Annotated in this window: 104 protein-coding genes and 2 tRNA genes (2 of these 106 cut by a window edge); 57 read left to right on the forward strand and 49 right to left on the reverse strand. The window is 32.7% G+C overall.

All coding sequences use genetic code 11. The annotated features are described in order from the left end of the window. From trpD to OD917_RS02035, 12 genes are all read left to right on the forward strand, one after another. Positions 1 to 146: the 3' portion of an anthranilate phosphoribosyltransferase gene (gene trpD, locus OD917_RS01980; protein ID WP_263521866.1), read on the forward strand. Its footprint begins 847 nt before the window's first position; the window shows 146 of its 993 coding nt (coding positions 848–993); its start codon lies beyond the left edge, outside the window; its stop codon occupies positions 144 to 146. Between the two features lie 85 nt (positions 147 to 231). Continuing rightward, positions 232 to 1,017: an indole-3-glycerol phosphate synthase TrpC gene (trpC, locus tag OD917_RS01985; RefSeq protein ID WP_263521867.1), complete on the forward strand. Its 786-nt coding sequence runs from the start codon at positions 232 to 234 to the stop codon at positions 1,015 to 1,017. A gap of 138 nt (positions 1,018 to 1,155) precedes the next feature. Beyond that, positions 1,156 to 1,788, forward strand: a complete 633-nt coding sequence (locus OD917_RS01990) for a phosphoribosylanthranilate isomerase (RefSeq protein ID WP_263521868.1) — start codon at positions 1,156 to 1,158, stop codon at positions 1,786 to 1,788. A gap of 12 nt (positions 1,789 to 1,800) precedes the next feature. Next, entirely contained in the window at positions 1,801 to 2,982 is a 1,182-nt protein-coding gene (gene trpB, locus OD917_RS01995; RefSeq protein ID WP_263521869.1) for a tryptophan synthase subunit beta, read from the forward strand. An 81-nt stretch (positions 2,983 to 3,063) separates the two neighbouring features. After that, on the forward strand, positions 3,064 to 3,381 hold the full coding sequence (locus tag OD917_RS02000) for a gamma-glutamylcyclotransferase family protein (protein WP_263521870.1): 318 nt from the start codon (positions 3,064 to 3,066) through the stop codon (positions 3,379 to 3,381). Positions 3,382 to 3,391: 10 nt separating this feature from the next. After that, positions 3,392 to 4,042 (forward strand): carbon-nitrogen hydrolase family protein, encoded by a 651-nt coding sequence (locus tag OD917_RS02005; protein ID WP_263521871.1) that lies wholly within the window; start codon positions 3,392 to 3,394, stop codon positions 4,040 to 4,042. A 140-nt stretch (positions 4,043 to 4,182) separates the two neighbouring features. Beyond that, positions 4,183 to 4,944 (forward strand): tryptophan synthase subunit alpha, encoded by a 762-nt coding sequence (trpA, locus tag OD917_RS02010; RefSeq protein ID WP_263521872.1) that lies wholly within the window; start codon positions 4,183 to 4,185, stop codon positions 4,942 to 4,944. Positions 4,945 to 5,055: 111 nt separating this feature from the next. After that, positions 5,056 to 5,604, forward strand: a complete 549-nt coding sequence (locus OD917_RS02015; protein WP_263521873.1) for a hypothetical protein — start codon at positions 5,056 to 5,058, stop codon at positions 5,602 to 5,604. A 261-nt stretch (positions 5,605 to 5,865) separates the two neighbouring features. After that, positions 5,866 to 6,495, forward strand: coding sequence for a TetR/AcrR family transcriptional regulator (locus OD917_RS02020; protein ID WP_263521874.1), 630 nt, complete (start codon positions 5,866 to 5,868; stop codon positions 6,493 to 6,495). Beyond that, entirely contained in the window at positions 6,485 to 7,804 is a 1,320-nt protein-coding gene (locus OD917_RS02025; RefSeq protein WP_263521875.1) for a TolC family protein, read from the forward strand. Before OD917_RS02020 ends, OD917_RS02025 begins: the two co-directional genes overlap by 11 nt. 12 nt (positions 7,805 to 7,816) lie before the next feature. Beyond that, a complete protein-coding gene (locus OD917_RS02030) occupies positions 7,817 to 8,896 on the forward strand; it encodes an HlyD family secretion protein (protein ID WP_263521876.1) in 1,080 nt (359 codons plus the stop codon). Positions 8,897 to 8,900: 4 nt separating this feature from the next. Beyond that, entirely contained in the window at positions 8,901 to 10,490 is a 1,590-nt protein-coding gene (locus OD917_RS02035) for an MDR family MFS transporter (RefSeq protein ID WP_263521877.1), read from the forward strand. Between the two features lie 213 nt (positions 10,491 to 10,703). Here OD917_RS02035 and yaaA read toward each other — a convergent pair whose 3' ends face one another. Beyond that, positions 10,704 to 11,462: a peroxide stress protein YaaA gene (yaaA, locus tag OD917_RS02040; protein ID WP_263521878.1), complete on the reverse strand. Its 759-nt coding sequence runs from the start codon at positions 11,460 to 11,462 to the stop codon at positions 10,704 to 10,706. 221 nt (positions 11,463 to 11,683) lie between these two features. Here yaaA and OD917_RS02045 point away from each other — a divergent pair, with 221 nt between their 5' ends. The 3 genes from OD917_RS02045 to OD917_RS02055 are packed head-to-tail and all read left to right on the forward strand — an operon-like array spanning position 11,684 to position 14,531. Then, positions 11,684 to 13,141, forward strand: a complete 1,458-nt coding sequence (locus OD917_RS02045) for a CCA tRNA nucleotidyltransferase (RefSeq protein WP_263521879.1) — start codon at positions 11,684 to 11,686, stop codon at positions 13,139 to 13,141. After that, positions 13,141 to 13,509, forward strand: coding sequence for a hypothetical protein (locus OD917_RS02050; protein WP_263521880.1), 369 nt, complete (start codon positions 13,141 to 13,143; stop codon positions 13,507 to 13,509). Before OD917_RS02045 ends, OD917_RS02050 begins: the two co-directional genes overlap by 1 nt. Then, a complete protein-coding gene (locus tag OD917_RS02055) occupies positions 13,506 to 14,531 on the forward strand; it encodes a COX15/CtaA family protein (protein WP_263521881.1) in 1,026 nt (341 codons plus the stop codon). The genes OD917_RS02050 and OD917_RS02055 overlap by 4 nt, the downstream gene beginning before the upstream one ends. 299 nt (positions 14,532 to 14,830) lie before the next feature. Here the strand turns inward: OD917_RS02055 and OD917_RS02060 are convergent, their stop codons facing one another. From OD917_RS02060 to OD917_RS02095, 8 genes are all read right to left on the reverse strand, one after another. Next, positions 14,831 to 15,598 (reverse strand): LytR/AlgR family response regulator transcription factor, encoded by a 768-nt coding sequence (locus OD917_RS02060; RefSeq protein WP_263521882.1) that lies wholly within the window; start codon positions 15,596 to 15,598, stop codon positions 14,831 to 14,833. Positions 15,599 to 15,638: 40 nt separating this feature from the next. Continuing rightward, the gene (locus OD917_RS02065; protein ID WP_263521883.1) at positions 15,639 to 16,019 is read right to left on the reverse strand and encodes a 2TM domain-containing protein; all 381 of its coding nucleotides are present in this window, start codon (positions 16,017 to 16,019) and stop codon (positions 15,639 to 15,641) included. A gap of 19 nt (positions 16,020 to 16,038) precedes the next feature. Further along, the gene (locus OD917_RS02070; RefSeq protein ID WP_263521884.1) at positions 16,039 to 16,344 is read right to left on the reverse strand and encodes a 2TM domain-containing protein; all 306 of its coding nucleotides are present in this window, start codon (positions 16,342 to 16,344) and stop codon (positions 16,039 to 16,041) included. A 2-nt stretch (positions 16,345 to 16,346) separates the two neighbouring features. After that, the gene (locus tag OD917_RS02075) at positions 16,347 to 16,676 is read right to left on the reverse strand and encodes a 2TM domain-containing protein (protein ID WP_263521885.1); all 330 of its coding nucleotides are present in this window, start codon (positions 16,674 to 16,676) and stop codon (positions 16,347 to 16,349) included. Beyond that, on the reverse strand, positions 16,657 to 16,980 hold the full coding sequence (locus OD917_RS02080) for a 2TM domain-containing protein (RefSeq protein WP_263521886.1): 324 nt from the start codon (positions 16,978 to 16,980) through the stop codon (positions 16,657 to 16,659). Before OD917_RS02080 ends, OD917_RS02075 begins: the two co-directional genes overlap by 20 nt. Continuing rightward, complete coding sequence (locus OD917_RS02085; protein WP_263521887.1) at positions 16,980 to 18,317, reverse strand: 2TM domain-containing protein; 1,338 nt, start codon at positions 18,315 to 18,317, stop codon at positions 16,980 to 16,982. The genes OD917_RS02080 and OD917_RS02085 overlap by 1 nt, the downstream gene beginning before the upstream one ends. Positions 18,318 to 18,335: 18 nt before the next feature. Then, a complete protein-coding gene (locus OD917_RS02090; protein ID WP_263521888.1) occupies positions 18,336 to 18,956 on the reverse strand; it encodes a hypothetical protein in 621 nt (206 codons plus the stop codon). Between the two features lie 420 nt (positions 18,957 to 19,376). Then, positions 19,377 to 21,542, reverse strand: a complete 2,166-nt coding sequence (locus tag OD917_RS02095; RefSeq protein ID WP_263521889.1) for a TonB-dependent receptor — start codon at positions 21,540 to 21,542, stop codon at positions 19,377 to 19,379. 142 nt (positions 21,543 to 21,684) lie between these two features. On the opposite strand from OD917_RS02095, the gene OD917_RS02100 reads away from it, so the two are divergent. The 10 genes from OD917_RS02100 (at position 21,685) to OD917_RS02145 (ending at position 28,786) form a co-directional block, all read left to right on the forward strand. Then, the gene (locus OD917_RS02100; RefSeq protein WP_263521890.1) at positions 21,685 to 22,143 is read left to right on the forward strand and encodes a DinB family protein; all 459 of its coding nucleotides are present in this window, start codon (positions 21,685 to 21,687) and stop codon (positions 22,141 to 22,143) included. A 9-nt stretch (positions 22,144 to 22,152) separates the two neighbouring features. Continuing rightward, positions 22,153 to 22,638, forward strand: a complete 486-nt coding sequence (locus OD917_RS02105) for a hypothetical protein (RefSeq protein ID WP_263521891.1) — start codon at positions 22,153 to 22,155, stop codon at positions 22,636 to 22,638. 58 nt (positions 22,639 to 22,696) lie between these two features. After that, entirely contained in the window at positions 22,697 to 23,155 is a 459-nt protein-coding gene (locus OD917_RS02110; protein ID WP_263521892.1) for a YciI family protein, read from the forward strand. 3 nt (positions 23,156 to 23,158) lie between these two features. Beyond that, positions 23,159 to 23,734 (forward strand): sugar O-acetyltransferase, encoded by a 576-nt coding sequence (locus OD917_RS02115; protein ID WP_263521893.1) that lies wholly within the window; start codon positions 23,159 to 23,161, stop codon positions 23,732 to 23,734. Next, positions 23,734 to 24,123 carry a VOC family protein gene (locus OD917_RS02120; protein ID WP_263521894.1) on the forward strand — a complete coding sequence of 130 codons (390 nt, stop codon included), beginning with the start codon at positions 23,734 to 23,736 and terminating at the stop codon, positions 24,121 to 24,123. Before OD917_RS02115 ends, OD917_RS02120 begins: the two co-directional genes overlap by 1 nt. A gap of 342 nt (positions 24,124 to 24,465) precedes the next feature. After that, positions 24,466 to 25,749, forward strand: a complete 1,284-nt coding sequence (locus OD917_RS02125; RefSeq protein ID WP_263521895.1) for a chloride channel protein — start codon at positions 24,466 to 24,468, stop codon at positions 25,747 to 25,749. Positions 25,750 to 25,839: 90 nt separating this feature from the next. Then, a complete protein-coding gene (locus OD917_RS02130; RefSeq protein WP_263521896.1) occupies positions 25,840 to 26,439 on the forward strand; it encodes an HPP family protein in 600 nt (199 codons plus the stop codon). Between the two features lie 227 nt (positions 26,440 to 26,666). Next, positions 26,667 to 27,209: a plasmid pRiA4b ORF-3 family protein gene (locus OD917_RS02135; protein ID WP_263521897.1), complete on the forward strand. Its 543-nt coding sequence runs from the start codon at positions 26,667 to 26,669 to the stop codon at positions 27,207 to 27,209. 115 nt (positions 27,210 to 27,324) lie between these two features. Continuing rightward, complete coding sequence (locus tag OD917_RS02140; RefSeq protein ID WP_263521898.1) at positions 27,325 to 27,684, forward strand: four helix bundle protein; 360 nt, start codon at positions 27,325 to 27,327, stop codon at positions 27,682 to 27,684. A gap of 43 nt (positions 27,685 to 27,727) precedes the next feature. After that, positions 27,728 to 28,786, forward strand: coding sequence for a nucleoid-associated protein (locus tag OD917_RS02145; protein ID WP_035647713.1), 1,059 nt, complete (start codon positions 27,728 to 27,730; stop codon positions 28,784 to 28,786). 84 nt (positions 28,787 to 28,870) lie between these two features. Here OD917_RS02145 and OD917_RS02150 read toward each other — a convergent pair whose 3' ends face one another. Beyond that, on the reverse strand, positions 28,871 to 29,452 hold the full coding sequence (locus tag OD917_RS02150; protein WP_263521899.1) for a TetR/AcrR family transcriptional regulator: 582 nt from the start codon (positions 29,450 to 29,452) through the stop codon (positions 28,871 to 28,873). A 72-nt stretch (positions 29,453 to 29,524) separates the two neighbouring features. Beyond that, positions 29,525 to 30,277: an SDR family oxidoreductase gene (locus OD917_RS02155; RefSeq protein WP_263521900.1), complete on the reverse strand. Its 753-nt coding sequence runs from the start codon at positions 30,275 to 30,277 to the stop codon at positions 29,525 to 29,527. Positions 30,278 to 30,503: 226 nt separating this feature from the next. Here OD917_RS02155 and OD917_RS02160 point away from each other — a divergent pair, with 226 nt between their 5' ends. Further along, the gene (locus tag OD917_RS02160; RefSeq protein ID WP_263521901.1) at positions 30,504 to 32,873 is read left to right on the forward strand and encodes a GAF domain-containing protein; all 2,370 of its coding nucleotides are present in this window, start codon (positions 30,504 to 30,506) and stop codon (positions 32,871 to 32,873) included. A gap of 162 nt (positions 32,874 to 33,035) precedes the next feature. On the opposite strand, the gene OD917_RS02165 is transcribed toward OD917_RS02160, so the two are convergent. Further along, a complete protein-coding gene (locus OD917_RS02165; RefSeq protein ID WP_263521902.1) occupies positions 33,036 to 34,214 on the reverse strand; it encodes a Pycsar system effector family protein in 1,179 nt (392 codons plus the stop codon). Between the two features lie 26 nt (positions 34,215 to 34,240). Here OD917_RS02165 and OD917_RS02170 point away from each other — a divergent pair, with 26 nt between their 5' ends. Continuing rightward, positions 34,241 to 37,972: a metallophosphoesterase gene (locus OD917_RS02170; RefSeq protein WP_263521903.1), complete on the forward strand. Its 3,732-nt coding sequence runs from the start codon at positions 34,241 to 34,243 to the stop codon at positions 37,970 to 37,972. A 98-nt stretch (positions 37,973 to 38,070) separates the two neighbouring features. On the opposite strand, the gene OD917_RS02175 is transcribed toward OD917_RS02170, so the two are convergent. Further along, positions 38,071 to 38,928 (reverse strand): SdiA-regulated domain-containing protein, encoded by an 858-nt coding sequence (locus OD917_RS02175; RefSeq protein WP_263521904.1) that lies wholly within the window; start codon positions 38,926 to 38,928, stop codon positions 38,071 to 38,073. Positions 38,929 to 38,977: 49 nt separating this feature from the next. Further along, complete coding sequence (locus OD917_RS02180; protein ID WP_263521905.1) at positions 38,978 to 40,030, reverse strand: hypothetical protein; 1,053 nt, start codon at positions 40,028 to 40,030, stop codon at positions 38,978 to 38,980. Positions 40,031 to 40,136: 106 nt separating this feature from the next. On the opposite strand from OD917_RS02180, the gene OD917_RS02185 reads away from it, so the two are divergent. From OD917_RS02185 to OD917_RS02195, 3 genes are all read left to right on the forward strand, one after another. Further along, positions 40,137 to 41,048 carry an ABC transporter ATP-binding protein gene (locus OD917_RS02185; RefSeq protein ID WP_263521906.1) on the forward strand — a complete coding sequence of 304 codons (912 nt, stop codon included), beginning with the start codon at positions 40,137 to 40,139 and terminating at the stop codon, positions 41,046 to 41,048. A gap of 3 nt (positions 41,049 to 41,051) precedes the next feature. Then, positions 41,052 to 41,888 carry an ABC transporter permease gene (locus OD917_RS02190; protein WP_263521907.1) on the forward strand — a complete coding sequence of 279 codons (837 nt, stop codon included), beginning with the start codon at positions 41,052 to 41,054 and terminating at the stop codon, positions 41,886 to 41,888. 70 nt (positions 41,889 to 41,958) lie between these two features. After that, positions 41,959 to 44,256: a T9SS type B sorting domain-containing protein gene (locus OD917_RS02195; protein WP_263521908.1), complete on the forward strand. Its 2,298-nt coding sequence runs from the start codon at positions 41,959 to 41,961 to the stop codon at positions 44,254 to 44,256. Between the two features lie 133 nt (positions 44,257 to 44,389). Here the strand turns inward: OD917_RS02195 and typA are convergent, their stop codons facing one another. Beyond that, the gene (gene typA / locus OD917_RS02200) at positions 44,390 to 46,186 is read right to left on the reverse strand and encodes a translational GTPase TypA (RefSeq protein WP_111378311.1); all 1,797 of its coding nucleotides are present in this window, start codon (positions 46,184 to 46,186) and stop codon (positions 44,390 to 44,392) included. 222 nt (positions 46,187 to 46,408) lie between these two features. Here typA and OD917_RS02205 point away from each other — a divergent pair, with 222 nt between their 5' ends. Beyond that, positions 46,409 to 48,064 carry a PAS domain-containing sensor histidine kinase gene (locus tag OD917_RS02205; protein WP_263521909.1) on the forward strand — a complete coding sequence of 552 codons (1,656 nt, stop codon included), beginning with the start codon at positions 46,409 to 46,411 and terminating at the stop codon, positions 48,062 to 48,064. A 5-nt stretch (positions 48,065 to 48,069) separates the two neighbouring features. Further along, the gene (locus OD917_RS02210) at positions 48,070 to 48,477 is read left to right on the forward strand and encodes a response regulator (RefSeq protein ID WP_111289000.1); all 408 of its coding nucleotides are present in this window, start codon (positions 48,070 to 48,072) and stop codon (positions 48,475 to 48,477) included. A 182-nt stretch (positions 48,478 to 48,659) separates the two neighbouring features. Here the strand turns inward: OD917_RS02210 and rpsT are convergent, their stop codons facing one another. The 4 genes from rpsT to proS form a co-directional block, all read right to left on the reverse strand. Further along, complete coding sequence (gene rpsT / locus OD917_RS02215) at positions 48,660 to 48,911, reverse strand: 30S ribosomal protein S20 (RefSeq protein WP_012026903.1); 252 nt, start codon at positions 48,909 to 48,911, stop codon at positions 48,660 to 48,662. A 154-nt stretch (positions 48,912 to 49,065) separates the two neighbouring features. Next, positions 49,066 to 49,137: transfer RNA gene (locus tag OD917_RS02220), tRNA-Glu, on the reverse strand. 45 nt (positions 49,138 to 49,182) lie between these two features. Next, positions 49,183 to 49,254: transfer RNA gene (locus tag OD917_RS02225), tRNA-Glu, on the reverse strand. Between the two features lie 78 nt (positions 49,255 to 49,332). Next, complete coding sequence (gene proS, locus OD917_RS02230; RefSeq protein ID WP_263521910.1) at positions 49,333 to 50,811, reverse strand: proline--tRNA ligase; 1,479 nt, start codon at positions 50,809 to 50,811, stop codon at positions 49,333 to 49,335. Between the two features lie 102 nt (positions 50,812 to 50,913). Here proS and OD917_RS02235 point away from each other — a divergent pair, with 102 nt between their 5' ends. The 5 genes from OD917_RS02235 to OD917_RS02255 all read left to right on the forward strand — a co-directional run bounded on the left by OD917_RS02235 (position 50,914) and on the right by OD917_RS02255 (position 56,574). Next, positions 50,914 to 51,894: a hypothetical protein gene (locus OD917_RS02235; protein WP_263521911.1), complete on the forward strand. Its 981-nt coding sequence runs from the start codon at positions 50,914 to 50,916 to the stop codon at positions 51,892 to 51,894. Between the two features lie 43 nt (positions 51,895 to 51,937). Then, a complete protein-coding gene (locus OD917_RS02240; protein ID WP_263521912.1) occupies positions 51,938 to 53,518 on the forward strand; it encodes an OmpP1/FadL family transporter in 1,581 nt (526 codons plus the stop codon). Between the two features lie 209 nt (positions 53,519 to 53,727). After that, positions 53,728 to 55,041 carry a 30S ribosomal protein S12 methylthiotransferase RimO gene (gene rimO / locus OD917_RS02245; RefSeq protein ID WP_263521913.1) on the forward strand — a complete coding sequence of 438 codons (1,314 nt, stop codon included), beginning with the start codon at positions 53,728 to 53,730 and terminating at the stop codon, positions 55,039 to 55,041. A 42-nt stretch (positions 55,042 to 55,083) separates the two neighbouring features. After that, complete coding sequence (locus OD917_RS02250; RefSeq protein ID WP_263521914.1) at positions 55,084 to 55,641, forward strand: hypothetical protein; 558 nt, start codon at positions 55,084 to 55,086, stop codon at positions 55,639 to 55,641. Between the two features lie 27 nt (positions 55,642 to 55,668). After that, positions 55,669 to 56,574: an N-acetylmuramoyl-L-alanine amidase gene (locus tag OD917_RS02255; protein ID WP_263521915.1), complete on the forward strand. Its 906-nt coding sequence runs from the start codon at positions 55,669 to 55,671 to the stop codon at positions 56,572 to 56,574. Between the two features lie 369 nt (positions 56,575 to 56,943). Here OD917_RS02255 and OD917_RS02260 read toward each other — a convergent pair whose 3' ends face one another. The 8 genes from OD917_RS02260 to OD917_RS02295 all read right to left on the reverse strand — a co-directional run bounded on the left by OD917_RS02260 (position 56,944) and on the right by OD917_RS02295 (position 69,286). Beyond that, a complete protein-coding gene (locus OD917_RS02260; protein WP_263521916.1) occupies positions 56,944 to 58,035 on the reverse strand; it encodes a porin in 1,092 nt (363 codons plus the stop codon). A gap of 608 nt (positions 58,036 to 58,643) precedes the next feature. After that, positions 58,644 to 59,606, reverse strand: a complete 963-nt coding sequence (locus OD917_RS02265; RefSeq protein WP_263521917.1) for a glycoside hydrolase family 5 protein — start codon at positions 59,604 to 59,606, stop codon at positions 58,644 to 58,646. Between the two features lie 10 nt (positions 59,607 to 59,616). Then, a complete protein-coding gene (locus OD917_RS02270) occupies positions 59,617 to 60,849 on the reverse strand; it encodes a glycoside hydrolase family 27 protein (RefSeq protein ID WP_263521918.1) in 1,233 nt (410 codons plus the stop codon). An 87-nt stretch (positions 60,850 to 60,936) separates the two neighbouring features. Next, the gene (locus tag OD917_RS02275; protein ID WP_263521919.1) at positions 60,937 to 62,196 is read right to left on the reverse strand and encodes a fasciclin domain-containing protein; all 1,260 of its coding nucleotides are present in this window, start codon (positions 62,194 to 62,196) and stop codon (positions 60,937 to 60,939) included. A gap of 63 nt (positions 62,197 to 62,259) precedes the next feature. Next, positions 62,260 to 63,327 (reverse strand): IPT/TIG domain-containing protein, encoded by a 1,068-nt coding sequence (locus tag OD917_RS02280; RefSeq protein ID WP_263521920.1) that lies wholly within the window; start codon positions 63,325 to 63,327, stop codon positions 62,260 to 62,262. Between the two features lie 20 nt (positions 63,328 to 63,347). Next, positions 63,348 to 64,910, reverse strand: a complete 1,563-nt coding sequence (locus OD917_RS02285; RefSeq protein WP_263521921.1) for a RagB/SusD family nutrient uptake outer membrane protein — start codon at positions 64,908 to 64,910, stop codon at positions 63,348 to 63,350. 11 nt (positions 64,911 to 64,921) lie between these two features. Beyond that, the gene (locus OD917_RS02290) at positions 64,922 to 68,089 is read right to left on the reverse strand and encodes a SusC/RagA family TonB-linked outer membrane protein (RefSeq protein ID WP_263521922.1); all 3,168 of its coding nucleotides are present in this window, start codon (positions 68,087 to 68,089) and stop codon (positions 64,922 to 64,924) included. Between the two features lie 318 nt (positions 68,090 to 68,407). Beyond that, the gene (locus OD917_RS02295) at positions 68,408 to 69,286 is read right to left on the reverse strand and encodes an AraC family transcriptional regulator (protein WP_111289028.1); all 879 of its coding nucleotides are present in this window, start codon (positions 69,284 to 69,286) and stop codon (positions 68,408 to 68,410) included. 307 nt (positions 69,287 to 69,593) lie between these two features. On the opposite strand from OD917_RS02295, the gene OD917_RS02300 reads away from it, so the two are divergent. The 8 genes from OD917_RS02300 to OD917_RS02335 all read left to right on the forward strand — a co-directional run bounded on the left by OD917_RS02300 (position 69,594) and on the right by OD917_RS02335 (position 80,018). Next, positions 69,594 to 70,730 (forward strand): glycoside hydrolase family 26 protein, encoded by a 1,137-nt coding sequence (locus OD917_RS02300; protein WP_263521923.1) that lies wholly within the window; start codon positions 69,594 to 69,596, stop codon positions 70,728 to 70,730. A 38-nt stretch (positions 70,731 to 70,768) separates the two neighbouring features. Continuing rightward, on the forward strand, positions 70,769 to 72,154 hold the full coding sequence (locus OD917_RS02305) for an MFS transporter (protein WP_263521924.1): 1,386 nt from the start codon (positions 70,769 to 70,771) through the stop codon (positions 72,152 to 72,154). Positions 72,155 to 72,181: 27 nt separating this feature from the next. Beyond that, a complete protein-coding gene (locus tag OD917_RS02310; protein ID WP_263521925.1) occupies positions 72,182 to 73,372 on the forward strand; it encodes a glycosidase in 1,191 nt (396 codons plus the stop codon). A gap of 6 nt (positions 73,373 to 73,378) precedes the next feature. After that, positions 73,379 to 74,569 carry an AGE family epimerase/isomerase gene (locus OD917_RS02315; protein WP_263521926.1) on the forward strand — a complete coding sequence of 397 codons (1,191 nt, stop codon included), beginning with the start codon at positions 73,379 to 73,381 and terminating at the stop codon, positions 74,567 to 74,569. 27 nt (positions 74,570 to 74,596) lie between these two features. Next, positions 74,597 to 75,145, forward strand: a complete 549-nt coding sequence (locus OD917_RS02320; protein ID WP_263521927.1) for a carbohydrate binding domain-containing protein — start codon at positions 74,597 to 74,599, stop codon at positions 75,143 to 75,145. Positions 75,146 to 75,151: 6 nt separating this feature from the next. Next, a complete protein-coding gene (locus OD917_RS02325) occupies positions 75,152 to 76,381 on the forward strand; it encodes a glycoside hydrolase family 26 protein (protein WP_263521928.1) in 1,230 nt (409 codons plus the stop codon). Positions 76,382 to 76,535: 154 nt separating this feature from the next. Then, entirely contained in the window at positions 76,536 to 77,825 is a 1,290-nt protein-coding gene (locus OD917_RS02330) for a glycoside hydrolase 5 family protein (RefSeq protein WP_263521929.1), read from the forward strand. Between the two features lie 213 nt (positions 77,826 to 78,038). Beyond that, positions 78,039 to 80,018 carry a glycoside hydrolase family 97 protein gene (locus OD917_RS02335; RefSeq protein ID WP_263521930.1) on the forward strand — a complete coding sequence of 660 codons (1,980 nt, stop codon included), beginning with the start codon at positions 78,039 to 78,041 and terminating at the stop codon, positions 80,016 to 80,018. Positions 80,019 to 80,067: 49 nt separating this feature from the next. Here OD917_RS02335 and mgrA read toward each other — a convergent pair whose 3' ends face one another. Continuing rightward, entirely contained in the window at positions 80,068 to 81,024 is a 957-nt protein-coding gene (mgrA, locus tag OD917_RS02340; RefSeq protein WP_263521931.1) for an L-glyceraldehyde 3-phosphate reductase, read from the reverse strand. A gap of 114 nt (positions 81,025 to 81,138) precedes the next feature. Between mgrA and OD917_RS02345 the strand changes: the two genes are divergently transcribed. After that, complete coding sequence (locus OD917_RS02345) at positions 81,139 to 81,369, forward strand: DUF433 domain-containing protein (protein WP_053473830.1); 231 nt, start codon at positions 81,139 to 81,141, stop codon at positions 81,367 to 81,369. Positions 81,370 to 81,371: 2 nt separating this feature from the next. Continuing rightward, positions 81,372 to 81,707 carry a DUF5615 family PIN-like protein gene (locus OD917_RS02350; RefSeq protein ID WP_263521932.1) on the forward strand — a complete coding sequence of 112 codons (336 nt, stop codon included), beginning with the start codon at positions 81,372 to 81,374 and terminating at the stop codon, positions 81,705 to 81,707. A 200-nt stretch (positions 81,708 to 81,907) separates the two neighbouring features. Here the strand turns inward: OD917_RS02350 and bglX are convergent, their stop codons facing one another. The 3 genes from bglX to OD917_RS02365 all read right to left on the reverse strand — a co-directional run bounded on the left by bglX (position 81,908) and on the right by OD917_RS02365 (position 86,850). Next, positions 81,908 to 84,205, reverse strand: coding sequence for a beta-glucosidase BglX (bglX, locus tag OD917_RS02355; protein ID WP_263521933.1), 2,298 nt, complete (start codon positions 84,203 to 84,205; stop codon positions 81,908 to 81,910). Positions 84,206 to 84,377: 172 nt separating this feature from the next. Further along, positions 84,378 to 85,760, reverse strand: coding sequence for a sialate O-acetylesterase (locus tag OD917_RS02360; protein WP_263521934.1), 1,383 nt, complete (start codon positions 85,758 to 85,760; stop codon positions 84,378 to 84,380). Beyond that, positions 85,750 to 86,850 (reverse strand): SGNH/GDSL hydrolase family protein, encoded by a 1,101-nt coding sequence (locus OD917_RS02365; protein ID WP_263521935.1) that lies wholly within the window; start codon positions 86,848 to 86,850, stop codon positions 85,750 to 85,752. The genes OD917_RS02360 and OD917_RS02365 overlap by 11 nt, the downstream gene beginning before the upstream one ends. Before the next feature lie 216 nt (positions 86,851 to 87,066). Here OD917_RS02365 and OD917_RS02370 point away from each other — a divergent pair, with 216 nt between their 5' ends. Continuing rightward, on the forward strand, positions 87,067 to 87,576 hold the full coding sequence (locus OD917_RS02370) for a C40 family peptidase (RefSeq protein ID WP_263521936.1): 510 nt from the start codon (positions 87,067 to 87,069) through the stop codon (positions 87,574 to 87,576). Positions 87,577 to 87,657: 81 nt separating this feature from the next. Then, positions 87,658 to 88,455 carry a hypothetical protein gene (locus tag OD917_RS02375; protein WP_263521937.1) on the forward strand — a complete coding sequence of 266 codons (798 nt, stop codon included), beginning with the start codon at positions 87,658 to 87,660 and terminating at the stop codon, positions 88,453 to 88,455. Between the two features lie 399 nt (positions 88,456 to 88,854). Here OD917_RS02375 and OD917_RS02380 read toward each other — a convergent pair whose 3' ends face one another. Both OD917_RS02380 and OD917_RS02385 read right to left on the reverse strand, forming a co-directional pair. Beyond that, on the reverse strand, positions 88,855 to 90,435 hold the full coding sequence (locus tag OD917_RS02380; protein ID WP_263521939.1) for a murein L,D-transpeptidase: 1,581 nt from the start codon (positions 90,433 to 90,435) through the stop codon (positions 88,855 to 88,857). Between the two features lie 167 nt (positions 90,436 to 90,602). Further along, complete coding sequence (locus OD917_RS02385) at positions 90,603 to 91,019, reverse strand: DUF1573 domain-containing protein (RefSeq protein ID WP_263521940.1); 417 nt, start codon at positions 91,017 to 91,019, stop codon at positions 90,603 to 90,605. A gap of 164 nt (positions 91,020 to 91,183) precedes the next feature. Between OD917_RS02385 and OD917_RS02390 the strand changes: the two genes are divergently transcribed. The 3 genes from OD917_RS02390 to OD917_RS02400 all read left to right on the forward strand — a co-directional run bounded on the left by OD917_RS02390 (position 91,184) and on the right by OD917_RS02400 (position 93,981). Further along, a complete protein-coding gene (locus tag OD917_RS02390; RefSeq protein ID WP_263521941.1) occupies positions 91,184 to 92,449 on the forward strand; it encodes a sensor histidine kinase in 1,266 nt (421 codons plus the stop codon). After that, positions 92,446 to 93,132 carry a response regulator transcription factor gene (locus tag OD917_RS02395; RefSeq protein ID WP_263521942.1) on the forward strand — a complete coding sequence of 229 codons (687 nt, stop codon included), beginning with the start codon at positions 92,446 to 92,448 and terminating at the stop codon, positions 93,130 to 93,132. The genes OD917_RS02390 and OD917_RS02395 overlap by 4 nt, the downstream gene beginning before the upstream one ends. Positions 93,133 to 93,216: 84 nt before the next feature. After that, complete coding sequence (locus OD917_RS02400; protein WP_263521943.1) at positions 93,217 to 93,981, forward strand: MBL fold metallo-hydrolase; 765 nt, start codon at positions 93,217 to 93,219, stop codon at positions 93,979 to 93,981. A 1-nt stretch (position 93,982) separates the two neighbouring features. Here the strand turns inward: OD917_RS02400 and OD917_RS02405 are convergent, their stop codons facing one another. Next, complete coding sequence (locus tag OD917_RS02405; protein WP_263521944.1) at positions 93,983 to 96,187, reverse strand: B12-binding domain-containing radical SAM protein; 2,205 nt, start codon at positions 96,185 to 96,187, stop codon at positions 93,983 to 93,985. Positions 96,188 to 96,323: 136 nt separating this feature from the next. Between OD917_RS02405 and OD917_RS02410 the strand changes: the two genes are divergently transcribed. Further along, positions 96,324 to 100,394 carry a T9SS type B sorting domain-containing protein gene (locus OD917_RS02410; RefSeq protein WP_263521945.1) on the forward strand — a complete coding sequence of 1,357 codons (4,071 nt, stop codon included), beginning with the start codon at positions 96,324 to 96,326 and terminating at the stop codon, positions 100,392 to 100,394. 117 nt (positions 100,395 to 100,511) lie between these two features. Here OD917_RS02410 and OD917_RS02415 read toward each other — a convergent pair whose 3' ends face one another. From OD917_RS02415 to OD917_RS02425, 3 genes are all read right to left on the reverse strand, one after another. Continuing rightward, positions 100,512 to 101,171, reverse strand: a complete 660-nt coding sequence (locus OD917_RS02415; RefSeq protein ID WP_263521946.1) for an SdpI family protein — start codon at positions 101,169 to 101,171, stop codon at positions 100,512 to 100,514. Between the two features lie 3 nt (positions 101,172 to 101,174). Continuing rightward, positions 101,175 to 101,429, reverse strand: a complete 255-nt coding sequence (locus tag OD917_RS02420; protein WP_111289072.1) for an autorepressor SdpR family transcription factor — start codon at positions 101,427 to 101,429, stop codon at positions 101,175 to 101,177. A 105-nt stretch (positions 101,430 to 101,534) separates the two neighbouring features. Then, entirely contained in the window at positions 101,535 to 102,812 is a 1,278-nt protein-coding gene (locus OD917_RS02425; RefSeq protein ID WP_263521947.1) for an MFS transporter, read from the reverse strand. A gap of 272 nt (positions 102,813 to 103,084) precedes the next feature. On the opposite strand from OD917_RS02425, the gene bshC reads away from it, so the two are divergent. The 3 genes from bshC (at position 103,085) to OD917_RS02440 (ending at position 106,670) form a co-directional block, all read left to right on the forward strand. Beyond that, complete coding sequence (gene bshC / locus OD917_RS02430) at positions 103,085 to 104,674, forward strand: bacillithiol biosynthesis cysteine-adding enzyme BshC (RefSeq protein ID WP_263521948.1); 1,590 nt, start codon at positions 103,085 to 103,087, stop codon at positions 104,672 to 104,674. 118 nt (positions 104,675 to 104,792) lie between these two features. Next, positions 104,793 to 106,064 (forward strand): acyltransferase family protein, encoded by a 1,272-nt coding sequence (locus tag OD917_RS02435; RefSeq protein ID WP_263521949.1) that lies wholly within the window; start codon positions 104,793 to 104,795, stop codon positions 106,062 to 106,064. Between the two features lie 186 nt (positions 106,065 to 106,250). Then, the gene (locus OD917_RS02440; RefSeq protein ID WP_012026941.1) at positions 106,251 to 106,670 is read left to right on the forward strand and encodes a nucleoside-diphosphate kinase; all 420 of its coding nucleotides are present in this window, start codon (positions 106,251 to 106,253) and stop codon (positions 106,668 to 106,670) included. Positions 106,671 to 106,748: 78 nt separating this feature from the next. On the opposite strand, the gene OD917_RS02445 is transcribed toward OD917_RS02440, so the two are convergent. From OD917_RS02445 to OD917_RS02455, 3 genes are all read right to left on the reverse strand, one after another. Beyond that, entirely contained in the window at positions 106,749 to 107,468 is a 720-nt protein-coding gene (locus tag OD917_RS02445) for a hypothetical protein (RefSeq protein ID WP_263521950.1), read from the reverse strand. A gap of 139 nt (positions 107,469 to 107,607) precedes the next feature. Continuing rightward, a complete protein-coding gene (locus tag OD917_RS02450; RefSeq protein WP_263521951.1) occupies positions 107,608 to 107,904 on the reverse strand; it encodes a DUF721 domain-containing protein in 297 nt (98 codons plus the stop codon). Beyond that, complete coding sequence (locus tag OD917_RS02455) at positions 107,885 to 108,325, reverse strand: lipocalin family protein (RefSeq protein WP_263521952.1); 441 nt, start codon at positions 108,323 to 108,325, stop codon at positions 107,885 to 107,887. The genes OD917_RS02450 and OD917_RS02455 overlap by 20 nt, the downstream gene beginning before the upstream one ends. A gap of 264 nt (positions 108,326 to 108,589) precedes the next feature. Here OD917_RS02455 and OD917_RS02460 point away from each other — a divergent pair, with 264 nt between their 5' ends. Beyond that, the gene (locus OD917_RS02460) at positions 108,590 to 109,660 is read left to right on the forward strand and encodes a serine hydrolase domain-containing protein (RefSeq protein WP_263521953.1); all 1,071 of its coding nucleotides are present in this window, start codon (positions 108,590 to 108,592) and stop codon (positions 109,658 to 109,660) included. Between the two features lie 11 nt (positions 109,661 to 109,671). Here OD917_RS02460 and OD917_RS02465 read toward each other — a convergent pair whose 3' ends face one another. From OD917_RS02465 to OD917_RS02505, 9 genes are all read right to left on the reverse strand, one after another. Continuing rightward, a complete protein-coding gene (locus OD917_RS02465; RefSeq protein ID WP_263521954.1) occupies positions 109,672 to 110,268 on the reverse strand; it encodes a Zn-dependent protease in 597 nt (198 codons plus the stop codon). 208 nt (positions 110,269 to 110,476) lie between these two features. Then, positions 110,477 to 111,430 carry a signal recognition particle-docking protein FtsY gene (gene ftsY, locus OD917_RS02470; protein WP_111289092.1) on the reverse strand — a complete coding sequence of 318 codons (954 nt, stop codon included), beginning with the start codon at positions 111,428 to 111,430 and terminating at the stop codon, positions 110,477 to 110,479. A 188-nt stretch (positions 111,431 to 111,618) separates the two neighbouring features. Further along, a complete protein-coding gene (locus OD917_RS02475) occupies positions 111,619 to 111,771 on the reverse strand; it encodes a DUF4295 domain-containing protein (RefSeq protein WP_070261881.1) in 153 nt (50 codons plus the stop codon). Positions 111,772 to 111,845: 74 nt separating this feature from the next. Next, on the reverse strand, positions 111,846 to 112,028 hold the full coding sequence (rpmG, locus tag OD917_RS02480; protein WP_008253902.1) for a 50S ribosomal protein L33: 183 nt from the start codon (positions 112,026 to 112,028) through the stop codon (positions 111,846 to 111,848). Between the two features lie 27 nt (positions 112,029 to 112,055). Further along, a complete protein-coding gene (rpmB, locus tag OD917_RS02485; protein ID WP_008468080.1) occupies positions 112,056 to 112,292 on the reverse strand; it encodes a 50S ribosomal protein L28 in 237 nt (78 codons plus the stop codon). A 71-nt stretch (positions 112,293 to 112,363) separates the two neighbouring features. Further along, entirely contained in the window at positions 112,364 to 113,617 is a 1,254-nt protein-coding gene (locus tag OD917_RS02490; protein ID WP_263521956.1) for a competence/damage-inducible protein A, read from the reverse strand. Positions 113,618 to 113,807: 190 nt separating this feature from the next. Then, positions 113,808 to 114,152 carry an Hpt domain-containing protein gene (locus OD917_RS02495; protein ID WP_008468078.1) on the reverse strand — a complete coding sequence of 115 codons (345 nt, stop codon included), beginning with the start codon at positions 114,150 to 114,152 and terminating at the stop codon, positions 113,808 to 113,810. Further along, entirely contained in the window at positions 114,152 to 114,763 is a 612-nt protein-coding gene (locus tag OD917_RS02500) for a fumarylacetoacetate hydrolase family protein (protein ID WP_111289096.1), read from the reverse strand. Before OD917_RS02500 ends, OD917_RS02495 begins: the two co-directional genes overlap by 1 nt. Positions 114,764 to 114,851: 88 nt before the next feature. Then, on the reverse strand, positions 114,852 to 115,343 hold the 3' portion of the coding sequence (locus OD917_RS02505) for a 3'-5' exonuclease (protein WP_248727902.1). Its footprint extends 279 nt past the window's final position; 492 of the gene's 771 nt are visible here — the last part of the coding sequence; its start codon lies off the right edge, out of view — the gene reads right to left on this strand; it ends in the stop codon at positions 114,852 to 114,854.

Consider the following 115,343-nt stretch of genomic DNA (forward strand, 5'->3'; position numbering starts at 1 on the left):
ACAATGTGGTTTGTGCCAATGCTGCAATGGCAATTTCAACTGTTACAAAATGTTCTCCAATAGAAGGTTTTGAATTAGCAAAAGAAAGCTTGCTATCTGGAAAGGGATTAAAAGCATTACAAAAATTACAAGAATTAAGTAAATAATTTTTTAGTTTCAAGTTTCAGGTTTCAAGTTTCAAGTTGTTGGAACGTGAAACTTGAAACCTGAAACTTGAAACAAATAAATACGATGAACATTTTAGATAAAATAATAATAGATAAAAAAAGAGAAGTGATTTTGAAGAAATCGATTGTACCGGTTTCTCAGTTGGAAGCTTCTGTATTTTTTGGAAAACAAACAATTTCGCTTAGTCAGAAATTAAAAGAAAGTAATTCCGGAATTATTGCAGAACACAAACGCCGTTCTCCTTCAAAATCAATCATCAATAATAATTTTACTGTTGAAGAAGTAGTAAAAGGTTACGAAAATGCTGGCGCATGCGGAATTTCTGTTTTAACTGACGGAAAATATTTCGGTGGTTCACTTGACGATTTACTTTTAGCAAGAGCATCGGTAAATATTCCGCTTTTGCGAAAAGAATTTATTGTTGATGAATACCAGATTTTAGAAGCAAAAGCTCACGGAGCCGATTTAATTTTGTTAATCGCAGCAGTTTTAACTCGCGAAGAAATTAAATCTTTATCTGAATTTGCTAAAAATTTAGGTTTAGAAGTTCTTTTGGAAGTTCATAATCAAGAAGAATTAGAAAAATCGATTATGCCAAGTTTAGACATGATTGGCGTAAATAACAGAAACCTAAAAACTTTCGAAGTAAGTTTAGATTTCAGTAAAGAATTAGCATCGCAAATCCCGAACGATTTTGTAAAAGTTTCTGAAAGCGGAATTTCATCAATTGAAGCCATCCAAGAATTAAAACCGTACGGTTATAAAGGTTTCCTTATTGGAGAAAACTTCATGAAAACTGACAACGCAGGACAAGCCGCAACGGAATTTATTAACAAGCTAAATTTATAAAGGTTTGCCACAAAGTCACAAAGACGCAAATTTAACTTGTACTCGTTTGTAAAAAAACTTAGTGTCTTGGCGTCTTAGTGGTAAAAAAACAAATAAAATTAGTGTCTTAGCGCCTTCGTGGCAAAAAAATAAAAAAAAATGAAACTCAAAATATGCGGCATGAAACATCCAGAAAATATCCTCGAAGTAGGTGCACTCCTACCCGATTATATGGGATTTATTTTCTGGGAAAAGTCCGCTAGATATTGCAACGGGAATGTTCCCGAGTTGATAAAAACAATCAAAAAAGTGGGTGTTTTTGTCAATCAAAGTCAGGAAGAAATTCTGGAAAAAGTAGAAAAATACAATTTACAAGCAGTTCAATTACACGGAGAAGAATCAGCTGAATTTTGTTCAGCGTTAAAAGAAAAACTTCCAAAGAAAATTGAAATTATCAAAGTCTTTTCGGCCGATGAAAATTTTGATTTTGAGATTATAAAGCCTTTTGAAAATGTCTGCGATTATTTTCTGTTTGACACAAAAGGAAAACTTCCAGGCGGGAATGGAACAACTTTCGACTGGACGATATTAAAAAAATACAATTCGAAAAAGCCTTTCTTTTTAAGTGGCGGCATCGGAATGAATGAATTAAAAGCCATTGAAGAAATTTCAAAAACCAAATTACCTATTTATGCTGTCGATGTAAATAGTAAATTTGAAACAGAACCAGGGCTGAAAAATAAAAATCTATTAAGCAATTTCAAACGAAAATTTGATGTTGCCAACTTTTAAAATTTAAATAAAATGAGTTTTAACGTTAACGAAAAAGGATATTACGGAGAATTTGGCGGTGCTTATATTCCAGAAATGTTATATCCAAATGTAGAAGAACTACGTCAGAAGTATTTAAGCATAATGGATGAACCAGATTTTAAAGCAGAGTTCAACCAATTGCTAAAAGATTATGTAGGACGACCAAGTCCGTTGTATTTTGCAAAACGCTTGTCTGAAAAATACAATACCAAAGTTTATCTAAAAAGAGAAGACTTAAACCATACAGGAGCACACAAAGTAAATAATACGATTGGTCAGATTTTATTAGCAAAACGTTTAGGTAAAAAAAGAATTATTGCCGAAACTGGAGCTGGACAACATGGTGTAGCAACTGCAACAGTTTGCGCTTTAATGGGAATTGAATGCATCGTTTACATGGGTGAAATCGACATCGCGCGTCAAGCACCAAACGTAGCGCGTATGAAAATGTTAGGCGCAGAAGTTCGTCCAGCGCTTTCGGGTTCAAGAACTTTAAAAGATGCAACAAACGAAGCAATTCGTGATTGGATCAACAACCCCGTTGATACACATTATATCATTGGATCTGCAATTGGACCACATCCTTATCCAGATATGGTGACACGCTTCCAAAGCATTATTTCTGAGGAAATCAAATGGCAGTTAAAAGAAAAAGAAGGTCGTGAAAATCCTGATTACGTTGTGGCTTGTATAGGTGGAGGAAGTAATGCCGCTGGAACTTATTATCATTTTTTACACGAACCAGAAGTTGGAATTATTGCTGTTGAAGCTGCCGGAAAAGGTGTTGACAGTGGACACAGCGCCGCTACTAGTAAATTAGGAAAAGTTGGTGTTATTCATGGCTGTAAAACACTTTTAATGCAGACACAAGACGGACAAATTACAGAACCTTATTCTATTTCAGCAGGTTTGGATTATCCTGGAGTTGGACCTTTACATGCGCATTTAGCTCAAACTGGACGTGGAGAATTTTTCTCTGTAACTGATGATGATGCTATGAACGCTGGACTTCAATTAACAAAATTAGAAGGAATTATTCCAGCAATTGAAAGTGCACACGCTTTTGCAGTTTTAGATCAGAAAAAATTTAAACCGACAGATGTTGTAGTAATCAGTCTTTCTGGACGTGGAGATAAAGATTTAGATAATTATATTGAATATTTTAAATTGTAATAAAAGTTATACTTTTGGATAATTTACTTTAATGAATTAAGTTTTTATTCAAAATAACCAAATAACGAGAAAATAGTAATTATGGAAAAGTTATTCTCATACGGAACATTACGATCAAAAGAAATTCAAAGACAAATTTTTAATAGAGTATTAACTGGTACTGCAGATCAAGTATTAGGCTATAAACTTAAAAGTTTAAAAATTGAAGAAGAGTTTGGAATGGCCGATTATGTTGTAGCAGTAGCCAGCGAAAATCCAACAGATACTATACACGGTGTAATTTTCACGATTTCTAACGCAGATTTAGCAAAAGTAGATCTGTTTGAATCTAATGCTTACAGAAGAGTTCAGGTAACATTACAGTCGGGAGAAACCGCTTGGATTTATATCGAAAATTAACATTAAAAAAATGATTTTAGCTGCGGCGCAAACAAAACCAAAACGCGGAGATATATCTGCTAATTTACTGAATCATTATTATCTTATTGAATTAGCGGCTCAAAACGGCGCCAATTTGATTGCTTTTCCTGAACTATCGATTACTGGATATGAAAGAAAAAATGCAGAAGCATTAGTTTTTACAGAAGATGATTATCGAATCGATCATTTAAAAGAATTATCTGTTAGAAATAATATGGTCATTATTGCTGGAGCGCCAATTCTGATAGATTCGAAAATGTTTATTGGCGAATTTATTATAACTCCAGATGATTCGGTTTCTATTTATACGAAACAGTTTTTGCATGAAGGAGAAGATGATTTTTTTCAATCTTCGTTGGATCATAATCCAATGATTACAATCGAGGACCAAAATATTTCATTTGCAATTTGTGCCGATATTGATAATCCGCTGCATCCTGAAAATGCGAAGAAAAGAAACACTGATATTTATATTGCCAGTATTTTCTTTTCTCCAAATGGAATTCCGAATGCGTACCGAGATTTACAAAATTATGCTGCAAAACATAAAATGAATGTTTTGATGTCGAATTTCAGTGGAGAATCTTGGGGATCGCCGTCAGCAGTCAAAGCGCATTTTGGAACAACAAAGGAGAATTAGTTGCCCAAATGAATGATTCAGATTCTGGATTATTGCTTGTTGAAAAACAAGGTGATGATTGGACGAGTAAAATTATCATTAATTTAAGTAAAAAAACACCTAACAGTTTTGAAAACTTGTTGGGATAAAAAAATATTAAAATGAACAGAATAACTCAAAAGTTACAAGAAGATAAAAAGATACTTTCTATTTATTTTTCTGCTGGATATCCTAATTTAAATGATACTGTGCAGATGATTCAGGATTTAGAAAAAAATGGAGTTGATTTAATCGAAATCGGACTTCCTTTTAGCGATCCTTTAGCAGATGGCCCAACAATTCAGGCGAGTTCTACACAAGCGCTTCATAACGGAATGACGACTCAAATTCTATTCGATCAGCTGAAGAACATTCGCGAAAGCGTAAAAATTCCGTTGATTATTATGGGATATTTTAATCCGATGTTACAATACGGCGTTGAAGCTTTCTGTAAAAAATGTGCTGAAATTGGAATTGACGGTTTAATTATTCCAGATCTTCCAGTTGACGTTTATGCAGATGAGTACAAAGCGATTTTCGAAAAATATGGTTTAATTAATGTGTTTTTGATTACGCCACAAACTTCAGACGAAAGAATTCGTTTTATTGACAGCGTTTCAAATGGATTTATTTATATGGTAAGTTCTGCAAGTGTTACAGGATCTCAAGCTGGTTTTGGAAATACTCAGGAAACTTATTTCGAAAGAATTGCCAACATGAATTTGAAAAATCCTCAAATTGTTGGTTTCGGAATTTCGAATAAAGAGACTTTCAATCAGGCAACAAAATATGCAAAAGGTGCTATTATTGGAAGTGCTTTTATCAAACATTTGAGCGAAAACGGAAGTGGGAAAATTGAGGAATTTGTTGGAGAGATTCGATAGATTATAAATTTACAAAATACAACACGGCATTTATTTTTTTAAGTGTCGTTTTTTTTATGCGATGATATTAATGCATATATTTAAACGATAACTATTATTTCAGAATAACACATGAAAAAAATTCAGTTAATTTTAGCTTTATCTTTTATTATCTCAAGTTGTCAAAAAAAATCTGACTACTCGAAATTAACTTATAATCAAAAGGCAAACGAATTAATTCAGCAAGTCCTTATAAATGACTCTTGCAATTGTGTTATGGAAATATCAGATATGCCAATGGTTAAAACAAGCATGGTAGAAAATCCTAGATTCGATATTAGGAAAGAAATAGTAAAAAAACTACACTTAAAGAGCAAGGAGCAATTGGATAGTTTGGAAAACATTTCTAAAAGTTTTATTCTAGATACTGTTTATTTAAAACGTAAAAGCATAACGATTATTAAGCGAGATTCTATAACTATTTCAAATATAATTAAATATCATGGTCGTGAACTAATAAAAAGATGTCCTAATGGAGTTTTAAGCTTTACAAAGCCAATTATATATGAAGAAGGTCGAATTGCATTAGTAGATGCTAAGGTTGCTTTTTTTAGCTGTCTTTCAAGTCCATTAAAAATTTACAATTACAGAAATGAAAAATGGGTTTCTGATGAAAATTAAAAGCAATATTAAAAAATTGACAAAGATTAAGACCTTTTTATTGTGGAGTTATTAATGAAGATTCCTCATTCGTTAGAAGAACAAAAAAAATTAACAAAAGCTGAAATACTAGGTATTTCAGCTTTTTTATTTTAACTAATTCCAGAACAAATTAACATAAATTATCGAAACCGTTTTATGTTAATATTGTGTTAAAATAAAATTAAACAAGCGTTTAAATTAAACAACTGTTTAATTTTGCATCCGATTAGAAACACTATCATGTCAAACATCGAATTAAACGATAAAAAAATTCAAATTCTTAACGTCGCTGAAAAGCTATTTTCTGAGAAAGGATTTGAGGGTACATCGATACGGGACATCTCCAAAGAGGCAAAAATTAATATTGCCATGGTCTCGTATTATTTTGGTTCAAAAGAAAGGCTTTTGGAAGCTCTAATTCTCTACAAAACGGTTGATTTAAAATTACAACTCGAAAATTTATTACAGGAAAATCTTGAACCACTTGAAAAAGTCAATAAATTAATCGAAATTTACATTAGTAGAATTTGCCTTAACAAGGGGATTTACAGGGTTTTACATTTTGAACTTAACAGTAAAAAAAGAGAAAAAAGCTTAAATGCTTTTACAGAACTTAAAAAAGGAAACTTAAAATCTGTTGAAAGTATTATAAAGCAAGGACAAGATCAAGGAGTTATCAGAAAAGATATTAATATTCAACTGATTACACCAACAATTATTGGAACCTTTTTTCACTTTCATATGAATCGCTCTTTCTTCGAAGAATTACTGGATTTAAAAACAGAGGAAATGTTTAACAATTACATTAAAAACGATCTTACAAAGCACATTCAACAAACTATAAAAGCGCTACTTGTTTATGAAAATTAGTCAATTAATGCTCTTTGGAGTTTTCTTTATCGGAATATCTTCAATGGAAGCACAAGAAAAAACAAGTTTAACCTTGGGCGAGGCCGTACAAATGGCTTGGGAAAAGAGTAACGAAGTTACGCTTGCCAATACTAAGGTAAACACAAAAATGTACGAATTAAAAACCGTAAAAAACAATCAGTACCCAGATCTTAAAATTTCTGGCCAATATCAGCGTCTTACAAAAGCATCTATTGATTTGCCAAATCAAGGTGAAAGTGCTTCATTAGCTTCTCCGGACAGAGCAATGCTTGGAATGGCAAATTTAAGTCTTCCTATTTTTGCTGGATTTAAAATTCAAAGTAGCATTGATGCGTATGAAGGAATGTACGAGGCTGAAACTGCTAACGCTGCAAAAACTAAAGAAGATGTGGCTTTAAAAGCAATCACTTATTATACAGCACTATACAAAGCTCAAAAAACATTAGATGTTTTAAATGAAAACCAAAAAAGTGCTAAACAACGTGTTACTGATTTTACAGAATTAGAGAAAAACGGAATTATCCCAAGAAATGATTTATTGAAAGCACAATTATTAGTTTCTAAAACGCAATTATCTATCGATGAAGCTAATAATAATATTAATAACATCAATTACTACCTAACTACTTTGCTTAAATTAGATCCTAATGTAAAAATTGAGGTAAATGAAGAGGATTTCTTTAATCTTAAAACAAGCAATACTATAACATCTGATGCTGTTGCACTTGAGAGCAGAAAAGATTTAGAAGCAATAAGATTGCAAAGCAAAGCTTCTGAAGCTAATGTAAAAATTGCAAAAGCAGGATATTATCCAGCAATCTCATTACTTGGTGGTTATACAGCGTTGGATCTTAAAGATATCATAACTGTAAAATATGCTATGAATTTTGGAATCGGACTTTCTTATGATTTGTCAGGAATTCTAAAAAACAATGTGCATGTTAAAGAGGCAGAAAGCAGAGCTTTAGAAGTAAAAAATACAGAAGCTATTATGACTGACCGAATTAAAGTTGAAGTTCAAAAATCTATTGAAGACTACGACTTAGCAATCAATCAAAGTGTTGTTTATGACGAAGCGCTTCAACAGGCAGCAGAAAATTATAGATTAGTAAAAGATAAATTTGACAATGGTTTATCTGATACTAATGATTTGGTAGAAGCTGATGTAGAACATTTAAATGCCAAAATTCAAACTGCTTTATCAAAAGCAACAATTATTCAAAAATATTACGAATTACTTTCAGTATCAGGACAATTATCACAATCATTCAATCTTTCTAAAATATAATCGATAGCTCTCATGGAAAAGAAAAAGACAAATAAAAAATTCATCATCATATTAACCGTAATGGTTTTATTGGGAGGAACTTACGGAATATCAAAATATTTACACGGTCAAGCTCACGAAGAAACAGATGATGCTCAAATCGAGAAAAAAATGAATCCGATTATCCCTAGAGTTTCAGGATATATCAGCAAAGTTTATGTGAAAGATAATGATTATGTAAAAAAAGGAGATACTTTGTTTACAATCGACAAGAGAGATTATCAATTAAAAATCGATGAAGCAAACGCTGCATTATTAGGAGCTGAAGGTCAATACGAAGCTGCAAAAGCTGATATTGGAAGTGCTTATGCAAGTATTTCTGTTTCAGATGCTCAAATGAGATCTGCAAGCGGTTCTATTGAAAGTGCAAGAATTAGATTGAGACAGCTTACAAACGATTATAACCGTTACAATAACTTGTACAAAACTCATACAATTACGAAACAACAATATGAGCAAGCTTTATCAGCAAAAGAAGAAGCTGAAAACCAAGTAAGAGTTTTAGAACAACAACAAAAAGCTACTTCTTACCAAAAATCTGTTATTCAGTCAAAATCTAAAGTTTCTGATAAACAAACAGAAGTTGCTGCTGCAAATATCAAAAAAGCAAGAACAATGCTAGATGTTGCACATTTAAATCTTTCTTATACTGTAGTTACTGCTGCAATTGATGGTCAGGTTTCTAAAGTTGATATCCAACCGGGACAATTAGTTCAGCCAGGACAATCTTTATTCTACATCATTAATAACAGTGAGGCTTGGGTTGTAGCTAACTTTAAAGAAACGCAATTGAATAAAATGGTGATCGGACAAAAAGTAAGCTTAAAAGTTGATGCATATCCAAACTACGAATTCAAAGGAACTGTAACATCATTTTCTCCTGCAACAGGATCTCGTTTTTCATTGTTACCTCCTGATAACGCAACAGGAAACTTCGTAAAAACAATTCAGAGATTACCAGTAAAAATTAGTATCGATCAATCAAACGATCCTGAAAAAGTAAAATTATTACGCCCAGGTATGAACGTTGATGTAGACGTACATTTAAAATAAATAAATGGCAGCAGCAATACAAGCAGACGACGATTTAGTAGAATACGGTTACCGACGAGTGATCATTACAATTACAGCTGTACTTTGTGCATTACTGGAAATTGTTGATACAACGATTGTAAACGTAGCTCTAACAGACATGCGCGGAAGTCTTGGTGCTACCTTGACCGATGTGGCGTGGGTTATTACAGCATATGCAATTGCGAATGTTATTGTAATTCCGATGACGAGCTGGCTATCACAGCAATTTGGACGACGTAATTACTTTGTGGCTTCGATCATAATTTTTACAGTCTGCTCCTTTTTGTGTGGTAACGCCACAAATATATGGGAACTTGTAGCGTTCCGATTCGTACAAGGTATGGGTGGTGGAGCGTTACTTGTAACAGCACAAACGATTATTACAGAAAGTTACCCCGTTGCAAAACGTGGAATGGCACAGGCTATTTACGGAATGGGTGTAATTGTAGGACCAACTCTTGGACCGCCTTTAGGAGGTTATTTGGTTGATAATTATTCTTGGCCGTATATTTTCTACATTAATATTCCGTTGGGAATTATCGCTACAATTTTGGCTTTAACATTTGTTAGAAGTCCGAAATATGGAGAAAAATTGAAAGCAAATCAGGTTGACTGGTGGGGAATTATCTTGTTGAGCACTTTTATTGGTTCTTTACAATTCGTACTAGAACATGGACAGCAAGACGACTGGTTTAACGATTCTTTAATCGTAACCTTAAGTGTCGTAACAGTTTTAGGATTGGTTTTATTTATCTGGAGAGAGCTTACTTATAAATACCCAATCGTAAACTTAAGTGTTTTAAAAGATGGAAACTTAAGAATTGGAACCATAATGTGTTTTATTCTTGGTTTTGGTCTCTACGGTTCAACATTGATTATCCCAATTTACACGCAATCTATTTTAGGATGGACAGCAACAGATGCCGGTTTATTATTGATTCCAGGATCTATTACAACGGCGATCATGATGCCATTTGTTGGTAATATGATTCAGAAAGGTGTGCCTCAAGGGTATATGGTTGGAGTAGGATTTTTAATTTTCTTCTTCTTTACCTTCATGATGTACAGCCGAATGACACCAGATACTGGAGTTGAACATATGTATTGGCCTTTAATTTTGAGAGGAATTGGTTTAGGATTGCTTTTCGTTCCTATTACAACGCTTTCTCTTTCTACTTTGAAAGGAAAACAAATTGGTGAAGGAGCTGCTTTTACAGGAATGATGCGTCAGTTAGGCGGATCTTTTGGTATCGCGATCATTACAACTTTCATCACACGTTTCAGCCAGTCGCACCGAGTAGATTTGATTAATAATCTAGATCCTGCCAAATTTGAAGTGCAGCAGCGAATTGCAGGAATGCAGCACGCCTTTATGGCAAAAGGATATAGTGCCGATGTCGCTTTGAAAAAAGCTTATCAAGCCATAGAATATTCAGTAATGAAACAAAGTACTGTAATGGCTTATATGGATATTTTCCTTTATTTAGGAATAATGTTTTTATGTTGCATACCGATTATTCTCTTTATCAAAAAAGGGAAGAACAAAATTAGTGCAGCCGACGCAATGCATTAATAATAATAGATTTATAATACGCAGAAACGCCGAATTCATCATTTAGAATTCGGCGTTTATTTTTTCTGTTTAACCGCAAAGACGCAAAGATTTTATTTCTAAGAGTCGATAAAAACGCAAAGTTCGCAAAGCTTTGTGTAAAACCTTTGCGAACTTTGCGTAAACCTTGCCCCTTTGCGGTTAAAAAACTTAGTACCTTAGCATCTTAAAAAGTTACCTTGTAAAAACCAAGTGATTTCCTTTTGAAAGATTCGCATCAAACTGATATCCTTCGTAATTAAAACCTTTTAAATCGTCAATAGTTTCTGCATTAGTATCAATAATATAACGCACCATCATACCTCTAGCCTTTTTGGCAAAGAAACTGATCATTTTTAATTTTCCGTCTTTATAATCTTTAAAATCTGGAGTGATTACAGGAACTTTCAAAGCTTTTACATCAACAGCAGAAAAATATTCGTTACTCGCCAAATTCACGAATAATTCGTCTTTTTTTAATTCTTTATTTAAAGCTTTAGTAACTGTAGGTTTCCAAAATTCATGTAAATTTTTAGATTCGGCAACTGGCATTTTAGTTCCCATTTCTAAACGGTACGCCTGTATTAAATCTAATGGTTTTAAAAGTCCATAAAGTCCAGATAAGATTCTTAATTTATCTTGCAGAACATCCAATTTTTCTAACGGAATTGTATAAGCATCTAATCCTGTATAAACGTCACCATCAAAAGTATAAACTGCCGGACGCGCATTTTCTGGCGTAAAAGGTGTTTTCCAATCCTGATTACGTTTCCAATTTAAATCGGCTAGTTTGTCTGAGATAGACATTAGTTCTGATAATTCAGAAGGCTTTTTTTGTTTAACCACTTTGTGAACCACTCTTGCTTCTTTTAAGAATGAAGGCTCAGTATATTGAGATGTTGGTAATTCTTTTTCGAAATTCAGTGATTTCGCTGGAGATATAACAATTTTCATGTGTGCATTTTTCTATGATTCAAAAATACAAATTGAAATTCTAAAAATTATTGTTTGCAATTGATTTGTCTGATAACGTCATAAATGTTTTTTCTAGCCACGAATTACACAAAAATCAATGCAACAAAATGTGAAATTGTTCAAAAAAGTGTGCCATAGATTATAAAAGGCATTTTCTATGTTGTAAATTTGCATGCATTTTATTTCTACTTAAATTTAAAATGCACTTTTATTCAAAAATTGAATTCGTGGCTATACAAACAAACTATAAATCTGCTTTACAAAACAAAATCTTCGATATTATTTCGAAAGCTTCTCAGGAATTAAACGTTGACTCTTATGTGATCGGCGGATTTGTTCGTGACTTGCTTCTAAACCGAGGTTCAAAAAAAGATATTGATGTAGTTGCTGTTGGAAGCGGCATCGAATTAGCCCTAAAAGTTTCTGATTTACTTCCGAACAAACCAAAAGTTCAAGTTTTTAAAACTTACGGAACTGCCATGCTTCGTTTTGAAGACACCGATATTGAATTTGTTGGCGCACGAAAAGAATCGTATAATCGTGATAGCCGAAATCCGATTGTGGAAAACGGAACTTTGCAAGACGATCAAAATCGTCGGGATTTTACAATCAATGCATTGGCTTTATCCTTAAACGAAAACAATTTTGGAGATCTTTTAGATCCTTTTAACGGATTAACCGATTTAGAAAACAAAACAATCAAAACGCCTTTGGATCCAGATATTACTTATTCTGATGATCCTTTGCGAATGTTGCGCGCGATTCGTTTTGCTACTCAATTGAATTTCGAAATTGAAGAAAATTCATTGAATGCCATCACAAAAAATGCAGATCGCATCAAAATTATTTCGGGCGAAAGAATCGTTGATGAATTAAACAAAATTCTTTCTACAGATAAACCTTCAACTGGATTTTTGCTTTTATACAAAACTGGACTTTTAGATTTAATCTTACCAGAATTAACAGCTTTAAATCAGGTGGAAGAAATTGAAGGTCATACACATAAAAACAATTTTTATCACACGCTGGAAGTTGTCGATAACATTTGTCCAAACACAGATGATGTTTGGTTGCGTTGGGCGGCTTTATTGCATGATATTGGAAAAGCGCCAACAAAACGTTTCACCAAAAAACAAGGCTGGACTTTTCACGGACATGAATTCTTGGGTGGAAAAATGGCAAAGAAAATCTTCGAGCGTTTGCATATGCCTTTAAACCATAAAATGAAATTCGTTCAGAAAATGGTTATTATGAGTTCTCGTCCAATTGTTTTGGCACAGGATATTGTGACTGACAGCGCCGTTCGCCGTTTGGTTTTTGACGCTGGCGAAGATGTAGAAAGTTTAATGACTCTGTGTGAAGCGGATATTACGACCAAGAATCCATCAAAATTCAAGAAATATCATAAAAACTTTGAGATCGTTCGCAAGAAAATTGTTGAAGTTGAAGAGCGCGATCATGTTCGTAATTTCCAACCGCCAATTTCTGGGGAAGAAATTATGGAAATGTTCGATTTGAAGCCTTCTCGTGAAATTGGTATTTTGAAAGAAGCTGTAAAAGAAGCTATTTTAGAAGGAGATATTCCAAATGAATATCAAGCTGCTTATGATTTTGTGATTAAAAGAGCAAAGAAATTAAATCTAACACCTAAGAAGTAATGGATTTTTTAGGTGGCTTTTTTTTAGTAACATTTATTTTAATAATTTTTTACTCAAATTTTATATTTTTTAAAGAGCTAAAAAAGGCCGAAAAAAAACATTTTAAACATAAATTATTCTACTTACTAATATCTATTTTTTCTCCTTGCTTTATAGTTTTCATTATCGCAGCTATACTAACTAGTCCTGCTTTAATTGAAATGTCAGATTTAAAAATTAACATTAGTAACAACATCAATAGATTGATTTTTGGAAGTTCAATATTAATAACAAGTATTTTAATAAATCTATATATAGCAAAATTCTATTTAAAAAGAATTTCAAATACCAAAAAAGAAAACGAAATCGAATTAATCGGAAAAGAATGAAAAAAGAGAATAAATCAGTAATCATTTGGTTACTATCGGGTTGTGTTTTATTATTTTTAATGGTTGTCGTGGGCGGAATCACGCGTTTAACCAATTCAGGTTTATCAATGACCGACTGGCATTTGGTAACCGACACATTCCCGCCTTTAACAGAAGCAAAATGGCAGGCCGCTTTTGATGAATACAAGAAATTTCCAGAGTACCAAAAAATAAATATTCACAACGATTTTCAATTGGCTGATTATAAATTCATTTATTTCTGGGAATGGTTTCACCGTTTTATCGGGCGTATTATTGGTTTAGTTTTCTTTGTTCCGTTTGTTTACTTTTTAGCTAAAAAGCGATTAGATACAGATACAATCAAAAAATGTGTCGTTCTTTTGGCAATGGGAGCTTTCCAAGGTTTCTTAGGTTGGTTTATGGTAAGAAGCGGATTAATTGACAATCCAGATGTGAGCCATTTCAGACTTTCTTTACACTTAACTTTTGCCTTCATTACTTTTGCATATACACTTTGGGTTGCATTAGATTTAATTTATCCAGAAAGAAACATCAATAAAATTTTGCCTCTTCGCAAAATTGCGCGTTTTGCTTTAGTCGCTTTATTAATCCAAATTATTTATGGCGGATTTGTAGCAGGTTTAAATGCAGGACTAATTCATAATCACTGGCCTTTAATGAGCGACGGAGAATTTATTCACGAATCGGTTTTTATTGAGCAATCTTCTTTGATCAAAAATTTAATTGAAGGAAAAAGTGGTGTTCAGTTTGTACACAGAACTTTTGCTTATGTTGTTGTGGTAATTATTCTTTTTCTTTTCTTCAAAAGCAAAAAATATTCACTTACACGCACACAGGCAAACGGAATCAATACTTTGGTTGTTTTTGTTTTTATTCAATTCTTGCTTGGAGTATTCACATTATTATACAGCGTTCCTTTGGCTTTAGGATTAATTCACCAAATTATGGCGTTTTTCCTTTTAAGCGCTATGACGTTTACATTGCACCGACTAAGCAAATAAAATATAAATATATAAAAAGAGGCTGTCTCAAAAGGACAGCTTTTTTTATTGGATTGAATATTTATAAAATTTATTTTATCTGTAAAAACCCCAGCGGGGTGAAATATTTATAGAATTACATAAGACAAATATGTCGCTCCTCCGGAGCTTTATGTTGTAAACATTTATATTTTGCTATAAATATTTCGCTTCTCTGAAGCTTACAAAAAAGCTATCCTCTTGAGATAGCTTTCTTATTATGATATCGATTTTAATCCAAAAGATTAAAATCTGCTGAATTTCTATTTTTATTTGGATTTTTATCCCAACCAAGCTTTAAAATCTTGTACTTTTTCTCGGCTTACAATGACCTCATCTTCTTTATAAGTTGGAAGAATAACTTTAAGTCGAGAATTAGTATAAACCTGAATTTCTTTGATTGCTTTTAACGGAACAATAAATTTTCTGCTTACGCGAAAAAAATCCTTTTTGTCAATTTCTTGTTCTAAAATTTCCAGAGTCGAATCGATCAAATAATCACGATTGTCGTAGGTATGAATGTAAGTTCCTTTGTTTTCACTAAAGAAACATTCGATTTCTTCTGTTGTAATTACTTTTAAGTGTTGCCCAATTTTAACTGTAAACCTCTTTTTATATGTTTTTTCAAAAGGATTTGACAGCATTTGGCGAATCTGCTCAAAATCTAACTGCATATTCGTAGATTCTGAAGCTGCTTTTGGCAGACGAGATTTGAATTTTGATACCGCTGTTTCCAGATCATCTTCATCAATTGGTTTTAAAAGATAATCGATACTATTTAGTTTAAATGCTTTTAAAGCATATTCGTCATAAGCAGTTGTAAAAATGATCGCGCTTTTAATATCTATCTTTTCAAAAATTTCAAACGACAAACCATCTGATAATTGAATATCCAGAAAAATTAAATCGGGATGCGAGTTGTTTTCAAACCATTGAACCGCTTCTTCGACAGAATGAAGCATGGTTTCTACCTTTACATCTAACTTTTCAAGTTTTCTTTGCAGCAATCTTGCAGCTGGTTTTTCGTCTTCTATAATTAATGTGATCATTTACTTTATTGTAAAATTTAGAAAAAATAGTATTTCAAATTTACTCCCATTTATTTTTATTTGCGGCGTCTTTCTCCATATATTTTTGAATTTTCTTTTGCTCCCAGTCATCACTAAAAAACAAAGTAGAACCAAAAACAGATAATCCGTGAGCTACCAAACCAATTCCCCAAAAGAAAGCAGTTGAATAGGTATGCCATTCTGATAACCCGCTGAAATCAATTCCTTCAGTTAAATGATCTCTACTTAAACTAGAAACAATAATAATCACATTTACAATGATATAAACTTTCAAATGCGAATAAAATCCTTTTATCTTTTTTACTTTTTTGTATGCTGCATTGTAACTCTCATCTTCTGTATATTCACCAGAATGCTGTTTTGCATATTCCTCGTACATATGTCTTCTAAAACGTCCCATGTTTTTATTTTTTAAATAATTATTGCCACTTGTTTTTATTCTGTTTTTCCTTTTCCATAAACTCTTTGATTTTTCTTTCTTCCCATTCTTTACCCATTCCTGGAAAAACTTCAAAGACTTTTAATCCGTGAAAAATTACACCAACTCCCCACCATAATAATGGCCAAAAGAACCATAAATAGCTTGGCGATGTATATAAATTTATAAAAATCAATATTGCATTTACTAATATGAAAGCAACTAGATTTCCATAAAATCCTTTAATATTTTCGACTTTTTTTCTAGCCTGAATATATCTTTCTTCTTCGCTTAAATTCCTTTCCATGATTATTCCCATTTTTGTTTTTTATATTTTTTTTCTAAAATGCTTTTTAATTTGCGTTGTTCCCATTCTTGTCCAAAAATCTTATAAGAAGCAAACAAATCGATTGCCGAACCTACAATTACAGCCGACCAAATAATTACAACTACCCAATTGATATATTTTATTGGAAAAAATTGCAGTGGCAGATTAGTATATTCTTTTAAAAGAAAAAGAATCAGTGCAATGGCATAAATGAACAAATGTTTGTAAAAAGATTTTAGCTGAATCACTTTTTTACTGGCCAATTCTTGCAATATTACTTGTTCCTGATCGTTACTCAAATTTGTTTCCATGATTACTTTCTAATCGTTGCTTGTTTTCTTTTTCTAGAATTTCCTGAATCTTTTTTTGTTCCCATTTTTTATTGAAAAAAGGTGGAAAACTAAAAACCTTCAATCCGTGCAAAACAATTGCTACACCCCAACCCATTACAGACCATATCCACCAAAGGTATTCTGGAGAAGTCATATAATTTACAACAATTACAATCGGATTACATAAAACGTACACAGTCAAATGCTCATAAAATCCTCTGATTTCTTTGACTCTTTTTTGAGCATCATAATAGCGATCTGCTTCTAAGAAATCTTTTTCCATTATTTCCACGTTTTTTGTTTGTTATCTTTCTCTAAAATTTCTCGAATTTTTCTTTCTTCCCAATCAGAACTATATCCAAAAACTTTAAAAGCATGCATAGCAACTCCAAATCCCCATCCTAAAGCAGAAAACCAAAACCATTGAAATCCTGGTGAAAATTTTAGATTTATAAAAATCAAAAACGGAATCACACAACAGTATGAAATTATATTTCCGTAAAAACCTTTTAGTTCTTCTACTCTTTTTTTGGCTCTATAATAAGCTTTTGCTTCATCGGTATATTCTGTACTCATTTCCATAACCGTAATTTGTTTAGTTAAAATTGGAATCTTAACGGTGAAATTTTTTTCATCCTGTTCAATCTTCACTTTTCTATCCGTAATAATTCCGTATCTGTTTACAATGTTTTGCAACCCGACACCTTGTCTGTCCTGCAAGACTTCTTTTTTCTGAAGATCATTTTGAATCGCCAAATAATCTTTATCAATAAAAATTCTAATATGAAGTGGTTTTTGTTCGCTCACTATATTGTGCTTCACTGTATTTTCAAGTAAAAGCTGTAAAGAAAGCGGAACCACTTTGGCTTCTGGATTTATGTTTTCTGTTGGCAATTCGTAAAACAAACTATTTTCGAAACGCATTTTCAACAAATTCATATACGTTTTTGCAAATGACAATTCATCTTCAACAGAAACCAATTCTTTGTCTTTCTGTTCTAAAACATATCTGTAAATTTTAGATAATGAAGTAGTAAAACGCTGCGCATTATCCGGATTTTCCTCTATTAAAGAACTAAGAACATTTAAACTATTAAAAAGAAAATGCGGGTCGATCTGGTTTTTTAAACTTTCGAATTTGGCACTTGCCGTTCCCGCAATAATTTTTTGTTGTATAACTTTGTTTTCCTGATATAATCTGTAAAAATGCAATGCATGAAATGCAAGCAGAATTATAAAAGTGATAATTGAGTTTTCTACATAGGTAGAAACTTCTTCGTTGGCAATAAAACTTAATAAAGAATGTCTCTCGATAACCACATTGGTAAAAACTCTGAGTATGAAGACTACAAAAAGTGAAATTATAAACGAACTTATAAATCCGATAAAAATTCTCTTGTTTGAAAATCTGTTTTCTTTAAAAACTCCATCTAAATAAGTAAATATGGCGGCATTAACAATATACAAAACTACACTGTACAGCATAGTGTACAAAAAAAGCATGTATAGATTTCTATTGAAAATTGCAACTCCGACTGAAGCAAAACGAATCAAGAAGGAGAATAAAAAAATAATTCCACCAATTAAAAACGCCTTAAATAGATTTGGTTTTAAAGTCATTCTTTTTTTTAAATTAGATTATTTACAAGTTTTTTGAATTTCTAACGCTCTTTCTAATCCCCATTTTGGAGAATATGGCGTTGCTGGTTTAAAATTATTAAAAAGTTCGATTGATTTGTCAACTTGTGCACATAAAGGTTTTGTATCAACTCCTGTCCATTTTGCTCCTCCTAATTGGTAATCTGCTTCACCGAAAACAGCTCTTGGATTATTTGGATCTAATGCTTTAGCTTTCGCGTAAGCCTCCATCACTTTAGCAGAATATTTCATTCCGTTCGTCATTGGATCAGCCACAACATATCCTGTATAAATTAAAGCTTGCATTACATACAATTCTGAATTGGCTTGGTCTTTTATTAATTCGACATCTAAGGCATCTTGCGCTTTTGTCAATAATAGATCAATTTTTGTTTTGTCTTTTTCTGTAAAAACAGCCGTTGCATTAATTAAGGCTACATAATAATTTGGTAAATAACTGTTTTTTTCAGCGCCAGCGATTCTTTCAAACAAAGCTGAAGCTTCAGTATTTTTTCCTTCTTTCCAAAGTCCAAAAGCTTTGTTCATTCCTTGTTCAAATTGTGTTTGTGCAGATAATAAACTGCAAATAAATAACGTAATAACTGTGATAATTTTGGTCATGATTTCTTTGTTTTTAAAGTTACTAAGGTTTTGATATTCTGAGTTTTTTTGTTGATGATTAAAACTCTTTTTTAGGTTCAAAGGTTCTGAGTTGCAAAGGGACAAAGGCTTGATTTTCTTATAATTAAAATTAAAAAAACTTTGAACCTTTATCTCTTTGCTTCTCTGTTCCTTTTATTTATACTTCAAAAGTATGTCGGTTTTTATTCTTTTAAAACTAAATGATACTGAGTTGTTGATTTTGGTTACTGAATTGTTTTTTTTCTTGAGGTTCAAAGGTTCAGAGTTACAAAGGGACAAAGGTTTTCTTGAGATTAAGAGAAACAAAGGCTGAAAGAGGCCGGTTTATTTATATTGTTTTTTTTCCATTCAACGAAAATCTCTGAACCTCTGTCCCTTTGAACCTCTGCACCTAAAAAACTACAAGTTTTTTAATTGATTCTCATTTTTATTCTGACTAATCGTCCAGAAGAAACCTACGAAGAAGAATCTATCTGCTGTTGGCACTACGGCTTGTCTTTGATACACTCCGCTTGCGTCTGGTGTTTTGGCGTAATCATATCCGAAGATATTTTGAGTTCCTAAAAGATTTGAAACTGAGAAATAAAGGATTTTTTGTGTTGTTAATAAATATGCCCAGTTGAAACTCAAACTATTGTATGATTTTGTTTTTCCGTTCATGAATTGCGTTTGGTTTGGATCGTTGTACGGGCGTCCTGTGCTGAAACTATTTGTAAAACCAACTTGTGATTTCCAGTCTGTAATAAAATATTTGGTTACAATAGACAAACTATGATTAGCAATAAAATTTGGAGTTGCCATGTTTGGAAAGTTTTTATATTGTCTTTCTGAATCGATGTAAGAATAAGAAATCCAATATTCTAAGTTTTTGTACAAATTGCTGTCTCTCCAAAGCAAATCAAAACCTTTTGCATAACCTGATCCGTTGTTATTAAAAACCGAATTGTACTGAATATCTCTGGTATCGTACTGAACTAAATTTCTATAATCTTTATAATAAAGTTCTGTTCTCAGCAATTGTCCCGGTTTTGTAAACGTGTAATTCAAAATATAATGTTGCGCTTTTTCACTTTCAAACTGATGGTATTTAGAATATTTGATATAATCTACAACAGGCGTTTGAGAGAAATCTCCATAAGCAAAAGAAAACTGGCTGCTTTTTGAAAGTTTATATCCTAATGAAGCTCTTGGTGCAATATTGTTTTCGTTTAATAAACTATTATTAGAATATCTTAAACCAACTTTTAAAGCTAAGTTTTTAGAAAATGAAATATCTCCTTCTGTGTAAGCTGCAAAAATGTTAGAATCGTAACCGTTTGCAATATCAAGAGAAACATTGTCAACTATATCTTCATTGTATTTTGTAATGAAATAATCTGTTCCGAAAGACAATCTAAAATAGTTTGAAAATTTCTTGCTTAACTTTAATTTCAATTGTGCCGCATTTTCTACACTTTTAACTCCCGTAATATCATATTTCAACTTATTATTGCTGTAACCGTAACTAACTCCAGAAGTTAACGTCCAACCTGATGCAAAACTTCCTTTGTAAGAGGAATTCAAATAGAAGTTATTATTGTTCATATCTGTTCTAATAGGATTTTCGAAATTGACATTCTTCTGATTTAAATCAAATCTTTCTGAATCGAATGAAGCATACAATTTGAAAACTCCGTTTGTGAATTTATATCTATAAACCGTTTCACCTCCAAGCGATTGATAAGGATTATTCCAATCTACATTTTGCGGAATCACAGCTTGATATGGTGCTAAATTCACGTACATCATATTTACGCTTAAAGTACTTTTTTTAAATTTTTGCGTATTTCCTACGCTCAAACCCACAGTCATAAAACCTAAATCTGTTTTTTCATGATCTTCGTCATCTTGTGTATTCAAAAGCAAAACACTTGACAAAGCTTCACCATATTCTGCAGAATACCCCCCTGTAGAAAAAGCAATTCCGCTAAACAAGAAAGGCGAAAATCTGCTTCGAGTTGGTAAATTATTTGTAGTTGCACCGTATGGTTGTGCTACACGAATTCCGTCAACAAAAGTTTGAGTTTCGCTAGCTTCTCCTCCACGCACAAACAAACGTCCGTCTTCACCTACTGTCTGCGTTCCTGGCAAAGTCTGCAAAGCTGCCACAATATTTCCTGCAGAACCTGCTGTAGTTACAATATCTAAAGGTTTTAAAACAGAAACTCTAGCTTTTTCTCCAGATTCTAAAGTTCCCGCCGTAATGACAACTGCATCTAAAGCATTAACATTTTCTCTTAATTTTACAGTTTGGTCTTTATAATTGGTAACATCAATTTCTTGTTTGAAAGTTTCAAAAAGCAAAAAACTAATCACTAAAAATTTATTTCCAGTTTCAGTAGTTTCAAAAGAAAACTCTCCTGTTTCAGAGCTTGTTGCTCCGTCATAAGTTCCATCTATATAAATATTTGCACCTGCAACTGGTTTTCCTTTTTGGTCAACTACTTTTCCTGAAATCGTATTTTGAGCAAAAATTAAAGCTGTAAAAAATAAAAAGCTAACTGTAAAAAATAATTTGGTTTTCATATCCGTTTTGGTTTTTGATGAAGCAAATGTATTTTAACAATTCATGTTAAAAAATATATAATAACCCAATTGTAGAATTTCGAGGATGAGTTGTAAATGACTAATTTGTATCTTAGCTATGAATTCCAAAAAAATACCATTTATGTCAGAAAGTAAAAGAATTTCGAATCTATATCAATCCATTTACAATGGAAATCCTTGGCTTGAAGTCAATTTAGCCAGCACCCTAAAAAATGTAACAGCAGAACAGGCTTACAAAAAAGCAAACCCTAATCTTAATACGATTTGGGAAATTGTGAATCATTTGATACAATGGAGAAGAAATATTTTAGAACGTATGCAGGGAGAAGTGATCATAACTCCTGATCATAACTATTTTGTTCCAGTTATAGATCCATCAGAAGTGGCTTGGGAACAATCGCTTCAAACACTAGCAAAAACTCAAGAATCGTGGAATGCTTTTTTTGAGAATTTTAATGACGAAGATTTAGCTAAAATTTATGTAAATAACGGTCATACTTATTACGAACACATTCACGGAATTATTCAGCACGATGTTTATCATTTAGGACAGATTGTTATTTTGAAGAAATTGCTTTAAAAATTTTATATGATTGATGAAACATTAGATTATCAATGGCGAAAGGTTAAAAATGGAAAATCTTTTTTAGCTATTGTAAATCTTGAAATCACCCAAAATGACAATCAAAATGAAATTATAGAAGAATATACAGGTGAAGGCTGGATTGGAATGGGTTATTTTGCAAGTATTCCTGAAAAAGACGAACCTGGAAAAGCACGCTTCTCTGACTGGCGAAAAGCTGTTATAAAAGGATTAGAATTTGTTTTTTCTAAAACTGAAACCAAATGGACCGTTAAAGTAAAAAAAGTCGAAGGCCTTCTTATTACTGATACAAATCCAACTATTGTAGGTTATATCACAATTTTATCCTTTTGCAAACAGGCCAATATAGAATTAGATTCTAATCTTATTCAAAAAATTGAGGATTTCACCTATAAAAGCTGGGAAGATAAAAACTATGAAAAGATTCCAAATTTTATGAATTTAGAATATGAAGATCACTCTATTTTTTAATTAATAAAAAATAAGGTTTTCCACAAATATTTAATTGTAAACTAAAAACTATTCTGTCATGAAAAAATCTCTATTCTTACTCTTTTTTTTAACAGTTAGTGCTATCGGCTTTTCACAAGAAACCGAAGTGAAATACGATGAAGCTTTAGCCAAATCACTTCACGCCGACGAATACGGAATGAAAAAATATGTTTTTTGTCTTCTAAAATCAGGAAGCAACACAACCGCTTCTAAAGAAGAAACTAAAAAACTTTTTGAAGGACACATGGCTAATATTGGAAAACTAGCCAAAGAAGGAAAACTGGTTGTTGCTGGCCCTTTCATGAAAAATGATAGAAATTATCGAGGCATTTATGTTTTTAATGTCGAAACAATAGAAGAAGCAAGAGCTCTTGTCGCTACCGATCCAGCAATAAAAGCTAATTTACTCGAAGCCGAATTAACGCCTTGGTATTGCACCGCTGCTTTGCAGGAAACTGTAAAAATACACGACAAAATTGCCAAGACGAAAATGTAAAATATGAAAACAGAAAAAGAAAAAATGATCTCTGGCGAATATTACAATGCCTTTGATCCTGAATTAGTAAAAGGACGCCGAAATGCTAAAAATTTACTGCACACTTTAAACGTAAAAGAATACAGAGTTACCAAAAAAGCAAAAGAAATTTTAAAAGAATTGATTCCAAATGCTGGAGCTGGTTTTTATATTGAACCTCCTTTTCATTGCGATTATGGTTACAATATTTTTGCTGGTGAAAATGTTTATTTTAATGTGAATTGCGTGGTTTTGGACTGTGCGCCAGTAACTATCGGATCAAATGTATTTATTGCGCCAAATGTTCAAATTTACACCGCTTCTCATCCGCTTGACGCTGAATTAAGAAAAACATTAGAAAATGCGTATCCAGTTACAATTGGAGACGATTGCTGGGTTGGCGGAAATTCTGTTATCTGTCCTGGAGTGACAATAGGAAAAGGTTGTGTTATCGGCGCTGGATCTGTAGTTACAAAAGATATTCCAGACAATTCACTTGCTGTTGGAAATCCTGCGAAAGTTATTCGAAAATTAAATCAAGAATCTGAATCAAAATCATAATGCTTACTCTAAATAAAATTCATCATATTGCCATTTTATGTTCCGATTACGAAAAATCGAAATATTTCTATACTCAGATTTTAGGTTTAACCATAATTAGAGAAATCTATCGCGAAGAACGTCAATCTTATAAATTGGATTTGGCTTTGAATGGCACTTATGTTGTTGAATTATTCTCCTTTCCAAATCCGCCGCAAAGACCTTCAAGACCAGAAGCGGTTGGTTTGCGTCATTTGGCTTTTGAAGTTATAAATTTGGAAGAAACTATTGCTTTTTTAACTTCAAAAAATATAGAATCAGAACCAATTAGAATTGATGAAACTACTGAAAAGCGTTTCACTTTTATTGCAGATCCAGATTTGTTGCCGATTGAGTTTTATGAGAGATAAGGTTTATATAGGGACAAAGGCACAGAGTTGCAAAGCTTTTCCTTAGGTTAAAGAATATAAGGCATAGTTTGTCATTCGACGAAGGAGAAATCACACTAGAAACTCGGCAAAGATTGGCGCTTTACTTTGCGGAATCCCGCGTGCGATTTCTCCTTCGTCGAAATGACATAAAATGAGAAAAACTTTGTGCCTTAGTACCTTCGTGGCAAAACAACACAACGAAAGATTTTTCCTGTTTATATCCATTTTAACACACTAAAATGGAGATTTCCTAGAAAAAACCGAATTTGATGCTTAATTTTGTAATCCGCAGAAAAAAAATGCGGAATTCTCAAACTTATAATGATGAACAAAACGGCGCAAATCAAAAAAAATCATCAATTCATTAAATTCCGAAAATTAGTTATTGTTTCTATTTTAATTGGCTTTCTTTCTGCCTTTCTCGGAATTTCACTAAAAAAAATAACCGAATATTACGAAGAGATTTTCTTTCACGAAGTATCAGTTCATCCCGTATTTTATATCATATTTCCAGTTTTCGGTTTATCGGTAATTTATTTCTTAAGGCAATATCTTTTCAAGAAAAAAGAAAATAAAGGAATCAAAGAAGTTTTTGAAAGCACCGCATCAAAATCTAAAAACCTTCCTTCTTATAAAATTCCATCACATTTCATAAACGGATTATTAACGGTTATTTTTGGAGGTTCTACGGGAATCGAAGTTTCTACTGTTGTAGCAACAGCAACTATTGGTTCGGTTGCACACGAAAAAGAGAATGTTTTCCGTCAATACAAAACAGAATTAATCTGTGCGGGAGTTGCAGCGGGCGTTACAGCACTTTTCAGCAGTCCAATTGCGGGAGTTTTATTTGCTTTCGAAGTAATTTCAAGAAAAGTAACTCGTGCCTTCATTATTTCAAATTTAATTGCAGTTTCTATTGCTTTTGGTTTATTGACCATTTTAAAAGAAGAACCTTTGTTTGCAGTTTCAATCGTAACTTGGAATTTAAAAGCAATTCCATACTTCATTCTTTTAGGAATTTTAGCTGGAATGAATTCGGTTTACTTAACTAGATGTGTATTGTTTTTTAAATCACAATTTGGTAAAATCAACACACATTATTACAAAATCATTTTAGGATCTGCCGTTTTAAGTCTTTCCTTATTCTTTTTTCCTCAATTGTACGGAGAAGGTTACCACGCCATTAAAGGAATTTTTGGAAATGCGTCTCAAACTCAATTGACTATAACTTTGGCTTTTACATTTATTGGAATTTTAATTCTAAAACCAATTGTTACTTCGATAACATTGGCTTCTGGAGGTGACGGAGGTGTTTTTGCTCCTAGTCTATTCATCGGAGCATTTTTAGGATTATTATTGGCTTCAATCTTAAACAGCTTTTTCCATGTAAATGTAATTCCAGTTAACTTTATGATTATCGGAATGGCTGCTGTTTTGAGTGCGAGTATTCATGCGCCTTTCACAGCGATTTTCTTGGTTTGCGGTTTAACAAACGATTATACTTTGTTTTTCCCAATTCTTGCCGTTTGCCTGATTTCAAAATATACTGCAAAAACAATTTATCCGTACACCGTTTACAGTTATTCTCCAAGCTTAATTAAATAAACTTCAATTTACAGATTTATCAAGTAATAAGAACTTATATACAGCAAAGTATATTTAAAAACATAACGAGCAAAATATAATACCATAATAATGCCAACAGAAAAAATAAAAAGAAGCTATCGCAAAACACGTTACATTCTTTACAAGGAAACTTTAATTGACTATAAAGAACATTTTTGGTCTTTTTTAGGTTCTTTTGTCGGAATTGGGATTCTTTCTTATCTCGAAGCTTCACAATTTGCAGGAAGTGATGTTCTTTTTTTAATTGGTTCTTTTGGTGCGTCGAGTGTTTTGATTTACGGAATTATACAAAGTCCGTTTTCACAGCCAAGAAATTTAATTGGAGGGCATCTTATTTCAGCTTTTATAGGCGTAACGGTAAATAAACTGGTGCCTGATATTGTTTGGATTTCTGCTCCACTTGCCGTTTCTCTTTCCATTATTTTCATGCAGATTACAAAAACACTGCATCCACCTGGGGGTGCGACAGCACTAATTGCAGTTACAGGTTCAGCACAAATAAAAGGTTTGGGGTATATGTATGTTATTTCGCCAGTTCTAGTTGGTGTTTTAATTTTATTTATAATCGCTTTAATTTTTAATAATATTACTTCAAGCAGAAGTTATCCAAGCCATAGTACTTATCACAAACATTATCATAAAATTAGAAAAAGACTGGCGAGAGAGTAAGTTATTTCCACAGCTAGTGTGTCATTTCGACGAAGGAGAAATCACATGCGAGAATCCACACAGATTGGATAATTTGCTTTGCGGAATTTCTAGTGCGATTTCTCCTTCGTCGAAATGACAAACTAACTGAAATCTAGCTTAATAAAATCTTTTCAACAAAACACAATTCAGAATTCGTATTTCGTTTTTTATATTTTACCTTTGACCTCTCAATAAAAACAAAGATTATGGTTTATAAATTTAGAGTTATTCTAGACGCCGAAGAAGATATTTTCAGAGACATTGCAATTCTTGAGGATGATACTCTTGAAGATTTACACAATGCAATCTTCAACTCTTTTGGCTTTGACGGATCAGAAGTGGCTTCATTTTATACTTGTGATGATACTTGGAATCAAGAAGATGAAATTCCGCTTTTCGACACAGGAGATGTTCCTGGCGAAATAAGAACCATGAACGATTATCCGTTATCTAGTATTTTAGACAAACAAAATACAAAGATTATCTACGTTTATGACTTCATCAGTATGTGGACTTTCTTAGTTGAATTGGCTGCAATCGAAGATGAACAAGTTGGAGTTACTTACCCAGAAACTTTGTATTCTCACGGTGAAATGCCAGCAGACGCTATCGAAAAAAACTTTGAAGCTGATGACATGCACGACGATATCTACGGAGAATTTGAAGACGACCTAGACGAAGACGATCTTGACATGTTCGAAGGCGATGACAGCTTCGAAGATTATGGATTTGAGGAAAATTGGAATTAATTTTTGAGGTTCAAAGAGGCATAGGTACAAAGGTCCAGAGGTTTTCTTAAAATCTGACGGTTTTAAAAATGTAATATTTTTCTTTATTTTTATATTTTAATTGTTAAAATATAAAATGAAAACTTTTCGCGACCTTTTAATCTGGCAAAAATCTATGAATCTGGTAACTGAGATTTACCAATTAACAAATTCATTCCCAAAAGAAGAAATTTATGGTCTATCTTCACAAATTAGAAGATGTTCCATTTCAATACCGAGTAATATTGCTGAAGGTTATGGAAGAGATGGAAATAGTGATTATTTGAGATTTCTAAATATTTCTATTTCGTCACTATTTGAAATGCAGACTCAGCTCGAAATTTCATTCAATTTAAAATTTATAACGGAGAACCAATTCAATAAAATTAATGGAGAAAGCAGAGAATTGGAACGAATGTTAAGCGCTTTTATTCGCAGAATAAAAGACAGAAAATAACCTTTGTCCCTTTAAACCTTTGCCACTCTGAACCTATACACAAATGATAAATCTTTTCAATACCCACATCGACACGCTGTCAATACACCGCGTAGGAAACAAAAGCCGTAACGAAGCTATTTTTTTATCAGAGCAGCCATTTAATCTTAATGATGAGATTGTTCCTTTGATAAAAGAATTCTTTTTTAAGCCTTTTAGAGAAAAAGAAGAAAACTATTATCAGTTTGCGCACGAAGTGGACTTGGACTACAACGACATGTTTAAATATGCGACTGAGATTTTTGCTAATCCGTCAAATGTTCATGAAGTTTCAAAAAACATCACAAAGCATTTATTTGAACAATCAAATCACCCGCATATTAAAAATGGTGAGGTTTATGTAACGTATTTGACTAATCTAAGTATTGATAACAATGTTGTTGATGCAATCGGTATTTTTAAAAGCGAGTTGCAAGCTGACTTTTTACAGTTTGAAGAAAATGGAAGCAACCTTGAAATGATTTTACAGCAAGGAATCAACTTGAGTAAATTAGATAAAGGATGTTTGATTTTCAACTATAAAAAAGAAGAAGGATATAAAATTTTAACTGTAGATAGCAACCGTTACGACGCACGTTACTGGTTAGAGCACTTTTTATCTGTTGATGCTTTTGAGGATGAAAATTTCATCACAAAAAAATATTTAAAGTTCTGTCAAAACTTCGCAAAAGATGTTGTTTTGCCAGCAGAAGACAAGAAAGAGGAAGTAATGTTTATGAACCGATCTGTGAATTATTTCGCTAAAAATGATCAGTTTGAAGAGCAGAATTTCTTGAATGAAGTATTAGACAATCCTGATTTGATCCCTGAATTTAAAAACTATAAAGTTGATAAAGGAGAAAAATACAGCATCGAAGATGTTACCTCATTCCCAATTGCCAACGCAGCAGTTTCTGACGCTAGAAAATCGATTAAAAATGTGATTAATTTAGATACTCACATTCAAATAAAAATGGATTTCATCAATCCAGAAAGTGCAGAAAAATTTGTTGAAAAAGGCTGGGATGAAGAAAAACAAATGTATTACTACTTAGTTTACTTCAACAAAGAAGAGAAAAGCTAAGAAGTTTTCATTTTCTATTACTTACTTAATACAAAAAAAGGCAGTTACATTTGTAATTGCCTTTTTTATTTGCTTCAATTCCCTTTAAAATAAAGAGAAAATAGCTTTTAAAATATCATCGTAAACTTGTTTGTCTTTCTCGCCCGCTCTTGCCAAAACTCGAATTCCGGAATAATTGTTAAAGATAAAACGTGCAAGCGATCTGGCTTCTTGTTTGTCTGAAATCTGACCTGATTCCTGCCCTCTTTTTACAGCATTATAGAAAATATCTTCGACCGATTTTTGATTATCGTGAACAATTTTTCCAATTTCAGGATCGTGCATCGCCAATTCAACCGCAGAATTTACCATAAAACAACCTTTTGTAATGTTGTCTTGAAGACTTTCCAAAACAGCTTGCTTGAAAATTTCTGTAATTGTTGTTCTGATATTTTCAGAGTTTTCAAAAAGCTCAATTAAACTTTCCTGATTTTGCTTCTGATAGCGTTTTAAAGATCTCACAAAAAGTTTTTGCTTATCGCCAAAAGTATCGTACAAACTAGAACGGCTTAATCCTAAATGCGTTACCAAATCCTGTGCAGACGTTCCATTGTAACCTTTGTGCCAAAAAATCTCGATTGCTTTCTCTAAAGCCTGATCTTCATTAAATTCTTTCGTTCTAGCCATCGCTTCAAAATTAAATTCATTTCCAAAGATACTAAAAATACGGAACAATCGTTCCTGAATTGGTCAAAAAAATTATAATACTGTATTTACAGTAAGTCCACCGTCAACCACAATTTCAGTTCCTGTAATAAATGAAGAATCGTCTGATGCAAGGAAACTTATTGTTTTAGCTACTTCTGTTGCTTGTCCAAAACGTTTCAATAAAATCTTTTGCCCTAACGCTGCTCCCAAACCTTCGACTTCTTCTTTTTCTAAACCAACTTTACCATATAAAGGTGTTTCGATTGGACCAGGAGAAACTGCATTTACTCTAATTTTTCTTGGTGCCAATTCTGCTGCAAAGATTCTGTTTAATGATAAAACTGCTGCTTTACTTGCTCCATATACACTTGAACCTGGCATTCCTAATTGAGCATTTACTGAAGTATTAAAAATAATAGAACCACCGTCATTTAAAATTGGCAATACTTTTTGAACTGTAAAATAAACTCCTTTTACGTTTACATTCATAATACTGTCATAATGATCTTCTGAAGCTGAATCTACTGGAGCGAAAGCTGCAATTCCTGCATTAAGGAATAAAATATCAACTTTCCCGAATTTTGATTTTACTTCTTCTACTAAATTATCGATTGATTTTAAATCAGATTGATCTGCAACAATTCCAGTAACGTTCAATTCTGTTTCAGCTTTCGCTAAAGCTTCTTTGTTTCTTCCTGTTACAATTACTTTTGCTCCTTTTGATACTAAATCAGCCGCTGCTGCGTATCCAATTCCACTGTTTCCACCTGTCACGATTGCTAATTTGTTTTCTAAATTTTTCATTTTATTTGTTTTTAAGTTATTGATTATTCAATTATTATGATACAAAGATATAATAACGGAACGATCGTTCCGTTATTAATAATGTTAATTTTTAGTTAAAATAAAAAAGGACTTCCTAAAAGCCTTTAATTATAAGGGAAACAACTATTTAACTATAGAGGAAAGAGATTATAAAATGTCGGACATTCTTAATTTATCCTTAATTTTGCATTAAAAAATAACTCAGATGGATATTCAATTTTTTAAAGAAAGTCCTTTTACCACTATAATTTCATTTCACAAGCTAATCGAATCTTTTGAAGAAATTGCTTTATCAGACGTTGATTATAGATCAAACTATGCCAAAGCGATTTTAGAACAAATTGACTTAATTCCGGAACTTAGGACTGGAATCCAGGATTATTCAATCATTAAAGACAATGAAGCTTTAATTAAAAATATTTTAGCCGATTTATTTCCAACTGCACTGACACACAACGAAATAAAAGCGGTAACAATTCCATTTCAAAATATCTCCTTTAATTATACAGAGCGTTTCAAGAAAATCCTTAAAAATGCAGGAGATGAATTTTATATGGAAATTCGTGATTTTAGCGAACATCAATTCTACATTAATAACTGTTGTTTGATTTTAAGCTATTATTACAATCAGCGTATTGATTTTAATCAGCCTTTTTTCTATGACATTCCAGATGAAAATGGGGTAGAAAAACATTATAGAATTTTATATAATGCTGATTTCATGGAAATTATTCCAACGGAAAATTCTGTTCCATTAACTCAAGAAGACATCGATCAATTGATTGACAATTACAACGACATTGATTTATGGAAATCTAAATTCCCTAAAGGAAGTTGGATTTTAAGAGGTTTCGGAATTGTTTCATTATTTGATGCTACAACAGAAAGTGCTATTTCTATTTTGAAAAGTAATTTGCTGAAACCTGGACCAAAAACAGTTGCAACAGATCAGGAAGTTTCTAATATTTTTCAGTCAATTTTTAATCTTCCGAATTTAAAAGTCGGATTTATTATTTACAATCCAGAAGAAGAGAAATTTATCCGACCAGCAAAATATGATAATCAGATGAAGAGCTTTTTACTTTCTGCCGATCAGGAAGTAGATTGTAAAAATGCTTTTTTTGGATGTTCTTTCGAAAATTTATTGGACAACAGAGAACCTTTTGTTATTTCTAATGTCAGTAAATTCACTGAAGAACAAACAAATAAAAGACTTGGCGAACATTTATTAAAACAAGGAATACAGAGCTGCATTTTTGCTCCAGTCATCAAAAGCGGACATTTATTAGGTGTTGTCGAATTGGTTTCTCAAAATCCAAGAGATTTAAATAGCGTAAATGCTACAAAACTAGATTTGGTCTTGCCGTACTTAACCGATACGATTGATCGCGTCAATACCGACATGCAACATCAGATCGAAGCGGTTATTCAGCGAGAATATACTACAATTCACCCAAGCGTTTATTGGAAATTTAAAAGAGAATCACAGAATTACTTTCAAAATATGAATCATACTAAAGATTATATTTTCAAAGAAATTGTATTTAAAAATGTCTATCCGCTTTATGGTCAAATTGATATAAAAGGTTCTTCTGAGCATCGAAATGAGACCGTGAAAATTGATTTAAAAAGTCAGTTGACGGCGCTTTTGGAAATCTTCGATAATCAGAAACCAAATTCGAATCTAGTTCTTTTAGAACAAAGAAAATTTGAATTGGAATCGCTTCGAAGTGAATTGGATTTTCCTTTAAAAGCAGATACAGAACAGCATATTCAAAGATATATTGAAGAAGAAATTCATCCGATTTTAAAAAATACAAAAGGCAATGCTAAAGATGAAAAATTAGCAGAATTGTATTTTGAAAGACTGGATGAAAAAACAGGAATGTTTTATCACGAAAGAAAGAAGTTCGACAATGCTATGTCGATTATCAATAAGAGATTAGCAACAGTTTTAGATCGAAAACAAGTTGAGGCGCAGCAGATTTATCCGCATTATTACGAGCGTTTTAAAACGGATGGCGTTGAACATAATTTGTATATCGGTGCTTCTATTTCGCCAACAAAACCATTCGATATTATGTATTTGCATAATCTTCGTTTATGGCAATTGCAGACTTTGTGCGAAATGGAACTAGAACACCATGAACTTAAAGAATCGCTTCCTTACGAATTGGATGTTACTTCATTAATTCTTGTTTTCAGTTCTGCGCTTTCTATCCGTTTCAGAATGGATGAAAAACGTTTTGATGTAGATGGAACTTATAATGCAAGATATGAAGTCGTTAAAAAACGAATTGACAAATCGCATATTAAAGGAACAAGTGAAAGAATTACTGAAAAAGAAAAAATTACAATTGTATATTCTCAAAACAGTGAAGAAGCAGAATATTTAAAATACATTAAATACCTTCAGCACAAAAAGGTTTTGGAACCTTCAATTGAGCAATTTGAAGTTGAAGATCTTCAGGGCGTTTCGGGCTTGAGAGCAATTCGTGTGAAAGTAATTAACAATGTTTCAAACTCGAAAACAAAAAAAATAACCTATCAGGATTTATTAGATGAGCTCAACTAAATAGTTGGGCTTTTTTTTTAGCCATATTTTGAACACGGATAAAAACAGATTTGCTATCGCAAAAACGCGGAAAAAAACGGATTTTTAATCTAAAACAAATCAAAAAAATCTGTGTTCATCCGCGTTTTCGTGATAGCGAATCTCTAAAATCTGCGTCTAATTTTAAATAGATTTAAAAGCAATCACAAACGCGATTACCGTTATTATAATTCCGAACATGAAAAAGTTATACGCAATTCGGAGTAAGTTATATTTTCTTTGTAAAACCAATCCTAGATAATACAAATCTTTAATCATTGTGGAATACAAATAATCCCTGTCTTTCATCATTTCATTCATTGCCCAATCATAATCTTCGAGAGGCATTTTGTAGAAATTCCCAAAAAACATTAGATTCACTTTTTTTGCTTCCACGTCATCTCTTGTAAAAAATCCAGAAGTTACTTTTGGACGTGTAGAAAGAATTGCAAAAATAATTGTAATTACACTCGACATCAGCATAATAAAAGTTGGAACAACTAGATGTGCATTTTTTGGACTATCCAATTTTGGAATAATAGATGAAAGTGCGATTGAAATAATAATCGCATTTACAGACAATAAAATATTGGCTTTACTATCTGCAATGCCACTTAAACGCGTATGATTTCCAAGCGTAACGCGAAATAAAGTATCAATTCCGCGATCTGGCTTTTCAGTTTTATCTTTCTTTTTATTTTCTTCTTCGAGCGCAGCAGCGGCTTTCAATTCCTGTTTATTGATTTTTTTCTGAATCATTAATAGATTTTTTTCCTTCAAAGGTTGCCATTTTCTTAAAGCGTAATCTGTATAAAATCTGTGCTTATTCAATAAGAAATTTAAATTTTCTCTAGTCCATTCAGCATTTGAAAAACTAACTATGCCAGCATTTTTTAATTCTAAACGCAATAATTCGCAAGTTGTAGCATATTCCGTTCCCATTAAATGCGCGTAATCTGCATCTCTTATAATTTTTTCCAAATGCGTTCTAGGTTCATATTCTTTAACTGTAGCTAAAATCAAACTTGAAACTAGAGCAATAAATTCTTCCGATTTTCCTTTTTCGCGCAAAAAATCAGCAGCAATTTTAGTACTTGTCTTTTCATGGTTTTCATAACCGTCAATATATCCGGTGTCGTGAAACCACGCTGCGACCAAAAGCGCCTCTTTATCATCACCTTCCACATCTTCTTTTTTGCAAAGCTCTTTTACCGCATTAACCACTGTAAAAGTATGATTAAAATTATGGTAAGAATATAAATTAGAAAGTTTATCTTTGAGTAAATTACCGACAAAATCCTCGGATTGTTCTATTAGATTCATAAAGAATATTTTTATACCACTAAATTATGAAATTGTTTTTGGATAATCATTTTATTGCTAAGATTAAAAACTCATCATTAGCAATAATGGCACTATTCATTGTTTATTCCTGTGCAACGCGCAAACCGCAGTACGGAAAAAATGTTGGTGCCAACGAAACAGAAAACGCAACAGATACTATAAAAATTGCTCATACATTTTTTCTTGTTGGCGATGCTGGAAATGCTGATGAAGAACAAGCGCAGCAAACTCTAGAACTTTTGCATCAAAAGCTAAAAAAAGCAAATAAAAAATCTACACTTATTTTCTTGGGTGATAATATTTATCCAAAGGGTTTTCCTAGTGATAAAAATTCTGAAGATAAGGCTTTGGCAGAAACTAAACTGACAAATCAATTAAAATTAACCAAAGATTTTAAAGGAAAAACAATTGTAATTCCTGGAAATCATGATTGGTACAGCGGCATTAAAGGCTTGGAACGTCAAGCCGATTTTGTGACGAAATATTTAAACGATAAAAAGAGTTTTCTTCCAAGAAAAACCTGCCCAATTGAAGATGTAAAAATTGACAGCACTACTACTTTGATAGCTGTTGATAGTGAATGGTTTCTGGAAGATTGGAACGATCATCCAACTATAAATGACAATTGTGAAATCAAAACAAGAGAAGCTTTTTTTGAAGAATTAGAAGGTCTTTTAAATAAAAATCAAGAAAAAACAGTTGTTTTAGCAATTCACCATCCTTTATTCAGTAACGGAACTCATGGCGGACAATTTTCGTTAGAAAAACAATTATTCCCTTTAGAGCAAAAAATCCCGCTTCCGATAATTGGATCATTTATCAATTTGTTGCGAAAAACATCTGGAGTTAGTCCGCAAGACATTCAAAATAAACAATATACGATTTACACAAAAAGAATCAAAACGCTTTTACAAAAGCAGAAAAATGTAATTGTAGTTTCTGGACACGATCATAACTTGCAATATATCAGCAAAGAAAATATTCAGCAGATTATTAGCGGTGCAGGATCAAAATCGGAAGCTGCGAGAGCAATAAATCCTTATGATTTTTCGTATGGCGGAAATGGATATGCAACATTAACTATGTTCAAAAGCGGCGACGCAAAAGTTTCTTTTTATGGGAATGAAAACAATAAAGAAAAACTACTTTTTGAACGCGAAATTATAAAAGCCAAAGAAATTAACTGGGCTTCAGATATTCCGAATAAGTTTCCTGCAACGGTGAACACTTCGATTTATTCTCCAAAAATGACTCAAAAAGGTGCGTTTCACAGATTTTTATTTGGTCAGCATTATAGAAAATATTACAGTATGCCAATTGAAGCTACAACTGCAACAGTTGATACTTTAAAAGGTGGATTGAAACCCATTCGCGAAGGTGGCGGACATCAATCAGTTTCCTTGAGAATGTCTGATCCTGAAGGTCGTGAATACATCATGCGCGCAATGAAGAAAAGTGCAACCGTATTTTTACAGTCAGTAGCTTTTAAAGATCAATATGTAGTAAATGAATTTGAAAAAACATACGCAGAAGATTTCTTATTTGATTTTTACACTACTTCTCACCCTTATTCTTCTTTTGCAATTGGCGGAATGTCTGATAAAATTGGACTTAGACATACCAATCCGATTTTATATTATGTTCCAAAACAAAATGGTTTAGGTGAATTTAATGCAAGCTTCGGAGATCAATTGTACATGGTTGAAGAAAGACCAGCAGACAATCATTTGGATGGAAAAAATTTCGGAAAACCAGACAATATTATTGGAACTGATGAAATGATGCTAAATCTTCATAAAGATGAAAAATATGTTGTTGATGAAAAAGAATATATAAAAGCGCGCTTGTTTGATATTCTTTTAGGAGATTGGGACAGACACAGTGATCAATGGCGCTGGGCTGAATATAAAGAAAATGGAAAAGTAATTTACAGACCAATTCCGAGAGATCGTGATCAGGCTTTTGTGAAATATGATGGTGCTTTGCTTTCACTTTTAATGAATATGCCTCCACTTCGTCATATGCGAACTTTTAAAGGAGACAGAATCAATGTAAAATGGTTAAGTAGAGAACCTTATCCTATGGATTTGGCATTTTTAAAAACTGCCGAAGAAAAAGAATGGATTGAACAAGCGAAATATATTCAAGAAAATTTAACTGATGCAGACATCGATCAAGCTTTCAAAAATATGCCAAAAGAAGTTCAAGACGAAACGGTTGACGAAATAAAAGCAAAACTAAAAAGCAGAAAAAAAGATCTTCAAAAGTATGCTAGTAGATATTCTGATGTATTAAATCGAACAGTTATGATTGCTGGAACAGACAAAAAAGATAAGTTTGTTTTGAATCATAATGTAAAAAAAGAAATTGAAATTCAGGTTTTTAGAGTTAAAAAAGAAGGAGATGAATTAGTTTACACCAAAAACGTAACCGATGATAAAACTAAAAATCTTTGGATTTATGGATTAGACGACAATGATATTTTTGAAGTAAAAGGAAATCAAAAATCAAACATCAAAATTCGTTTAATTGGCGGTCAGAACAATGATACTTACAACATAGAAAACGGAAGAAAAGTTATTGTTTACGATTTTAAATCAAAAGAAAATACGTATAATCTAGATTCTAAAACACAAACGCAGTTAACAGACGATTATGATGTTAATTTGTATAACTATGAAAAACCTAAATACAATGTAATTGCTGGACTTCCAAATATTGGATATAATCCTGATGATGGTGTAAAAATGGGAGTTAACTTAAATTATACAGTTAACAATTTCAAGCAGAATCCGTACACACAAAGACATATTTTTAATGCTTTCTACTATTTTGCTACAGGCGGTTTAGAGTTTAATTATGCCGCACATTTCCCAGGTTTATTAGGAAAATGGGTTATCGATGTGGAATCTTTATATACCACTCCAAATTTTGCCATGAACTATTTTGGATACGGAAATGAATCGCAATATGATGAAGATTTGGGAATGGATTATAATCGTGTTCGCATCAGAAAATTTAATGCTTCAGGTGCTGTTCGTCATGTAGGAAGATTTGGAAGCGAATTGAGCATTCAGCCAATTTTCCAGAGAATGACAGTTGAAGAAACAGAAAACAGATATATAAATATTCCTGGAATTGTAAATCCAAATGTCTTTGATAGTCAAAACTATGGTAGTTTGAAAGTTAAATACACTTTCAAAAATTCAGATTTTCAAGCAAAACCAACTTTAGGAATGTTCTTTATGATTGCTGGAACTTGGACAACAAATCTTGATCAGACAAAACAGAACTTCCCTACTTTGGAAAGTGCTTTAGGTTTTACACATAAAATCGATCATAATGGTAAATTGATTTTAGCAACTTATGTTAAAGGAAAAGCGATTTTAAATAATAACTATGAATTTTATCAAGGTGCTTCTCTTGGTGGCGATACCGATTTGCGAGGTTTTAGGAATGAGCGTTTCTTAGGAAATTCATACTTCTCTCAAAGCTCTGATTTACGTTTAAGTATTGGAAAAATCCGCAAAACGATTGTGCCTTTTACTTATGGAATTTTAGGAGGTTTCGACTACGGAAGAGTTTGGCTTGATGGCGAAGATTCTAGAAAATGGCATCAAGATTACGGTGGCGGACTTTGGCTGAATGCCATAAATGTTATTACGGCTAGAATTTCTTATTTCAAATCTCCTGATGAAGTTGGAAGACTGATTTTTGGAGCTGCATATAGTTTTTAAAAGAGGAACAAAGGCATATAGGAACAAAGGTTCAAAGGTTTTTAGTTGTTATCTTAAAAATCTTTGAACCTTTGTTCCTTTGCAACTTTGAACCTTAATTAGAGTTTAAATTCATAAACCTTTCCTCCTATTTTATTTGTTTTTTCATCGGCGATTAATAAAGTATTGTTGTCTTTAAAAACTATGGCTTCTTTTTGCGAAAAGTGATTTAGATTTAATTCTGTTTGAGTTCCTTTATGAAATAAATCTCCTTTAAAATCTTTAAACAATAAAACTTTATCATGACTTAATAACGCCACTTTTTTTCCGTCTGGGCTAATTGTTGCGCTTGTCAGGACACAATGGTTGTAATTGCTGCAAGTTTTAAATTCACCAATTCTTACTCCTTTTTGCGTTCCTGGAGCATTTTTTACTTTATAAATAAAAGCAGTTCCGTCAAAACCTTTACTTCTGTTTTTGGTGAAAAGATAGAAATAACCATTTTGCTCAAAGAAGCCTTCAACATCATAAAACATTTCTTTTTTCTTTGGAGGAAACTCTGTTTGTTCTGGATATGAAAATGAGATTTTATATTCGGCTTTAGCCAAATCATTATTCAATTGATTTTTTGCAACTTTATAAATACACAAATCTCTTCTCTCGTTATCATTATTTCCGAAATCTCCAATGTAGATATTTCCAGATTTATCTTTTGTAATATCTTCCCAATCCACATTTGCAGCATTTGAAATAGTGATTGTTTTAGCTAATTTTCCTTTAGAATCAATTGCGTAAATAGCATTTTTATTTCCGCTGTCTTCCAAAGTATAAAGGGTTTTAGTTTCAGGAAAATAGGCAATTCCCGAAACTTCTTTTAATTTTTTTGGAAGCGAATAAAGTTCCTTTAATTCAGAACCAGATTGTTTCTGGCAAGCTAATAAGACAATTGAACAGATAACTAGGAAAGTTTTTTTCATGATATTATTTTTTATTTTTTTCTCGTCCTGAGGAAGGATGACAAAAATTCTAAACTAAATTAGTGTTTTTAAAATTACGGATAATGAATTCAAATGCCGCGTGCATGACGTGTCCCATCGATTTTGCGTTTTTGAATTTCATATCGTTGGTATAACGGTACAATTCCATTTTTAATTGCAGTAAATGTTCTGGAGTTGAAATGGTATCGTGACACATTATATTCAATAATTTTTTAATTCTGGTTTCGGCAGAATGAATACGTTTTGCCAAAATCGCTCTTTCTTCATCTTTATATTGAATGATCGAACGTTCTTCCAATTTTTCTTTAATCAGTTGAATCATTGGAAAATTTTCCTTGAAAAACTGCGGACGATAAACTTTAAAATTCCCTTCGTAACATTGCTGATCAAAATCGATTGGGCGAATTTTATAAACTACTTGATCAAAATCGTGAATTGGGACAATTACATAATTATAAGCACGCATATCTCCCAAAAGACGAATCATACAGCGTTCGTTAAACTTTACGAACTCTTTTGCAATCTGTGCTTTTTCCATTTCACTGCATTTATCAAGCAGTGTATCCATAAAAACATCGCCAGGAATTCCTATAATATGTTCTTCGATCAAAGTATCTTTATAAACTAAAAAGTTGATTTTATCTGGCGAAAGAATGTCTTCCAATTCTAATCCATAAATACGCGAAGCATCGGCTTTTTTAATGTAAAAATGAACGTAGTTATCGTTGAGAATATTTCTCACTTTGACTCTAAAAGGTTTTGAATTTCCGAAAGTACAATAATCAATCGCATCGACATTTAGATACTGAATAATTTCACTATTACCATCAGAATGCAGAAGCGAATATATTTTTTTTAGATTCAAATCAATTTCATTGCGTTCAAATTCACCGTAATACACTCGAATCCAAAGCGTATCATTATCATTTTTATCATACACATTGATTGAGCCCGAAAAACGAAGCAAATCATCATAAAACACAGAAACCTTAGAAATACGTTCGTATCTTTCTAAATAACTTAAAAGTGGCTGTGTTAAAGGATAAGAAGGTTTTTTTAAAACCATTAAAGGCTCGCTCATTTTGAATATCTTTATTACAAATTTACATCAATACGATTTAAAGTTAGACTTTAAAGTAACAAAAATCAACTTGTCTCGTCATACTAAAAACTAAAACCAGAAAAATTTGGAAACCATATTAACCATCGAAAATTTAAGCAAAAGATACGGCCGAATTCAGGCTTTAAAAAATGTATCTTTTCAAATACAAAAAGGTCGCGTTTATGGCATTCTTGGCCCAAACGGCAGCGGAAAATCGACTACTTTAGGAATTGTATTAAACGTTGTCAACAGATCATCTGGTAATTATCGCTGGTTTGATGGTAATATTGAAACACATGAAGCCTTAAAAAAAGTTGGCGCTATTATAGAAAGACCAAATTTTTACCCTTACATGACTGCTGAGCAAAACCTTCAATTGGTTTGCAAAATTAAAAACATTAACTATTCTAAAGTTAATGAAAAACTAGAGTTAGTGGGTTTGAGCGAAAGAAAAGACAGCAAATTCAGCACTTTTTCTTTAGGAATGAAACAACGTTTGGCAATTGCATCAGCGCTTTTAAACGATCCTGAGATTTTAATTTTAGATGAGCCAACGAATGGATTAGATCCGCAGGGAATTCATCAAATTCGAGATATCATTAAAAAAATCGCTTCTCAGGGAACTACAATTTTATTGGCTTCTCATTTATTGGATGAAGTTGAAAAAGTTTGTTCCCAAGTAATTGTTTTAAGAAAAGGCGAAGTTTTATATTCTGGCTCTGTTGACGGAATGTCTTCAAACGAAGGTTTCTTTGAATTACAATCCAATGATAATTTAGCTCTAAAAACTATCCTGCAAGAACATCCAGCTATTGACAGAGTTTCTGAAGAAGACGGAAAAGTTTTGGTTTATCTAAAATCTGATTTATCCGCTTCAGATTTAAACCAGTTTTTGTTTTCTAAAAACATTGTTTTGAGTCATTTAGTAAAACGCAAAAACAGTTTAGAAGCTCAATTTTTAGAATTAACCAAAAATCCTATCGCCCAAAAAAACTAAACCATGAAAAGACTTCTCTCTATAGAATTGCAAAAAATCTGGATGAATAAAGCCAGTCGTATTTTAACCTTAACTTATTTCATCTTACTTTCTTTCATAGCGTTAATTGCTGCTATAAAATTTGACATTGGACCTTTTAAATTTCATTTGGCAGAAATGGGAATCTTTAATTTTCCTTTTATCTGGCATTTTAATACATATGTTGCCGCTTGGCTAAAATTCTTTTTAGCAATTGTAATAGTTTCCATGATGGCCAACGAGTACAGTTATGGCACTTTAAAACAAAACTTAATTGACGGTTTAAGCAAGAAAGAATTTATTTTATCCAAATTCTTGACTGTAGTTGTATTTGCTTTTATATCAACTGTTTTTGTTTTTATCATGAGCTTAATTTTGGGTTACTTTTTTTCTTCCTATACAGAATTAAGTATTGTTTTTAGCGACCTAGATTTTCTTTTAGCGTTTTTTGTAAAGCTAACTGGATTTTTCTCTTTTTGTTTGTTTTTAGGAATCCTTGTAAAACGTTCTGCCTTTGCATTAGGTTTTCTATTGGTTTGGAGTATACTTGAAGGAATTGCTAGAGGTACTTTAGCATTTAAAATTTTCCCAAACAGTGATACTGATGAAAAAATCACGCAGTTTTTTCCTTTAGAATCAATGTCAAATTTAATTGTAAATCCAGGTCCAAGATTATCTGTTGTTAAAAATATTGGCACACAAATGGGAATCGAAACAGATAGCAGTTACGCTGTAGATTATTCTGCTATCTTAATCGTTCTAATCTGGACTTTTTTATTCGTTTGTTTTTCTTACAAATTATTAAAAAATCGAGATTTATAGTATATTTGTTACTATGAGTCGTATAAGCAGTTTTTTAATTATTCTATTAATATGTTTTTCATCTTTAAAGATGAATGCACAAGTTATAACTATAGACGATCAAAAAACTCCGCAACAGCTTATAGAAAATGTTTTAGTAAATAGCTCTTGTGCATCGGCTTCAAATTCAACAGGAAAAGGCGATACTTTTAGATCAGGAAAACAAAGTTTCGCTTATTTCAATAGAAACGGAAGCAATTTCCCTTTTGAAGAAGGAATTGTGTTAGCCACATCGACTGCTGAAACCGCTATTGGTCCTTTCGTTAGTAATCTTACAAGTAATGATAGCGACCAATGGCTTGGCGATAGTGATCTTGATCAGGTTTTAGGAATTAATTCTATAAACTCAACATTATTAGAATTTGACTTTATTGCTTCTGCAAATTCATTAAGCTTTAATTATATTTTTGCTTCCAATGAATATCAATATGATTATCCCTGTCAATATTCAGACGGGTTTGCTTTTTTAATAAAGGAAGTTGGATCAGCTGGACCGTATGAAAATTTAGCTATTATTCCCAATACAACTACACCTGTTTCCTCTGTAGATATTCGTCCAGAAATTAAACCCGGAACAAGACCTGGGGGAATTTCTTATACAGGTTGTCCAGCTTCAAATGAAAGTTATTTTAATGGTTTAAACAATAATGCAAGTCCAATAAATTACGCAGGACAAACCGAAGTAATGACAGCCCAAACTACAGTAGTTGCTGGAAAAAAATATCATGTTAAATTGGTAATTGCCGATGATAAATTCAAATATTTAGAATCTGCGATTTTTCTGGAAGCAGGAAGTTTTTTAACGAAAATAAACTTTGGTGAGGATAGAACAATCAGCAATAATAATCCTGTTTGTTATGGCGAAAATTTTGTTTTAGACACAAAACTAAGCACTGCTAATTATACCTTTAAATGGTTCATAAAAGATGTTCCAACTAATACTTATGTTCAATTATCAGGTGCTACAACTTCTACTTATACTGTAATCACTCCTGGAGCATACAAAGTTGAAGCGACTTTAAATGGAACAACTTGTGCTTCAATAGGAGATATTAAAGTTGAATTTGCACCAGAAATCATAACAAGAAATACTTCATTATTGCAATGTGATGATGATACTGACGGAATTACAATTTTTGATTTGACTAAAGTCGCTAATATTATAAAAAATAATAATTCTGAAATTATTAATCAAGGCTATTATGAGACTTTAGCAAATGCACGAGCAAAAACAAACCCTATTTTAAACCCAGAAAGTTATATTAATAGAATTCCTAATCAAACTGTTTTTGCAAGAATTGAAAATATTTACGGCTGTTTCACAACGCCGGAAATTGCTTTAAAGGTTTCGGCTTCTGTTATTCCTAATCAGTCACCAATTGAAACATGTGATTATGACCAAACATTGGATGGTTTATATCAATTTGATTTACAAGCAGAAGTAACTCCCCAAATCATGACAGGTCTTCCTTCTGGGTTAGTAATAAATTACTTTTTGACAGCAAATGATGCATTAAGAGAGACAAATCCGTTGCCAAATATATTCAAGAACACAATTCCGAATAGTCAAACTATTTATGCTCGCGCAGTAAATGGTTCTGATTGCTACGATATAACGCCTGTTGAATTGGTGGTTCATACTTTCGATCCTCCAAATTTTGAAGATGAAATACTATATTTATGCAAAGGCGACCAATTAACATTATCAGTTGCCGCTGGTTTTAAAAGCTATAGTTGGTCAAATGGAGATATTACAAACTCAACATTAATTAATACTGCTGGTGATTATTCTGTTGTTGTGACAAATGCTAATGATTGTGAGAAAACAAAAAAATTTAAGGTGATTCTATCAGAACCTGCTTTAATTACTGTAGTAGAGGTAAAAGATTTTTCTGGAAATGATAATACTGTGAAAATTCAATATACTGGTGTTGGAGATTATGAGTTTTCTATTGATGGAACTATTTTTCAAGATGATCCAACTTTTACTCAAGTAACACCCGGAGCTTACAATGCAATAGCAAGAGATAAAAATGGATGTGGCTTATCAAATTCGTTCTTAATATATGTCTTGGATTACCCTCGTTTTTTTACTCCTAATGGTGATGGTTACAATGATTTGTGGGCAATAAAAAACATTGATCAAATGCCAGATTACACTATTTCAATTTTTGACCGATATGGAAAGCTTTTAAAACAAATGACTCAAAATAGTATTGGCTGGAACGGAATCTTCAACGGACAGGAATTGCCATCAGACGATTATTGGTTTACTCTTTTATTTGTTGATGGAAAAAATGTGAAAGGCCATTTTAGTTTGAAAAGATAAACTTTTAAAAAAAATCAAAATTCAATCAAATTTCAAATTTTAATCTCTGAAAATAATTTCATTTAATAAAAAAAATAATCCCAAACTCCTTAATTGGAATTTGGGATTTTTTATATTGAAATTTAAAATATAATTAAATTTTATATCTTTTTCTATCTGTTTCGCTTAAGTAAATTTTTCTTAAACGTAAAGATTTTGGAGTAACTTCAACATACTCATCTTTTTGGATGTACTCTAAAGCTTCTTCTAATGAGAATTTGATAGCAGGAATAATTCTAGCTTTATCATCAGCTCCAGAAGAACGTACGTTAGAAAGTTTTTTCGTTTTAGTAACGTTAACAGTCATATCGTCGCTACGAGTGTTTTCTCCAATAACTTGACCTTCATAGATATCTTCGTTAGGATCAACGAAGAATTTACCACGATCTTGTAATTTATCGATAGAGTAAGGAATAGCTTTTCCGTTTTCCATAGAGATTAATGAACCGTTGTTACGTCCAGGAATTTCTCCTTTGTATGGTTCGTATCCAATGAAACGGTGTGCCATAATAGCCTCACCAGCAGTAGCAGTAAGCAATTGATTTCTTAAACCGATAATTCCACGAGATGGAATATTGAATTTAATAATCATACGCTCTCCTTTACCTTCCATAGAAAGCATTTCTCCTTTACGGATAGTAACGAATTCAACCGCTCTACCTGAGAGGTTTTCTGGTAAATCGATAGTTAATTCCTCAATTGGCTCACATTTCACTCCATCAACTTCTTTGATGATAACTTGTGGCTGACCAATTTGAAGCTCATACCCTTCTCTTCTCATTGTTTCAATAAGAACTGACAAGTGTAATACACCACGACCAAATACCATGAATTTATCAGCAGAATCAGTTTCTCCAACTTTCATCGCTAAGTTTTTCTCTAACTCTTTTGTTAATCTTTCACGAATATGTCTAGAAGTAACAAATTTACCTTCTTTACCAAAGAAAGGAGAATCGTTAATTGTAAACAACATACTCATTGTAGGCTCGTCGATAGCAATAGTTTGTAATGCCTCTGGATTTTCGAAATCTGCAATAGTATCACCAATTTCAAAACCTTCAATACCAACAACAGCACAAATATCTCCAGCAACAACTTCTTCTACTTTTCTACGGCCTAAACCTTCGAAAGTATGTAATTCTTTAATTCTAGATTTGATTATTTTACCATCTCTTTTTACTAAAGAAATTGGCATTCCTTCTTTTAAAGTTCCTCTTTCAAGACGTCCAATAGCGATACGACCTGTAAATGAAGAGAAATCTAAAGAAGTAATCAACATTTGTGGAGTTCCTTCAGAAACTTTAGGAGCTGGAACATTAGCAATAACCATGTCTAATAATGGCTCAATGTTTTCTGTTTGATTTTTCCAATCGTCAGACATCCAGTTGTTTTTTGCTGAACCATAAACTGCTGGGAAATCTAATTGTTCTTCAGTAGCTCCTAATTCGAACATTAGATCGAAAACTTTCTCATGAACTTCTTCTGGAGTACAGTTTTCTTTATCTACTTTATTGATAACAACACAAGGTTTCAATCCTAAATCGATCGCTTTTTGCAAAACGAAACGAGTTTGAGGCATTGGTCCCTCGAAAGCATCAACTAGCAAACATACACCATCGGCCATGTTCAATACACGTTCTACTTCTCCTCCAAAATCGGCGTGGCCTGGAGTATCGATAATATTGATTTTTGTTCCTTTATATTGAACAGATACGTTTTTAGAAGTAATTGTAATACCTCTCTCACGCTCTAAATCATTATTATCTAAGATTAAATCACCTGTGTTTTCGTTTTCACGAAATAACTGACAGTGATACATAATTTTATCAACCAAAGTTGTTTTACCGTGATCGACGTGGGCAATAATTGCAATGTTTCTAATAGATTCCATCTGTGATTTTTAATGGGCGCAAAGGTACACTTTATTTTCTAAAAAAAAACGTTTCTATCATAGTTTGCGTATATACAATCAATTAGTTAATAAAAAACGTCAAAATATAGGCTTCAAAATAATATTAACATACGTTTACTTATTGTTAAATTAACTATATTTGAAGTGATGAAAAGTAAAACTCTCCAAATTACTCTTATTTATACAATCATCTCGATAATTATGGCTGTCATATGTCATAAATTACTCATCGCCTACTTTTCTTCCTCAGAATATCTATATCTCTCTCTTTTAAAAGACATTGTATTCATATTAATTACAGGATTGATCTTCAGATTTATACTCGCAAAAAACGAAAAAAGAAGCATAACAATTTTTGAAAAGTTAAACAAAACTAACAAAGAAATAAAAGAATCCAATGAGAAATATGACATTGTAGCGAAAGCAACTAGCGATACTATTTGGGATTGGAAAATTCAAGAGGACAGTATTAATTGGAATAAAGGAATTGAAGGTGTTTTTGGTTATGATCCTGAAGAAGTGGGCAAAACTTCTAAGTGGTGGTTTGACAAAATTCATCCGGAAGACAGTATCCGAATGTCAATAAAACTTTACTCTTTCATTGAACAAAAAACTGAAAAGTGGCAAGATCAATACCGTTTTAGATGCGCTGACGGAACATATAAATATGTTTTGGACCGAGGATTTCTCTTAAAAGATGAAAACGGAAGAGCTATCAGAATGATTGGTGCCATTCAAGATATTACAAAACAAAAAGAAGAAGAACAGCGATTAAAACTTTTAGAAACTGTAATCACACAATCTAAAGATTCTATTTTAATTACCGAAGCCAATTCGCCTGAAGGAAAAATTCCTAAAATAGTATATGTTAACCCAGCATTTTCTCAGATGTCGGGATACCAGTCAAACGAAATAATCGGAAAATCTGCTAATATCTTTAAAGGTCCAAACTCTGATTCAGATGAATTAAAAAAATTATTGCGAGCCATAAAAAATGAGGAAGAATGCCTTATTGAAACAATTACTTACACCAAAAGCAAGCAAGAATATTGGGTGCGTTTTTCTATGATCCCTATTTTTAATAACGAAGGAGTAATTTCACATTGGATTTCAATACAAAGAGATATTACAGATGAGAAAAAACTCGAAACAGAAAAAGAACATCTTATTCGAGAATTAACTCAAAACAACAAGGACCTAAAACAATTCTCATACATCACTTCACACAATCTTAGAGCACCGCTTTCTAATTTAATTGGGCTTTTAAATTTAATAGAAGACACTCCCGTAGAAAACGAAGAACTCCAAGAGATTTTGGCTGGTTTCACCAAATCAACTCATTTACTAAATGAAACCATTAATGACTTGGTAAAAGTTATTATCATTAAAGACAATCCTTCCATGCAAAAAGAAGAAGTATCTTTAAAAGAAGTTTTTGAAAATGTATTTAGCCAGTTGTCATTTCAAATAGAACTGCACAAACCTATTATTAAACTTAAATTTGACAAAGTTCCTGAGCTCATCACAAATAAAGCTTACATCGAAAGCATTTTACTAAATTTGCTCACCAATTCCATAAAATACAAATCTGAGAATAGAAAACTTAAAATATCTATAACTGCAGAACAAATAGAAAACAGAACAATCTTAACCTTTAAGGACAACGGAATTGGAATTGATCTTGAAAGAAATCGCGACAAAGTGTTTGGACTTTATCAAAGATTTCACAATTATCCAGACAGTAAAGGATTAGGCTTGTATCTTGTAAAATCGCAGGTAGAAACAATGGGAGGAACAATTTCTATCGACAGCGAAGTCAACAAAGGAACTACATTTACAATAACATTTAAAAATTAATTATTATGCTTGAGCAGATTTTATGCATTGACGATGATCCAATCACATTGATGCTTTGCAAAAAAGTAATTTCAAAATCTTCATTTTCCCATGAAGTTATTACGGCTCAAAACGGTGAAGAAGCTCTTCATTACTTCAACATCTTGAAATACACAAACGACAAAACCAAAAGAAAACCCGAGTTAATCTTTTTAGATTTAAATATGCCTATTATGGGAGGATGGGAATTTTTAGATCATTTTACCTCTTCAGATTACAACGAATTCAATTCTGTTCCTGTAATTGTTTTATCTTCCACAATTGACCCTGAAGATTTAGCCAAAGCAAAAAAATATCCAATAATAATAGATTTTCTTTCCAAACCCATTACCCAGCCAATGCTAGAATATCTTAAAAAGAAAATAGAACCTTAAAAGTAAATTTCAAACACAGGATTAAATTAAGATTTAAAATCATAATCTTTTAAATAACAAAATTCCAAATTCCAATTATCTATAAAATGGGAATTTGGAATTTATTTTTTTTACTAGAATCTTTCGATTTAAAGCAAAAAAAAGTCCTCTAAAAGAGGACCTATATCTTACAAATTGTTTAATTACAATTTAGCAACGTGTTTCGTTAATTTAGACTTCAAGTTAGAAGCTTTATTATCGTGAATGATGTTCTTTTTAGCTAATTTATCAATCATAGAGATTACAGTTGATAATTTTGCAGCAGCATCAGATTTGTCTGTAGCTAATCTTAACGCTTTAATAGCATTACGAGTAGTTTTATGTTGGTATCTGTTAAGAACTCTTCTTTTTTCGTTACTTCTGATTCTTTTTAATGCTGACTTATGATTTGCCATTTCTTTTAATTTTAGATGTAATAATTATTATAAATACTAGTTAAAAAAGAAAAACCTCCCACAATTGTAAAATCAATCACTTTGGTTTTAACTAATAAAACAAAAACCGAGACACCAATTTTTGTTTTACAAAACTTATTTACAACTAATTTTGTAGTCCGTAGGGGAATCGAACCCCTGTTACCAGGATGAAAACCTGGCGTCCTAACCCCTAGACGAACGGACCAATATTCTCCTAAGTTGGAAACTTTTCAATATGTAATATAACTTGTAGTCCGTGGGGGAATCGAACCCCCCTTACCAGGATGAAAACCTGGCGTCCTAACCGATAGACGAACGGACCGTGCTTCTGTATTGCGGATGCAAAGATACATCTATTTTTTATTTGCGCAACACCTAATGCAAAAAAATATATTTTTTTTTAATATGCCTTAGCAAAAAGCACTCTTTTAGAAGAAGGTTTTCCAGTAAACACACAGGTTCCCGCTTCTTCAACAGCATCTAAAGGTATACAACGAATCGTTGCTTTTGTCAATTCTTTTATCTTCTCTTCTGTTTCAGCAGTTCCGTCCCAGTGAGCAGACAAAAAGCCTCCTTTGCCTTCTAAAACTTCTTTAAATTCCTCAAAATTATTCACTTGCGTAATATGACTTTCACGATACTCAAATGCTCTTTTAAATAAATCATTTTGAATCTGCTCTAGCAAATCATTTACATAATCAACGATTTTATCTCCTTGAACAACTTCTTTTGTCAAATTATCACGTCTTGCCACCTCAAAAGTTCCATTTTCTAAATCTTTTGGCCCAACAGCAATTCGAACAGGAACACCTTTTAATTCCCATTCAGCAAATTTAAATCCTGGTTTTTGAGTTGTTCTATCATCAAACTTAACTGTGATTCTCAATTTTTTCAATTTAGCTGTTAATTCATTAACTGCTTCTGTAATTTGTGCCAATTGTTCGTCTGTTTTATAAATAGGAACAATTACAACTTGTATTGGAGCTAAATTTGGAGGAAGAACTAATCCTTGATCATCTGAATGCGTCATAACCAATGCTCCCATTAAACGGGTAGAAACTCCCCAAGATGTCCCCCAAACATATTCTTGCTTCCCTTCTGCATTAGCAAACTTAACATCAAATGCTTTTGCGAAATTTTGACCTAAAAAGTGAGAAGTTCCCGCTTGCAGTGCTTTTCCATCCTGCATCAACGCTTCGATACAATATGTTTCATCTGCACCTGCAAAACGTTCAGTTTCAGTTTTAAATCCTTTTACAACTGGAATCGCCATGAAATTCTCTGCGAAATCAGCATAAACATTCATCATTTTTTCAGACTCTTCAATAGCTTCCGCTTTTGTAGCATGAGCAGTATGCCCCTCTTGCCATAAAAATTCCGCAGTTCTCAAGAACAAACGCGTACGCATTTCCCAACGAACCACATTTGCCCATTGATTAATTAATAAAGGTAAATCTCTATAAGATTGCACCCATCCTTTATATGTAGACCAAATAATCGCCTCACTCGTAGGTCGAACAATAAGCTCTTCTTCTAATTTAGCGTTTGGATCAACTATAAGTTTCCCTGGTCTTTCCTCATCGCCCTTTAATCTATAATGTGTTACAACAGCACATTCTTTTGCAAATCCTTCAGCATTTGTTTCCTCAGCTTCAAACATGCTCTTCGGCACAAATAAAGGGAAATAAGCATTTTGATGTCCAGTTTCTTTGAACATACGATCTAATTCAGCCTGCATTTTTTCCCAAATAGCATACCCGTATGGTTTTATTACCATACATCCTCTAACTCCTGAATTTTCAGCTAGATCTGCTTTAACAACCAGCTCGTTATACCATTTCGAATAATCTTCTGATCTTGTAGTAAGGTTCTTACTCATATTATATTTTTTGGCACAAATTTTGTTTTATTCAATTTTAACTAAATAGTTTGACAAAACTAACTAATTTTGTAATGTGCAACAATAAAAAACACCACAGATATGAAAACTTACATTTCTCTCCGCCGAAACTCTAATCATTTTTACATAATTGGATTTTTGAGTTTATTGCTAGCGTCGTGTGGTTCTTACCAAAATTCATCTTATTACGATAATGATGGCGTTTACGGTAATTCATCAAACATTCATGTGCAGGCCAACAGCACAAACAACCAATACAAAGATTATTTCAGATCATTGCAAGATGACAATCAGCCAACTGAAATATTTACCGATGTTGACAACTACACTAATTATTCTGAAAGCGACAGTACGCAAACTGCCTCAGTAGGTTATCCTGCTTGGGGAAGCAGCAGTTCTGATGTTTCGGTAAATGTTTACTCTGACCCAACATGGTCATTCGGATTTGGAATGGGATGGGGTTATCCTTATTATGGCTACGGATATTATGGATGGGGCTACCCTTATTACGGATGGGGTTATCCATACTATGGATGGGGTTATCCAGGATGGGGTTATCCATATTATGGCTATTATGGAAACTACTCTTACAACTACGGAAGAAGAGGTTCAGCAGCATATTATGGAAACAGAAATTACGCATACAATAGAAGCTACAATACCGGTAGAGGATATGCAACAAATAGAAACTATACTACTAACAGAGGATATACAACAAACAGAAATTACACTACAAATAGAGCTAACAGTTATACCGACTTTAGAAGATCTAACATAAACAGTAGAACAACAAGTCCAACATTTACCAATAGAAGAAGCTATACTAACGGTTCGGACTATAGCACTTACAGCAATAGAAGATCTTACAACAATAGTGGAAACACTACAACAAACAGAACTTACACTCCTAGCAACAACAGCGGATCAACGAGAAGCTACGCACCAAGCAGCTCTTCACGTTCAATGAACAGCAGCGGTAGCGGAGGAAGCATGAGATCATATAGCGGCGGCGGTGGCGGCGGTGGAATGAGATCTGGCGGCGGTGGCGGAGGAAGAAGATAATCCTTCCTCAGCAGAGTAAATTTCGAACAAAAACCTTATCAAAATGAAAAAAATACTTTTCCTATTTATAACAGGACTAACTGTCAGCGCGTCATATTCACAAGAAGTTACAGACGCTTTACGTTATTCACAAGACAACTTAACAGGAACTGCACGTTTTAGAGCTATGAGTGGTGCTTTTGGAGCTGTTGGAGGAGATTTATCTTCTTTGAGTGTTAACCCAGCTGGATCTGCAATTTTCAATAGCAACCAAGTTGGAGTATCTTTTAGCAATCAAAATCTCAAAAACAATTCTAATTATTTTGGCACCGAAACTTCAGACAAACAAAACTCTTTTATTCTAAATCAAGCGGGAGGTGTTTTTGTTTTTAAAGATCATAATCCTAATAATGGATGGAGTAAAATTGCAATTGGTGTAACATACGAAAACACAAATAATTTCAACAACGAAGTTTTCTCAGCAGGAACAAATCCCTTCAATTCCGTTGATGGTTATTTCTTAGATTACGCAAATTACGGCAATGGCGGGGCACCTGTTCCTCAGGAATTTGTTAATTTACAGCCTGGCGAAACACTAACAGATTTATATCAATTTCTAGGATCAAATTTACCTAACGGCCAATACCCTAACCTATCTGGTTTTTCAGCACAACAAGCATTATTAGGAAAAATGGGGCAGGTCATAAATATCGACGACCCAAGCAATCCCAATAGTGCATATTCAACAAATGTACCAGAAGACACTGATTACTACCAGACAAACGAAATTTACACTAGAGGTTATAATAGTAAATTAAGTTTTAACATTGCAACATCATACAGAGACAAACTATATTTTGGAGCCAATCTAAATGTTCATATAACTGACTATAGAAGATCTACAAGTTTCTACGAAGCTAACAACGGTGCTTTACAGTCAGGTGCCACCATATCAGATTTAAGATTTAATAATGATTTGCACACGTATGGAAACGGTTTTTCTTTCCAACTTGGAGCAATAGGAAAAGTAACTAAAAACTTTAGACTTGGTGTAGCTTACGAATCTAATACTTGGTACGAATTATATGAAGAGCTTTATCAAAGTTTATACACAACAAGACAAGCTGCAGGAGGACAACCTATAAATGCAAATGTAAATCCTGATGTTTTAAACGTATATGACTCTTATACTTTGCAAACACCAGACAAATGGACCTTTAGTGCTGCATATATTTTTGGAAAATCAGGTTTATTAAGCATCGATTATGCTTTAAAAAATTATGGAAACACCAAATTCAAACCAACCAACGCTGGTTTTGGAGGCATCAATAATGAGATTGACAATAGCCTGACTAGTACTGGCGAACTTCGTATTGGTGGAGAATACAAAATCAAACAATTAAGCTTAAGAGGCGGTTACCGTTTTGAAGGAAGTCCATATAAAAACGGCACTACAATTGGAGATTTAAACAGTTATTCTGCCGGTTTAGGTTATAATTTTGGAACAACTAAATTAGATTTGGCTTATTCCTATTTAGAAAGAAAATCTAACGAAAGCTTTTTAGCATCGCAAAGTTTTGCAAGTGGAGCTAATATTACTTCGAAATTAAACAATGTTACGATGACTTTATTATTTGAATTGTAATTAAAAATCAAAATAGATGATTGAGAATTTCCGTCAGGTTTTTATACTTGACGGATTTTTTTTTACTCTTTTAAAAACTTTTTCTAAAAAATTAGACTCAAATAATAACTAAAAGCAGAGCCAGCTTCATAAAAAACAGCTAAAACAACTTGAAAACTAGTGTTGTTTGAATAAAAAAAGTGTAATTTTGCACTCCAATTTATAAAAGTATGAGAACCAAGTCTTTAAAAAAGAACAAAATTAACGTAATCACTCTTGGGTGTTCAAAAAATGTTTATGACAGTGAAGTCCTAATGGGACAGCTGCGTGCGAATGGAAAAGAAGTTGAACACGAGGCTCCTGCAGAAAAAGAAGGAAACATTATTGTAATTAATACGTGTGGATTTATTGATAATGCAAAAGCAGAATCTGTAAATATGATTTTGGAATATGCAGATAAAAAAGACAGAGGACTTGTTGATAAGGTTTTTGTTACAGGTTGTTTATCTGAACGTTATAGACCGGATTTAGAAAAAGAAATCCCTAATGTTGACCAATATTTTGGAACAACTGAATTACCTCAATTACTAAAAGCTCTTGGAGCAGACTATAAACACGAATTACTTGGAGAACGTTTAACTACTACTCCAAAAAATTATGCTTATTTGAAAATTGCAGAAGGATGCGACAGACCTTGCAGTTTTTGCGCTATTCCTTTAATGAGAGGTTCTCACGTTTCTCAACCAATTGAAAAATTAGTTAAAGAAGCTCAAGGTCTTGCTAAAAACGGAGTTAAAGAATTAATTTTAATCGCTCAAGATTTAACTTATTACGGACTTGATCTTTATAAAAAACGAAACTTAGCAGAATTATTAGAAGCTTTAGCTGCCGTTGAAGGAATCGAATGGATTCGTTTACATTATGCTTATCCTACCGGATTCCCTATTGATGTTTTAGAGTTAATGAAACGAGAGCCAAAAATTTGTAATTATATTGATATTCCATTACAGCACATTTCAGATTCTATCTTGAAATCAATGCGTCGAGGCACAACTCAAGCAAAAACAACTCAATTATTAAAAGACTTCCGTGCTGCAGTTCCTGGAATGGCAATTAGAACTACTTTAATTGTTGGTTATCCAGGTGAAACTCAGGAAGATTTTGAAATCTTGAAAGATTTTGTTCAAGAAATGAAATTTGACAGAATGGGATGTTTCGCTTATTCTCATGAAGAAAACACTCATGCTTATTTATTAGAAGATGATGTTCCTGATGATGTAAAACAAGCTAGAGCTAATGAAATTATGGAATTACAATCTCAAATTTCTTGGGATTTAAATCAAGAAAAAGTTGGCAAAGTTTTCAAATGCATTATTGACAGAAAAGAAGGTGCTCATTTTGTAGGACGTACAGAGTTTGACAGTCCAGATGTTGACAATGAAGTTTTAATTGACGCTTCTAAACATTATGTAAAAACTGGAGAATTTGTTAATATAAAAATAATTGAAGCAACAGAATTTGATTTATACGGAGAACCTGCTTAAATTTACACTAAACTATTGCTAACATTAGACAAACATACTTTTATGAAACCTATTCAAAACTTAATTCTTTTTGTTTTTACTTTATTCTGTTTCAACACTGTTTCAGCACAATATGGAAATGGTTACTATAATAATGGTTATGGCAACGGTTACGGAAGAGGCGGCGGAATGGGAATGGATAGAAGTATGATGGCTGGACAAGGACAGCAAGGTTCTCAAAGCAAACCTAAAGAACCTTCTCCTGATGAAACTGCTGGTAAAATTATGGAACAAATGAAACCAGAGGTAAATTTGGACGACTTACAAGCTATTGCTATTACCAATGTTTTGGCAGATAGCATAAGAGAACAAGGTATTTTATTAAAAAACGAAAGCAGTAGTCAGGATCAAAAAATTGAACAGATAAAAGCTTTACGAGAAAGTACCGATAAAAAAATCAATGCTTTTTTAAATCCTGATCAGATCGAAAAATACAAAACTTTCATGGAAAAACTGAAAGAAGGTAAAACAGGAAAATCAAAAAAGAAAAAAGATAAAGAATCTAAAGACTCTAAAAAAGAAAAAGATACCGAAACTCCAGATACGAAAATTTCAGAATAATCGTTTTAACCTATAAAACAACGAATTATGACAAAAAAACTTTTTTGTTATCTGCTTATAGCTGTTGTAATCAGTGCTTGCTCTACAAATCCTTATAAAAATACGGAAAAAGCATACGATCAGCAGTTAAAAAATTTAGAAAACCAGATTACAAGCAAAGAAGCAAAAGCAATTCCAGCAGTTTCACCTGTTGTAATTGATACTTCTTATGCACAGCAGCTGGGAATTATAAAAGACACTTTATCAAAAACAGGTTCTACTTATTTAGTAAACGGAATTAATACGGAATGGATTGGTACGGTGAATTTTAATTTAAGAAAACCTAGTTTTGTTATTATTCATCATACTGCTCAAGATTCAATTCAGCAGACGATTAATACTTTTACGAAGACTAAAACTCAAGTTAGTGCACACTATGTTATTTCTGAAAATGGAAAAGTAGTGCAAATGCTTAATGACTATCTTAGAGCATGGCACGCTGGAAATTCTACTTGGGGAAAAACAACAGATTTAAACTCCTGCTCTATCGGAATTGAGCTAGACAACAATGGTTTTAAACCTTTTACTGAAGCACAAATTAGCAGTTTAGTTGCTTTGTTAACCAAACTGAAAAAAGATTATAACATTCCTACTCAAAACTTTATAGGTCATGCCGATATTGCTCCGGGAAGAAAACAAGATCCAAGTGCATTGTTTCCTTGGAAAACTTTAGCAGAAAAAGGTTTTGGAATCTGGCCTGACGAAGTTTTAGAACCAGCTCCTTTTGATTTTAAAATTGAGCCCGCACTTCGAATTATTGGTTATAATACCAAAAATTTAACCGCAGCAATTCAAGCTTTTAAACTGCATTATATTCAAACTGATATTACTTCAGTTTTAGATAGAAAAACAATCGATACTATTTATTCGATTTATAAAAAACAGGTTCAATAAACATCATCAAATTAAATAAAAAAAGCGTTTCTATAAATTTCAGAAACGCTTTTTTTTATTCCTCAGACAATATTAATTCCAAAGAATTATTTGTTTCTTTTTAATCAAATACATTTATCTAGCTGATTAAACGTTCCTAAAAAACATATAAATGCATCAATTCTAGTAACAAGAATTCCTAAGGAATGAAAATCTCTTTCAATTATAAACCCGACAGGTTTTAAAAACCTGTCGGGTTTATTACGTTTTCAACTTGAAACATCAAACTTGAAACTTCCAAACCTCAACTAAATAAAAAAGCTGCCAAAACATTAATATGTTTCGACAGCTCCAAAAAAAAAAAAAAAAATATCAATCTTTATCTCTTTCTTAGAAAGAGTATGTTGTAGCAATTAAAGCAAAGAAGCTTCCTCCTGTAGGTAACGCATCTTTATCTAAAAATATATCTTCAGAAGCTGCATCGTATCTTAGCTCAGGAATGATCGTTAACTTTCCAACTTTATAGTTTAAAGAAACTGTATTAGCAAACACACTAGATCCTGCCAAAGTTCCTAAACTTGGAGCTGCATCTTTAGCGTCAAAATATTCTAGCCTGTAAGCTAAAAGCAATGATGGGCTGAAAGAATAGTTAGCATATCCTACTAATGAAAACCATTCTCCATCTAGAGTACTGTCAAAATCATTAGTTGTTTTAGCATAAGTTGCATTTAATCCAAGTGCAAAACTATCGCTAAGTGTTTTAGACGCAGTTAAATCAAATTGCGTTTTATTTTCGTCTGAAACTGGAATTACACTTCCTGGTATCGGGTTAGTACTTCCTGTTGTAAAATTCAAATATGCACTTCCTGTATCACCAATATATCCTACTTGTCCAATGAACGTTTTTTGGTAAGATCCTGCATCCATTGCTGATTTAAAATCAGTTGGATTTGTTAATCCTAACATAGCTGTAAATTTACCAGATGTATATTGTGCTTTAACCCCTGTGTTAAAAAATGGCCCATAAGAGAAAGCATAAGACATACTGTAGTTTTTATTATCTACGGCATCCAAAACCTCATAACCAATATGAGTTCCGAAACTACCCGCTACTACTTTAAATTCATCTGTTAGATTGTATGTAAAGTATAATTGTTTAATTAAAAATTTTGCACTTGCATCTTTGTCTGGTGTTTCGTTATATGAAAATTCTGCTGCTCTTTTTCCGAAACCTAAGTCTACGAATACAGAAGCTTTTCCAAAAGTATGACTTGCTTCTACAGAAGCCATTCCTAACTCGAATGAATTTTGTGAGTTGGTGAAGCTCGTTAATCCATTCATCTGTTTTGAAAAATCATATTTATAGTACGCATCTGCAGACCCTCCCCATGTGGTTGCTGGAGAAGCGGCAGCTTCATCTTCTTGGGCAAAGGCAAAAGAACTTGTTAACATCGCGGCTAAAATGTGAAATGCTTTTTTCATGTTTTAAATTGGTTTTTAGTTATTAATTGATTCTGGTTAGTTAATCGTTTATATATCTATTTAATAGTATAAGTCATTTCTAAAACCTTTCATGCGCCCTTCAAATCATCATCATTTTCATTAGCGAATTTATTAACTTTTGTATGATCAGAATAATTCAAAACTGCTTTTTTGACGTTTTAGGCAAAGAATTATGGATTACAAAAATTAAATCAACAATAATCATTATTTCATATTTATCGATATTTGTTTTTGAAAATTCAACAACACATTTTTAGCCATTAATACAAAATAAAACTAGGTAAAAGTAAAAATTACTACAAAAATTATAGTCAAAACACCTAAAAAACATTTTTAAAAAACACAACCCCTATAAAAAATAGGGGTGTAATTAAAAATAAAATAAAACACAAAAATACAAACGGTATAAAAACCAAAAAGCCAGTACTACATTCGTAATAAAAAATTCCTACAAAAAAAGCTATGCATTAAAAAGCACTTTTACATTAAATCCTACTCTTTTTAAAACACAAAAAAACATAATAAAACCAAAAAACCCGTTCATTTAATTTGAACGGGTTTTCACAAAAAAGATCTAACTATACTTATTATTCTTTATTATACTTTCTTAAATATTCACGAACCTTAATTCCTGATTCTTTTAAATCTTCATCTTTCCATTTGCCTTCTGAGCTTGCTGATTTTTTTAAAATAGAACATGTTTCATCTTTATCAGACACAGACCAAGTAATCCAGCTTAACTTTTTAGATTCCATCCAATCTATATATTCTTGCCAAGCTTTTATATTAAGAGGGCCATCTCCTGATGCTTCCATTCCTGCAGATTCTGAAATAAATACTGGTAATCCACTTTTGATTGCCAAATCTGTTCTATCTCTTAATTCTTTGCCATGGGTAGCTGCATAAAAATGCATGGTATACATTATATTAGTATAATCTCTTATAGGATCTTCTGCTGCAAGATCAATATCTTGATCCCAGTGCGGACATCCTACCAAAATAATATTATTAGGATCGTTTTCTCTTATTACTCTTATAACTTCTTCTGCATAGTTTTTTACTTCCCACCAAGTTTCGTGATCTGGCTCATTGAATACTTCATAAATAATGTTGGGATACTTGGCGTACTTTTTAGACATCTCCTCAAAAAAGGCTTTAGCTTCCTTTAGATTTATATTGTGGCTGTGCCAATCTATAATTACATAAATATCTGATTTTATAGCTCCTTTGATTACAGCCTCAATTTTTTCTTTAGAAAACTGCGGGTCATTTATATAGGAGTAATCTCCAAGTTCGATTCCCATTGCAGCACGAACTACATTACAATTAAAATCCTTTTTCAACCAACTTACTGCCTTTTCATTATAAAATCTCGGCCACATGCTATGCCATCCAAAACTTAGTCCGCGGAGCACAATGGGATTATTATTTTTATCCACAAGCTGCGTTCCTAGAACACTTAACTGACCGTGCTGTTTTACAAATTGTGCCTTTGAAACGTTCACAATCATTAAAAGAAAAAAAGTAGCATACCAAAACTTTGATTTCATAACATATTGATTAAGGGATTAATTTTAAGGTAACAACGTCATGAGAAGCGATTTCTGCATTAAAAGCTTTTTTAGTGTTTCCAACTTCTTTATTCTTCCAAAGGTCCTTTATTTTGAAGATTGTTTTTCTAAAATCTGCTTCATATCCAAAATCAGCATCTTTTATATTGTTTTTCTTCCAATCGAAATTGACCTTTTTCGAAGTTTCAGTTCTATTTATAAAACTAACTGCCCAAGCTCCATCAGAAAGCGGTTTTACCCATACTTCTACTCCGTCTAAGATAGCATATTTAAAGCCTTGAATTCCAAGCTTATCCTGATTTACTGTCAATAATTCTTTATTAGTTAAAATTGCGAGAGTTTCTTTAGACATTTTTCTGTAATCATTTCCAGTAAACAAAGGCGATGACAACATACACCACATTGCAAAATGCGATTTATCTTCGGTGTCATTCATCTCGTTTCCAACTTCCATCATATCAAAATCATTCCAATGATCTGGTCCTGAATATTTACGAATATCCTTTCTCATATCAGCAATTTTCATAAATCCCCAAGATGACCAATTTTCTGGATGTTTGAATTCGCAGTCAAAACAAGGATAAATATCTCCCGAAATTCTCCAAAGATTTCCAACAGGTTTCCCCCATTCCCAAGGCTGATTATCGCCCCATTCGCAAAGACTAAAAACTATTGGTCTTCCAGCTGTCTTTAGCGCATTACTCATGGTAGTGTAAGCTTCTTTTGCCGTAATTCCTTCTGTATTGCACCAGTCATATTTTAAGAAATCTATTCCTAGTTTTGCATAAAATCTTGCATCCTGATATTCATAACCACGTGTTCCTGGATAACCTGCACAAGTTTTTGTTCCAGCACAATTGTACAATCCGAATTTAAGGCCTTTACTGTGCACATAATCAATAACTGCTTTCATTCCGCTTGGAAATTTTTCAGGATCTGGCACTAAATCACCATTTACGTCACGTTCGTGTGTCATCCAACCATCGTCTAAAACAATATAGTTGTAACCTGCAGCTGCCAAACCAGAAGAAACCATAATATCTGCCGTTTCTTTCACTAATTTCTCATCAATATTAGTTGCGAAAGTATTCCACGAATTCCATCCCATTGGTGGCGTCATTGCAAGTCCTTCAAATTTTCCCGCTTGCTGTTTATGTGTATTTCCTTGACTAAAACAAAAAGAAGTAAGACTTAAGGCGAATAACAAAGCTATTTTTTTCATCTTTTTTTAATTTAATATACTTTAAAAAAATGTTCCCTAATTTTTCAATAAGGGAACATTTTCAAACTAACTCAAACAAATTATTTTTTATAAAAATCCTAGGTCGTCAATGTAAATAACACTAGATGGAGTAATTGTACCTCCAGAAAATTCTTGAATAAATACACTGTCAAAGTTTCCTCCAGGGATAAGATCTGGATGTAAATCTGAGATAGGAATTGAAATATTATTCCATTGTCCTGGTATTAAAGTCACAGTAGTCCCTTTACTAGAATCACCCGTATCACTATTTATAGTCACCATAATTTTGGTACTTTCAGTAGGGAAAATAGACATTTTAACAAATTGATAATCGGCAGTATTAAGAGCTAAATCAGAATGCATGAAAAGTCCACTCCAAGCCTCAGCAACTTTTTTAATTGCATAAGTTCCTCTGCTTACATTTTCTGTGCTTTCCCAGGTGATATCGCCTCCCCAGCCCCAGCCCCATCCTTTCAATGAGTCTTCGTATAGTAAATATTTAAGACCTATACTGCTTGGTGCAGAAACTCCAAATTCAGTCTCTACTACAATAAGAGCATATGAATCAAAATCAGCTGGAACAGTTGCTTTTATTTCCGTTTTAGACACTGCTGTAAATGTAGCTTCAGTAGATCCGAATTTTACACTTTTAACTTTCACAAAATTCTGACCTGTAATTGTAATAACATCTCCCGCAGAAGCCAGTACTTGCGACAAGCTTGTGATTGCTGGAGCTGGCGGAGTTAACTCAATTACATTGCTTAAAACATTTACAAAACCATTTGTTGCGTAATAATCTAGTCCTGGAGCTTCTTTATCAGATCCGTTTACTTTTAAAACACCATTAGTTACATTGATGCTTAATAAATATAAATCAGGATTTACTGCATTTGCCATTGTAGCATAATCGCCAGTTGTTAAATAATCAGCCTCAACACCTTCAAGTTGACCTACTCTTTTCTTAACACCTTTAACAACATGGCTCAAAACTAGTTGCTTCAAATCATCTACAGGAACCAAATTAATATCAGGATATCCTAAATCATTTACATAACCATTGTCTACCAAGTAAGTAGAAAAAGTCGCATCGCTAGGAACAAAATAGGTGTAATCGTCAGCTGTATTTAATGTCGATTCTAGACCAGCTAATTCTATTGCTTTTACAAACGTAGTTAAATTACTATTTGCCAAAAGCAATCCGTATGCTGTGTTATAATTTTGCTGCGCTCCTCCTATATCTGGAATATCATTATCGCAAGAAGAAGCCGCGACAACCAAAAAGACACATACAGCAATATGTTTTACTTTATTATATATATTTTTCATAAATTCTCTTTTAGTTTTTAAATATGGATCTCATTAGGGATAAACCTTTCTTATCCGTCACAATTATTTTAACACCAGTCCAATATCATCGATAAATAAATTGTTTCCTCCAAAACCTCCTGTTTCCTGAAAAGTCACTTCTGTTAACTCAGTAGGACTTCCAACACTTGAAATCGGAATTTCTAAATAAGTCCAGCTTGTTCCAAATTTAAGTGGATAAGTAGCTCCCCAATTACCATTTATAATAGCTGAAACAGAACCTGCTTTCTCACCTTTAATACTGATACGGATCGCTTTATATTTAGAAAGATCAACTTTAGATTTATCAATACCAATATATAAACCATCCCAATCTGGTCCAGAAGTCCAATTGATACATTTTGTCCCTTGTGATGAATCTTTATCATAAGCAATATCATAATGATTAGTTGCTGGTCTCCAAAGCCCATTATAACTCATCAAACTAGTATAAGCATCATCGTAAATCGCAGAACCTAAAGACTGACCTGCAACAGTTGTACCCGATACGTTAGTTATCGATAAGCTTTTATACTGAATATTATTTGGCACCTGCACTTTAATCTCTGTTAATGTAGAAGAAATTGGCTCAACAGCTGTATCCCCAAAATTCACAACAGGATGTAAAAAGTATTCTCCTGTAATCGTGATTATATCACCTGGATTTGGGTTAATTGGAAATCCTTTAATATTTGGACTTGGCGGTCTAATGGCCACTTTGTAGTTTAAAGTTCCAATATTAGTAACGATTTTCATTTCGTCCATTTCATTGTAATATGGAGTTTTTTGATCCACTAAAACAACGATTGCATTATCTGTTACCATTGTTGGATTAAAATAAGATTCCATTCCATTAAACGAAATTGATTTTAACGTAGCGAAACCAGATCCTCTAATGATATAATAATTTCCTGCGTTAATAATATCTGTAGGAACATCAACTTGTCTATCTCCTTCAACTAAAGGATCATCAATAACAGATCTGCTAATTCCTGTTACAGCAAGCTTGCCAGCAGAATCTCCCGAGTCATCTGAACAAGAAGCGAACAGCAAAATTGAAATCGAAGCCAAAAAATACAACTTCAATAACATTCTATTTTTTATATTTTTCATAGTGATTTACTTTTAAAAAATTAGTTAAAATTGTAAGGAACTGGTGCCTCTTTCAACTTTGGATTTTTTCTAACTTCGATATCTGGTTTTGGGTAAGTAAAATCAGTAGGTGTTGGCGTATAATGCATTACCCCTTGAGAATCAAAACCTCTATCTTGCTGAGAAATGATATTGATTGCCTCTTGACGTGGAAGTCTTCCTAAATCAAACCAAAACTCTCCTTCAAAAGCAAATTCAACTCTACGTTCGTGAAATAAAGCTGCTTTTGTTAATGGCACATTTGTTCCTAAAGCACCAAGACCTGCTCTAAGTCTAACTTTATTATACGATTCTTTTGCCGCTGCATTTGTAGTTTCATCAGCTCCTGCCATAATTGCCTCAGCATGAATCAACAAAAGATCTGCATAACGCATAATGTAGTTACAGTTATTCATACCTCCCCATGAATCAGCTGGTCCTGTTTCGCTAGTCGCCTGACCTACAACATATTTCTTAACCGCCGCACCAGTATTAGCCAATACATCTCCATATTTAGCCTTGTCCATTACAAAGCCCACTTCTCCGTCAGCTTTCATATTAGGATAAGAATCTCCGTAAATCATAAAAGATTCCTTTCTTCTTAAGTCTCCAATTTCAAAAGCATCCTGAACATCATTACTTGGCACATAAGTAGCACCATACGAAGCATTATCATTTAAAATATCCAAACCATATTGAATATTAGAGAAATTTCCTCCTCCGTAAGTGTTTATTGCTCCAGACCATTGCCAAGAATAAATAGATTCTTCGTTATTGTTTTTACTTGTCAAAAACAAATCTGCAAAATTTGGCAACAATCCAAACTCACCAGAATTAATTACTTTTTCAGCCATTATCTTAGAATCCGAATATTTTTTCTCGTACAGATAAACTTTAGCTAAAAATGCTTCGGCAGAACCTTGAGTTACAAAAATATTATCACCACTAGCAGATCTAGATCTAATTTTTGATTTTAGATTTGATGCAGCGAATTTTAAATCGTTTTCAATAAATGTATAAACGTCTTCAATTCTATTTGTATTCACCAAAGGATCTTTTGCTAAAGCTAAATTATCCTCAATAATAGGCACAGGTCCATATAAACGAACTAGATAGAAATAAGCGATCGCTCTAAAGAAATGCGCCTCTGCAATAGTATTTTTAATTACTGCTGCACTTACATTTGCAGTAGCATTACTTTCAATATTATTAATTAAATTATTCGATTGTGCTACAATTGCAAAACAAGCTCTCCAAGGATCCAACAAAATTGGACTATCAGAAGTCAATTTAAACTGGATCAATTCTGGTCCATCTGCATATGCCAAACAGTTTCCTGATGATAACTCAGACAATGCATAAAAATTCTTTGTGTAATAAGGAGCCCACATTGCGCCATACATACCATAGGTAGTCCTAGCTACTTGTTCATCACTATTATAGAACTGGTCACTGCTGTAACTATCTTCAGATGGGCGATCCAAGAAATCTTCGCTGCAAGAAGTAGTTGCCAAACCTAGTGTTAAGAATAAAACTAAGGTCTTTATATTGATATATTTTTTCATAAGAGTAGTAATTAAAATTCTAAATTCAATCCAAAAGTGAAACTACGATTGGTTGGGTAACGACCAGAATCAATTCCTGACAGTAAAGGGTCTTGATTATAAGATCCCACCTCTGGATCATAACCAGTATATTTAGTAAATGTGTAAAGATTTTGAATACCAAAGTAGAATCTTAATTTACTAATGTTAGCTTTTGAAATCACATCCGAAGGCATATTATAACCTAAAATAACCTGTTGAATTCTTAAATAAGAACCGTCTTCTACATAGCGGTCAGAGATAGCTATATTTGGATGCCCATCTGCACCGTCAGGTCTTGGATATTTTGCATCAACATTATCTGGCGTCCAAAAATCTGCAGCTTCAGCCAATTGATTTTCATACAAACGTTGGTTTTTAGTACCAGCACGTCTTGTTAAATTCATTACTTTATTCCCAGCAACCCCCTGCAAAAACATGGCTAAATCAATATTTTTGTATTTAAAGGTGTTATTAAAACCAAAATTAAACTTTGGTTGCGGATTACCTATATAGGTTAAATCCTTATCATCAATCAAACCATCTTTATTTTGATCTACATACTCAACGTCTCCTAACTGGCTTTTCACAGCTTTATTTCCAGTATACGGAATTGGCGCATTAGCTAATTGCTCATTAGTTCTAATAATACCAACTGTCTGATATCCATAAAACTCCCCAACTGGACGTCCAACAACTGTTTTAGTTACCGCTTTAGTAGTGTAATCATTAAGCATTACATCTTTTGTTAAATCAAAATTATCTTGTAAGCTCAATAATTTATTTTCATTCGTAAAGAAATTAACTTTTGAAGTCCAAGTAAAATTTTGTCCGAACTTTTGATTGTAATCTAGAGTCATCTCAAAACCTTGATTTCTTAAGCTTCCTAAATTTACACTTGGCGCTCCTAAACCTCCTTGATAAGCATCAGTACCTGTAACATAATAAGGTAGAGGCAAAACAAATAAAAATCCAGCTGACTGTTTTCTATACACCTCAAATGTTGCCTGAAGTTTTGACTTAAAAAGGGTAAAATCTAGACCTATGTTTGTTTGCTCTGAAGTTTCCCAAGTTAAGTCTGGATTAGCAATATTATTAACGGTAAAGAAATTACCCATTGCTGATTTTATTGCACGAACCGTACTCATGTAACCACCACCACCAATATTTTGGTTTCCTGTCTCACCGTACCCAGCTCTAATTTTGATATTATCAATATAATCTCTAGTCCCCTCCATAAAACTTTCGTTTGAAAGTTTCCAATATCCTGAAACAGAAGGAAAGTAACCCCATTTTTGACCTGGACCAAAATTAGAACTTCCATCAGCTCTCATTGTTGCCTGCACACTATATCGATTATCATAATCGTAATTAAAAGTTCCAAAGAAAGAATATAAAGCAGAACTTCCTTTGTACTCTGAAGCTACAAGAGTATCAGGATCACCCAAACTGATAGAATGAATATCATTACTTAACAGACCAGAAACTGTTTGTGAATTTCCGAACCAATGACTATCATTAGCTTCTTGACCACCTAAAAGGTTAAAATGGTGTTTTCCTGCATCAACCTTATACGTTAAAACATTTTTAATATTAAGACCATACCAATTGTTTGCTCTCTCTGTCAACTGATTAGTCTCTCTAACAGCTGCCCCCCATTTATAAGTAGGCTGGAAACCTTCAAAATTATCAATATTTGTAGATCCTCCAAAATCAAATCGATACTCAAGTCCTTTTGCAATTCTAAAATTAGCATAAAAATTTCCTATGAAATTCTTTTTAATCAACTTGTTAGTATTCATCAAAGCTGAAGCCACCGGATTAATCCAAACCCCAATTGATCCATCAGCTGGCGGGCCAGCATAATTTCCACTCGTATCTTTTACTGCAACATCTGGAGTAGATAAAATAGAAGTACTAATGATACCATTACTCGCCCCATTAATTGTAATATCTTCATTTGTTATACCTGCTCCAATAGAAACTCCAACAGTTAGCCAATCTTTTATTTTGCTATCTACATTTGTTTTAAAACTATATCTTTTAAAGCCAGAACCAATAACAATACCCTCTTGATTCACATAACCTCCTGAAATATAGTAATTAGTGCCATCTTTCCCTCCCGAAAATGAAATCTGGTGATTTGTCATAACCGCCGTTTTATAAATCTCATCTTGCCAATTTGTACCTTTACCCAAAACAGACGGAACCGCAAACTCATCTCTCGGCGCTACACCGTAAACAGCCGCTAACGCATTTTGCTGTGTTGCATATTGACTCAAAGTCATTGTATCCAGCAAACGAGTTACATTTTGAATCGACAAAAAAGAATCATACGTAATTTTTCCTGTTCCTTTTTTCCCTCTTTTTGTAGTAATAATAACAACTCCATTCGACGCTCTAGAACCATAGATAGCAGTTGCAGAAGCGTCTTTTAAAATATCCATTGTTTCGATATCATTAGGATTTAAAAAAGAAATAGGACTTGAAGTTACGTTTCCTGTGTTTGTTCCTAAATAACCCGTAACAATTGAACCTCCGGTAGCTGTATTGGCAGCATCTCCAGAAATCGGAATACCATCTATAATATATAATGGCTCATTAGTTCCAGATATAGAAGTAGTTCCACGTATTTTAACCGATACACTACTTCCTGGTTGCCCTGAATTATTGGTAACTGTCACCCCTGCAGCACGACCTTGCAATAATTGATCTACAGACACTTGTGGAGAATCTGCAATATCTTTGGAAGTAACAGTAGAAATAGCTCCTGTCAAATCTTTTTTCTTTACACTTCTATATCCTACGTTAACTAGTACCTCACGCAAATCTTCAGCGCTTAATTTCAGAACAACGTTGATTGTTCCTCCGTTTTTAACGTTGATTGTTTGGGCAACATAGCCAATAAATGAAACAGAAATAGTAGAATTTGCGGGTGCTTCAATGGAATATTTTCCATCAAAATCTGTGGAAGCAGTCTTTTTTGAACCTGTAACCACTATGTTTGCTCCTGGTATAGACAGTCCTTTCTCATCAGAAACCGTCCCCGAAACCTTCACCTGAGCCATAATAAAATTACTGCTCAGCAACAAAAATAATATCAAAGGAACGGCTCTGTGGTTAGCCTTCCAATGAATGAAGCTAGTCATTAGTTTTTTCATAATAAATGTTTGGTTAGTTTAAATTTGTTTTATTGCATAATCCAAAAGTAAATTGTCAGGGGTAATTTTTACTTTCAAATTATTTAACAAATCTATAACAGAGAGGATTATCAAATCGATAATATTATATCATTTAATGATAATATTTTTACTTTAAACGCTTAAAAAAACATATATGAAAATAAAATCATATAAAAATTATATTATTCGCAAAGACAATACTCAAAAAGAACCTAAACAATGAATAAAAAACAATGAAATCTCAAAAAGCAAACGTTTTCGTTAAAAATAATATTTATCAGTGATAAAAAAGTATCACTATAAAATGCGCTTCAAACCAGAAAATTCTTCGCGATATTGACTCGGCGTACAGTTTTTTGTCGCTTTAAAACTACGATTAAAGTTTGCTATGTTATTAAAACCAGATTTAAAAGCAACTTCAGAAACACTCATGTCTTTCTCAACCAGCCAACGCGCCGCATAACCAATTCGGATATCATTTATATAATTAACAAATGTCTTTCCTGTACGTTTTTTAATAAATCGGTTAAAAGAAATAATCGACATACTTGCCACATTTGCCACATCTTCTAAAGTAATTTTTTCAGCAAAATGTTTTTGAACATATTCATAAACCAATTTCATTTTATCATAATCATCAAACGTATCATAATCTACCGTATAAGTAGAAAGCAAGCGTTGATTTCTTGAATTTGCCAAATCATACAATAAAGAAGTGATTTCCAAAAAATAGTCCATACCGTCTAGTTTTGAAAGCCTAACAAGTCTTGGCATCAATTCTTCAGCAGTTTTTTTTGAAAATAAAATTCCGTGAATAGATCTGTTAAACATATCTCGAATCGGATTCATAATACGTCTTGACAATAAAGATTCATGAAATAAATCATTATGAAACTGAATCGTTATTTCGTGTATCTTTTTACTCGTACATTTATTCAATTCCCAGCCGTGATATAAATTCGGACCAATCAAAACCAACTCAACATTATCAATCTCTTCAATATTATCTCCCACAACCCTCTTCACTCCTTTTCCATTTTGAATAAAATTGATCTCAAATTCCGGATGATAATGAACTGGAAAATCAAAGCTGTCTTTTACTCGATCGAAAACCAAAAAGCTGTCGCCCGCAGCAAGCGGAGCAATTTCTCTATAAAAATTTTTTGCAGTACCCATCTTAAAAACTATTTTCAGAAAAACAATACGTTTATTTTTTGACTGCAATAATATGATATATAATTGATAAAATAATATTAATTACACTATAATCATCCGTTTATCTTTGAAAAAATTAATTATCATTTCTTTAAAAAGAAGATTAATAATAAACATTAATCATTTTTAATTAAAGATCTTTTTATAGTTTTAATAATTTTAACAAGAATATCATAAGGATTTTTCGGCTTGATGATATTCTTAATTTTAAAACTGTAAACCATTGTTTATTTTGCTTTTAGCTAAACAACAAACTAATAATTTCTCAATGAAAAAACATTTTTTAACGCTTTTGACCGCAACTATAATAAGCAGTTCTTGTATATCTCAAAAAAGTGCAAGTAATACTAATTTGTCACTTTCAGATAAAAAAGCAACAACAGAAACAAAGTCTTTATATAAAGAACTTAACATTTTAACTCAAAAAGGCTTTTTATTCGGACATCAGGATGATTTGGCTTATGGGGTAAAATGGAAATATGAAGATGGACGAAGTGATGTAAAAGATGTCGCTGGAGATTATCCTGCCGTTTATGGTTGGGATATCGCTGGTTTAGAAAATGACAGTCCAAATAATATTGACGGCGTTCCTTTTGCTAAAATGAAACAATATATCATTGAGGCAGATGCAAGAGGTGGAATTTCTACTATTAGCTGGCACTTTGATAATCCTGCAACTGGAAAAAATGCTTGGGATAATACCAAAAATTCTTTAAAAACCATTTTACCTGGAGCAGAAAATCATAAAAAATTCACTTCTTGGTTAGATAAAGCAGCTGTTTTCTTTTTGTCTTTAAAAGATAAAAACGGCAAAAATATCCCAATTCTTTTTAGACCTTTCCATGAGCTTACAGGTGGATGGTTCTGGTGGGGAAAAGGAAATTGTACTCCAGAGGAATTCAAAACAGCATGGAAATTCACTTTTGATTACCTTCAGAAAAAGGGAGTTCACAACTTAATTTATGTTTACAACACAGGTGGTTTTGGCAGTGAAGCTGATTTTTTAGCCAATTATCCAGGTGACAATTACGCTGATATTTTAAGTTTTGACAGTTATCAAAATAGTAATGATCCAGATGGTCAAAAATTTATTAGCGAAGTCCAAAATCAATTTAAAATATTGAACGAAATCAGTCTAAAAAAACATAAATTGATCGCTTTGGCAGAAGCTGGTTATGAAGCAGTTCCAGACTCAAAATGGTGGACAGGAACTTTATTAAAAGCAATTGGAGATTATAAAATTTCTTATGTGCTTTTATGGAGAAATCACGGCTGGCAGGAAAAAGAACAAAAAATGCATTACTACGCACCATTTTCAGGTCAGGTAAGCGAAAAAGATTTTGTCGATTTTTACAATCTTGACCAAACGATCTTTGAGAAAGACATTCAGAAAAAATTAAAATAATTGCCCCAAAATAAATTACAATCATTAAAAAAAATCTAATGCACGACAAAATTAGTTTAAAAGAAAAAATTGGTTACGGACTTGGAGACGCTGCTTCATCTATGTTTTGGAAAATTTTCAGTATGTATCTGCTGTTTTTCTACACCGACGTTTTCGGATTGGCGCCTGCCGTAGTTGGAACCATGTTTTTAATTACTAGAATCTGGGATTCTTGCTTCGACCCAATCGTTGGAATTCTAGCCGATAGAACAAAAAGCAAATGGGGAAAATTTAGACCCTATTTACTTTGGGTAGCAATACCTTTTGCCGTGATTGGAGTTTTAACTTTTTACACTCCAGATTTTGACGAAAAAGGAAAAATCATCTATGCTTACGTTACATATTCTTTGATGATGATGATTTATTCTTTAATCAACGTTCCTTATGCATCGCTTTTGGGAGTTATGTCTTCTGACAGAAAAGAAAGAAACACACTTTCTTCTTACCGTATGGTTTTTGCTTTTGGAGGAAGTCTTTTAGCGCTTTGGTTAATTGAACCTTTAGTAAATTATTTCGGTGGAAATTTAAATTCAAAAACAGGCTGGCTTGCCACAATTGCCGTTTTCGGATTAATTACAACCATCTTTTTCTGGGCTTGTTTTTTATTCACAAAAGAAAGAATCAAACCCATTGCAGACGAACAAAATAATCTAAAAGAAGATTTAAAAGATCTTCTAAAAAATAAGCCTTGGTGGATTTTACTTGGAGCAGGAATTGGAGCATTAGTTTTTAATTCTATTCGTGACGGTGCTGCAGTTTATTATTTCAAATATTATGTAAGCAGTACTATAAACTTCGATTTTTCGCTTTTCGGAACCGATTTCCACATGACACCAACTTCAATTTATTTGGTTTTGGGACAAGCAGCAAATATCATCGGAGTTATTGCAGCAACACCTATTGCTAATAAAATTGGCAAAAAGAAAACTTTCTTCGGAGCAATGGCTTTGGCAGCAATTTTAAGTCTAATTTTCTATTTATTCGGAAAAGAAGATATTTTCTTAATCATGAGCTTCCAAGTTTTAATTAGTATTTGTGCAGGATGCATTTTCCCATTAATCTGGTCTATGTACGCAGATAGTGCAGATTATTCAGAATGGAAACAAGGCCGAAGAGCAACAGGATTAGTATTCTCGGCTTCTTCGATGTCACAAAAATTCGGATGGACAATTGGTGGCGCTGGCGCTGGATGGCTTTTAGGATATTACGGTTTTCAGGCCAATGTTGAACAGACTGCAACAGCTCAAAACGGAATTCAATTAATGCTGAGTATTCTTCCGGCAATTGCCGCAGCAATATCAGTAGCTTTCATATTATTTTATCCCCTATCAGAAGAAAAATTACAGATTATAGAACAGGATTTAAACGAAAAGAGAAATCATTAAAAAACAAAGACAAAGAAATTAATTTATATGACAACAATAACCTCTTCAGCCACTTTTCAAGAAAGAAAATCGGCATTAGAAAAACAACATAAAACACTGCTTGAGCAAAAAAATACACCTCAGGAAATAGTAGGAAATGGCATTTATGACCGTTACAAAAATCCTGTTGTAACAGCAGCACACATTCCGTTAAACTGGCGTTTCGATTTTAACGAAAAAGCAAATCCGTTTTTACAAGAAAGAATTGGCGTGAATGCAGCTTTCAATGCAGGAGCAATGAAATGGAATGGAAAATATTTACTGGCTGTCCGTGTAGAAGGAATCGACAGAAAATCTTTTTTTGCTATCGCCGAAAGTCCAAACGGAATTGATAACTTCAAATTTTGGGATAAGCCTTGTGTGATTCCACAAACTGAAGAACCTGATACCAACGTGTACGATATGCGTTTAATTAATCACGAAGACGGATTTGTTTATGGAATTTTCTGTACCGAAAGAAAAGATCCAAATGCTCCAAAAGGCGATACAAGTTCGGCTGTAGCCAATGCTGGAATCGTTCGTTCTAAAGATTTAGTAAACTGGGAAAGACTTCCCGATTTAATTTCGAATACAGGACAACAGCGAAATGTAGTTTTACATCCAGAATTTGTAAACGGAAAATACGCTTTATACACACGTCCGCAAGATGGTTTTATTGATGTTGGATCTGGCGGCGGAATCGGTTTAGGTTACGTCGAAGACATGACAAATCCAGTTGTAAAAGATGAAAAAATCATTTTTGGAAAACAATATCATACGATTTACGAATTAAAAAATGGTTTGGGTCCTGCTCCAATTAAAACTTCAAAAGGCTGGTTGCATTTAGCGCACGGAGTTCGAAATACTGCTGCAGGATTACGCTATACTTTATATATGTTCATGACCGATTTGAATGATATTACAAAAGTAACACACGTACCAGCAGGACATTTTATGGGACCTGAAGGAATTGAAAGAGTTGGAGACGTTTCGAATGTTTTATTTTCTAACGGATGGATTGAAGACGAAGACGGAACCGTTTACGTTTATTACGCTTCTTCAGATACTAGAATGCACGTGGCGGTTTCATCTGTAGATAAACTTGTCGATTATGTAATAAATACGCCTGCAGATACATTTATTTCAGCAGGTTCAGTGCAAACAATAATTAATCAAATCGAAAAAAATAACGCAATTTAAAATATCGTGTCATTACAAAGAAAGCTTTTAAAATCGGAACTAACCGCGGAACTTGATTCTATTCTAAAATATTGGTCTCAGCGTACTATTGACGATCAAAATGGCGGTTTTGTTGGTCAAATCGATTTTAATGATCATCTAATTGCAAATGCAGAAAAAGGTTCGGTTCTTAATGCTCGAATTCTTTGGACGTTCTCTGCCAGTTATCAAACCACTAAAAACGAAAACCACAAAAAACTGGCAAAAAGAGCATTCGAATTTCTTGCCGCTTATTTTTATGACACACAGTTTGGAGGTCTTTTTTGGAGTATAAATGAGGATAAAACTCCAAAAGACACCAAAAACCAGATTTACGCTTTGGCTTTTGCTATTTATGGATTGTCTGAATATTATACAATTTCAAAAGAAGAAAGAGCGTTAGAAATTGCTAAAAACTTATATGCAAAAATCCAAGAACATAGTTATGACAAGCTAAATAAAGGCTATTTCGAAGCTTTTACCAGAGATTGGCAACCCATTGAAGATTTGCGTTTAAGCGCAAAAGATGCCAACGAAAAGAAAACAATGAATACACATCTTCATATTATTGAAGGTTATGTAAATTTATATAAAGTCTGGAAAGACGAAAAGCTCCATCAAGATATTGTTGAATTATTAGAAACGATCGAAAAATATTTCATTAATACAGAAACGGGACATTTACGTTTGTTTTTTGATGAAAACTGGAAAGAAAAACCAGATGTGATTTCATATGGACATGATATTGAAGCAGCTTGGCTTTTACAGCAATGCGCCGAAATTTCAGGAAACGAAACTTTGATTGCCAATTTTAAAAAACACGCCGTACAGATTGCCAATGTAACAATGGAAGGTCTTGATTCTGATGGCGGATTATGGTATGAATATGATCCTGAAAAGAAAAAATTAATCCCTGAAAAACATTGGTGGCCTCAAGCCGAAGCTTTAATTGGCTTTTACAATGCTTATCAATTAACTGGAAAAGAAGAATATCTGGACATTGTGTACAAAATCTGGAAATTCACAAAAAAATACATGATAGATCATCAAAACGGAGAATGGTTTTGGGGCGTTTACGATGATTATTCTATAATGAAAAAAGACAAAGCCGGATTCTGGAAATGCCCTTATCATAACGGTCGAGCCTGTCTAGAACTTATTGCCCGAATTCAAGATTAATATTTAATGTTTTAAATTCTAATTGTCATGAAACAGCTTTTCCTTTTTTGTCTTTTATTGCTTTCTGCAATAACAAATGCCCAAATGAATCTTGTTAAAAATGGTGCTTTTGAGAGAGATCTGGTAAATTGGAGAGGCGAAGAAATTGCTGCGCTTTCACCTTACGAAAAAAAATCGGGAAAGAACAGCGTCATGATCAATCAGTTTACAGGAGCGGAATGGCGTGCACTAGATCAAATTGTTTTAATTCCGAAATTGACTTATGCAGTTGAATGCAGTGTGTGGATCAAAACAGATCAAGTAGAAAACCAAAAAGAAGAATACAAAGCTGCAGCTGTAATTTTAGAATTTACAAATGATAATGACAAACAAATCAGTACAGAAACCATTGCGCAAGTAAAAGGAACAACTAGCTGGACTAATTATAAAAAAGCAGTTAAAATTCCTTCTGGCGCAAAAAAGATAAGAATCATGCTGGCTTTGGCACAAACAAACGGAACAGTATTTTTTGACGATGTAAATCTAAAAGCACTTGGAGAAGAAGAATATACACAAGTAGATTCTCAAAACAAATAATTTAAAATGAAAAAATATCTTTCTAAAATAATCTATCTGACTTTAACTGTTTTTCTTTTGGCAAGCTGTTCTTCAGATCAAGATTCTACAGATGAAGTTATCGTAGATCCGCCAACACAAGAGGATCCTTTAACGACTTCAAACGCTGCTTCCTACATGGTTGATGCCAATGCTACAAAAGAAACTGTTGCTTTGTTTTATAATTTAAAAAGATTGTCTCAGACAAAAACGGCAATTGGTCAACAAGATGCTTTTAATAGTTTTTATCAGGATGCTGGCGGAGATTCAGACATCAAGAAAAATACAGGTTTTGATCAAGCAGTTTTAGGTTCAGACTTCATGTTTATTACTGACAAAAGCAATAATGAACAAGCAGATAACTGGTTTTATCAGCAAGAACAAAAAATTATTGCCGATACTAAAGCCGCTTACGCGAAAGGAATAATCAACACTTTCAGTTGGCATTTGAGAGAACCTTATAATGAAGATTCTTTCTATACGGCTGATATGACTTCGGAACAAAAATCTACTGCTTTTAGAAGCATTCTTCCGGGCGGAGCAAACAACGAATGGTACAAGAAAAAACTAGATAAAGTTGCGAGTGTAGTTTCTAGTTTAAAAGGTTCAAATGGAGAATTGATTCCGATAATTTTTAGACCTTTTCATGAATTTGACGGAAGCTGGTTTTGGTGGGGAGCCGATTTCTGCACAGCTGATGAATATAAAAAGGCCTATCAATTTACGGTTGATTATTTAAAAAACACAAAAGGCGTACACAACATTTTATATGCTTTTTCTCCTGATAATTCTTATACTACTGAAACCAGTTATTTAAGCCGTTATCCAGGCGACAAATACGTCGATATTATTGGAATGGATAATTATGGAGATTTTAGCAATCAAGGACAAACGGGATCTGATCGAGCAAATTCTAAACTAAAAATTCTTTCTGATTATGCTAAAGCGAAAGTAAAAATTGCAGCTCTAACCGAAACAGGTTATCGTGTTACAAGCACAACTCCAGCCATTACAGATTGGTTTTCGACTTTATTGTACAGCGCTTTGACCAAAAATGATATTCAGATAAGTTATGTCATGTTTTGGAATAATAACACAGATGGTTATTATGTCCCAAATAGCTCTGTATCAAACGCAAATGATTTTAAAACTTATAGCTTGAAAACGAAATCGGCTTTGGCGAATTCATTGCCAAAGATGTATGAAATGCCAAAATAGTTTTTTTGTTTCAAGTTTTAGGTTTCAAGTTAAAATCAAAGCTTCTAAAATAACATAAAGCCCTAGCCCCGATAGAAGCGAAAATCCTCTTGTGGTGGGGTTCACCACAAAAGATTGTAGCGAATAGCGGGACTAGCTCCTTAAAATATAAATTATGAAAAACAGATTTTTAAAAACACTTTCTTTAGCCTTAATTTTTTCAGCAATTGCTTGCCAGGCGCAAGAAAAAATTACCGTAAAAGGAAACCAATTTTATAAAGGCGACAAACCTTATTCTTATATCGGAACCAATTATTGGTATGGAAGTATGCTTGCTTCTAAAAAAATAGGCGATCGTAAAAGACTTTTGCGTGAATTGGATGCAATGAAAAAAAACGGAATCGATAATTTACGTGTTTTGGTTGGTGCCGATGGCGGAAAATACGATTTTACCGTTCGTCCTGCATTACAATACGAACAAGGAAAATACGATGAAGATTTATTAGACGGTCTGGATTTCTTAATCAACGAAATGAGCAAACGCAATATGTATGCGGTTTTATACTTAACCAATAATTGGGAATGGTCTGGTGGAATGTCGCAATATTTAGAATGGAACGGCAAAGGTCCTGTTCCTGTTCCTGCTATTCCGCCAAATACTTGGCCGCAATTTATGTCATATACGGAACAGTTTCATAGTTGTGAACCTTGTATGGAAGCTTTAAACAATCATGTAAAGTTTATTATTGGAAGAACAAACGCTTATTCTAAAAAGAAATACAACGAAGACAACACGATTATGGCGTGGCAAGTTGGAAATGAACCTAGACTTTTTACGGTAGAAAACGAAGCCAAATTCACAAAATGGCTTAATAATATTGTTGATTTAATTGACAGTTTAGATAAAAATCATTTGGTTTCTACAGGCTCTGAAGGGAAAAATAGCTCTAATGATAGCATGGAAATTTTCGAAAGAACACATCAAAATCCAAATATTGATTATTTGACGATGCATATCTGGCCAAAAAACTGGAATTGGTTCAAGGCCGATAATGCCGAAGCAACAATGCCAAAAACAATCGAAAACGCCGGAAAATATATTGACGATCACATTAAGGTTGCTAATAATTTAAAAAGACCAATTATCATTGAAGAATTCGGACTTCCGAGAGAAAATGAGAATTTAAATGCTGGAGCTTCTTCTATTCATCGCGATCAATTTTACAGTTATATTTTTGGAAGAGTTGTTGAAAGCCGTAAAAATGGTGGTCCGCTTCAGGCCGCAAATTTCTGGGGATATGGCGGCGAAGGGAAAGCGATTCATCCAGACGGAAAATGGAATCCAGGAGAACCATTTACTACAGATCCTCCGCAAGAACCGCAGGGTTTAAATTCTGTTTTTAATGAAGACAAATCGACATTAGAAATTGTAAAAAAATACAATTTAGAATTGAAGAAAAAATAATTTCCACCATATAAGTGATATAAGTTCATTTTAGCCAGATTTAATCTGCGAATATCTGTTTTGAATCTTCTTTTAAATCTGCGTGAAAAAATCTATACGCAAAAAGTATTTCACGCAGATTTAAAAAGATTTCAACAGATTAAATAAGATTCTTTTATTGACTAAAACTTATTAAATGAACTTATATCACTTAAATGGTTCAAAAAAAATAGCATGAAAAATACGTTTATTCTTTTTTGTTTACTATTCCTAAATCTTTCTTTTTCGCAGAAGAAACAAGATTTTACGGTAACTTCTCCTGACGGAAAAATTGAAGTTAAAATTTCTGTGAGTAATAAAATTTCATGGACAATTTCGCATGAAAAAGATTTGATTTTGGCTCCATCAGAAATGTCTTTGAGTTTAGATGAAAATCAAATTTTAGGAAAAAATCCAGTTGTTATTAATTCCAAAAAAGAAACTTTAAATAACTCATTTGAGACACCGCTTTACAAAAAGAAATCGGTTCAAAATCATTACAATCAACTAACTTTAAATTTCAAAAACGATTTCAGCATTGAATATCGTGTTTTTGATGATGGCGCTGCGTATCGATTTAGTACCAAAAAGAAAAAAGATATTACGGTAAAATCTGAAGAAGTAGTTTTAAATTTTGATCAAGATTACAACACTTTAATACCTTATGTAAGAGATTTAAGAAATCCGAAAGATCCTTATATTTCTTCTTTTGAAGCACATTATGAAAACAAAAAAATCAGTGAATTTGCAAAAGATACTTTAGCCTTTTTACCATTTTTGATTGATTATAAAAATCATAAAAAGGCTGTTTTTCTAGAAGCCAATCTAGAAGATTATCCAGGATTATTTGTAACAAATAACAAAGATAAATCAGGTTTTGAATCTCGTTTTTCTAAATACCCATTGAAGGAAACCAACGGCGGATTCAACAACATTAATAGATTAATTACAGAAAGAGCTGATTATTTGGTTAAAACCAAAGGAACGAGAACTTTTCCTTGGAGAGCAATTGTGATTTCTGAAAATGATGCTACTTTAGCAAATAATGATATGGTTCAAAAATTATCTGAAGCTTCAAAAATAAAAGATATTTCGTGGATAAAACCTGGAAAAGTAGCTTGGGATTGGTGGAATGATTGGAATATTTACAATATCGATTTTAAAGCTGGAATCAATACTCAGACTTATAAATATTACATTGATTTTGCTTCTAAAAATAAAGTTGAATATGTCGTTTTAGATGAAGGCTGGAGTTTGGAAGAAGACATTATGAAACATAATCCAAATGTCGATTTAGAAGCTTTAATCGCGTACGGAAAAGAACGAAATGTTGGGATTATCTTATGGAGTTCGTGGATGGCTTTGACTAAAAACACAGACGGAATTTTAAAAAATTATGCCAATTTAGGAATCAAAGGTTTTAAAGTCGATTTCTTAGATCGCGACGATGCTAAGATGGTAAATTCGGTTTATGATATTGCTCAAAAAGCGGCGAATTATAAGTTGCTTTTGGATTTCCACGGCATGTACAAACCAACTGGAATTCAGAGAACTTATCCAAATATTTTAAATTTTGAAGGCGTAAAAGGGTTGGAAAACAATAAATGGACACCAAATGATGATGTGCCATTATACGATACGACAATTCCGTTTATAAGAATGATGGCTGGTCCAATGGATTATACTCCTGGCGCGATGCGAAATGCCACAAAAAGCGAATTCAAACCAAGTCATTCTTCTCCAATGAGTCAAGGAACAAGATGTCATCAATTGGCACTTTACACGATTTTTGAAGCGCCTTTACAAATGATGGCGGATAGTCCAACCGCTTTTATGAAGGAACAAGAAAGCACTGATTATATTGCTAAAGTTCCAACCACTTTTGATGAAACTGTTGCTCTTGATGGTGAAGTTGGAAAATTTGTTTCCATTGCCCGAAAAAAAGACAATACTTGGTATTTAGGCGCGATTACAAATTGGGATTCCAGAGATATTACAATTGATTTTTCTTTTCTTGAAAAAGGCAAAAAATTCCAAGCTGAAATTTTCTCTGATGGCTTAAATGCTGACAAAGCCGCAACCGATTATAAAAAAGAAATTGTAACCGTTGATTCGACAACAAAGCTAAAATATCGTTTGGCTAGTGGCGGTGGATTGGCGATGATTATAAAATAATTGATGATTTAGAAACCTAACAGGTTTTAAAAACCTGTTAGGTTTGATATTAAGATAATATTTTCTCAATCGCATTCAATTCATCTTGTGAGAACTCTGTATTCTGTAAACAATCAATATTATTACACAATTGTTTTACAGAACTTGCACCAATTAAAACCGATGTAATTCTTTTATCTTTTTGAAGCCAAGCCAAAGCCATTTGCGCCAAAGACTGATTTCTGTTCTGCGCAATTTCATTCAGCTGAATTAACTTCTGAATTCTTTCCTGCGTAACCTCATCTTCTCTCAAATGCCCGTTTGGATTATGGGCGCGTGAATTTTCAGGAATTCCTTTTAAATATTTATCAGTTAAAAGTCCTTGTGCTAAAGGTGAAAACGCAATACAACCTACTCCTTTTTCATCTAAAACATCCAATAAACCATTTTCCACCCAACGTTCCAACATTGAGTATTTCGCTTGATGGATCAAACAAGGTGTTCCCAATTGTTTTAAAACATCAACTGCAACCCGAGTCTGTTCAGCAGAATAATTACTGATTCCAACATACAAAGCTTTTCCGCTTCTAACGGCGTGATCTAAAGCCATCATCGTTTCTTCAATCGGTGTTTCTGGATCTGGACGGTGTGAATAAAAAATATCTACATAATCGACATTCATTCGTTTCAAACTCTGATCTAAACTCGAAAGCAAATATTTTCTAGAACCCCAATCTCCATAAGGTCCTTTCCACATCGTATAACCAGCTTTTGTAGAAATTACGATTTCATCACGTAGATTTCCCTGAAAATTATGCCATAATATTTTACCAAAATTCTCTTCAGCAGAACCAGGAACAGGACCATAATTATTCGCTAAATCGAAGTGTGTAATTCCTTTATCAAAAGCTTCAATAGCGATACTTTCCGCATTTTCGAAATTATCTACCGAACCGAAGTTATGCCATAATCCTAAAGAAATCTCAGGAAGAAGCAAACCGCTTTTTCCGCATCTGTTATATTTCATTTTTTTAATTTATAAGTTGGAGTTTTTAATAGATTTTAAAGGTAGAAAACAAACGCCAATAATTAAAAATCTAATTCATTTTTAATTTTGTAAATTTGTTTAAAATTTAAAATTATGAATAATAATTGGCAAAATTTAATTTCAATAAATCCTGATATCAGATTTGGTAAACCTGTAATAACAGGAACAAGAATTTGTGTTTCCGATATTCTTTCATGGCTTTCTACAGGAATGTCTTTTGAGGAGATTATTGAAGATTTTCCTGAATTAAACAAAGAACATATTCTTGCGGCTTTAGCTTTTGCTGCAAATAGAGAAAATATTACGAAAATAATTGCAGCATAATAATGAAATTACTTTTGGATGCTAATATCTCTTGGAGAATTGTAAAACTTATAGAAAATGATTTTCCTGATTGTTTTCATTCCAAAGATATTCCTGTAAATCAACCTGCAAAAGATCTAGAAATTTGGGAATATGCGAGAAAAAACAATTTTACTATTCTTACACATGATGATGATTTTGAAAAATTATTACTTCTGAAAGGTGTTCCTCCAAAAGTGATTATTTTAAAGACTTTTAATAAAAACACCAAACAAATAGCTGAACTTCTTATTTTAAAAAAAGAAATCATTGAATCATTTGTATTAAATGTTGAATTAATGATTTTAGAGATTTATTAAAAGTAAGTGATTTAAAATCAATGGCGTCCAGCTTTAGCTGGATTAAAATATAAAAACAATAGAAAAGGGCTTTAGCCAAACTTTGTAGGTTTGGCTAAAGCCTTTTCTAACTTAAAATCTTATTCCCCTAGCTAAAGCTAGGGGCTATTCAAAAAAACTTTGAACCTTTGTTACTTTGTCCCTTTGAACCTCAAAAAAAATTACTCTTTAATCTCAAAACCACTTTGCAAACCTTTATCAGAGCTACCTCCAACCATGATTTTAAAAGTTCCTGGCTCAACTAAATAAGCACCTTCGTTGTTATAAAAACCAAGTTCTTTATCTGTCAAAGTAAATTTTACCGTTTTAGTTTCTCCTTTTTTAAGATTAACCAATTCAAAACCTTTCAATTCTTTTATTGGGCGAATGATGCTTGCAAATTCATCATGAATGTATAACTGAACTACTTCTTTTCCATCATAGTTTCCTGAATTCGTAACCTCAACGTTCACCTCTACTTTTTCTCCTTTAGCAAAAGACGTTTTATTCAATTTCAAGTTTTTATAATCGAAAGTGGTATAGCTCAATCCAAAACCAAACGGAAATTGAGGCGTTTTTTCCACATCCATATAATGCGACCAGAAAACATTTTTATCACTGTCTGTTGGTCTTCCTGTACTGTATTTGTTGTAATAAATTGGCACTTGTCCAACATTTCTAGGAAACGACATTGGCAATTTTCCACTCGGATTATAATCTCCATATAAAACCTGTGCAACTGCATTTCCAGTCTGAGTTCCTAAATGCCAAGCTTCCACAATTGCCGGAATATTCTCTGCTGCCCAAGGAATACTCAACGGACGACCGTTATTTAAAACCAAAACAATATTTTGGTTTAATTTATAAACTTCTTCTAATAATTCCTGCTGTAAACCAGGTAGGTTCAAATCAGTTCTACTTCTTCCCTCACCGCTTTGAAAACCGTATTCACCTAAAACCATTACCACAACATCGGCGTTTTTTGCGGCTGTCTTTGCTGCTTCAAAACCGCTTTTGTCTGTGGTGTTGAAAACTGTTTCAGTTAAGAAAGTTGCTTTTTGTTTTAATAAATCAGCTCCTTTTTCAAAAGTAAGCTGATTATCTTTGTATTGCTGCATTCCTTCTAAAACTGAAACTGCAGTATCGTCTGAAGCTGCAATTCTCCAACTTCCCAGCGGACTATTTTTATCATTTGCCAAAGCACCAATCAAAGCAATTTTCTGTCCGGATTTCTTTAGCGGGAGCAAATTCTTTTCATTCTTCAATAAAACAATAGATTTCTTCGCCATGTCTAGAACGCCATCATTATTGGCTTTACTTCCAACAACTTCTTTCTCGCGTTTTTCATCACAATATCTGTACGGATCATCAAATAATCCTAATTCAAATTTCACTCGTAAAATTCTGCGGACAGCATCATCAACCAAAGATTCTTTTACTTTTCCAGATTTTACCAAATCAACCAATTTTGCAACATATAAATACGATTCCATATCCATATCAGAACCAGCGATTACCGCTTTTGCAGTTGCATCGGCTTCGTCTTTTGCATAACCGTGGGCAATCATTTCGCGGATAGAAGCATAATCAGAAATTACAAATCCGTCAAACTTCCATTTTCCTTTTAAAATATCTCTTTGCAAAAAGGCATTTCCAGTTGCTGGAACGCCATTCAAAGTATTAAATGAATTCATAAACGTACGAACTCCCGCTTCAACCGTAGCTTCAAAAGGTGGTAAAACCGAATTGTATAATTTCGAATTACTAATATCTACAATATTATATTCCAATCCAGCTTCAACATAACCATACGCCGCAAAGTGTTTCGCGCAAGCCGCAATCGTATTTACTTTAGCTAAATCGGCAACTGTTTCTCCTTGAAAACCTTTCACACGGGCATATCCCACTTTACTTCCCAAATACGGATCTTCTCCCGAACCTTCCATCACACGTCCCCAACGTGCATCATTTGCAACATCGACATTTGGTCCAAAAGTCCAGTTAATTCCAGATGCAGAAGCTTCATCTGCAGCAATCGCCGCTGATTTCTTAATCGCTTCTAAATCCCAGCTCGCCGCTTCTGCCAACGGAATCGGGCTTAACGTTTTATAGCCATGTATTACGTCAAAACCAATAATTAACGGAATTCCCAATCGCGTTTCTTCAACCGCAATTTTCTGCACCGCACGAACTTCTTTTACGCCACGAACTGTCAGCATCGAACCAACCAATCCTTTTCTTAAATGTTCGTATTTTAATTCGGCAGTTCCGCCTTTTGGCGCAGGTCCCGTAACATCCCAAAAACCATTATATTGGTTCATCTGTCCCACTTTTTCTTCCAGCGTCATCAATGGCAAAAGCAAATCAATACGTTGCTCAACAGTTTTATTTTTATCCAGATATGGCTTTTTTTGTGCACTCATATTTCCAACGGTAAACAGGGAAAATACCCCAATAAATATTATTTTTTTATTTTTCATGATGGTTTAGTTAGTTCTTTTTTAGGTACTAAGATGCTAAGTTTCTGAGATACTAAGTTTCCTAAAACTTTGCACATTAGCGTCTTTGCAAGATTCAAATTATACATTGTCAACTTCGACTTCCCTCAGTCTTACAAAGCAGATCAATAATCTAAAATCTACATTCTAAAATCTAAAATTCAGTTGTAAAACAAGAAGCCGGCAGATTCGCTTTATTAAACAAATCAGACTGCGTTGTATTTCCCCATGCAAATCTCACTTTTGATGGAGAAGCTACTTTTTTACTTGTCAAAATCACTTCGTTATTTTTAATTGAAGCTTCAGCAGTAACAAAAACTCCATCAGTTCCAGCTACTTCAAATTGATTCGATTTTTTGTCTTTAAAATAAAGACCGTCAGCATAATCGAAAGAAACGATTACTTTGTTTTTATCTATTTTAATGGATTTAAAGAGCGGCCCATTAACTAAATTAGAATTGGTTTTGTAAGTTTCAGCCAAAGCCAGATTCGCCAAACGAATTCCAACTGATTTCTTGTTTTTTGGATGAATATCAATAGTATCCGAAATATCACTGATTACTACCATTCCCGTTTTCGAAACTTCTTTAAGCAGTTTTCTCTGTGAATCTCTAACTGTTACATTTGAAAAGTTATTACTTCCTGTTTTAAATGGTGCAATCTGAACATAGTAAAACGGAAAATCATCATTCCATTCTTTTCTCCATGACGTGATTAATGCTCCCAGAGTTTTATCATAAACCAAAGAACCCACATTTGATTCTCCCTGATACCAAAGCGTTCCTGCAATTTTGAATCCTACAATTGGATAAATCATCGCATTATAAGCTCGTCCAGGCTGTCTTGGTCCATATTCTTGTTCGTTTAGTTTTTTGGCATTTTCTAACAACAGTGGATCGTTATTTACCACTTCTGCCGGCATCCAAATTTCTGCAGGAGTTCCTCCCCAATTCGAAGAAATTAATCCGATTGGGACATTTTTTAAATCTTCGCGCAAGCGTTTTGCAAAAAAATAACCAACGGCGCTAAAATATTTCATCGTTTCTGGAGTCGATTCTGTCCAATTTCCCAATAAATTATTCTGCGGATTTTCAGCTGTCAATTTTGGAACAGTAAAAAAACGAATATTTGGATTAGTTGCATTTTTCATTTCTTCTTCTCCGTCATCAATTCCCCAGCTTACCGACATTTCCATATTCGATTGCCCCGAACAAAGCCAGACTTCTCCAATCAAAATGTTTTTTAAAACGACTTCATTGTAACCTTTTATAGAAATAAAAAAAGGTCCGCCCGCTTCTGGAGTTTTAATAATTAATTCCCATTTTGCCTGATTACTGGCAACGGTTTTATATTCCTGATTGTTCCAACTCGAAACCAGTTTAATTTCTTCTTTTGGATTTGCCCAACCCCAAATTTTAACTTCAGAGTTGCGCTGTAAAACCATATTATCACTAAAAATATTCGGAAGCGAAACGTTTGCCATCATAGTACTGGAAATCAATAAAAAGAAAACAAACTTATAGATATTATTTTTCATTTAGTAACTTCTTTAAAAATGGAGCATATTCGTCTGCCAAAATCTTATGATCTGCCACATCTGGATGCCCTGTGCATCCGCTTGGATTCATCGGTTTGAATTTGAAAATCTGAATCGGTTTGTGCGCTTTATCATTCGCGAAAGCGTTTTTAACTTTATTTAGGCAATCTTCAAAAACAACTCCTCTTTCTCCTCCAACCATTGGACTATTTGTAATTACGATCTGCACTTTCGGATTATGCTCGTACAACATTTTTATAAAATTGATGTAATTCGAAACATATTTTTCAGGATTGAAAGGCAGACGTTCTTTTTTACCGTCTCCGCCAGAAAAGTCATTTGTTCCCAAAGCAATGCTGATAATATCAGGCTGAAAAGCAAAATCATATTTCGGTTTTGAAGCGTCTTTCGTTAAATACAAATTCGGATAAGCATCAGGCATTATAACTTCATCTTTATTCTCATCGTTCCAGTTTCTGTACATTCCAATTCCAGAAACACAACTCATTAAATAATCAGCCCCAATCTCCCTCGAAAGTGTTGGACCGTAAGCATAGTAACTATTGTGATGATCGTAATATTCTCCTTTATCACAAGGAATATCAGAACCATCGCTTGCCGCACCACAAGTAATTGAATCTCCAATAAACTCGATTTTCTTTTTCTTTTTAAAAGAAATTGAGGTCAGCTTTGCAGTTGTTCCAGCGAACAAAACTCCGCCTGTATGCGCTTCTGTATTTTTATAAATTTCTAATCGATGTTCTTTTTGGTTTGAAGTAACCTTTACTGGAAAAGCTTGAACCGCACCTTTTTCAATTCTAATTTTCCCTATATATTTTCCATCCAAAACCAACGAAACATAATTATGATGTTCATAAGCATCTACACTTTGAAGTGAAATCGAACATTCATTTCCAGTAAAATTAAAAGAAACAGAAGAAGCCGTTCCAATCAAAATGACATTATCATTCTTCAATTTTTCTATGCGACCTTGATATAGGAAAGTTTTATCTGAATTTAGTGTTTGTGAGTTCGAAATAATCGAAATCAGCAAAAACGAAATTAAAAGTGCTATTTTTTTGGGAAACATAATTTATTTGTTAAAATATAAATACGATTCACAAATATATTGGAAAGAGAATATCTAAAAAGATACTAAAATGTCAAAAAGTAATAAAAAAACACCACATAAACACATCAGTTTTGAACATCTTTACGTTAATTCTTACAAGTACAGCGAATGGAATTGTTTTTAAATGCCTAATTTGCGGTTTTCTTTATTAATTCAATACTTTTTACAAACAAAATGCGATTACATTTTTTTATTTTTCTATCCGTCGTTATTTTATTTTCATCTTTTAATTTAAAAAAGAATGAAAGAGAAACTCCTATTCAAAATCCAAAAATTCAAACTGAAATCAATCGGGATTCTTTAATTGTTTTTGCTAAAAAACATTTAGGAATTCCTTATGTATATGCTAGCAGTAATCCGCAAAAAGGTTTTGACTGCTCAGGTTTTGTGAGTTATGTTTTCAGCAATTTTGGAAAAACATTGCCGCGAAGTTCAAGCGGGTATAAAAACATTGGCAAAACTTTAAAACCAGAAGAATTTAAAGTTGGAGATATTTTAGTTTTCTACGGATATAAAAACAGAAATGTTGTGGGGCATGTGGGTATTATTTGCGAAGCCAACGGAATGCAGTCGAAGTTTATTCATGCATCGTCAGGAAAAGCGCAACAAGTAACGATAACAGCGCTTGATACAGAACATTATACCAAACGCTTCTATAAATGTGTGGATGTTTTATCGCAATAGTTTTGATTTGATGGAAAACTTAAGCTTAAGATTTTAAACTTAAATAATTTTAATTCAAATAAAATTATAAAGATATTAGTTATGAAAACAAACAAATATTTAAAAGGATTTGTTTCAAAAGAACTTGAAGAGTACGGCTTTTCATTTATTGATTCTAAAACACAGCCTTGGAAGTTTAAGAGATCTGAAAATGATGTAGAACAATATATTTGTTTTCAAAAATCGAATTTTAAGCAAGGCTTAAGAGTATATTTTTATAATTCAATTGATCCAACCCAATATTTTATTAGTGATGTCATTGAGGATAAAAATTCAATTAGAAATAAAAAATATAACAGAGATTTTTGGGAATATAATACTCCTATCGAATTAGAGGAAATCATTAAAAAGTATGTTTCTATTATCGTGAAGTTTGCTATTCCAATGTTTTCAGTAATGTCTAAACCTATTTTAACTCCATCTGATCAACTAAAAAACGAGTTAATAGAAAGCTATCAAGAAAGAGCTATAAACTTTGCTCAACAAAACGGTCTTTCACTTGACTGCTTATTACCTGAAAAAATTGAGTCAATTCTAAAAAAATATGAAGCAAGTGAATTTGATGAATTAACTGATGTGTTTCTTGACTCAGCTTCTTACATCACAAAGTTTTTAGTTGAAACATACGAGTGCATTTGGAATAATACCCGGTTAGGAGAATTACTTTTAAAAAAAGAAGATATAAGCTTTTATAGATTTTCTCCCCTTGAAGCCGTTGTTTATTATTGGAATAAATCGCAATTACAATCATATAAAATAGTTGATGGAATTGAATTGATAAGTTTGATAAATGAGCGGGTAGACATGCAAAATACAATCCTGAAAAGTGGACAAACATAGACAGTTCTATTAATTGGAACTATCAAAAGTTAAAAGAAGCGATAGGCGGTGACTTTGATTACTTTATAAATGAAAAGGCATGCTCGATCCAGTTTGCATGTGACCGAGGTGAATCCAAGTATTTTAGGAAAATGAGAGAGTCGGACTTTAGCAAGATCGTCGTTTATGTAACATTATTTAGGCAATGTAGAGAGTTAAATTCAATTCCAAGTTTTATTTCTGAACAAATGTCAAATTTAATTAACAATAGTCACGCCTCTAATTTTCAAGCATATATGAATAAAAACGGTTTTATGGCATTACACCATGATATCGAAAATGTAACGAAATTTATGAAGAAAATGTGATTGTATTTAGTAAAAATTTAGAAGTTCGATGAGTCGTGCCAAACTTAAATTTTTATTCTTCAGTCAATAATTTAATCAAACTTTCATCTCTTCCGTAAATATCTTTATAGAAGTTTAGATTTCCTTCACGGTCTACCCAAGCGGTAAAATAACCGATATAAACTGGAACTTTTTTCTTTAAAGTGTACCAACTTTCTTTTCCGGCGTGCATTGCTTTATCAATTCTTGTAGGATTCCATTGCGGATCAACTTTTAATAATTCAATTGCCAATTCACGAGGTTTTGCTACACGTACACAACCATGACTAAAAGCTCGGCTATCTCTTTCGAACAAACTTTTTGAAGGCGTATCATGCAAGTAAATATTACTTGAATTTGGAAATAAGAACTTCACCAAGCCTAAAGAATTATTTTTTCCTGGAAGCTGACGAACGGCTCCGTTATTCCATTCTAAATTTTTCTTCTGTAAATAGTTTTTATCTTTTGCCATTCCAGGTTTAATCTCCGATTTGATAATGCTTGGCGGCACATTCCAATATGGACTAAAAACAATATTGCTCATCATTCCGCTGAAAATTACTGTTTTTGTCATCGCTTTCCCAACAACAACTGCCGATGTAAAAGCAATTTTTCCATCTTCAATTATATATAGTCTAAATTCAGGAATATTTACTTCAATATATTTCTGCCCTTTTTCTAATTCTGGATCAATCCAGCGGCAACGTTCCATATTCGCAATAATCGTTTTGATACGATCGGAAACTGGAATATTCAAGTCATTAATATGTTCTAATAAAATCGTGTTTTTTGGAGTGTAACCGTGACGAACTTCATAGTTTTTAATAGCTTTCATTAAAGTTGTATCGCAAACAGCACTTTTAGTATCTTCTTTAAGATCTTTAGTTATAAAAAGCCTTTCTCTAATTTGAGCAACAACATTTGATGAATCACCAACTTTTAGAGCCTTATAATCTTCATCAGTTTCGATAATTTTCCATCCTCCATTTTTCTCAATTTCTCTATATTCTTTTAGAGCGTCACGAAGTTTGTAATATTGGCTAAACATCTTCTTTTTCTTATCATCCAAAATAGTTGATTTTTTAAAGATAGAATCTGAAAGCACTTGATAATTGAACTTTTTGCGAGGCAAAAGCCATTCTAAAGAAATACTAGTTTTCTCATCAAAACCAGCATATACTTTTTCTGCATAGTAGTAATACAAATTTGACAGTAGTAAATCGGTATCTTCTTTAGATAATTTTTTAGTTGGATTATTTTCGAAAACCGAATTTAATTCTTCTTTATAAGGATAATTAGCTTTTAACCCTTCCTGATCTAAATTTTTGTATTGATTGAATAATGTATTTCCAAATTCAACAACACCTTTATTATCTTGCCATAATTGAGTTGATTTATTTTTTAGATATAAAGAAGTTACATCATTTTTAAATTTATCCAGTTTCGGATAATTTTCATAAAATTTCGCAATGCGCGTGCTGTCAATTGTGAGTTTTAATTCTGGAATTTTTACGACTTTCTTTGTCGAATTTTCCTCCTTTTTATCTGCTTTCGAATTACACGAAAAAACAACCAAAAAAACAACTGCAACTATAGGCGAATACCAAATTTTCATATGTAAAATTTTTCATTAAAAGTAGAAAAAATTCTATTAAAACAAAGGACTCGGCAATAAATCTTAGTTCTTATTTTTTTGAAGTTTAAATGCTTACTAAAAAATAAAAGCTCCAAACAATTTTCATGTCTGGAGCTTTCGCCATATAACCAACCTATTAAAATTTCTTAAATAACAGTACCTTTTAAAGTAAGTACTTTTGGTGTTGTTTCTGCACTAGTTGTTACAGTAACCGTTTTTGTAAAAGCACCTTTGTTTGCAGCGTTGTAAGTTGCAGTAACTTTTGCAGATTTACCTGGCTGAACTGGTTCTTTTGTATAATCTGTAGCTGTACATCCGCAAGATCCTTGAACGTTTGTAATCACTACGGCCGTTTTTCCTGTATTTTTAAATTCGTAAACAATTGCTTTTGGAGTTCCCTGCGGAATTTGTCCAACATCAATTGTTTCTGCTTTCCAAACAATTGTAGAAGCAGTAGTTTCTGATATTGAAGTTTCTGAAACTAAAGATTGCACAGGAGCGATTGCCGAAAAAGACATTAGGCCTAAAGCCAAAGCTAACATCGAAATTTTGATCATTTTCATAACTGATATATTTAAAATGGTTTGTAGTTCATTTTGATATTACAAAGGTAATTCAGACAAATTCATGTTGCTGTTAACTGGTTTCAAACGTTTGTTAATGACTTGTTAACCGCCTGTTTTTAGGCTAAAATTGATTAATATTACACTCTCAAAATCCATTATTCTTGAAAATTAATAAACTCAACAGCATCATTCTCTTAGGATTGGTAGCCATCATTAGTATTTTGGTGGCACAATTGTTATGGACAAAAGAGGCTTTTACAATTGAACAAAAAAAACTTAGCCAGAAAGCACATATTGCTTTATTGGAAGTGGCTAAAAAATTATATGAAGGAACTAATCACGAACTTCCAGTTCAAAATCCCGTTCAGAAAATTGCAAACGACTACTATATTGTAAATGTCGATAATGAATTTGAACCTGATATTTTAGAATTTTATCTGAAAACGGAATTCAAAAAAATGAATATCACAACCGATTTCGAATACGCGATGTACAATTGTCAAAGCGACGAAATGATTTATGGTGATTATATTTCACTTTATAAGAAAAAAGCTGAATGCAAAAAAACCGTTTATTTCCCTAAACATAAAAATCTAGTTTATTATTTCGCGGTTCGTTTTCCAAATGAAACTACTTATTTGTTTAGTTCAATGCGTTTTTGGTTTATACTTTCAACCGCATTGATTCTGATTTTATTGATTTACGTTTATTCGATTTTTACGCTTTTACAGCATAAAAAATATTCAGAATTGCAGCGTGATTTCATTAATAATATGACGCATGAATTTAAAACTCCTCTGGCTTCAATTCTCATCGCTTCGAAATATTTGATTGAACAAAAACCAATTAAAGAAGATAAAAAACTTTATACTTATACTGATATTATTATCAATCAGGGAAATAAATTAAACGGCCACATCGAGAAGATTTTAAACATTGCAAAAGCTGATTATGCTCCTTTAGAACTAAAAAAAGAAAGTATTTTAATTGTGCCAATAATTGAAGAAGCAATTGAAAACATCAAATTAAAATATCCCGAAGCTTCGATTAAAATAGAGACTTATTCAAAAGAATATTTGCTGGAAACCGATATTTTTCACTTTGGTAATTTAGTTTATAACTTACTGGATAATGCAGTAAAATATTGTAATGAAAAACCAGAAATAACTATTAAATTCACAGAAGAAAACAATTGTTTAAAACTAGAATTTATTGATAACGGAATTGGGATTACTCCTAAAAAAATATCTTTTATCTTTGATAAGTTTTATAGAGTTCAAAATGAAAAGAGCAATGAAGTTAACGGATTTGGACTTGGTTTGTATTATGTAAAAGAAATCTGCAGTTTGCAAAACTGGAAAATAAAAGCCGAAAATAATAAAGAAAAAGGTGTTACTATAACTTTATCAATTCCTAACAAAAAATGAAAAACTTCAAAATACTATATGCCGAAGACGACGAAACTCTTGCGTTTTTAACCAAAGATAATTTGGAGCAAAATAATTATGAAGTGATTCATTGTTCTGACGGAAAATCGGCCCTTAATTTTTTTGAGGAAGAAGAATTTGATATTTGCATTTTTGATATTATGATGCCAAAAATGGATGGTTTTCAATTGGCAGAAGCAGTTCGAAAAATTGATATCGAAGTTCCAATTATTTTTCTTTCAGCTAAAACTTTAAAGGAAGACCGAATTAAAGGTTTGCGTTTAGGTGCAGATGATTATTTGGTAAAACCTTTCAGTATCGAAGAATTATTGCTGAAAGTGGAGATTTTCCTAAAACGTTCACAGAAAAATATTCCACCTGCAAAAACGATTTATGAAGTTGGAAAATATCAATTTGACACTAAAAATTTTATTCTTTTTAATAATGATGAAAAAGTCGGATTGACACAGCGCGAAGCCGAATTATTGAAACTTTTTCTAGATCACAAAAATTCTGTTTTGAAAAGAGAACAAATCTTAACCTCTTTGTGGGGAACTGATGACTATTTTATGGGAAGAAGTTTGGATGTTTTCATTTCGCGTCTTCGTAAAATTCTTGCCAATGAAGAAGGAATTTCAATTGAAAACCTCCACGGAATTGGGTTTAGGTTTTCTATTGGCTAAATCACAATTCTGTTAAAAATAAAGAAAAATCTGTAAGCAGTTTTTCAAAAAACTTTGTATTTTTAATATCTAATTTTCTTGGATATGAAATTACATCATTTGCGAAATGCCACTTTGGTAATTGAAACAGAGAAGCATGTCATTTTAGTTGACCCAATGTTAGGTAAAAGAAAAACGATTCCGCCTTTTACTATTTTCAGATACAAACCGAAACGAAATCCTTTGGTAGCATTGCCAAAAAACAGTCGTGACATTTTAAGTCGAGTTACGCATTGTTTGATTACGCATTTACATCCAGATCATATTGATAAAGCTGGCGAAGTTTTTTTAAGACGAAAAAGCATTCCAGTAATCTGTAGTTCTAAAGATGAAAAAGCTTTGGTTCAAAGAGGATTAAGTGTAATTCAGACTCTGGAATATTGGGAGCCACAATTATTTTTAGATGGAAAAATAACTGGAATTCCTGCTATTCACGGTTATGGTTTCATTGCTAAATTAATGGGAAATGTAATGGGATTTCATATTGAATTAGCCAACGAAAAATCTATTTACATAAGTTCTGACACTATTTTTACAGAACATGTAGAAAAGGTTTTAACGCAATTTAAACCTGATATTTCTATCGTAGCCTGCGGAACCGCAAGATTAGATATTGGACAGCCATTATTAATGCGAATGGATGACATTTTAAAATTTGTGACACTTGCTCCAGGAAAAGTTCTTGCGAATCATTTAGAAGCCTTAAACCATTGTCCAACCACACGATTGCAATTAAGAACAGCACTTTCAGATCATGGGCTTTTGAGTAAAACTGCGATTCCGAATGATGGAGAATGTTTGGAATATTAAATTATAAAACTAATAATCCAAACTCACGTAAAGTGTTTACAGGTTTAGAATACCAAAACAATTCGAAATCTTCTAGTGAAGTTTCAAAATCATTTTTGACTTCTTGAAAAGTATAATTTTTAGAACCCGAAACAGCTATTTTCGATAAAATGGAAACTAGCCACTCGCCTTCTTCTTTACTGGTTTGAATATCGAAACTTTCTTTTTTATCGTGAAAAGTTAGCGACATCATTTCCCAGCTTCTTCCTTTTTTTGATTTTGTAAAGATTTCTGACGAAGGTTTTCCGCCAAGCCAAACCACTTTTGCATTTGGTTTTGTATTGAAATCGTTTTGTTCTTCTAAAGCATTAAAAATAAAATCGGGGTGTATTTTAGTTCTCGGAATTTTAAAGTCGAACCAATCTTGCAATTCGTAATCAAAACAGATTCCGTGCATAAAATTGAAGAGCGATTTCTTTAATCCGAAACTAAATTTATCGTGATTGATTCCTGTTGCATCGGTATATTCAATATCATTATTGGCGAAAGTTCCAATTGCTTCTGTTTTCTTGGTCACGCCAAATTGTTCCGGATATAATCCAACTGGACTATGAGCCGTTAAAGCGAATTGATGCCAAAAACCAGATTGCAAAACTCCAGCTTCAAACAACTGACGAACCATTTCTAAACTATCTACCGTTTCTTGAATTGTTTGGGTTGGATATCCGTACATTAAATACGCATGAACCATAATTCCAGCTTCGGTAAAATTTCGAGTTACTTTTGCAACTTGTTCTACAGTAACACCTTTGTCAATTAATTTCAATAATCGATCTGAAGCTACTTCTAATCCGCCAGAAACGGCAATGCAACCAGAAGCTTTTAGTAGCAAACATAAATCTTTTGAAAAACTTTTTTCAAAACGAATATTAGTCCACCAAGTTAAAGCAAGTTTCCTTTTCAAAATTTCAAGCGCTAAAGCACGCATTAAAGTGGGCGGCGCAGCTTCATCAACAAAATGGAATCCGTTTTGACCCGTTTTTTCGATTAATTCTTCAATTCTGTCGCAAAGCAAACTTGCTGCGACTGGCTCATATACTTTTATATAATCTAAAGAAATATCACAAAATGTGCATTTTCCCCAATAACAGCCGTGCGCCATTGTGAGTTTATTCCAGCGCCCATCGCTCCACATTCTATGCATCGGATTGACAATTTCGATAACCGAAATATATTTATCCAAAGGCAAATCTGAATAATCTGGCGTTCCAACTTGAGATTGTTTATAATCCTGTTTTAAAGAATTGTTTTTGTAAACGACTTCTCCATTTTCCAATAAGAATGTTCTTTTGAAAGAGCCAGAATCTGGATTTTCCAAATGAAAAATTAATTCTTCGATTGGAACTTCTCCGTCATCTAATGTGATGAAATCGAAAAACTCAAAAACACGTTTATCAGAAAGCGAACGTAATTCGGTATTTGGAAAACCTCCTCCCATCGAAACTTTAATCTTAGGATGATTTTCTTTTACCCATTGCGCACATCTAAATGCGCTATATAAATTCCCTGGAAAAGGAACAGAAATTAGAAATAAAGTTGGTTTTACGGCTTCTATTTTAGCTTTTAAAAGCGAAATTAAAATCGAATCGATATATGTTGGCTCTTGCTGTAAGGCTTCGTACAATTCATCAAAAGAATTGGCACTTCTTCCTAGACGTTCTGCATATCGGCTAAAACCAAAATTTTCATCAACACATTCTACAATAAAATCTGAGATATCTTCCAGATATAAAGTAGCCAAATGTTTTGCTTTGTCTTGAGTTCCCATTGTTCCAAAAGCCCAATCCAATTCTTCTAATTGTGCAAAACGAGAAGCTTCTGGCAGAAAATCTTCCTGACAAATCTGTAAAGCCAAAGTTGGATTTTTTCCTTGCAAAAATTGAATTACAGAATCGATCGTTTTGATGTATTCATCTTGAAGAGCAAAAATTCGTTTTGAGTTATCGGAAATTTCATTTCCAGCAACTTCAAACTTGAAACTTGAAACTTGAAACAAATCATTTAATCCTTTTTTCGAAAACAATTCTAAAATCACATCAATGCCCAAATCAGCCTGAACCGATTCGATATTTTTGGTATTTAGAAAACCTTTTATATACGCCGTTGCCGGATACGGTGTATTCAGTTGCGTAAATGGAGGTGTAATTACAAAAAGTTTCGTTTTCAAAAGGGAATTATTTTTTTTGCAAAAATACGCTTATTTGGAGACTTTTGGAGAAAAGATTTTACGCGAAGTGTAGATCTAAAATTATGTTTTTTTTTGTAGATAATTAATTACATTTGTCGCGATTCAATTTTTTCAAATGAAACATAAATTACTTTTTCTTCTTTTCTTAATAACTACTCAATTATTTTCACAAAGCAAAAATCAATCTATTGGTTTTAAAGAGAATAAAGGTCAAATTATTGATCAAAACGGAAAGCAAAATAATGCTGTAAAATATCTATTGAACTCAAATGGATTAAATATTCAGTTGAAAAAAAATGGATTTTCTTATGATATTTATGAAGTAAAAAAGATTCCAATTGTTCGTTCTGCAACAGCAAAAACCCTTCCTTATCAAATTCCTGAAAAAGAGGAAAAAGAACAGTTTAATCTAGAATATATTTTTCATAGAGTAGATATAGATTTTGTAAATTCTAATTCTAAAGTTGAATTAATTACGGAACAAAAATCATCTGATTTTGACAATTATTACAATGTTCCTAACAAACCTGAAGGCGTTCTGGAAGTTCATCAATATAGACAGATTACCTACAAAAACATTTATCCTAATATTGATGTTGTTTTTACAATTCCTGAAGACCCTCAAAAAACGGTTGAATATAATTTTGTCATTCATCCAAAAGGAAAAATCTCTGATATTCAATTAAAATTTAGCGGTGCTGAAACAAATTTGGTTGATAATAAAATCCAAATGAATGTTCGTTTTGGAAAAATGGAGGAAACGCTTCCTGCAAGTTGGATTGAAGAAAAGGGAAATAGAAAAGGAATTGTTGTAGGATATCAAAAATTAAAAAAGAATGTTTATGGATTTCGTTCAGCCAATTTTTTAGCTGGAAAAAAAGTTGTTATTGATCCTGTGCCGACTAGGCTTTGGGGGACTTTCTATGGAGATGAAACTGGAAATGATGCTGCAAATTGGTATCCTTCTGACTTAACGACTGATTCCTTAGGAAATGCTTATGTTTCAGGAACTACAACATCTCAAAGTCCTTCTTATGCTACTTCTGGAGCACATCAAACAAGCACAAACCATCCGTATGTCAATTCAATTACAAATGGTATTCTTTTTAAGTTTGATAAAAATGGCAATAGACTATGGGGAACCTACTATGCTGGTACACAATATGTTTATATTTATGGTGTAAAAACTGATTCACAAAATAATGTTTTAATTACAGGCTATACAGGATCAGAGACAAATATTAGTACTTTAGGATCTTTTCAACCTAATTTAAACGGATACTCAGATGCTTTCTTAGTAAAATTTAACAGTAGCGGAGTTAGACAATGGAGCACCTATTTTGGAGGTGAAGACAGCGATTACGCGACTGACTTAGATCTTGATAATAATGATAATATTTACATTGTTGGCAAAACTTCTAGCAAAACACACATTGCAATAAATAGTAATTTTCAAAACCAACTTAGCAATTCGACAAATCCATACACAATACCTACTGATGGATTTATTACAAAATTTAATCAAAATGGCAATTTAATTTGGAGCACATATGTTGGAGGTAACGGAACTGATTCTTTTAGTACTGTTGCTATAAAAGATTCCTATTTGGTAGTTGCTGGTAGTAGCGATAGTACAAATAATATGACAACACCTGGAGTTTTTCAAGAGAATTTAAATCCAACATATCCTGGAGATGGCTATGTCTGTAAATTCTCATTAGATGGTGCAAGAATTTGGGGCAGTTATTATGGTGGTAGCTCCCCGATGGAAAATATTGAATCTGTCGAAATTGATAATGAAGGAAATATTTATATTGGCGGATATACTTATAGTAGTGATAACATTGCAACATCTGGAACATTTGAAGAGTCAAATGATAATCTTTATAAAGGTTTATTAGCAAAGTTAAATATTCAAGGACAAAGAATATGGGGCACTTACGTGGGAGATATTAACATTTCTTCTATAGTCTTTCAAAATAATTCACTTTATATTGGAGGTGGAAATATGGATTTTAGAACTGATTACAAATTAACCAGTCCATGTTCTTACAAACCAAATCGGATTAGGACTCACTATGGGTATACTGGAAAATTTTCTTCTGAAGGTAATTTTATTTGGGGAACATATATTGGTAATGATAATACTTTGAATATAGATTTAGATTCTGATGGCGCAATATTTGTGTCTGGATTATCAAGTTTCAATGACGATATTGCCGACGAAAGTTCTTATCAAAGCAATATCTTGGGAAGTAAAAATTTTTTCTTAATGAAATTTTCAGAAAATCTGTCCTTCACAATTCCTGAAATTACATCAAATTCTCCAATATGCACTGGAAAAACACTGGACCTAAAAGCATCAGGAGGAACTAATTACATATGGACTGGTCCAAATGGATTTACATCTACAGACCAAAATCCCACAATAGCAAATGCATTGACAGCAAATAGTGGCGAATATAGCTGTTTAATTACGGGCACTGGCGGTTGCGATGATACTAAAAAAATCAATGTTACTATTGGAGATAATGTAGCTCCAATTCCGAATTTAGCAACTCTTCCAACTATCACAGGAGACTGTAATACTGCTATAACTACAATTCCTACTGCTACAGATGCCTGTGCTGGTTTAATTAACGGAACAACAACAAATCCGCTTTCTTATAATTTGCCAGGAACCTATTCAATTGTATGGAATTATAATGATGGAAATGGAAATTCGTCAACACAGAATCAAACGGTTATAATCACAAGTCAACCATTACCAACGACAGATCCTTTACAAACTTTCTGTGTACAGCAAAATGCAACTTTAAATGACATTCAAATTACAGGGCAAAATATCAAATGGTACAGCAACTTAACGGGAGGAACACTTGTTCCAACCACAACTGTACTTCAAGATAACGCAACTTATTACGCATCTCAAACCATAAACGGGTGCGAAAGCGAAAGAGTTCCAGTTAAAATTGATATTCAAGTTACCTCTGCTCCAACTGCAACTGCAAATCAGCAGTTTTGTACGGGACAAAATGCGACAATTGCCAATATTGAGATTACGGGAACTTCTATAAAATGGTATGATGCATCAACAAATGGTTCTTTGTTAACAGAAACTACTACCCTTGAAGACGGTAAAACATATTACGTTTCTCAAACCATAAATAATTGTGAAGGTCCAAGATTTGGCGTTACTATCTCAATTGTAAATACTCCTTCTGTTCCATCTGGAAATTCAGAACAATCATTTTGTAAAAAGGAAAACAAAACTTTAAATGACATTCAAATAACGGGACAAAATATAAAATGGTTTGACACTAATTTTTCTGCCGCTGCTTTACCAAATACAACTGTGCTAGAAGACAACAGAATTTATTATGCTTCTCAAACTATTGGCTGTGAAAGTGACAGAGTGCCAATTCTTGTTCACATCTATGACACTTCATTACCTACTGGAAATAACAATCAGCAATTTTGCATTGATCAACTTGCGACTCTTGAAAACCTAAATATTACGGGAACAGCTTTAAAATGGTATGATTCCGCAACTAATGGAAATCTTTTATCAGAAACTAATTTATTAGAAAGCAGAGCCTATTATGTTACACAAACTTTGAACAACTGCGAAAGCGAAAGATTTGCTATAACAGTAAAAATACAAGATACTCAAATTCCAATTGCCGATTCTCCTCAGCAATTTTGTATTCAGAAAAATGCAAAAATTAGTGATATTGAAATTAATGGGCAAAACTTAAAATGGTATGAAAGTGCTTCGGCTTCTATCAGTTTATCAGAATCGACTCCTCTTGAAAATGGAATTATTTACTATGTTTCTCAAACAATTAGTAGTTGCGAAAGCGATCGAATTCCTGTTACAATAAGCATTCTTGAAGCAACAATTGGAGATTGTATTAATTTTGTTGATGAACTTCCATTTCCAAAATTCATTACTCCAAACGGTGATGGTTTTAATGATACCTGGACAATAGATTCTGCTTATTTAGCGCCTAATTCTTCGATCCGAATATTTGACCGTTATGGCAAATTCATCAAAGAACTACCACTAAATACATCTTGGAACGGAACTTATCTTGGTAATCAGCAGCCAGCATCAGATTATTGGTTTACAGTTACGAGATTAAACGGAACAGAATATAGAGGTCATTTCTCTTTGAAAAGATAATAACTAAAATTAAAAAAGGTTCGCATATAAAACGCGAACCTTTTTTATTAGAACTTTATAATATAATGCATTATCAATTCCACCAAGACAAATATTACTTTTATCATAATAATTGATTTACAAATTTTCTTTCTTTTTCCAGCTTCTATATTTTAAATAAGAGTAAGCTATTGGCGTAATTGCAATACTAAAAACAATTGTCAAAAATACTTTATAGAAAATAGAGCTGTCAAAAATTAAACTTCCTAAAATAATAATCAAGCCAGCAATAAACCAAAGTTTTCCAGCAAATAGATGTGTTGTTTTCCAAACTTCCTGACTTTCTAAAGTCCATGGTGTTCTAATTCCAATAAAATAATTGGGTTGTATTACTTTAAAATAGTTTCCTAAAACCATAAATAAGGCTCCTAGAATTATAAAAACAAAACTAAGACTAGACGTAGATTGACTTTTTGTACTGTATACAATAAACAAAGCCAAAATCGACATAAAAAGAACCATGACAAATTTGAGCTGATACAATTTCCCTCCCATTAATGACATTCTTTTCTTTGGATCAATCTTAGCAACTAAAGACAGAATCACATAAGTCAGAACGGGAAGCATTAAAAGCATTACAATTAATGTAAATTTATTTCCCCATCCATCAATTTCTCCTTTAGAGTTCCAATGAATAGGAACGATTTCTGGAAGACTATTCCAAATTGTTGCCAAATAGACAAAAGGTATTAAAACAATTCCAATTAGAGGAAGCTCTTTTTTAAATTCTTGATTCATTTTTTATTGTTTAAAAGTTAGTATCCATTGCAAAACATCTTCCATTATGGTGGTATTGATGGAGTAAATGATGAATTGCCCATTTTTTTCAGATGTAATTAAATCTGCCCGTTTTAAAATATCTAAATGATGTGAGATGCTCGGTTTAGAAATATTAAAAGCATCTGCAATCTCTCCTGCAGATAAATCCTTCTGCTTTAAAAGATCCAAAATCTCTCTTCTAGTGGCATCATTTAATGCTTTAAAAATATCGTTCATTACATTTATATATTTAGACAAATATCTAAATACTTATTTAAATAAACAAAAAAAAAGCAGTAATTTTTTACATTACTGCTTTTGAAATATTTTTAAATCTATATCTTAAAACTTATGTTCATCTTTGCTAATTACCAAAAATGAAACTAAAGATATAATTGCTGCGGTTACTAAATAGAAACCTACATAACTCACATCATACGTTTTAGCCAACCAAATTGCAATCATTGGCGCAAAAGCTGCACCCAAAATTCCCGCCATATTAAAAGTCAACGAAGCTCCTGAATAGCGAACATTTGTTGGAAATAACTCCGATAAAAAAGTTCCCAAAGGTCCGTAAGTAAACCCCATTAATGACATTCCGATACAAGCAAAAATGGTAACCAAAACTATATTTCCAGAACCTAAAAAGTAAGAAAAGAAAAATCCAAAAACGGCAATAGCCGCAGTTGCAGCGATAAGCATTTTACGACGACCAATTTTATCTGCCACAACAGCAGAAACTGGAATAAAAAGCGCAAAAAACAATACCGAGAATAATTGAATCAATAATCCGTCTCTTTTTACAATTCCTAAGTCTGAAGTAGCCCAGCTTAATGTAAATACGGTCATTAAATAGAAAACTAAAAATGTTGTTATTGCAGCAAATGTTCCAAAAATCAATTGGTTTTTGTATGATTTCACTAATTCTAAAAAAGGAACTTTTACTTCTTCTTCTTGTTTTTTAGCATTTTCAAACGAAGGTGTTTCTGTAATTTTAGTTCTGATATAAAACCCAACGATTACTAACAATGCACTGGCAATAAACGGAATTCTCCAACCATAATTCATAAAATCTTCATTACTCATCGAATCCGTTAATAACAAGAAAGTTCCACCAGAAAGTAATAATCCAATTGGAGCGCCTAATTGCGGAAACATTCCATACCAAGCTCGTTTATTTGGTGGCGCATTTTCGATTGCCAATAAAACAGCTCCTCCCCATTCTCCACCTAAACCAACGCCTTGTCCGAATCGGCATAACATTAGCAATAATGGCGCAGCAACACCAATACTTTCATAACTTGGTAAAAATCCAATTGTTACTGTAGAAATTCCCATGGTTAATAAGGCCGCAACAAGCGTAAATTTACGTCCGATTTTATCACCATAATGTCCAAAAAATGCAGAACCTAAAGGGCGTGATAAAAAGGCAATAGAGAAAGTTGCTAAAGATTCTAATGTTGCCATTGTCGAATCTGAACTTGGGAAAAATAATTGTGGAAAAACCAATACAGCCGCATTGGCATAAATATAAAAATCAAAAAATTCGATTGTGGTACCAATAAGGCTTCCAAAAAGAACGTGTTTTAGAGAGTTCCTTTTATTCTCGTTAGTTTTCATGTAAAATAGATATAACTTTTTTTTTGATTACAAAAATATAGTTTCATTATTAATAATTCATATTTCAAAGAATTAGTTTTAAAACATCATTCATTTTTTAACAAATTTGATGTTTTTTCTAATTTATAAACACGAGTTTTACTTCAATTTAAAAACTTGATTTTAGGCGCTTTAAAATAAAAATCAAAAATCAATTCTTAAGCAATTGTTAATAGCGTTTTTAACTGTATATTTTCATTAAATTTACAGCTGTCAAAAATAAATTTAAAATTATGCCTACCGACTGTATCAGCTTTCAATCTTCTGGATATTTCTCTAAACTAATGCAAGATTATTTAGATCAAAAACCAGAGTTAAAACCGCTGTACAATAATTTTCCAACCTTAGAAAATTTCGAAAAACAAATTGCTGAAAAATCAGCTAATTTTGATCATAACAACCGAACCGCATTGGTTGACACTTTACAAAAGCAATATCAAAATATTGAAATTTCAGATTTAACCAAACAAAATATTTCGCTTTTAGCACTCGAAAATACTTTTACAATTACGACTGGACATCAGTTAAATCTTTTTAGCGGACCGTTGTATTTTTTATATAAAATTATTTCTACGATTAATTTAACTAAAGAATTAAAATCGAAATACCCTTCGTACAATTTTGTTCCAGTTTATTGGATGGCGACCGAAGATCACGATTTTGAAGAAATTAATTATTTTAATTTTAAAGGAAAAAAAATCCGCTGGAATGCTGAAAGTACTGGTCCAGTAGGAAGACTTTCAACTGAAGGTTTAGAAGATTTATTTGAAGTTTATTCGAAAGAATTAGGTTCAAGCACAAACGCAAATACACTAAAAAAACTTTTTGAAGACGCTTATTTAAAACACGAAAATCTAGCCGATGCAACTCGTTTTTTAGCCAATGCTCTTTTTGCAAATTACGGTTTGGTTATTCTAGACGCTGATAATGCTGATTTGAAACGTGCTTTTATTCCTTTCATAAAAGAAGAATTGGAAAATCAGACTTCATTTAAAGCTGTTCAAAAATCAATTGAAGATCTTGCTGAATATACTGTTCAAGTAAATCCGCGCGAAATCAATTTATTTTATATCGAAGACAAACTTCGTGAAAGAATTATTTTAGAAAATGATAAATATCTAGTTAATAATACCAAAATTTCATTTTCTAAAGAAGAAATTCTAAAAGTATTAGAAAGCAATCCTGAAAAATTCAGCCCAAATGTAATCATGCGTCCGCTGTATCAGGAAATTATTTTGCCAAATCTTTGCTATATTGGCGGAGGCGGAGAAATTGCTTATTGGTTAGAATTAAAAGCTTTTTTTGAAGCTGTAAATATTACCTTCCCGATATTATTAGTTCGAAATTCAGTTCTTTTAGCAACCGAAAAACAAGCTAAAAAAGCTGATAATTTAAATTTATCATGGAAAGATTTATTCAATAAATCAGAGAATTTAATTAATGAAATCACGCATAAACTTTCTCCATTTCCAATTGATTTAGCAAAGCAAAAAGAAACACTCGAGAAACAATTTGCATATCTTTTTGAATTGACTGAAAAAACAGACAAATCTTTCTCAGGCGCTGTAAAAGCGCAAGAAGTAAAGCAGAAGAAAGGTCTTGAAAATTTGGAAAAACGTTTATTAAAAGCTCAGAAAAGAAAACTTCAAGATCAGTTACAACGTGTTACAGATTTGCAATGCGAATTGTTTCCAAATTACAGTCTTCAAGAACGTCAAGCTAATTTTTCTGAATTTTATTTAGAAAAAGGAGAACAATTGGTTCCGCTTTTAATTCAGAAATTAAAACCTTTAGAACATAATTTTGACATCATAATAATCTAAAATAATTATCTTTAGAAATTAAAAGTGCTAATCTAGGAACAAATAACCAGCTCATTTCCTAGATTATTGCTCTCTCAAACCAAATAGAATTATATTTTATAACCTATTAACTAACCAAATGGTAAGAGAACGACTAATTTCACTTGATGTCTTTCGCGGACTGACTATTTTATTGATGACTATTGTAAACAATCCCGGTGACTGGGGAAATGTTTATCCTCCGCTTTTGCATGCACACTGGAACGGCTGCACGCCAACCGATCTAGTATTTCCATTTTTTATTTTTATAATGGGAGTAGCCGTGCCGCTTGCAATGCCAGAGAAAACGTATGACGAAACAACTTTCAACAAAATCCTGATTCGTTCTTTAAGAATGTTCTGTTTGGGGATTTTCTTTAATTTCTTCGGAAAAATTCAACTTTTTGGGTTAGATGGAATTCCTCTTCTAATGGGAAGATTGATCATTACTTTTGCGGTCGGTTATGCTTTGATGGGAAATTTCAGCACACGTCTAAAAAACATTTTCGCATTTAGTATTCTAGCCATTTATCTCATTCTAGCTTATGGCGGATTTGATAATTATCAAGACGTTCGCCTTCCTGGAGTTTTACAGCGCATTGCAGTAGTATATTTTGTTGTTTCGCTTTTATATCTAAAAACATCCAGAAAAACTCAAATTATTACAGGAGCCATTTTACTTTTAGGATATTGGGCCGTTATGACTTTAATTCCGGTTCCTGGTTTTGGAGAAGCTAATTTAGAAAGAGGCACCAATTTAGCAGCTTGGGTTGACAGCATCTTCTTAAAAGGACACATGTATCACGAAACCAATACTTGGGATCCAGAAGGGATTTTAAGCACTTTGCCATCAATTGTAAATGGAATTATCGGTTTATTTATCGGGCAAATTTTACTGCTTGATATAAGTAAAATTCAAAAAGCATTTACAATGGGCAGAATTGGAACTGCGCTAATATTTTTCGGATTAATCTGGGATTTAATTTTTCCAATAAACAAATCAATTTGGACAAGCAGTTATGTTTTATATACCACCGGTTTGGCAACTATTTGTTTAACAGCTTTATATTACATCATTGATATTAAGGAATATAAAAAAGGCTTTAAACTATTTATTATTTGGGGAGTAAACCCAATGATTGTTTTCTTTGCGTCACAAATTATCCCTCAAGCTTTGGTATTAATTCGTTTTCAGCATCCATCACTTGCTGGCGAACAAATTAACCTTTTAGATTATCTATACCGTTTTGGAATTGCACCATTTTTTAGCAATCCTATGACAGCTTCTTTGGCAGGCGCATTAACATATGTTGCAATCTGGACATTTATCTTATGGATATTCTATAGAAGCAAATTGATTTTTAAAGTATAAAAAACACTATATTATATAAAGACGCACCACAATGCGTCTTTATTATTTTTATCAAAATTGGCTAAATAGGTTTAAGAAAATGTTTTTCTTGACCAAAACATCATTCTATGGTGTTTAAATTATGAATTTATTAAAATCAATTCATAAAAAAAGTATACTTTTGCACAAAATTTAATAAAATATAAAATGGCAACAAATAGAACTTTTACAATGATTAAACCAGATGCTGTTGCAAACGGACACATCGGGAATATCTTAGCAATGATTACTAATGGTGGTTTCAAAATCGTTTCATTAAAATTAACTCAATTAACTGTTGCAGATGCAAAAGCATTTTACGCAGTTCACGCAGAAAGACCTTTCTACGGAGAATTAGTTGAATTCATGTCTCGTGGACCAATTGTTGCTGCTATTTTAGAGAAAGATAACGCAGTAGAAGATTTCAGAACTTTAATTGGAGCTACAAATCCAGCTGAAGCTGCTGAAGGAACTATTCGTAAAGCATATGCTACTTCTATCGGAGAAAATGCAGTTCACGGATCTGACAGCGATGAAAACGCTGCTATCGAAAGCGCATTCCATTTTGCAGGAAGAGAGCAATTTTAATTTTTGAATCTAAAAATTAAAAAAAACAAAAAACCCCGCTTCAATTGAAGCGGGGTTTTTCTTTTAAGTATAAATTGACTAAAGATTATCAGATGTCTTTTTTACCATTTTCTCGATTCTTCCATCTAAATCTTTTAGAAGCTCGTCTAATGCACTTTCACACATTGGCAATACTTTATCAAAAGATAAAACAGGAATTCCTCCTACAATTGTTCCGGTTTTCTTAGAGTTTGCTCCTTCATTGAAAGCAAATACTTTTTTACCATTTTTATCATACAAAGCAATTCTTGCATAAGCTCTCATCTTGATAGTTCCTGTACCACCAACAGCAAATCCTTTTACAACAGCAAAATGAATTTCAGTAAATAAAACACCGTCAGCACTATCTTTAAACATAGTCGCAGTTGCTACTTCATTTGCAGAACCATTTATTCCTTCATAAATATATTTGTATCCAGGGAAATTGATAATATATTTTCCAGCTTCTCTTTCTTTGTCAAAATGAGGAACGTAATCAATATATTCTTGTTTTTGAGTTACATCAGTTTCTGGAATTAAATCAAAAGGGAATTTTTTTGAATAATCATTGAAAAATGCCGTATGATATTTCTCTAAAATTGGCAATAAATTAAAGTTCGGATTATTTCCTAAATCTGTTACTGCAGCAACAGCACTTAAACCAAGCTCTGAAAGATCAATTGTTTTGTCAGTGTAAAAAGAAACAACAGCAACTTTTTTCTTTTGCGAATAACCAGTTAAAGCAAATAATACGGTTAAAATAAGTAAAATTTTTTTCATTGTTTTGTTAATTTGTTTGGGTTATTAAAAGGATGTTACTTACAAAAAATAACGCTCAAATGTATCGTAAAAAAAAACACTTCACAAGAGAAGTGTTAATTATTTTAAAATTTATCTTATTAAAAAAAACCTAATAAACTCAGCGTAAAACAACATCTTTTACGACCTCACGCCCTAATTCTTCATTTATCATTTTTACTATTTTATACTTTCCATGAGTTAATTCTTCACGTAGAACAGACGAACCTAATTCCACATAAAGTGTACTTCCTTTCAGAACAACATTTCGGGTATAAGTATTCACACCACTTCCCATAAGATTTTTCCAAGCGTCACGAACATCAATCTCATCCATTCCTGGCTGTAATTTATTTACTTGAATAATCTGCTGTAATACAGCACTAATAGTACTTTCGTTATTTAGTCTTTTCGCCATCGTTTAATAAATTTACAGGTCCAGCTTTTTTATAATGATATTCTATTTTTTGCGGGTTCTTAACCACTAATTTATCATCTGAAAGTGAAATAATTTCTTCACTCCATTTTGCATACTTTGTTTTATAATCCAAGAAAACCTGCTCTCCAGCAAAACGAACCGAAACATTTTCAAAAGTATCTGTTGTTAGAAAAGTGCCATCAAACTGTGGCATAACTTTCGTTCGAACACCTTTATTATTCTTGATTTGAAAAAAATCAAAAGTCTCATTCATCTTATAATCTTTCTCCTCACCTTTATCAAAAACCACCTTTTCAATTTCCCAGTAGCCATTTAATTTAGCAATATCTGCAGGTTTCAATCCTTGTTTGCAACTCACAAACAAAAGAGACAAAACCAAAATCATAAAAGTATTTTTCATAAATAAAAATATTAAAATTTATTCTTTTCTTAGAATCAAGTCGAAGAATTAGGAGCTTATTCCTGCTGTCCGCTGTATCTTTTGTGCCGAACCCCGGCACAAAAGGATGCCGCTTCCATCAGGGCTAGGGCTCCCGTTTTCAAAAGAAATTTTTCTCGGACTACAAAGATAACCTTATAATCATCAAAAGAAATAAAAAATCAAAAAACACATTAAACTATTTTGCATATTTTTGGTCAAACCCCAAACTAAAACCAAAAAACAATGAACCGATTTTTTTGCATAATTCTTATTTCTTTATTATTTACTGCTTGTAGTAAAGATTCAGCAGAACCCGATCCAGTCCCAACTCCAGAAGAAACAATGTATTTTCCTCCATTAACAGGAACAACTTGGGAAACAAAATCTATTTCTGACCTAAAATGGAACCAAAGCGCCGTGCAGCCACTTTTAGATTATTTAGAACTCAAAAATTCAAAATCGTTTATCATTTTAGTAAACGGCCGAATTGTTTTAGAAAACTATTTCGACAAACACACCGTAACAACAAACTGGTATTGGGCTAGTGCAGGAAAAACATTAACTTCAACAATGACAGGAATTGCTCAGCAAGAAGGATTTTTAAACATTAACAATAAAGTTTCTGATTACCTTGGAACTGGCTGGACAAGTGAAACCCTTATTCAAGAAAACCAAATTACCTGCAAACACTTACTAACTATGACTTCTGGACTTGACGACACTTCAGATGAAGTCGATCCTCAAGATCTAATATATAAAGCCGACGCTGGAAAAAGATGGGCTTATCATAATGTTTATGTAAAACTTCAAGATGTTGTAGAAAAAGCAAGCGGGCAAACTTGGGAGAATTATTTCAACACCAAATTAAGAGACAAAATTGGAATGGACGGCAATTGGGTTCAACTTGGTGTAAATAGCGTTTACACAAGCACAACAAGAAGCATGGCGCGCTTTGGACTGCTAATGCTTAATAAAGGAAAATGGGATAATACAACAATTCTAGACGAAGCTTTCTTTAACGAAGCAACTGCAACTTCTCAAAACATCAATTTAGGGTATGGATATTTATGGTGGTTAAACGGAAAAGCTTCTTATCATTTACCACAATCGCAATTAACTTTTCAAGGAAGCGTTATTCCAACTGGACCAAGTGATATGTTTATGGCTTTAGGAAAAAATGATCAAAAAATATATGTTGTCCCGAGCAAGAAAATGGTTATTGTAAGAATGGGAGATGCTGCCGATAATGAAAATCTTGCTTTATCTGATTTTGACAAAACATTATGGGAGAAAATTAATGCCTTATACCAATAAAACTTGGCAATTTAAATCAATTGCCATCCTTTATTTTTCAAAAAGCTTTTGCAATCCTTGCAGAAGCTTTTTTCTTGATTAAAAGGATTACGCCCCTCGGCATCACGCATTAAGCAAGTTTGTATTTTGCAATGTGGCAGACCTTCTGTATGCCCTAATTCATGTAAAACTAATTTATAAAATTGCTCATTTTTATTTTTACGAGACAATCTAAAATCAGAAACAACGCAAGCTTTTCCAGGATTATAACCTAAGCCCATTATACCCCAATCTTTTATTCCGTTTTTTGTTGTACTTATATCAAAATGAGACAATCCAACAATTACAGAATCTTTACCAATATTATTTTTTAGATTTTTAATAATACTGTCAGCACGATATCTATTTCTAGGACTGTAAAAAGATTTTTCAGGAAAGTCAATATTTTCCATCAAAACAACTTTCGGGTTAATAGCTTTAATTTCAGCAAAAACCTTTTGAGATTGTTTTTGCTGAAAATTACCTAAAGGTTGTATAACAATTACTTTTTGAGCTTTTATTGTATTTTCATTATTCCTATTTACACATGAAAACAAGCCAAATAGTAAAATCAAAACACCATATTTCATAAAAGCAATTCAATAAAGTTATTATATTTTTTGAAGATTATCTGTTAGTTTTTATTCTTTTAAGAACCCCTAAAAAGAACAAAATGATTCCGACTACCAGCAACACATAATAAACTGAAAGATTATTATCTTTCAATAAGTTTGCAAAAACAAAACATACTACACTGGCGAAATAGAATGTAATAGCCGATATATTTTTCATTATAAATTATTTAAAAAAACTGTCAACGAATTCATATTTATTGAAAACTTGTAAATCTTCAATTCCTTCGCCAACGCCAATATATTTAACAGGAATTTGAAATTGATCTGAAATTCCAATCACAACTCCACCTTTTGCCGTTCCGTCTAATTTAGTAACAGCTAACGAAGTAACCTCAGTAGCAGCTGTAAATTGTTTCGCTTGTTCAAAAGCGTTTTGACCTGTAGAACCATCTAAAACTAAAAGCACATCGTGAGGAGCGTCAGCAACAACTTTCTGCATTACACGTTTTACTTTTGTCAATTCGTTCATTAAGTTGATTTTATTATGAAGACGACCAGCTGTATCAATAATTACAACATCAGCATTTTGAGCAACTGCAGATTGCAAAGTATCAAAAGCTACAGAAGCAGGATCGCTTCCCATTTGCTGCCTTACAATAGGCACATTTACACGATCTGCCCAAACTTGCAATTGATCGATCGCAGCAGCACGAAATGTATCTGCAGCACCTAAAACCACATTATGACCCGCTTTTTTAAATTGATAAGCTAATTTCCCAATCGTTGTTGTTTTCCCTACTCCATTTACTCCAACAACCATTAAAACATAAGGTTTTTTATCTTTAGGAATTTCAAATTCTGTTGCTTCACCTGTATTAGTTTCAGATAACAAAGCGCCAATTTCATCACGAAGAATCTGATTTAATTCATCTGTTCCTAAATATTTATCTTCAGAAACACGTTTTTCGATTCTTGAAATGATTTTCAAAGTTGTATTTACACCAACATCCGAAGCCACAAGAACTTCTTCTAAATCATCTAAAACATCATCATCAACTTTAGATTTTCCAGCAACAGCCTTGCTTAACTTCGAGAAAAAAGTAGTTTTCGTTTTTTCAAGACCTTTGTCTAAAGTCTCTTTTTTTTCGGTAGAGAATAATTTTTTAAAAAAACTCATTTTTTGTAGATTATTTAGATTTACTAGATTTCTTGATTTTCGGACAAGAAATCCAAATCTTTAAAGAAAGTGCAATTGTTGTTCAAAAAAAGACAAATTGTTACGATTCTTTAAATTTTTAGACAAATATAGGTAATAAAAAAGCTACTTCCGAATGAAAGTAGCTTTTCTATATAATGTAATTGTAATTATTTCTTTTTCAAGAATTCATCAACTTCTTCAGGAGCCATAATAGATTCTACGAATGTATATGCACCAGTTTTAGGAGATTTTACCATTTTGATGGCTTTTGACAATCTCTTAGAAGCTGTTTGTAACGATGCTACGGTTTTCTTTGCCATGATTCAAATGTTATTGAATTTTTCATAAAACTCGAATGGCCAAACCATTTGAGATTTATAAAAATCTCTAATTATTACTTAATTTCTTTATGAACAGTTACTCTTTTTAAGATTGGATTAAATTTTTTAATCTCTAATCTATCTGGAGTATTTTTTTTGTTCTTAGTTGTAATATATCTAGAAGTTCCTGGAACACCAGAAGTCTTGTGCTCAGTACATTCTAAAATTACTTGGATTCTATTACCTTTCTTTGCCATCTTGCTATATATTTATTTAGGAAAAGATTATTTGATAAATCCTTCTGACTGCGCTTTTTTCAAAACTGCAGTGATTCCATTTTTATTAATTGTTTTTATCGTAGATGCTGCTACTCTAAGAGTAATCCATCTATCTTCTTCTGGAAGATAAAAACGCTTTTTAACTAAGTTTACAGAAAACTTTCTCTTAGTTTTGTTCATAGCGTGAGAAACGTTATTTCCTACCATCGCTCTTTTACCTGTAAGGTCACAAACTCTTGACATTATACTTATCTTTTATCGTTATTCAAAATCAGGGTGCAAAGAAAAGAAAAATAAACCATTGTAGCAAAAAATTATTGCACAATTTTTAAAATTTCTTTCTGCAAAATTTCCAAACTCTTAACTGATGCCCTATCTATCACTTTTTCACGAGGTTGTCCGAAGTTAAATTCTTCAACAATTACTCCGTTTGGTGTTGCCAAAGCTATAAAAACAGTGCCAATTTCAGCATCTGAATCTCCTTTTGATGGACCTGCATTGCCTGTCGTAGCAAGCGCATAGTCTGTTTTAAGCAAATCTTTAACACTCAAAGCCATAGCTGACGCGACCTCAGCGCTTACAACAGAAAATTCATCAATTAAATTTTGAGAAACTCCCAAAACATTTGCTTTCACTTCTGTCGCATAAGAAACAATACTCCCTTTAAAATAATTTGACGAACCTGGAACAGATGACAGTAATGAAGCAATTCTTCCTCCTGTACAACTTTCTGCTGTTGAGATTGTTTTATTTTGTTTAGAAAGTAATTTGCCTATTACTGTTTCAATTGTTTCGTTTTCTTCGTAACCTACAATTATATCATGAATTATAGCATCTAAAGATTGAACATTAGATTCTATTGCTTCTTCTAACTCTTCTTTATTTGTTCCTCTTGCCGTTAAACGCAGACGAACTCTTCCTGGATTTGGCAAATAAGCCAATTTTATAAATTCTGGAAGATTATTTTCCCATTGCTCAATACGTTCTGCAACTAAACTTTCGCCCTGACCATAAGTCAAAATGGTTTTATGAATAATATAAGGACGTTTGTATTCGCGAACAATTTTTGGAATTATTTCTTCCTCGACCAAATATTTCATTTCATAAGGAACTCCTGGAAGTGAAATAAAAACTGTGCTTTCTTTTTTCATCCACATTCCCGGTGCAGTTCCAACTTTATTATGCAATACTGTACAAGTTGACGGAACTAGAGCTTGATCTTTATTCAGTTGAGAAATTGGTCTTTTATAAAAACCTTCAATCAATTCTGTTACGTGCGCTAAAACTTTTTGGTCTACAACTAATTCATCATTAAAGTATTCGCAGAATGTTTTCTTTGTAACATCGTCTTTTGTCGGACCTAATCCGCCAGTTACAATGACAACATCTACTCTATTTTGCAATTGAGCAAAAGTATCTAAAATATGCTTTTTATCATCGCTTATCGATAGCATTTCTACTACCTCAACTCCAATTCGATCTAATGATTTAGCAATAAAAGCTGAATTTGTATCTACGATTTGACCAATTAAAATCTCATCTCCAATAGTGATAATTGCTGCCTTCATATCAGTGAAATGTTTTTTTTGCTTCTTACATTAAGTAAGCTATAAATTTATAAGTAGAAAATTTAAATTTTGTCTTGGGAGGAAGGTATTAACAGCTTTTACAAACTATAAGCCGCTTACAAAATTTAAAAAAAATGATTTTTGACTTATTCCTTAATTTAAATAGCTAAGGAATAAGCCAAAATTTATATTAAAGATCAAAGTCTTTTTTAATTTCTTTAATCGCTTCTTTTACTTGTACCTTAATACTTTTAAAAGTTTCGATAATATCTTTTTTCTTGCCTTCAGCTTTTGTCCAAGCTTCTACCTGCAAGATTTCTTCAAAAGCCACATTTAACCCCATTAAATCCAATGTAGGCTTTATTTTATGAGCATAGGAATAGGCGTATTTATGATCCTTCTTTTTAATTCCTTCTTTGATTTGTTTTAAATCTTCTGGAACTTCTGTAACAAATAAAGTTAAAATTTGATTCACAAATTCAGGATCGTTATCTGAAAGCGCATAAACTTTCGAAAGGTTGTACTTTAAAGCCATTATTTTACTTGTATTCTGAATAATTTTTTATCTTCTAAAAAGCCTTCTAAAACATCATTTGGTTTTACAGCCGCAACACCTGCCGGCGTTCCTGTAAAAATAATATCTCCAATTTTTAATGTGAAAAACTGAGATACGTGAGAAATCAATTCATCGATTTTCCAAAGCATCATACTTGAGTTTCCCTTTTGAACTGTTTCTGAATTGCTTCTTAATTCAAAATTAAGATTTTCCATAGAAACAAAATCAGTTTTTGGTAAAAAATCACCAATAACCGCTGAACCGTCAAATGCCTTGGCTTTTTCCCACGGAAGCCCTTTTTCTTTTAGTTTACTTTGTAAATCACGAGCCGTAAAATCAATTCCGACACTAATTTCATCATAGTATTTATGAGCAAATTTTGGCTCAATATATTTTCCGACTTTATTAATCTTTACGATTATTTCAACTTCATGATGAACATCTTCAGAAAACTCTGGAATTACAAACGGATGCTGTTTCAGTAAAACCGCAGAATCTGGTTTCATAAAAACCACCGGCTCACTTGGACGCTCATTTTTTAATTCCTCTATATGATTGGCATAATTCCTGCCGACACAGATAATCTTCATTCTTTTTTAAGTTGCTAAGATAATAAGATGCTAAGCTACTAAGAAACTAAAAAAACTTAGAATCTCTGTACCTTAGCATCTTAGAAACTTACTTTGTATTTAATTTTCTCAATTTAATTGCTGTCAAAACTTTTTTGGTGTACAACGGAAAATCAGCATTTTGAATCCAGCTGAAATATCCAGGTTCTGTTTCTAGAACTTTTTCCACTTTTGCACCTTTATGTTTTCCAAAAGTAAAAATTTCTTCGTCATCTTGATCAAAAGCAATCATTCCTGCAAAATCGGCGATTTTTTTACGAGTTGTAAATTCAGATAATGATTTCATATCATTTTCTAATTCTGGATAACGATCTAATTGTGCTTTTAAAATTTCGTAAGTCGCCATTGTATCAGCTTCAGCTGAATGGGCATTGTCTAAACTTTTTCCACAATAAAACTTCAAAGCTGCACTTAAAGTACGCTCTTCCATTTTATGAAAAATTGTTTGAACATCGACAGAAACTTTGTTTTTCATATCAAAATCAACTCCCGCACGAAGCAATTCTTCTGCAAGAAGCGGAATATCGAAACGATCTGAATT

It is taken from the genome of Flavobacterium sp. SH_e, from assembly GCF_025717045.1.
In the GTDB taxonomy this organism is placed as follows: domain Bacteria; phylum Bacteroidota; class Bacteroidia; order Flavobacteriales; family Flavobacteriaceae; genus Flavobacterium.

What these genes read in the sequence shown, in the direction of transcription:
- OD917_RS02290 (WP_263521922.1), bottom strand. Translation starts at nt 68,089, where the DNA reads ATGAAAAAACTAATGACTAGCTTCATTCATTGGAAGGCTAACCACAGA.
- OD917_RS02500 (WP_111289096.1), bottom strand. Translation starts at nt 114,763, where the DNA reads ATGAAGATTATCTGTGTCGGCAGGAATTATGCCAATCATATAGAGGAA.
- OD917_RS02445 (WP_263521950.1), bottom strand. Translation starts at nt 107,468, where the DNA reads ATGAAAAAAATTTTACTTATTTTAACCGTATTATTTGCTTTAACTGGT.
- OD917_RS02195 (WP_263521908.1), top strand. Translation starts at nt 41,959, where the DNA reads ATGAATGCACAAGTTATAACTATAGACGATCAAAAAACTCCGCAACAG.
- OD917_RS02045 (WP_263521879.1), top strand. Translation starts at nt 11,684, where the DNA reads ATGCACTTTTATTCAAAAATTGAATTCGTGGCTATACAAACAAACTAT.
- OD917_RS02360 (WP_263521934.1), bottom strand. Translation starts at nt 85,760, where the DNA reads ATGAAAAATAATATCTATAAGTTTGTTTTCTTTTTATTGATTTCCAGT.
- OD917_RS02055 (WP_263521881.1), top strand. Translation starts at nt 13,506, where the DNA reads ATGAAAAAAGAGAATAAATCAGTAATCATTTGGTTACTATCGGGTTGT.
- OD917_RS02080 (WP_263521886.1), bottom strand. Translation starts at nt 16,980, where the DNA reads ATGGAAAAAGATTTCTTAGAAGCAGATCGCTATTATGATGCTCAAAAA.
- OD917_RS02100 (WP_263521890.1), top strand. Translation starts at nt 21,685, where the DNA reads ATGTCAGAAAGTAAAAGAATTTCGAATCTATATCAATCCATTTACAAT.
- bshC (WP_263521948.1), top strand. Translation starts at nt 103,085, where the DNA reads ATGCCTACCGACTGTATCAGCTTTCAATCTTCTGGATATTTCTCTAAA.
- OD917_RS02305 (WP_263521924.1), top strand. Translation starts at nt 70,769, where the DNA reads ATGCACGACAAAATTAGTTTAAAAGAAAAAATTGGTTACGGACTTGGA.
- OD917_RS02350 (WP_263521932.1), top strand. Translation starts at nt 81,372, where the DNA reads ATGAAATTACTTTTGGATGCTAATATCTCTTGGAGAATTGTAAAACTT.
- yaaA (WP_263521878.1), bottom strand. Translation starts at nt 11,462, where the DNA reads ATGAAAATTGTTATATCTCCAGCGAAATCACTGAATTTCGAAAAAGAA.
- OD917_RS02285 (WP_263521921.1), bottom strand. Translation starts at nt 64,910, where the DNA reads ATGAAAAAATATATCAATATAAAGACCTTAGTTTTATTCTTAACACTA.
- OD917_RS02330 (WP_263521929.1), top strand. Translation starts at nt 76,536, where the DNA reads ATGAAAAACAGATTTTTAAAAACACTTTCTTTAGCCTTAATTTTTTCA.
- trpA (WP_263521872.1), top strand. Translation starts at nt 4,183, where the DNA reads ATGAACAGAATAACTCAAAAGTTACAAGAAGATAAAAAGATACTTTCT.
- OD917_RS02320 (WP_263521927.1), top strand. Translation starts at nt 74,597, where the DNA reads ATGAAACAGCTTTTCCTTTTTTGTCTTTTATTGCTTTCTGCAATAACA.
- OD917_RS02120 (WP_263521894.1), top strand. Translation starts at nt 23,734, where the DNA reads ATGCTTACTCTAAATAAAATTCATCATATTGCCATTTTATGTTCCGAT.
- OD917_RS02335 (WP_263521930.1), top strand. Translation starts at nt 78,039, where the DNA reads ATGAAAAATACGTTTATTCTTTTTTGTTTACTATTCCTAAATCTTTCT.
- OD917_RS02025 (WP_263521875.1), top strand. Translation starts at nt 6,485, where the DNA reads ATGAAAATTAGTCAATTAATGCTCTTTGGAGTTTTCTTTATCGGAATA.
- OD917_RS02065 (WP_263521883.1), bottom strand. Translation starts at nt 16,019, where the DNA reads ATGGGACGTTTTAGAAGACATATGTACGAGGAATATGCAAAACAGCAT.
- OD917_RS02145 (WP_035647713.1), top strand. Translation starts at nt 27,728, where the DNA reads ATGATAAATCTTTTCAATACCCACATCGACACGCTGTCAATACACCGC.
- OD917_RS02410 (WP_263521945.1), top strand. Translation starts at nt 96,324, where the DNA reads ATGAAACATAAATTACTTTTTCTTCTTTTCTTAATAACTACTCAATTA.
- OD917_RS02095 (WP_263521889.1), bottom strand. Translation starts at nt 21,542, where the DNA reads ATGAAAACCAAATTATTTTTTACAGTTAGCTTTTTATTTTTTACAGCT.
- OD917_RS02310 (WP_263521925.1), top strand. Translation starts at nt 72,182, where the DNA reads ATGACAACAATAACCTCTTCAGCCACTTTTCAAGAAAGAAAATCGGCA.
- OD917_RS02255 (WP_263521915.1), top strand. Translation starts at nt 55,669, where the DNA reads ATGACAAAAAAACTTTTTTGTTATCTGCTTATAGCTGTTGTAATCAGT.
- OD917_RS02415 (WP_263521946.1), bottom strand. Translation starts at nt 101,171, where the DNA reads ATGAATCAAGAATTTAAAAAAGAGCTTCCTCTAATTGGAATTGTTTTA.
- OD917_RS02170 (WP_263521903.1), top strand. Translation starts at nt 34,241, where the DNA reads ATGAAATTGTTTTTGGATAATCATTTTATTGCTAAGATTAAAAACTCA.
- OD917_RS02160 (WP_263521901.1), top strand. Translation starts at nt 30,504, where the DNA reads ATGGATATTCAATTTTTTAAAGAAAGTCCTTTTACCACTATAATTTCA.
- OD917_RS02455 (WP_263521952.1), bottom strand. Translation starts at nt 108,325, where the DNA reads ATGAAAAATACTTTTATGATTTTGGTTTTGTCTCTTTTGTTTGTGAGT.
- OD917_RS02105 (WP_263521891.1), top strand. Translation starts at nt 22,153, where the DNA reads ATGATTGATGAAACATTAGATTATCAATGGCGAAAGGTTAAAAATGGA.
- OD917_RS02420 (WP_111289072.1), bottom strand. Translation starts at nt 101,429, where the DNA reads ATGAACGATATTTTTAAAGCATTAAATGATGCCACTAGAAGAGAGATT.
- OD917_RS02325 (WP_263521928.1), top strand. Translation starts at nt 75,152, where the DNA reads ATGAAAAAATATCTTTCTAAAATAATCTATCTGACTTTAACTGTTTTT.
- bglX (WP_263521933.1), bottom strand. Translation starts at nt 84,205, where the DNA reads ATGAAAAATAAAAAAATAATATTTATTGGGGTATTTTCCCTGTTTACC.
- OD917_RS02240 (WP_263521912.1), top strand. Translation starts at nt 51,938, where the DNA reads ATGAAAAAAATACTTTTCCTATTTATAACAGGACTAACTGTCAGCGCG.
- OD917_RS02275 (WP_263521919.1), bottom strand. Translation starts at nt 62,196, where the DNA reads ATGAAAAATATATATAATAAAGTAAAACATATTGCTGTATGTGTCTTT.
- trpB (WP_263521869.1), top strand. Translation starts at nt 1,801, where the DNA reads ATGAGTTTTAACGTTAACGAAAAAGGATATTACGGAGAATTTGGCGGT.
- OD917_RS02125 (WP_263521895.1), top strand. Translation starts at nt 24,466, where the DNA reads ATGATGAACAAAACGGCGCAAATCAAAAAAAATCATCAATTCATTAAA.
- OD917_RS02260 (WP_263521916.1), bottom strand. Translation starts at nt 58,035, where the DNA reads ATGAAAAAAGCATTTCACATTTTAGCCGCGATGTTAACAAGTTCTTTT.
- OD917_RS02465 (WP_263521954.1), bottom strand. Translation starts at nt 110,268, where the DNA reads ATGAAATATGGTGTTTTGATTTTACTATTTGGCTTGTTTTCATGTGTA.
- OD917_RS02015 (WP_263521873.1), top strand. Translation starts at nt 5,056, where the DNA reads ATGAAAAAAATTCAGTTAATTTTAGCTTTATCTTTTATTATCTCAAGT.
- OD917_RS02450 (WP_263521951.1), bottom strand. Translation starts at nt 107,904, where the DNA reads ATGGCGAAAAGACTAAATAACGAAAGTACTATTAGTGCTGTATTACAG.
- trpC (WP_263521867.1), top strand. Translation starts at nt 232, where the DNA reads ATGAACATTTTAGATAAAATAATAATAGATAAAAAAAGAGAAGTGATT.
- OD917_RS02345 (WP_053473830.1), top strand. Translation starts at nt 81,139, where the DNA reads ATGAATAATAATTGGCAAAATTTAATTTCAATAAATCCTGATATCAGA.
- mgrA (WP_263521931.1), bottom strand. Translation starts at nt 81,024, where the DNA reads ATGAAATATAACAGATGCGGAAAAAGCGGTTTGCTTCTTCCTGAGATT.
- OD917_RS02460 (WP_263521953.1), top strand. Translation starts at nt 108,590, where the DNA reads ATGAACCGATTTTTTTGCATAATTCTTATTTCTTTATTATTTACTGCT.
- OD917_RS02280 (WP_263521920.1), bottom strand. Translation starts at nt 63,327, where the DNA reads ATGAAAAATATAAAAAATAGAATGTTATTGAAGTTGTATTTTTTGGCT.
- proS (WP_263521910.1), bottom strand. Translation starts at nt 50,811, where the DNA reads ATGAGTAAGAACCTTACTACAAGATCAGAAGATTATTCGAAATGGTAT.
- OD917_RS02210 (WP_111289000.1), top strand. Translation starts at nt 48,070, where the DNA reads ATGCTTGAGCAGATTTTATGCATTGACGATGATCCAATCACATTGATG.
- OD917_RS02490 (WP_263521956.1), bottom strand. Translation starts at nt 113,617, where the DNA reads ATGAAGGCAGCAATTATCACTATTGGAGATGAGATTTTAATTGGTCAA.
- OD917_RS02435 (WP_263521949.1), top strand. Translation starts at nt 104,793, where the DNA reads ATGGTAAGAGAACGACTAATTTCACTTGATGTCTTTCGCGGACTGACT.
- OD917_RS02475 (WP_070261881.1), bottom strand. Translation starts at nt 111,771, where the DNA reads ATGGCAAAGAAAACCGTAGCATCGTTACAAACAGCTTCTAAGAGATTG.
- OD917_RS02115 (WP_263521893.1), top strand. Translation starts at nt 23,159, where the DNA reads ATGAAAACAGAAAAAGAAAAAATGATCTCTGGCGAATATTACAATGCC.
- OD917_RS02175 (WP_263521904.1), bottom strand. Translation starts at nt 38,928, where the DNA reads ATGAAAAAAACTTTCCTAGTTATCTGTTCAATTGTCTTATTAGCTTGC.
- OD917_RS02205 (WP_263521909.1), top strand. Translation starts at nt 46,409, where the DNA reads ATGGCTGTCATATGTCATAAATTACTCATCGCCTACTTTTCTTCCTCA.
- OD917_RS02110 (WP_263521892.1), top strand. Translation starts at nt 22,697, where the DNA reads ATGAAAAAATCTCTATTCTTACTCTTTTTTTTAACAGTTAGTGCTATC.
- OD917_RS02000 (WP_263521870.1), top strand. Translation starts at nt 3,064, where the DNA reads ATGGAAAAGTTATTCTCATACGGAACATTACGATCAAAAGAAATTCAA.
- OD917_RS02085 (WP_263521887.1), bottom strand. Translation starts at nt 18,317, where the DNA reads ATGACTTTAAAACCAAATCTATTTAAGGCGTTTTTAATTGGTGGAATT.
- OD917_RS02265 (WP_263521917.1), bottom strand. Translation starts at nt 59,606, where the DNA reads ATGAAATCAAAGTTTTGGTATGCTACTTTTTTTCTTTTAATGATTGTG.
- OD917_RS02070 (WP_263521884.1), bottom strand. Translation starts at nt 16,344, where the DNA reads ATGGAAAGGAATTTAAGCGAAGAAGAAAGATATATTCAGGCTAGAAAA.
- OD917_RS02495 (WP_008468078.1), bottom strand. Translation starts at nt 114,152, where the DNA reads ATGGCTTTAAAGTACAACCTTTCGAAAGTTTATGCGCTTTCAGATAAC.
- typA (WP_111378311.1), bottom strand. Translation starts at nt 46,186, where the DNA reads ATGGAATCTATTAGAAACATTGCAATTATTGCCCACGTCGATCACGGT.
- OD917_RS02295 (WP_111289028.1), bottom strand. Translation starts at nt 69,286, where the DNA reads ATGGGTACTGCAAAAAATTTTTATAGAGAAATTGCTCCGCTTGCTGCG.
- OD917_RS02365 (WP_263521935.1), bottom strand. Translation starts at nt 86,850, where the DNA reads ATGTTTCCCAAAAAAATAGCACTTTTAATTTCGTTTTTGCTGATTTCG.
- OD917_RS02370 (WP_263521936.1), top strand. Translation starts at nt 87,067, where the DNA reads ATGCGATTACATTTTTTTATTTTTCTATCCGTCGTTATTTTATTTTCA.
- OD917_RS02385 (WP_263521940.1), bottom strand. Translation starts at nt 91,019, where the DNA reads ATGAAAATGATCAAAATTTCGATGTTAGCTTTGGCTTTAGGCCTAATG.
- OD917_RS02035 (WP_263521877.1), top strand. Translation starts at nt 8,901, where the DNA reads ATGGCAGCAGCAATACAAGCAGACGACGATTTAGTAGAATACGGTTAC.
- OD917_RS02030 (WP_263521876.1), top strand. Translation starts at nt 7,817, where the DNA reads ATGGAAAAGAAAAAGACAAATAAAAAATTCATCATCATATTAACCGTA.
- rimO (WP_263521913.1), top strand. Translation starts at nt 53,728, where the DNA reads ATGAGAACCAAGTCTTTAAAAAAGAACAAAATTAACGTAATCACTCTT.
- OD917_RS01990 (WP_263521868.1), top strand. Translation starts at nt 1,156, where the DNA reads ATGAAACTCAAAATATGCGGCATGAAACATCCAGAAAATATCCTCGAA.
- OD917_RS02130 (WP_263521896.1), top strand. Translation starts at nt 25,840, where the DNA reads ATGCCAACAGAAAAAATAAAAAGAAGCTATCGCAAAACACGTTACATT.
- OD917_RS02135 (WP_263521897.1), top strand. Translation starts at nt 26,667, where the DNA reads ATGGTTTATAAATTTAGAGTTATTCTAGACGCCGAAGAAGATATTTTC.
- OD917_RS02300 (WP_263521923.1), top strand. Translation starts at nt 69,594, where the DNA reads ATGAAAAAACATTTTTTAACGCTTTTGACCGCAACTATAATAAGCAGT.
- OD917_RS02020 (WP_263521874.1), top strand. Translation starts at nt 5,866, where the DNA reads ATGTCAAACATCGAATTAAACGATAAAAAAATTCAAATTCTTAACGTC.
- OD917_RS02005 (WP_263521871.1), top strand. Translation starts at nt 3,392, where the DNA reads ATGATTTTAGCTGCGGCGCAAACAAAACCAAAACGCGGAGATATATCT.
- OD917_RS02380 (WP_263521939.1), bottom strand. Translation starts at nt 90,435, where the DNA reads ATGAAAATTTGGTATTCGCCTATAGTTGCAGTTGTTTTTTTGGTTGTT.
- OD917_RS02440 (WP_012026941.1), top strand. Translation starts at nt 106,251, where the DNA reads ATGGCAACAAATAGAACTTTTACAATGATTAAACCAGATGCTGTTGCA.
- OD917_RS02400 (WP_263521943.1), top strand. Translation starts at nt 93,217, where the DNA reads ATGAAATTACATCATTTGCGAAATGCCACTTTGGTAATTGAAACAGAG.
- rpmG (WP_008253902.1), bottom strand. Translation starts at nt 112,028, where the DNA reads ATGGCAAAGAAAGGTAATAGAATCCAAGTAATTTTAGAATGTACTGAG.
- OD917_RS02090 (WP_263521888.1), bottom strand. Translation starts at nt 18,956, where the DNA reads ATGACCAAAATTATCACAGTTATTACGTTATTTATTTGCAGTTTATTA.
- OD917_RS02165 (WP_263521902.1), bottom strand. Translation starts at nt 34,214, where the DNA reads ATGAATCTAATAGAACAATCCGAGGATTTTGTCGGTAATTTACTCAAA.
- rpmB (WP_008468080.1), bottom strand. Translation starts at nt 112,292, where the DNA reads ATGTCAAGAGTTTGTGACCTTACAGGTAAAAGAGCGATGGTAGGAAAT.
- OD917_RS02150 (WP_263521899.1), bottom strand. Translation starts at nt 29,452, where the DNA reads ATGGCTAGAACGAAAGAATTTAATGAAGATCAGGCTTTAGAGAAAGCA.
- OD917_RS02250 (WP_263521914.1), top strand. Translation starts at nt 55,084, where the DNA reads ATGAAACCTATTCAAAACTTAATTCTTTTTGTTTTTACTTTATTCTGT.
- OD917_RS02270 (WP_263521918.1), bottom strand. Translation starts at nt 60,849, where the DNA reads ATGAAAAAAATAGCTTTGTTATTCGCCTTAAGTCTTACTTCTTTTTGT.
- OD917_RS02235 (WP_263521911.1), top strand. Translation starts at nt 50,914, where the DNA reads ATGAAAACTTACATTTCTCTCCGCCGAAACTCTAATCATTTTTACATA.
- OD917_RS02140 (WP_263521898.1), top strand. Translation starts at nt 27,325, where the DNA reads ATGAAAACTTTTCGCGACCTTTTAATCTGGCAAAAATCTATGAATCTG.
- OD917_RS02060 (WP_263521882.1), bottom strand. Translation starts at nt 15,598, where the DNA reads ATGATCACATTAATTATAGAAGACGAAAAACCAGCTGCAAGATTGCTG.
- OD917_RS02425 (WP_263521947.1), bottom strand. Translation starts at nt 102,812, where the DNA reads ATGAAAACTAACGAGAATAAAAGGAACTCTCTAAAACACGTTCTTTTT.
- OD917_RS02375 (WP_263521937.1), top strand. Translation starts at nt 87,658, where the DNA reads ATGAAAACAAACAAATATTTAAAAGGATTTGTTTCAAAAGAACTTGAA.
- OD917_RS02395 (WP_263521942.1), top strand. Translation starts at nt 92,446, where the DNA reads ATGAAAAACTTCAAAATACTATATGCCGAAGACGACGAAACTCTTGCG.
- ftsY (WP_111289092.1), bottom strand. Translation starts at nt 111,430, where the DNA reads ATGAGTTTTTTTAAAAAATTATTCTCTACCGAAAAAAAAGAGACTTTA.
- OD917_RS02075 (WP_263521885.1), bottom strand. Translation starts at nt 16,676, where the DNA reads ATGGAAACAAATTTGAGTAACGATCAGGAACAAGTAATATTGCAAGAA.
- OD917_RS02050 (WP_263521880.1), top strand. Translation starts at nt 13,141, where the DNA reads ATGGATTTTTTAGGTGGCTTTTTTTTAGTAACATTTATTTTAATAATT.
- OD917_RS02180 (WP_263521905.1), bottom strand. Translation starts at nt 40,030, where the DNA reads ATGAGCGAGCCTTTAATGGTTTTAAAAAAACCTTCTTATCCTTTAACA.
- rpsT (WP_012026903.1), bottom strand. Translation starts at nt 48,911, where the DNA reads ATGGCAAATCATAAGTCAGCATTAAAAAGAATCAGAAGTAACGAAAAA.
- OD917_RS02155 (WP_263521900.1), bottom strand. Translation starts at nt 30,277, where the DNA reads ATGAAAAATTTAGAAAACAAATTAGCAATCGTGACAGGTGGAAACAGT.
- OD917_RS02190 (WP_263521907.1), top strand. Translation starts at nt 41,052, where the DNA reads ATGAAAAGACTTCTCTCTATAGAATTGCAAAAAATCTGGATGAATAAA.